This is a genomic window from Streptomyces vastus, from assembly GCF_039532825.1.
Taxonomy (GTDB): Bacteria; Actinomycetota; Actinomycetes; order Streptomycetales; family Streptomycetaceae; genus Streptomyces; species Streptomyces vastus.
Map to the genome: position 1 here is coordinate 114,463 of NZ_BAAASJ010000036.1, position 91,193 is coordinate 205,655.

The 91,193-nt window shown below is 68.0% G+C and carries 78 protein-coding genes, 4 tRNA genes and 9 pseudogenes (1 of these 91 running past the window's edge); 26 read left to right on the forward strand and 65 right to left on the reverse strand.

Annotated features, from left to right (window positions below):
* From ABD357_RS18765 to ABD357_RS18815, 11 genes are all read right to left on the reverse strand, one after another.
* On the reverse strand, positions 1-45 hold the 5' portion of the coding sequence (locus ABD357_RS18765) for a DUF1707 and DUF4190 domain-containing protein (RefSeq protein ID WP_386340847.1). The gene continues 501 nt to the left of window position 1, outside the view; only the first 45 of its 546 coding nucleotides appear in the window; the start codon lies at positions 43-45; its stop codon lies off the left edge, out of view.
* Between the two features lie 170 nt (positions 46-215).
* Complete coding sequence (locus ABD357_RS18770) at positions 216-4,115, reverse strand: DNA-directed RNA polymerase subunit beta' (RefSeq protein ID WP_344391445.1); 3,900 nt, start codon at positions 4,113-4,115, stop codon at positions 216-218.
* Positions 4,116-4,212: 97 nt separating this feature from the next.
* Positions 4,213-7,701, reverse strand: a complete 3,489-nt coding sequence (rpoB, locus tag ABD357_RS18775) for a DNA-directed RNA polymerase subunit beta (RefSeq protein WP_344391446.1) — start codon at positions 7,699-7,701, stop codon at positions 4,213-4,215.
* Between the two features lie 628 nt (positions 7,702-8,329).
* Positions 8,330-8,716, reverse strand: coding sequence for a 50S ribosomal protein L7/L12 (gene rplL / locus ABD357_RS18780; protein WP_165337690.1), 387 nt, complete (start codon positions 8,714-8,716; stop codon positions 8,330-8,332).
* A gap of 125 nt (positions 8,717-8,841) precedes the next feature.
* Positions 8,842-9,384 (reverse strand): 50S ribosomal protein L10, encoded by a 543-nt coding sequence (rplJ, locus tag ABD357_RS18785; RefSeq protein ID WP_344391449.1) that lies wholly within the window; start codon positions 9,382-9,384, stop codon positions 8,842-8,844.
* A 403-nt stretch (positions 9,385-9,787) separates the two neighbouring features.
* A complete protein-coding gene (locus ABD357_RS18790; RefSeq protein WP_344391450.1) occupies positions 9,788-10,687 on the reverse strand; it encodes an SCO4651 family lipoprotein in 900 nt (299 codons plus the stop codon).
* 162 nt (positions 10,688-10,849) lie between these two features.
* The gene (gene rplA / locus ABD357_RS18795) at positions 10,850-11,575 is read right to left on the reverse strand and encodes a 50S ribosomal protein L1 (RefSeq protein ID WP_328771065.1); all 726 of its coding nucleotides are present in this window, start codon (positions 11,573-11,575) and stop codon (positions 10,850-10,852) included.
* A 98-nt stretch (positions 11,576-11,673) separates the two neighbouring features.
* Positions 11,674-12,108, reverse strand: a complete 435-nt coding sequence (gene rplK / locus ABD357_RS18800) for a 50S ribosomal protein L11 (RefSeq protein ID WP_165337694.1) — start codon at positions 12,106-12,108, stop codon at positions 11,674-11,676.
* Between the two features lie 167 nt (positions 12,109-12,275).
* Positions 12,276-13,142, reverse strand: coding sequence for a transcription termination/antitermination protein NusG (nusG, locus tag ABD357_RS18805; protein WP_344391452.1), 867 nt, complete (start codon positions 13,140-13,142; stop codon positions 12,276-12,278).
* Positions 13,143-13,220: 78 nt separating this feature from the next.
* A complete protein-coding gene (gene secE / locus ABD357_RS18810) occupies positions 13,221-13,508 on the reverse strand; it encodes a preprotein translocase subunit SecE (protein WP_165261552.1) in 288 nt (95 codons plus the stop codon).
* A gap of 108 nt (positions 13,509-13,616) precedes the next feature.
* Positions 13,617-13,689 (reverse strand) — tRNA-Trp (locus tag ABD357_RS18815).
* 203 nt (positions 13,690-13,892) lie between these two features.
* Here ABD357_RS18815 and ABD357_RS18820 point away from each other — a divergent pair.
* Complete coding sequence (locus ABD357_RS18820; protein WP_344391455.1) at positions 13,893-15,119, forward strand: pyridoxal phosphate-dependent aminotransferase; 1,227 nt, start codon at positions 13,893-13,895, stop codon at positions 15,117-15,119.
* A 228-nt stretch (positions 15,120-15,347) separates the two neighbouring features.
* Positions 15,348-16,364, forward strand: coding sequence for an adenosine deaminase (locus ABD357_RS18825; protein WP_344391456.1), 1,017 nt, complete (start codon positions 15,348-15,350; stop codon positions 16,362-16,364).
* A 39-nt stretch (positions 16,365-16,403) separates the two neighbouring features.
* On the opposite strand, the gene ABD357_RS18830 is transcribed toward ABD357_RS18825, so the two are convergent.
* The 8 genes and pseudogenes from ABD357_RS18830 to ABD357_RS18865 all read right to left on the reverse strand — a co-directional run bounded on the left by ABD357_RS18830 (position 16,404) and on the right by ABD357_RS18865 (position 19,560).
* Positions 16,404-17,465 carry a UDP-N-acetylmuramate dehydrogenase gene (locus ABD357_RS18830; RefSeq protein ID WP_344391458.1) on the reverse strand — a complete coding sequence of 354 codons (1,062 nt, stop codon included), beginning with the start codon at positions 17,463-17,465 and terminating at the stop codon, positions 16,404-16,406.
* A gap of 56 nt (positions 17,466-17,521) precedes the next feature.
* Positions 17,522-17,806, reverse strand: a pseudogene (locus ABD357_RS18835) (DUF3291 domain-containing protein); the annotation flags it as partial.
* A pseudogene (locus ABD357_RS18840) lies at positions 17,800-18,024 on the reverse strand (MFS transporter); the annotation flags it as partial. The pseudogenes ABD357_RS18835 and ABD357_RS18840, both read right to left, overlap by 7 nt.
* A gap of 79 nt (positions 18,025-18,103) precedes the next feature.
* Positions 18,104-18,532, reverse strand: coding sequence for a MaoC family dehydratase (locus ABD357_RS18845; RefSeq protein WP_344391459.1), 429 nt, complete (start codon positions 18,530-18,532; stop codon positions 18,104-18,106).
* A gap of 5 nt (positions 18,533-18,537) precedes the next feature.
* Positions 18,538-18,990, reverse strand: coding sequence for an FAS1-like dehydratase domain-containing protein (locus ABD357_RS18850; protein WP_344391460.1), 453 nt, complete (start codon positions 18,988-18,990; stop codon positions 18,538-18,540).
* A 126-nt stretch (positions 18,991-19,116) separates the two neighbouring features.
* Positions 19,117-19,281 (reverse strand): 50S ribosomal protein L33, encoded by a 165-nt coding sequence (gene rpmG, locus ABD357_RS18855; protein WP_003948671.1) that lies wholly within the window; start codon positions 19,279-19,281, stop codon positions 19,117-19,119.
* Positions 19,282-19,371: 90 nt separating this feature from the next.
* Positions 19,372-19,444: transfer RNA gene (locus ABD357_RS18860), tRNA-Met, on the reverse strand.
* A 43-nt stretch (positions 19,445-19,487) separates the two neighbouring features.
* Positions 19,488-19,560: transfer RNA gene (locus ABD357_RS18865), tRNA-Thr, on the reverse strand.
* Between the two features lie 256 nt (positions 19,561-19,816).
* Here ABD357_RS18865 and ABD357_RS18870 point away from each other — a divergent pair.
* Positions 19,817-21,067, forward strand: coding sequence for an amidohydrolase family protein (locus ABD357_RS18870; RefSeq protein ID WP_344391461.1), 1,251 nt, complete (start codon positions 19,817-19,819; stop codon positions 21,065-21,067).
* Positions 21,068-21,239: 172 nt separating this feature from the next.
* On the opposite strand, the gene ABD357_RS18875 is transcribed toward ABD357_RS18870, so the two are convergent.
* Positions 21,240-22,256, reverse strand: a complete 1,017-nt coding sequence (locus ABD357_RS18875) for a hypothetical protein (RefSeq protein ID WP_344391462.1) — start codon at positions 22,254-22,256, stop codon at positions 21,240-21,242.
* Positions 22,257-22,418: 162 nt separating this feature from the next.
* Here ABD357_RS18875 and ABD357_RS18880 point away from each other — a divergent pair, with 162 nt between their 5' ends.
* Together ABD357_RS18880 and ABD357_RS18885 are read left to right on the forward strand one after the other, a co-directional pair.
* Positions 22,419-23,075, forward strand: coding sequence for an SDR family oxidoreductase (locus ABD357_RS18880; protein WP_344391463.1), 657 nt, complete (start codon positions 22,419-22,421; stop codon positions 23,073-23,075).
* Positions 23,076-23,205: 130 nt separating this feature from the next.
* Positions 23,206-23,586, forward strand: coding sequence for a nuclear transport factor 2 family protein (locus tag ABD357_RS18885; protein ID WP_344391464.1), 381 nt, complete (start codon positions 23,206-23,208; stop codon positions 23,584-23,586).
* Positions 23,587-23,977: 391 nt separating this feature from the next.
* On the opposite strand, the gene ABD357_RS18890 is transcribed toward ABD357_RS18885, so the two are convergent.
* Positions 23,978-24,059 (reverse strand) — tRNA-Tyr (locus ABD357_RS18890).
* A 201-nt stretch (positions 24,060-24,260) separates the two neighbouring features.
* Here ABD357_RS18890 and ABD357_RS18895 point away from each other — a divergent pair.
* Positions 24,261-24,749 (forward strand): YajQ family cyclic di-GMP-binding protein, encoded by a 489-nt coding sequence (locus ABD357_RS18895; RefSeq protein WP_328771052.1) that lies wholly within the window; start codon positions 24,261-24,263, stop codon positions 24,747-24,749.
* An 88-nt stretch (positions 24,750-24,837) separates the two neighbouring features.
* On the opposite strand, the gene ABD357_RS18900 is transcribed toward ABD357_RS18895, so the two are convergent.
* The 3 genes and pseudogenes from ABD357_RS18900 to ABD357_RS44740 form a co-directional block, all read right to left on the reverse strand.
* Positions 24,838-25,104: a GlsB/YeaQ/YmgE family stress response membrane protein gene (locus tag ABD357_RS18900; protein WP_344391466.1), complete on the reverse strand. Its 267-nt coding sequence runs from the start codon at positions 25,102-25,104 to the stop codon at positions 24,838-24,840.
* A gap of 481 nt (positions 25,105-25,585) precedes the next feature.
* Complete coding sequence (locus ABD357_RS18905; RefSeq protein ID WP_344391467.1) at positions 25,586-26,719, reverse strand: barstar family protein; 1,134 nt, start codon at positions 26,717-26,719, stop codon at positions 25,586-25,588.
* A gap of 12 nt (positions 26,720-26,731) precedes the next feature.
* Positions 26,732-26,836: pseudogene (locus ABD357_RS44740) on the reverse strand (YccF domain-containing protein); the annotation flags it as partial.
* Between the two features lie 118 nt (positions 26,837-26,954).
* Here ABD357_RS44740 and ABD357_RS18910 point away from each other — a divergent pair.
* Positions 26,955-27,361, forward strand: a pseudogene (locus ABD357_RS18910) (YccF domain-containing protein).
* 210 nt (positions 27,362-27,571) lie between these two features.
* Positions 27,572-27,658 (forward strand): annotated as a pseudogene (locus ABD357_RS44745) (helix-turn-helix domain-containing protein); the annotation flags it as partial.
* Between the two features lie 311 nt (positions 27,659-27,969).
* Here ABD357_RS44745 and ABD357_RS18920 read toward each other — a convergent pair.
* Positions 27,970-28,620 carry an MOSC domain-containing protein gene (locus ABD357_RS18920; RefSeq protein ID WP_344391468.1) on the reverse strand — a complete coding sequence of 217 codons (651 nt, stop codon included), beginning with the start codon at positions 28,618-28,620 and terminating at the stop codon, positions 27,970-27,972.
* A 771-nt stretch (positions 28,621-29,391) separates the two neighbouring features.
* Here ABD357_RS18920 and ABD357_RS44750 point away from each other — a divergent pair.
* Positions 29,392-29,724, forward strand: a pseudogene (locus ABD357_RS44750) (transposase); the annotation flags it as partial.
* Positions 29,725-29,752: 28 nt separating this feature from the next.
* On the opposite strand, the gene ABD357_RS18925 reads toward ABD357_RS44750, so the two are convergent.
* A complete protein-coding gene (locus tag ABD357_RS18925) occupies positions 29,753-30,181 on the reverse strand; it encodes a YccF domain-containing protein (RefSeq protein WP_344391469.1) in 429 nt (142 codons plus the stop codon).
* On the opposite strand from ABD357_RS18925, the gene ABD357_RS18930 reads away from it, so the two are divergent.
* The gene (locus ABD357_RS18930; protein ID WP_344391470.1) at positions 30,180-30,581 is read left to right on the forward strand and encodes a YccF domain-containing protein; all 402 of its coding nucleotides are present in this window, start codon (positions 30,180-30,182) and stop codon (positions 30,579-30,581) included. The genes ABD357_RS18925 and ABD357_RS18930 overlap by 2 nt on opposite strands.
* Positions 30,582-30,822: 241 nt before the next feature.
* On the opposite strand, the pseudogene ABD357_RS18935 reads toward ABD357_RS18930, so the two are convergent.
* Positions 30,823-32,044: pseudogene (locus ABD357_RS18935) on the reverse strand (IS110 family RNA-guided transposase).
* Between the two features lie 717 nt (positions 32,045-32,761).
* Here ABD357_RS18935 and ABD357_RS18940 point away from each other — a divergent pair.
* Entirely contained in the window at positions 32,762-33,187 is a 426-nt protein-coding gene (locus ABD357_RS18940; protein WP_344391472.1) for a nuclear transport factor 2 family protein, read from the forward strand.
* Positions 33,188-33,319: 132 nt separating this feature from the next.
* Here ABD357_RS18940 and ABD357_RS18945 read toward each other — a convergent pair.
* From ABD357_RS18945 to ABD357_RS19005, 13 genes and pseudogenes are all read right to left on the reverse strand, one after another.
* Positions 33,320-33,709 (reverse strand): annotated as a pseudogene (locus tag ABD357_RS18945) (transposase); the annotation flags it as partial.
* A 30-nt stretch (positions 33,710-33,739) separates the two neighbouring features.
* Positions 33,740-33,898, reverse strand: a pseudogene (locus tag ABD357_RS18950) (YccF domain-containing protein); the annotation flags it as partial.
* Positions 33,895-34,758 (reverse strand): zinc metalloprotease HtpX, encoded by an 864-nt coding sequence (gene htpX, locus ABD357_RS18955; RefSeq protein ID WP_344391474.1) that lies wholly within the window; start codon positions 34,756-34,758, stop codon positions 33,895-33,897. The pseudogene ABD357_RS18950 and the gene htpX, both read right to left, overlap by 4 nt.
* Positions 34,759-34,996: 238 nt before the next feature.
* A complete protein-coding gene (locus tag ABD357_RS18960) occupies positions 34,997-36,508 on the reverse strand; it encodes an NADH-quinone oxidoreductase subunit N (protein WP_344391476.1) in 1,512 nt (503 codons plus the stop codon).
* On the reverse strand, positions 36,505-38,079 hold the full coding sequence (locus ABD357_RS18965) for an NADH-quinone oxidoreductase subunit M (protein ID WP_344391479.1): 1,575 nt from the start codon (positions 38,077-38,079) through the stop codon (positions 36,505-36,507). Before ABD357_RS18965 ends, ABD357_RS18960 begins: the two co-directional genes overlap by 4 nt.
* Before the next feature lie 6 nt (positions 38,080-38,085).
* Complete coding sequence (locus tag ABD357_RS18970) at positions 38,086-40,077, reverse strand: NADH-quinone oxidoreductase subunit 5 family protein (protein ID WP_344391481.1); 1,992 nt, start codon at positions 40,075-40,077, stop codon at positions 38,086-38,088.
* A complete protein-coding gene (gene nuoK, locus ABD357_RS18975) occupies positions 40,074-40,460 on the reverse strand; it encodes an NADH-quinone oxidoreductase subunit NuoK (RefSeq protein ID WP_344391482.1) in 387 nt (128 codons plus the stop codon). Before nuoK (ABD357_RS18975) ends, ABD357_RS18970 begins: the two co-directional genes overlap by 4 nt.
* On the reverse strand, positions 40,460-41,176 hold the full coding sequence (locus ABD357_RS18980) for an NADH-quinone oxidoreductase subunit J family protein (protein ID WP_344391483.1): 717 nt from the start codon (positions 41,174-41,176) through the stop codon (positions 40,460-40,462). Before ABD357_RS18980 ends, nuoK (ABD357_RS18975) begins: the two co-directional genes overlap by 1 nt.
* Entirely contained in the window at positions 41,173-41,784 is a 612-nt protein-coding gene (locus tag ABD357_RS18985; protein WP_344391484.1) for a NuoI/complex I 23 kDa subunit family protein, read from the reverse strand. The genes ABD357_RS18980 and ABD357_RS18985 overlap by 4 nt, the downstream gene beginning before the upstream one ends.
* A 2-nt stretch (positions 41,785-41,786) precedes the next feature.
* Positions 41,787-42,755, reverse strand: coding sequence for a complex I subunit 1/NuoH family protein (locus ABD357_RS18990; protein WP_344391486.1), 969 nt, complete (start codon positions 42,753-42,755; stop codon positions 41,787-41,789).
* Positions 42,752-44,008 (reverse strand): NADH-quinone oxidoreductase subunit C, encoded by a 1,257-nt coding sequence (locus ABD357_RS18995; protein WP_344391488.1) that lies wholly within the window; start codon positions 44,006-44,008, stop codon positions 42,752-42,754. Before ABD357_RS18995 ends, ABD357_RS18990 begins: the two co-directional genes overlap by 4 nt.
* Positions 44,005-44,655, reverse strand: coding sequence for an NADH-quinone oxidoreductase subunit B (locus tag ABD357_RS19000; RefSeq protein ID WP_344391489.1), 651 nt, complete (start codon positions 44,653-44,655; stop codon positions 44,005-44,007). Before ABD357_RS19000 ends, ABD357_RS18995 begins: the two co-directional genes overlap by 4 nt.
* Entirely contained in the window at positions 44,646-45,068 is a 423-nt protein-coding gene (locus ABD357_RS19005) for an NADH-quinone oxidoreductase subunit A (protein WP_344391490.1), read from the reverse strand. The genes ABD357_RS19000 and ABD357_RS19005 overlap by 10 nt, the downstream gene beginning before the upstream one ends.
* Before the next feature lie 389 nt (positions 45,069-45,457).
* Between ABD357_RS19005 and ABD357_RS19010 the strand changes: the two genes are divergently transcribed.
* The 5 genes from ABD357_RS19010 (at position 45,458) to ABD357_RS19030 (ending at position 52,781) form a co-directional block, all read left to right on the forward strand.
* On the forward strand, positions 45,458-46,654 hold the full coding sequence (locus ABD357_RS19010; RefSeq protein WP_344391491.1) for a sensor histidine kinase: 1,197 nt from the start codon (positions 45,458-45,460) through the stop codon (positions 46,652-46,654).
* Positions 46,655-46,956: 302 nt separating this feature from the next.
* Positions 46,957-48,324 (forward strand): sensor histidine kinase, encoded by a 1,368-nt coding sequence (locus tag ABD357_RS19015; protein WP_344391492.1) that lies wholly within the window; start codon positions 46,957-46,959, stop codon positions 48,322-48,324.
* Between the two features lie 453 nt (positions 48,325-48,777).
* Entirely contained in the window at positions 48,778-49,437 is a 660-nt protein-coding gene (locus ABD357_RS19020; protein ID WP_328771034.1) for a response regulator transcription factor, read from the forward strand.
* Positions 49,438-49,777: 340 nt separating this feature from the next.
* Positions 49,778-51,709 carry a 2-oxoacid:acceptor oxidoreductase subunit alpha gene (locus ABD357_RS19025; protein WP_344391493.1) on the forward strand — a complete coding sequence of 644 codons (1,932 nt, stop codon included), beginning with the start codon at positions 49,778-49,780 and terminating at the stop codon, positions 51,707-51,709.
* Complete coding sequence (locus tag ABD357_RS19030; RefSeq protein ID WP_344391494.1) at positions 51,702-52,781, forward strand: 2-oxoacid:ferredoxin oxidoreductase subunit beta; 1,080 nt, start codon at positions 51,702-51,704, stop codon at positions 52,779-52,781. Before ABD357_RS19025 ends, ABD357_RS19030 begins: the two co-directional genes overlap by 8 nt.
* Before the next feature lie 106 nt (positions 52,782-52,887).
* Here the strand turns inward: ABD357_RS19030 and ABD357_RS19035 are convergent, their stop codons facing one another.
* Positions 52,888-53,292, reverse strand: a complete 405-nt coding sequence (locus ABD357_RS19035; protein WP_344391496.1) for a winged helix-turn-helix transcriptional regulator — start codon at positions 53,290-53,292, stop codon at positions 52,888-52,890.
* A 91-nt stretch (positions 53,293-53,383) separates the two neighbouring features.
* On the opposite strand from ABD357_RS19035, the gene ABD357_RS19040 reads away from it, so the two are divergent.
* Both ABD357_RS19040 and rarD read left to right on the forward strand, forming a co-directional pair.
* Positions 53,384-54,238, forward strand: coding sequence for an SDR family oxidoreductase (locus ABD357_RS19040; RefSeq protein ID WP_344391497.1), 855 nt, complete (start codon positions 53,384-53,386; stop codon positions 54,236-54,238).
* Positions 54,239-54,496: 258 nt separating this feature from the next.
* Entirely contained in the window at positions 54,497-55,402 is a 906-nt protein-coding gene (rarD, locus tag ABD357_RS19045; protein ID WP_393420405.1) for an EamA family transporter RarD, read from the forward strand.
* Positions 55,403-55,405: 3 nt separating this feature from the next.
* Here rarD and ABD357_RS19050 read toward each other — a convergent pair whose 3' ends face one another.
* On the reverse strand, positions 55,406-56,629 hold the full coding sequence (locus tag ABD357_RS19050; protein ID WP_344391499.1) for a 4-hydroxybenzoate 3-monooxygenase: 1,224 nt from the start codon (positions 56,627-56,629) through the stop codon (positions 55,406-55,408).
* Between the two features lie 165 nt (positions 56,630-56,794).
* On the opposite strand from ABD357_RS19050, the gene ABD357_RS19055 reads away from it, so the two are divergent.
* Positions 56,795-57,259, forward strand: a complete 465-nt coding sequence (locus ABD357_RS19055) for a VOC family protein (RefSeq protein ID WP_344391500.1) — start codon at positions 56,795-56,797, stop codon at positions 57,257-57,259.
* A gap of 85 nt (positions 57,260-57,344) precedes the next feature.
* Here the strand turns inward: ABD357_RS19055 and ABD357_RS19060 are convergent, their stop codons facing one another.
* The 5 genes from ABD357_RS19060 to ABD357_RS19080 form a co-directional block, all read right to left on the reverse strand.
* The gene (locus tag ABD357_RS19060) at positions 57,345-58,301 is read right to left on the reverse strand and encodes an ABC transporter permease (RefSeq protein ID WP_344391503.1); all 957 of its coding nucleotides are present in this window, start codon (positions 58,299-58,301) and stop codon (positions 57,345-57,347) included.
* Complete coding sequence (locus tag ABD357_RS19065) at positions 58,288-59,283, reverse strand: ABC transporter ATP-binding protein (protein WP_344391504.1); 996 nt, start codon at positions 59,281-59,283, stop codon at positions 58,288-58,290. The genes ABD357_RS19060 and ABD357_RS19065 overlap by 14 nt, the downstream gene beginning before the upstream one ends.
* Before the next feature lie 76 nt (positions 59,284-59,359).
* Positions 59,360-60,586 (reverse strand): LolA family protein, encoded by a 1,227-nt coding sequence (locus ABD357_RS19070; RefSeq protein WP_344391506.1) that lies wholly within the window; start codon positions 60,584-60,586, stop codon positions 59,360-59,362.
* A 292-nt stretch (positions 60,587-60,878) separates the two neighbouring features.
* Positions 60,879-61,913, reverse strand: a complete 1,035-nt coding sequence (locus tag ABD357_RS19075) for a CHRD domain-containing protein (protein ID WP_344391507.1) — start codon at positions 61,911-61,913, stop codon at positions 60,879-60,881.
* A gap of 198 nt (positions 61,914-62,111) precedes the next feature.
* On the reverse strand, positions 62,112-63,122 hold the full coding sequence (locus ABD357_RS19080) for a polyprenyl synthetase family protein (protein ID WP_344391508.1): 1,011 nt from the start codon (positions 63,120-63,122) through the stop codon (positions 62,112-62,114).
* A 217-nt stretch (positions 63,123-63,339) separates the two neighbouring features.
* Between ABD357_RS19080 and ABD357_RS19085 the strand changes: the two genes are divergently transcribed.
* The gene (locus ABD357_RS19085) at positions 63,340-63,465 is read left to right on the forward strand and encodes a hypothetical protein (protein WP_344391509.1); all 126 of its coding nucleotides are present in this window, start codon (positions 63,340-63,342) and stop codon (positions 63,463-63,465) included.
* A gap of 10 nt (positions 63,466-63,475) precedes the next feature.
* Here the strand turns inward: ABD357_RS19085 and ABD357_RS19090 are convergent, their stop codons facing one another.
* The gene (locus tag ABD357_RS19090; RefSeq protein WP_344391510.1) at positions 63,476-64,282 is read right to left on the reverse strand and encodes an HAD family hydrolase; all 807 of its coding nucleotides are present in this window, start codon (positions 64,280-64,282) and stop codon (positions 63,476-63,478) included.
* Between the two features lie 204 nt (positions 64,283-64,486).
* Between ABD357_RS19090 and fahA the strand changes: the two genes are divergently transcribed.
* Complete coding sequence (gene fahA / locus ABD357_RS19095; RefSeq protein ID WP_344391511.1) at positions 64,487-65,701, forward strand: fumarylacetoacetase; 1,215 nt, start codon at positions 64,487-64,489, stop codon at positions 65,699-65,701.
* Between the two features lie 51 nt (positions 65,702-65,752).
* Here fahA and recQ read toward each other — a convergent pair whose 3' ends face one another.
* The 15 genes from recQ to ABD357_RS19170 form a co-directional block, all read right to left on the reverse strand.
* Positions 65,753-67,807, reverse strand: coding sequence for a DNA helicase RecQ (gene recQ / locus ABD357_RS19100; RefSeq protein WP_344391513.1), 2,055 nt, complete (start codon positions 67,805-67,807; stop codon positions 65,753-65,755).
* 214 nt (positions 67,808-68,021) lie between these two features.
* Positions 68,022-69,671: an NADH-quinone oxidoreductase subunit NuoN gene (gene nuoN / locus ABD357_RS19105; protein WP_344391515.1), complete on the reverse strand. Its 1,650-nt coding sequence runs from the start codon at positions 69,669-69,671 to the stop codon at positions 68,022-68,024.
* Positions 69,668-71,239 (reverse strand): NADH-quinone oxidoreductase subunit M, encoded by a 1,572-nt coding sequence (locus ABD357_RS19110; protein WP_344391517.1) that lies wholly within the window; start codon positions 71,237-71,239, stop codon positions 69,668-69,670. The genes nuoN and ABD357_RS19110 overlap by 4 nt, the downstream gene beginning before the upstream one ends.
* A gap of 5 nt (positions 71,240-71,244) precedes the next feature.
* Entirely contained in the window at positions 71,245-73,191 is a 1,947-nt protein-coding gene (nuoL, locus tag ABD357_RS19115; protein ID WP_344391520.1) for an NADH-quinone oxidoreductase subunit L, read from the reverse strand.
* 14 nt (positions 73,192-73,205) lie between these two features.
* On the reverse strand, positions 73,206-73,505 hold the full coding sequence (nuoK, locus tag ABD357_RS19120; RefSeq protein ID WP_033319573.1) for an NADH-quinone oxidoreductase subunit NuoK: 300 nt from the start codon (positions 73,503-73,505) through the stop codon (positions 73,206-73,208).
* Entirely contained in the window at positions 73,502-74,311 is an 810-nt protein-coding gene (locus ABD357_RS19125) for an NADH-quinone oxidoreductase subunit J (RefSeq protein ID WP_344391523.1), read from the reverse strand. The genes nuoK (ABD357_RS19120) and ABD357_RS19125 overlap by 4 nt, the downstream gene beginning before the upstream one ends.
* Positions 74,308-74,949, reverse strand: coding sequence for an NADH-quinone oxidoreductase subunit NuoI (gene nuoI / locus ABD357_RS19130; RefSeq protein ID WP_344391524.1), 642 nt, complete (start codon positions 74,947-74,949; stop codon positions 74,308-74,310). Before nuoI ends, ABD357_RS19125 begins: the two co-directional genes overlap by 4 nt.
* Positions 74,942-76,330 (reverse strand): NADH-quinone oxidoreductase subunit NuoH, encoded by a 1,389-nt coding sequence (nuoH, locus tag ABD357_RS19135; RefSeq protein ID WP_344391526.1) that lies wholly within the window; start codon positions 76,328-76,330, stop codon positions 74,942-74,944. Before nuoH ends, nuoI begins: the two co-directional genes overlap by 8 nt.
* On the reverse strand, positions 76,327-78,831 hold the full coding sequence (locus ABD357_RS19140) for an NADH-quinone oxidoreductase subunit G (RefSeq protein WP_344391527.1): 2,505 nt from the start codon (positions 78,829-78,831) through the stop codon (positions 76,327-76,329). Before ABD357_RS19140 ends, nuoH begins: the two co-directional genes overlap by 4 nt.
* Complete coding sequence (nuoF, locus tag ABD357_RS19145; RefSeq protein ID WP_344391528.1) at positions 78,828-80,186, reverse strand: NADH-quinone oxidoreductase subunit NuoF; 1,359 nt, start codon at positions 80,184-80,186, stop codon at positions 78,828-78,830. The genes ABD357_RS19140 and nuoF overlap by 4 nt, the downstream gene beginning before the upstream one ends.
* The gene (gene nuoE, locus ABD357_RS19150) at positions 80,183-80,992 is read right to left on the reverse strand and encodes an NADH-quinone oxidoreductase subunit NuoE (protein ID WP_425584923.1); all 810 of its coding nucleotides are present in this window, start codon (positions 80,990-80,992) and stop codon (positions 80,183-80,185) included. The genes nuoF and nuoE overlap by 4 nt, the downstream gene beginning before the upstream one ends.
* Positions 80,993-81,042: 50 nt before the next feature.
* Entirely contained in the window at positions 81,043-82,365 is a 1,323-nt protein-coding gene (locus ABD357_RS19155; protein ID WP_344391530.1) for an NADH-quinone oxidoreductase subunit D, read from the reverse strand.
* On the reverse strand, positions 82,362-83,111 hold the full coding sequence (locus tag ABD357_RS19160; RefSeq protein WP_344391531.1) for an NADH-quinone oxidoreductase subunit C: 750 nt from the start codon (positions 83,109-83,111) through the stop codon (positions 82,362-82,364). Before ABD357_RS19160 ends, ABD357_RS19155 begins: the two co-directional genes overlap by 4 nt.
* On the reverse strand, positions 83,108-83,662 hold the full coding sequence (locus ABD357_RS19165; protein WP_010041554.1) for a NuoB/complex I 20 kDa subunit family protein: 555 nt from the start codon (positions 83,660-83,662) through the stop codon (positions 83,108-83,110). Before ABD357_RS19165 ends, ABD357_RS19160 begins: the two co-directional genes overlap by 4 nt.
* 32 nt (positions 83,663-83,694) lie before the next feature.
* Positions 83,695-84,054 (reverse strand): NADH-quinone oxidoreductase subunit A, encoded by a 360-nt coding sequence (locus tag ABD357_RS19170; protein WP_033319564.1) that lies wholly within the window; start codon positions 84,052-84,054, stop codon positions 83,695-83,697.
* Between the two features lie 790 nt (positions 84,055-84,844).
* Between ABD357_RS19170 and ABD357_RS19175 the strand changes: the two genes are divergently transcribed.
* Entirely contained in the window at positions 84,845-85,669 is an 825-nt protein-coding gene (locus ABD357_RS19175; protein WP_344391533.1) for a C40 family peptidase, read from the forward strand.
* A 99-nt stretch (positions 85,670-85,768) separates the two neighbouring features.
* Here ABD357_RS19175 and ABD357_RS19180 read toward each other — a convergent pair whose 3' ends face one another.
* Positions 85,769-87,073, reverse strand: coding sequence for a geranylgeranyl reductase family protein (locus ABD357_RS19180; protein WP_344391534.1), 1,305 nt, complete (start codon positions 87,071-87,073; stop codon positions 85,769-85,771).
* A 98-nt stretch (positions 87,074-87,171) separates the two neighbouring features.
* Between ABD357_RS19180 and ABD357_RS19185 the strand changes: the two genes are divergently transcribed.
* Positions 87,172-87,678 carry a GNAT family N-acetyltransferase gene (locus tag ABD357_RS19185; RefSeq protein WP_344391535.1) on the forward strand — a complete coding sequence of 169 codons (507 nt, stop codon included), beginning with the start codon at positions 87,172-87,174 and terminating at the stop codon, positions 87,676-87,678.
* A 170-nt stretch (positions 87,679-87,848) separates the two neighbouring features.
* Positions 87,849-88,187, forward strand: a complete 339-nt coding sequence (locus ABD357_RS19190) for a PASTA domain-containing protein (RefSeq protein WP_344391536.1) — start codon at positions 87,849-87,851, stop codon at positions 88,185-88,187.
* Positions 88,188-88,320: 133 nt separating this feature from the next.
* On the opposite strand, the gene ABD357_RS19195 is transcribed toward ABD357_RS19190, so the two are convergent.
* Positions 88,321-89,016, reverse strand: coding sequence for a demethylmenaquinone methyltransferase (locus ABD357_RS19195; RefSeq protein ID WP_344391537.1), 696 nt, complete (start codon positions 89,014-89,016; stop codon positions 88,321-88,323).
* A gap of 152 nt (positions 89,017-89,168) precedes the next feature.
* On the opposite strand from ABD357_RS19195, the gene ABD357_RS19200 reads away from it, so the two are divergent.
* Positions 89,169-90,224, forward strand: a complete 1,056-nt coding sequence (locus ABD357_RS19200) for a chitinase (protein ID WP_344391538.1) — start codon at positions 89,169-89,171, stop codon at positions 90,222-90,224.
* A 449-nt stretch (positions 90,225-90,673) separates the two neighbouring features.
* Positions 90,674-91,193 (forward strand): Lrp/AsnC family transcriptional regulator (locus tag ABD357_RS19205; RefSeq protein WP_344391539.1); only part of this gene is annotated, 520 nt, incomplete at its 3' end.

Consider the following 91,193-nt stretch of genomic DNA (forward strand, 5'->3'; position numbering starts at 1 on the left):
GCTGTTGCCGCCCTGCCACGGCTGCCACTGCGATGGGTACGACACGGACACCTCCCCCGGGGCTGAATGCCTCCATCATCCTCTAACGCGCCAATATCGGCATCGGTTCCCTGGCCCGCTTTTTCATTTCCGTAAAGGCACGCAGGACGCGGCACGCCGAAGGGCGGCCACCCCGTACGAAACGGAGTGACCGCCCCTCAACTCAAGCTGCTCGCTTACTGGTTGTACGGACCGTAGTCGTAGTCCTCCAGCGGAACGGCCTGGCCGGAGCCCGTGCCGAACGGCGAGTAGTCGATGTCGTCGTAGCCCACGGCCGAGTACATCGCGGCCTTGGCCTCCTCGGTCGGCTCGACCCGGATGTTGCGGTAGCGGGACAGGCCCGTACCGGCCGGGATGAGCTTACCGATGATGACGTTCTCCTTGAGGCCGATCAGGGAGTCGGACTTGGCGTTGATCGCCGCGTCCGTCAGAACCCTGGTCGTCTCCTGGAAGGACGCCGCCGACAGCCACGACTCGGTCGCCAGCGAGGCCTTGGTGATACCCATCAGCTGCGGACGGCCGGAGGCCGGGTGGCCGCCTTCCTGCACCACACGACGGTTCTCGGTCTCGAACTTCGAGCGCTCCACGAGCTCGCCGGGCAGCAGCTCGGCGTCGCCGGACTCGATGATCGTCACCCGGCGCAGCATCTGCCGGATGATGATCTCGATGTGCTTGTCGTGGATCGACACACCCTGCGAGTTGTAGACCTTCTGCACCTCGCCGACCAGGTGGACCTGAACGGCCCGCTGGCCGAGGATGCGCAGCACGTCGTGCGGGTTGGTGGCACCGTAGGTGAGCTTCTGGCCCACCTCGACGTGGTCGCCCTCGCGCACCTGGAGCTTGGCGCGCTTCGAGATCGGGTACGCCGTCTCGTCGCTGCCGTCGTCCGGGGTCACGACGAGCTTCTTGGTCTTCTCGGTCTCCTCGATCCGTACGCGGCCGGAGGCCTCGGAGATCGGGGCGACACCCTTCGGCGTACGAGCCTCGAAGAGCTCGACGACACGGGGCAGACCCTGGGTGATGTCGTCACCGGCCACACCACCGGTGTGGAAGGTACGCATCGTCAGCTGCGTACCGGGCTCACCGATGGACTGGGCGGCGATGATGCCGACCGCCTCACCGATGTCGACCAGCTTGCCGGTGGCCAGCGAACGGCCGTAGCACATGGCGCAGGTGCCGACGGCGGACTCACAGGTCAGAACCGAACGGGTCTTGACCTCCGAGACGCCGTGCTTCACCAACTCGTCGATGAGGACGTCACCCAGGTCGGTGTTGGCGGGGGCCAGCACCTTGCCGTCGGCGACGATGTCCTCGGCCAGCGCACGTGCGTACACGGACGTCTCGACGTTGTCCGCCTTGACCAGGTTGCCCGCCGCGTCCCGGTCCGCGATCTGCAGCCGGAGGCCACGGTCGGTGCCGCAGTCCTCCTCGCGGATGATGACGTCCTGGGAGACGTCGACCAGACGACGGGTGAGGTAACCCGAGTCGGCGGTACGCAGAGCGGTGTCCGCCAGACCCTTACGGGCACCGTGCGTGGAGATGAAGTACTCCAGCACGGAGAGACCCTCACGGAACGACGCCTTGATGGGCCGCGGGATGGTCTCGTTCTTGGCGTTCGACACCAGACCGCGCATACCGGCGATCTGACGCATCTGCATCATGTTCCCTCGGGCGCCCGAGTTCACCATCATGAAGATCGGGTTGGTCTTCGGGAAGTTGTCGTTCATCGCCTCGGCAACCTCGTTGGTCGCCTTGGTCCAGATCGCGATGAGCTCCTGCGTGCGCTCGTCCTTGGTGATCAGACCGCGCTCGTACTGCTTCTGGACCTTCTCGTCCTGCGCCTCGTACCCCTTGACGATCTCCTTCTTCGCCTCGGGAACGACGACGTCGGAGATGGCCACGGTGACGCCGGAACGGGTCGCCCAGTAGAAGCCGGCCGCCTTCAGGTTGTCGAGCGTCGCCGCCACGATGACCTTCGGGTAGCGCTCGGCGAGGTCGTTGACGATCTCGGAGAGCTGCTTCTTGCCGACCTCGTAGTCGACGAACGGGTAGTCCTCGGGCAGCAGCTCGTTGAAGAGCGCACGGCCGAGCGTGGTCTTCAGACGGAAGCTGTCACCCTGCTGCCACTCCGGCTCACCCTCTTCCCGCGCCGGCGGGGTCCACCCGCGGGGCGGGATGGTGCCGACGGGGAAGCGGATGTCGACCCTCGACTGGAGCGAGAGCTCGCCCGCGTCGAACGCCATGATCGCCTCGGCGGCGGAGCCGAAGGACCGGCCCTCGCCCTTGACGTCCCGCATCTCGCCGTCGGTGGTGAGGAAGAACAGACCGAGGACCATGTCCTGGGTCGGCATCGTCACCGGACGGCCGTCGGCAGGCTTGAGGATGTTGTTCGAGGACAGCATCAGGATGCGGGCCTCGGCCTGCGCCTCCGCGGACAGCGGCAGGTGCACGGCCATCTGGTCACCGTCGAAGTCCGCGTTGAACGCGGTGCAGACGAGCGGGTGGATCTGGATGGCCTTGCCTTCGACCAGCTGCGGCTCGAAGGCCTGGATGCCGAGGCGGTGCAGGGTGGGCGCACGGTTCAGCAGAACCGGGTGCTCCGCGATGACCTCTTCGAGGACGTCGTACACGACCGTGCGGCCGCGCTCCACCATGCGCTTCGCGCTCTTGATGTTCTGCGCGTGGTTCAGGTCGACCAGGCGCTTCATCACGAACGGCTTGAAGAGCTCCAGCGCCATCGCCTTCGGCAGACCGCACTGGTGCAGCTTCAGCTGCGGACCGACGACGATCACGGAACGCGCCGAGTAGTCGACTCGCTTACCGAGCAGGTTCTGCCGGAAGCGACCCTGCTTGCCCTTCAGCATGTCGCTGAGGGACTTCAGGGGACGGTTGCCGGGACCGGTCACCGGGCGACCGCGACGGCCGTTGTCGAACAGCGCGTCGACGGCCTCCTGAAGCATGCGCTTCTCGTTGTTCACGATGATCTCGGGAGCACCAAGATCCAGAAGCCGCTTCAGACGGTTGTTGCGGTTGATGACACGGCGGTACAGGTCGTTCAGGTCGGAGGTCGCGAAGCGGCCGCCGTCCAGCTGCACCATCGGACGCAGGTCCGGCGGGATGACCGGGACGCAGTCGAGGACCATGCCCTTGGGGCTGTTGGAGGTCTGCAGGAACGCAGACACGACCTTCAGCCGCTTCAGAGCACGGGTCTTCTTCTGGCCCTTACCCGTACGGATGATCTCGCGGAGGCGCTCGGCCTCCTCCTCCAGGTCGAAGGACTCCAGGCGCTTCTGCAGGGCAGCCGCACCCATGGAGCCGTCGAAGTACGTGCCGAAGCGGTCACGCAGCTCGCGGTAGAGGAGCTCGTCACCCTCCAGGTCCTGGACCTTGAGGTTCTTGAAGCGGGTCCACACCTCGTCGAGACGGTCGATCTCGCGCTGCGCACGGTCACGCAGCTGCTTCATCTCCCGCTCGGCACCTTCGCGCACCTTGCGGCGAACGTCGGCTTTGGCGCCCTCGGCCTCGAGCTCGGCCAGGTCGGTCTCGAGCTTCTTGGCGCGGGCCTCGAGGTCGGCGTCGCGACGGTTCTCGACCTGCTGACGCTCCACGGAGACATGCGCCTCCAGGGAGGGCAGATCGCGCGTACGGCGCTCCTCGTCCACGTACGTGATCATGTACGCGGCGAAGTAGATGACCTTCTCGAGGTCCTTCGGAGCGAGGTCGAGCAGGTAGCCGAGGCGCGACGGAACGCCCTTGAAGTACCAGATGTGGGTGACGGGAGCGGCCAGTTCGATGTGGCCCATCCGCTCACGACGCACCTTGGCGCGAGTGACCTCGACGCCGCAGCGCTCGCAGATGATGCCCTTGAAGCGGACACGCTTGTACTTGCCGCAGTAGCACTCCCAGTCCCGGGTAGGACCGAAGATCTTCTCGCAGAAGAGTCCGTCCTTCTCGGGCTTGAGGGTGCGGTAGTTGATGGTCTCCGGCTTCTTGACCTCACCGTGGGACCACTGACGAATGTCGTCAGCGGTAGCGAGGCCGATCCGCAGCTCGTCGAAGAAGTTGACGTCGAGCACTGGTCGTCAATCCCTCTTTCGGGGTCGATTCTTCACTGGTCTGACTGGGGTCCGGGGTTAGCCGGGGCTCTTGTTCAGGGAGCCCCGGCCAGACCCGTCAGACCTCTTCGACGCTGCTCGGCTCACGCCGGGACAGGTCGATACCGAGCTCCTCCGCGGCGCGGAAGACGTCCTCGTCCGTGTCGCGCATCTCGATGGACATACCGTCCGAGGACAGCACCTCCACATTGAGGCAGAGCGACTGCATCTCCTTGATGAGCACCTTGAAGGACTCGGGGATGCCGGGCTCGGGGATGTTCTCGCCCTTGACGATGGCCTCGTAGACCTTCACGCGGCCGGTGACGTCGTCGGACTTGATGGTCAGCAGTTCCTGGAGGGCGTAAGCGGCGCCATAAGCCTCCAGCGCCCACACCTCCATCTCGCCGAACCGCTGGCCACCGAACTGGGCCTTACCACCCAGCGGCTGCTGGGTGATCATCGAGTACGGACCGGTCGAGCGGGCGTGGAGCTTGTCGTCGACCAGGTGGTGGAGCTTGAGGATGTACATGTAGCCGACCGAGATCGGCTCCGGGAACGGCTCGCCGGAGCGGCCGTCGAACAGCCGCGCCTTGCCGGACGGGAGGACCATGCGGTCGCCGTCGCGGTTCGGAACGGTGTGCTCCAGCAGACCGGCCAGCTCGTCCTCGCGGGCACCGTCGAAGACCGGGGTCGCCACGTTCGTACGCGGGTCGACCTGGTCGGCGCCGATGACCTGGAGGCGCTGAGCCCACTCGTCTGCGAGTCCGGAGACGTCCCAGCCCTGGCTGGCGAGCCAGCCGAGGTGGATCTCCAGAACCTGTCCCGGGTTCATTCGGGACGGCACACCCAGCGGGTTGAGGATGATGTCGACCGGGGTGCCGTCCTCCAGGAACGGCATGTCCTCGATCGGCAGAATCTTGGAGATGACACCCTTGTTGCCGTGGCGGCCGGCGAGCTTGTCACCGTCGGTGATCTTGCGCTTCTGCGCCACGTACACGCGCACCAGCTGGTTCACACCGGGGGGCAGCTCGTCGCCCTCCTCGCGGTCGAAGACGCGTACGCCGATGACCTTGCCGGTCTCGCCGTGCGGCACCTTCAGCGAGGTGTCACGGACCTCACGGGCCTTCTCACCGAAGATCGCGCGCAGCAGGCGCTCCTCCGGCGTCAGCTCGGTCTCACCCTTGGGGGTCACCTTGCCGACGAGGATGTCGCCCGCGATGACCTCGGCGCCGATGCGGATGATGCCGCGCTCGTCGAGGTCGGCCAGGACCTCCTCGGAGACGTTCGGGATGTCCCGGGTGATCTCCTCGGGGCCGAGCTTGGTGTCACGGGCGTCGACCTCATGCTCCTCAATGTGGATCGAGGAGAGGACGTCGTCCTGCACGAGGCGCTGCGACAGGATGATCGCGTCCTCGTAGTTGTGACCCTCCCAGGGCATGAAGGCGACGAGCAGGTTCTTGCCCAGCGCCATCTCGCCTTCCTGGGTGGCGGGACCGTCGGCGAGCACCTGGCTCTCGACGACCCGGTCGCCCTCGTGGACGATGACCTTCTGGTTGACCGAGGTGCCCTGGTTGGAACGGGAGAACTTGGCAACCCGGTACGTGGTGTACGTGCCGTCGTCGTTGGCCACGGTGACGTAGTCCGCGGAGACCTCCTGGACCACGCCCGCCTTCTCGGCCTTGATGACGTCACCGGCGTCGACGGCGCAGCGGTACTCCATGCCCGTACCGACGAGGGGGGCCTCGGCGGTGATCAGCGGCACGGCCTGACGCATCATGTTCGCGCCCATGAGGGCACGGTTGGCGTCGTCGTGCTCGAGGAACGGGATCATGGCGGTCGCGACCGACACCATCTGGCGCGGGGAGACATCCATGTAGTCCACGTCGTCACCGGGGACGTAGTCGACCTCGCCACCACGGCGGCGAACCAGCACGCGGGACTCCTCGAACCGCATGTCGTCCGACAGCGGCGCGTTGGCCTGCGCGATGACGAAGCGGTCCTCCTCGTCGGCGGTCAGGTAGTCGACCTCGTCGGTGACGACACCGCCGGTGACCCGGCGGTACGGCGTCTCGACGAAGCCGAACGCGTTGACCCGGCCGTACGAGGCGAGCGAGCCGATCAGGCCGATGTTCGGGCCTTCAGGGGTCTCGATCGGGCACATGCGGCCGTAGTGCGAGGGGTGCACGTCACGGACCTCGAAGCCGGCCCGCTCACGGGAGAGACCACCCGGGCCAAGAGCCGACAGACGGCGCTTGTGGGTGAGACCCGACAACGGGTTGTTCTGGTCCATGAACTGCGACAGCTGGCTGGTGCCGAAGAACTCCTTGATGGAGGCGACGACCGGCCGGATGTTGATCAGCGTCTGCGGCGTGATCGCCTCGACGTCCTGAGTCGTCATGCGCTCACGCACGACGCGCTCCATACGCGCCAGACCCGTACGGACCTGGTTCTGGATGAGCTCGCCGACGTTGCGCAGACGACGGTTGCCGAAGTGGTCGATGTCGTCGGTCTCGACGACGATCGAGGTCCCGCTGTCGCCCATGACGGTCTCGGTCTCACCGGCGTGCAGCTTCACCAGGTACTTGATCGTCGAGATGATGTCCTCGACGGTCAGGATGCCGGCGTCCAGCGGGGCGTCGCCGCCCAGCTTCTTGTTGACCTTGTAGCGGCCGACCTTGGCGAGGTCGTAACGCTTGGGGTTGAAGTAGAGGTTCTCGAGCAGCGTCTGCGCGGCCTCACGGGTCGGGGGCTCGCCCGGACGCAGCTTGCGGTAGATGTCGAGCAGCGCGTCGTCCTGGCCCTGGGTGTGGTCCTTCTCCAGGGTGGCGCGCATGGATTCGTACTCGCCGAACTCCTCGAGGATCTGCTCGGTCGTCCAACCGAGAGCCTTGAGCAGAACGGTCACAGACTGCTTGCGCTTACGGTCGATGCGTACGCCGACCATGTCGCGCTTGTCGATCTCCATCTCCAACCAGGCACCCCGGGACGGGATGACCTTCGCGGAGAAGATGTCCTTGTCGGACGTCTTGTCGATGGAGGAGTCGAAGTAGACACCCGGCGAACGGACCAGCTGCGACACCACGACACGCTCGGTGCCGTTGATGACGAAGGTGCCCTTGTTCGTCATGAGCGGGAAATCGCCCATGAAGACGGTCTGAGACTTGATCTCGCCGGTCTCGTTGTTGGTGAACTCAGCGGTGACGAAGAGCGGGGCGGCGTACGTGAAGTCGCGCTCCTTGCACTCGTCGATGGAGTTCTTCGGAGGCTCGAAACGGTGGTCGCGGAAAGTCAGCGACATCGACCCGGAGAAGTCCTCGATCGGAGAGATCTCCTCGAAGATCTCCTCCAGGCCGGACTTGGTGGGGACGTCCTGACCGGACTCCAGAGCCGCCTCGACCCGACTCTGCCAGGCGGTGTTCCCGAGCAGCCAGTCAAAGCTCTCGGTCTGCAGCGCGAGCAGGTTGGGAACCTCGAGGGGCTCCTTGATCTTTGCAAAGGAGATGCGCAGCGGGGCAGTGCTGGCGCCGTTGTTCGTATTCGCGGTCGAGGCAGTGCGCGAGGCGGCCAAGAGGGGGTCCTTCCGAGGGCTCGGACTCACTACGCGCGTACCGGTCCCAAGCCGGACACAGAGACAGACGTTTCCTGAATCAGCCCAGAAGGCCAGGTCAGAACCGTTTCAATCCACTGTGCTCAAGCGAGGGCATGCCCCTGGTGACGGGCAGGAGGCAGCTAACAGGCAGCGCAAAGGGTCAGTGTAGCCACTAGGCCCACTGATGTCCAGTGCGGGTTTTTGAAGACCCTCGTTGTTCTCAACCCCTGCTGCAAGCCACGCCCTCAATGCACATCGATACTTCCCTCTTCGCCGTCGATCCATGCCTCGGATTCGGATCGTTGTGACGACGCGTCCTGAGAATTGCGCGCTGCGTGCGGTTCGTCAAGGCCCCCATGCCCAAACCGGGTGCTGCGATCGTCACTTGCAGCCCGGTCTGCTGCCCGTCACCGAGGCGGCGGGAGGCACAACGAAGATCACCATACTCAACGCGACCTCCAGCGCAAGGCAGCCGCACGGCGCCCCCTCGAACGCCGAAGAGCGACCACCCAACTGGGTGATCGCTCCTCAGTGCGTCCGCGTTACAGCCCTACGGGAGAGCCGTGTCACGGGAAGTCGCCGTGCGGCCGTGGCCGCACGTGGAGACTTACTTGACCTCGACGGAGGCGCCGGCGCCCTTGAGGGACTCGGCGGCCTTGTCGGCGGCGTCCTTGGCGACCTTCTCGAGGACGGGCTTCGGGGCGCCGTCCACGAGGTCCTTGGCCTCCTTCAGACCCAGGGAGGTCAGCTCACGCACGACCTTGATGACCTGGATCTTCTTGTCGCCGGCACCCGTGAGGATGACGTCGAACTCGTCCTGCTCGGGCTCGGCCTCGGCGGCCGGGGCGGCCGGGCCACCGGCGGCGACGACGGCGGCCGGGGCGGCAGCGGTGACGTCGAACTTGTCCTCGAAGGCCTTCACGAACTCGGAGAGCTCGATGAGGGTCATCTCCTCGAACTGCGCGAGCAGGTCTTCCTGGCTGAGCTTCGCCATGATGGGCGATCCTTCCACTAATTCGGCTGGTGCCGGATGTACATGTCGGCGGGCGTACGTTGGGCCCGCTTCGACCGTCGCCTCAGGGCTGCTGCCTTGAGGCCGCGGTCAATGTGCGAGCCGAATTACTCGGCACCGCCCTGCTCGGCCTTCTTGACACGAAGCGCCTCCGCGGTACGGACGAACTTCGAGGGAAGCGCCTGGAAGACCGCGGCAGCCTGGGACGGCTTGGCCTTCATGGCGCCTGCCAGCTTGGCGAGCAGAACCTCGCGGGACTCGAGGTCCGCAAGCTTCTTGATCTCGTCGGCGGACAGCGCCTTGCCCTCAAGGACACCGCCCTTGATGACGAGAGCGGGGTTGGTCTTGGCAAAGTCACGAAGACCCTTCGCCGCCTCGACCGGGTCACCGGTCACGAAGGCAACAGCGGTCGAGCCCTCAAGGTGCTCGTCCAGCTCGACCCCGGCCTGCTTGGCCGCGATCTGGGTCAGCGTGTTCTTCACCACTCGGTACTGAGCGTTCTCGCCGAGAGAACGGCGGAGCTCCTGGAGCTGCGCCACGGACAGTCCGACGTAAGAAGTCACGACAGCAGCGTTGGAGTTGCGCAGCTTCATCGTGATCTCTTCAACGGCTGCGACTTTGTCCTCTGCGACCTTGTTGGACGTCGCCATGTGCCTCGGCCTCCTTCCGGGGTGATGATCCTCGGCTGACCTCTCGATCAGCCGCACGTCGCCGGACCGCCTGAATCAGGCACGCGAGGAAGGGGCTCGTCTCAACATCAAAACGAAACGCCCCGGCGCAGGCGCACGGGGCGTGAACTCGACCGGACATCCCTGACGGGATACGGGAGCTCTTCCACAGTCACCTGCGCGGGTCGCCCGCAGTTCAGCGGATCCTTCGGCCACCATGTCCTCGTACGAGCACACGGCAACGACCAGCGGTCTTTGGCTTCCGTGGAAGAGTACGCGACCGGCCGAGTGTCAAGCAAATCCGCCGGCGGTCCAACCGGGGCACGCCCGCTCAGCAGCAACAACACACGCTTCCTGTTGGAGCGTTCACGTCATGATGAAGCGTTCACGCCGACGGCTGAGTCCCCGCCAGGTCCTTGAAATCCGCCGTGTCAGCAGCCGGAGGCTCCTCGGCGGAGACCTCCACCCCGTAGTCGCTGTAGTACGCCGTGGAGGACATCGACCCGCTGGCCATCTCCCCCTTCTCGACCTTCTTCACCAGCAGATCGTCATCGTCGACCCAGATGTCGACCGTCTGGGTGGTGATGCCTGCCTGCTCCAACTGACGCTTCAGGTCAGCCAGTTGCCCTTCACTGAGACTCGAGTTCCGCACAGCGAGATCCGCGACGTCCACCGTCCCGGAGTAGTGCGTGGTGTTCACCCCACGCACCGTCTCGTCACCGACCTTCCGCACATCACCGGAGGCCAACAGCAGTTTCACCGACTGATTGGGCGTGGTGTTCTGCATCTGATCCTTCAGATACGCCCCCGAACCACCGGCGAGGTCCGCCAGATCGTCGTACGCGTACTTGATCCAGTGCTTGCCGCCCGCCTGCGCGGCGAACTGGTCGCTCATCTTCGCGTAGTAGGCGTCGGGCAGATAGCGGGCCTCCATCGACGTGGAGCCCATCTGACGCATCGTGTCGGCCATCGTCCCGCCGGTGTACGTGATCGTCAGATTGCCGGTGAGGCCGTCGGCCCAGCCGAGCGCGCCGTCCGCCTCCATGGACATCATCGAGCCCATGGTCGTCGTGGCCTCGACCTTGGCGGAGTCGGCCTTGTCCGTGGTCGTCTCCACGGAACGCAGGGCCGCTATCGGGCTCACACGGGCCGCGTCCTTGCCGGCCGCCTTGTCGTCGTCCCCCGAACTCTGGCCGGAGTCCGAGCCGGTACAGGCCGCCACCCCTGTCAACGCGGCCACCACCGCGATCGAGAGTCCCACGCGGCGCACGCTCGTGCTCGTCATTCGTCCCACCCCTATGCAATTCCTGTGCCCCGCACGCTAGCGCAGGCCACTGACACCCGGCTCAGGAAATCCACACCCACCAATGGGACGAGCCCCGCACCTCGAAAGGTTGCGGGGCCCGCTGACAAGAACGCGTACGCGACTGCCGGGTGAGTCTCGGACTCAGACGGCGGCCGGGTCCTCCTCGACGAGGAGGTTGCGGGTGCGGTTCGGGTCGACCGGAATGCCGGGGCCCATCGTGGTGGTGATGGCGGCCTTCTTGATGTACCGGCCCTTCGCGGCGGACGGCTTCAGACGGAGGATCTCCTCCAGCGCGGCGCCGTAGTTCTCCACCAGCTTGGTGTCGTCGAAGGAAGACTTGCCGATGATGAAGTGCAGGTTGGAGTGCTTGTCGACGCGGAACTCGATCTTTCCGCCCTTGATCTCGGTCACGGCCTTGGCCACGTCCGGGGTCACGGTGCCGGTCTTCGGGTTCGGCATCAGACCACGCGGGCCGAGGACCCGGCCGAGGCGGCCGACCTTGCCCATGAGGTCCGGGGTGGCGACGACGGCGTCGAAGTCCAGACGGCCCTTCGACACCTCGTCGATCAGCTCGTCGGAGCCGACGATGTCGGCGCCCGCGGCGGTCGCGGCCTCGGCACGGTCACCGGTCGCGAAGACCAGGACCCGGGCGGTCTTGCCGGTGCCGTGCGGGAGGTTCACGGTGCCACGGACCATCTGGTCGGCCTTGCGCGGGTCAACGCCCAGGCGGAAGGCGACCTCGACGGTGCCGTCGAACTTGGTGGTGGAGGTCTCCTTGGCGAGACGCACGGCCTCGAGCGGGGCGTACAGCTTCTCCCGGTCGATCTTGGCGTCCGCAGCGCGGAGAGACTTGCTGCGCTTGCTCACTGCTGCTCCTGATGTGTTCTGAAGGAGTCGTGGTACGGGCCGAGCAGGCCCTTCCACGTGCGGCCTCGCGAGCCGCATGATTCTTACGAAGGTAGGGCTCAGCCCTCGACCGTGATGCCCATGGAACGCGCGGTACCGGCGATGATCTTCGCCGCGGCGTCCAGGTCGTTCGCGTTCAGGTCGGGCATCTTCGTGGTGGCGATCTCGCGGACCTGCGCCTCGGTGATCTTGGCGACCTTGGTCTTGTGCGGCTCGCCGGAGCCCTTCTGCACGCCCGCAGCCTTGAGGATCATCTTGGCGGCCGGCGGCGTCTTGGTGATGAAGGTGAAGGAGCGGTCCTCGTAGACCGTGATCTCCACCGGGATCACCGAGCCACGCTGCGACTCGGTCGCGGCGTTGTAGGCCTTGCAGAACTCCATGATGTTGACGCCGTGCTGGCCCAGCGCCGGGCCGACCGGCGGAGCCGGGTTGGCGGCACCGGCCTGGATCTGGAGCTTGATCAGCCCCGTGACCTTCTTCTTCTTGGGAGGCATTCCGGGTCCTCTGCCTTTTCTTGTGTCTTGCCTTGTCATGTTGCCGCGAGGGCAACCGCACCACGATAACGGCCAACGTGGCACAGCCTGAAACCGAGCAGGTCAGACCGCCTGTGGAAGCCGGTCTGACCTGGACGGAAGTGGGTGTTCCAGAAGGCTCCGGGGAGCTAGTTCTTCTGGATCTGGTCGAAGGACAGCTCGACCGGAGTCTCCCGGCCGAAGATCTCGACGAGCCCCTTGACCTTCTTCGAGTCGGCGTTGATCTCGTTGATGGTCGCCTGGAGCGTCGCGAACGGGCCGTCGGTGACGGTGACCGAGTCGCCGACCTCGAAGTCCAGCACCTGGACCTCGACCTTGCGGGCCGGAGTCGGCTTGCCCTCGGCCTCGGCGGCCTCCCGGGCGGCCTTCTCCTCGGCCTCAGGGGCGAGCATCTTGACGATCTCGTCCAGGGTCAGCGGGTACGGGTCGTAGGCGTTGCCCACGAAGCCGGTGACACCGGGCGTGTTGCGGACGACGCCCCAGGACTCGTTCGTCAGATCCATACGGACGAGAACGTAACCGGGCAGCTTGTTCTGCCGGACGTTCTTACGCTCGCCGTTCTTGATCTGGACGATCTCTTCCTCGGGGACCTCGGCCTGGTAGATGAATTCCTCGACGTTCAGCGAGACGGCGCGCTGCTCCAGGTTGGCCTTCACGCGCTTCTCGTAGCCGGCGTAGGTGTGGATGACGTACCACTCGCCGGGCAGCCCGCGAAGCTCCTCGCGGAGGGCGGTGACCGGGTCGACCGGCTCGGCCTCTTCCTCCGCGGCCTCTGCTTCGGCTTCCTCCGGGGCTTCTTCCGCAGCTTCCTCGGCGACGGCCGCGTCCTCGTCCGACGCGTCCTCGGAAGCCTCGGTCAGGGCAGCCTCTTCGGTGTTCTCAGTGATGTCGGTGTTCTCGACGTTCTTCTCAGCGTCCGCAGCCTCGACGATGTCGAGCTCGTCCTCAACGGACTCCGCCGACTCGATGGCGTCGTTCAGGTTCGGGTCAGACACGGTGGCTGCTTCTTCCTGGATACATAGCGGTGGAACACGCGAAAGCGGGCGCCGAGTACGGCGCCCTTCGCGCCTGGCTCAGCCGAAGACGTACTTGGCCGCCTTGTCGAGCCCAAAGTCAATCACAGTCACCAGACCGATCATGATGACAACAAAGACGATCACCACAGTGGTGTAGGTCGTCAGCTGGCTGCGAGTCGGCCAGACAACCTTGCGGAGTTCCGCGACGATCTGGCGATAGAAGAGGGCGAGGCGCTTCAGCGGGCCCTTCTTGGCACGCTTGCCGCCCTTGCGGCCCTTCTTCTTGGACTCCGGCACCTCATCCTGGGCATCAGGCATGTCGATGGAGCCCACGGCGTCCGTCACTCGTCCTCACCTGATTCCGGGTCGTGGCCGTGCCGCGCCCGGTCGAGCCGCACGGCGGGTGCATTGCAGTACGTACATGCGCACACATCCTGACGAAGGAGTGTGTAGCAGGGCCGGAGGGACTTGAACCCCCAACCGCTGGTTTTGGAGACCAGTGCTCTACCAATTGAGCTACGACCCTTTGTTTCCCTTCAACGTACCGCATCCGTCCGAGTGCTCGGTGTGCACCCGGTGCGTGCGGCCGGTGAAGGCCAACGAGGTGAGAGTGTACGTGGTCGGCGGCCGGTCGTCGAACAGATAGCGCCCGTACGGGCCTTGGCGAAGCCCGCTCAGTCTGTGAAACCCGTGTGCCGCGGACGTTTCGGGTCTGGAACGATGGGCCCCATGAGCGCTGCAACCCCTCCCACCGAGCGCCGGGTCTCCGCCCGAGTCGGTGCGATCTCCGAGTCCGCCACCCTCGCCGTGGACGCCAAGGCCAAGGCCCTGAAGGCCGCAGGACGTCCGGTGATCGGCTTCGGCGCCGGTGAGCCCGACTTCCCGACGCCGGACTACATCGTCGAGGCCGCCATCGAGGCGTGCAAGAACCCGAAGTACCACCGCTACACGCCGGCCGGTGGCCTTCCCGAGCTGAAGGCCGCGATCGCCGCCAAGACGCTGCGCGACTCCGGGTACGAGCCCGAGGTCTCGCAGATCCTGGTGACCAACGGCGGCAAGCAGGCCATCTACGAGGCGTTCGCCGCGATCCTCGACCCGGGCGACGAGGTGATCGTCCCGGCTCCGTACTGGACGACGTACCCGGAGTCGATCCGCCTCGCCGGCGGTGTCCCGGTCGAGGTCGTCGCCGACGAGACCACCGGCTACCGAGTCTCGGTCGAGCAGCTGGAAGCCGCCCGTACGGAGAAGACCAAGGTCGTCCTCTTCGTGTCCCCGTCCAACCCGACCGGCGCCGTCTACAACCGGGCCGACACCGAGGCCATCGGCCGCTGGGCCGTCGAGCACGGCCTGTGGGTGATGACGGACGAGATCTACGAGCACCTGGTCTACGGAGACGCCGCTTCCGTGTCGCTGCCGGCTCTCCTGCCCGAGCTGCGCGACAAGTGCGTCGTGGTCAACGGCGTGGCGAAGACGTACGCGATGACGGGTTGGCGCGTCGGCTGGATCATCGGTCCGAAGGATGTGGTGAAGGCCGCGACGAACCTCCAGTCGCATGCCACGTCCAATGTGTCGAACGTGGCGCAGATCGCCGCGCTCGCCGCCGTCTCGGGCGACCTGGACGCCGTGGCCAAGATGCGTGAGGCGTTCGACCGGCGCCGCAAGACCATCGTTCGGATGCTGAACGAGATCGACGGCGTCGTCTGCCCCGAGCCCGAGGGCGCCTTCTACGCGTACCCCTCCGTGAAGACCCTCATCGGCAAGGAGATCCGCGGCAAGCGCCCGAAGGACTCGGTCGAGCTGGCGGCCCTGATCCTGGAGGAGGCCGAGGTCGCGGTCGTTCCGGGCGAGGCCTTCGGCACTCCGGGTTACCTGCGGCTTTCTTACGCCCTGGGTGACGAGGACCTCGTCGAAGGTGTCTCCCGGATCCAGAAGCTGCTCGCGGAGGCACGGGCCTGACGTGTACGGCGCACAAGCGGGCCTCCGGATCGGATCCGGAGGCCCGCTTGTGCGTTCAGGCACGCGCTCGTTCGGTGAACTCCGCTGCCTGTCGAAGACCACATACGGCAGGATCTTCAGGTGACTCCACCCCTGTCGGGGTTTCCCGCCCGGTTGACACCGAGCGGCGGACAAGCCCTGCCCGACGCCTTTCGGCACGCAGTGGAGTTTAGCGCCTACGGAGAGTTCATGGAGACGGTTCGAGACATCCAGTTGTTGCCGAAAGCCCATCTGCACCTGCACTTCACCGGGTCGATGCGGATCACCACCCTGCTGGAGCTGGCCGACAAGCACGGGATCCATCTTCCCGACGCGCTGACCAGCGGGGAGCCGCCGAAGCTGCGGGCCACGGACGAGCGGGGCTGGTTCCGTTTCCAGCGGCTGTACGACGCGGCGCGGTCGTGCCTCAGAGAGCCCGAGGACATTCAGCGGCTGGTGCGCGAGGCGGCCGAGGAGGACCTCAGGGACGGCTCCGGCTGGCTGGAGATCCAGGTCGATCCGACGTCGTACGCGCCTCGCCTGGGCGGGCTGATTCCGGCCCTGGAGATCATCCTGGACGCGGTGGACTCGGCCGCGCGGGAGACGGGGCTCGGGATGCGGGTCCTGGTGGCCGCGAACCGTATGAAGCACCCGCTGGACGCCCGCACGCTGGCCCGTCTGGCCGTGCGGTACGCGGACCGCGGCATCGTCGGCTTCGGGCTCTCCAACGACGAACGCCGTGGCATGGCACGGGACTTCGACCGGGCCTTCGCCATCGCGCGCGATGGCGGGTTGCTGGCCGCTCCGCACGGCGGCGAGCTGACGGGGCCCTCCTCGGTGCGCGACTGCCTGGACGACCTGGATGCGTCGCGGATCGGGCACGGGGTGCGGGCCGCCGAGGACCCTCGTCTGCTGAAGCGGCTCGCGGACCGTGGTGTGACATGTGAGGTGTGCCCGGCGTCGAACGTCGCCCTGGGGGTGTATGAAAAGCCGGAGGACGTCCCCTTGCGCACACTTTTCGAAGCAGGGGTCCCCATGGCGCTCGGTGCGGACGATCCCCTTCTCTTCGGATCACGTCTGGCCGCCCAGTACGAGATCGCGCGCCGTCATCACGGTTTCACGGATGCGGAACTGGCCGAATTGGCGCGGCAGTCGGTACGGGGATCGGCGGCGCCCAAGGATGTCAAGGAGAAGTTGCTGTCCGGGATCGACGACTGGCTTGCCTGAACCTTCGGTACGCCGTCCTGCCCGCGGGCGATGGGCCGGTCAGAGGTAGACGCCCACCATCACCGGTTCGTTGACCAGTGTGATTCCGAAGGTGGCGTGGACTCCGGCGACGACTTCGCGGGCCAGTGCGAGCAGGTCCTCGGTGGTGGACTCGCCGCGGTTGGTGAGGGCGAGGGTGTGCTTGGTGGAGATGCGTGCGGGGCCGGTGCCGTAGCCCTTGGCGAAGCCCGACTTGTCGATCAGCCAGGCCGCGGAGGTCTTCGTGTGGCCGTTGCCCGCCGGGTACGCGGGTGGGGTGGCGTCCGTGCCCAGATGTGCCTGCACGCGCGCGTGGAAGGCGGCGAACTCCTCGTCCGTGAGGATCGGATTGGTGAAGAAGGACCCTGCCGACCAGGTGTCGTGGTCTTCGGGGTCCAGGACCATGCCCTTGCCGGAGCGCAGCTTCAGGACGGTCTCGCGGGCGGCTGCGAGGGGGACGCGCTCGCCGGCCTCGACCCCCAGGGCGCGGGCGGTCTCGGCGTATTTGATCGGTGCGGAGAGCCCGTCCGCGTCCTCCAGCGCGAAACGCACGCGCAGGACGACGAAGCGCTCGGGGTCGGCCTTGAAGCGGCTGTGGCGGTACGAGAAGGCGCACTCGGCGTTCGGGATGGTGACCGTTTCGCGGGTATTCCGGTCGTACGCGATCACTTCGGTGATCGTCGACGACACTTCCTGGCCGTACGCGCCAACGTTCTGGATGGGTGTCGCGCCCGCGGAGCCGGGGATTCCGGCAAGGCACTCGATGCCTGCGAGGCCCGCCTCGACGGTGCGGGTGACCGCGTCGGTCCACACCTCGCCGGCGGCCAGCTCCAGCTTTGTACCGTCGAGTTCGAAGCCGCGGGTGGCGATGCGCAGGGCGGTTCCCGCGAAGCCCTTGTCGCCGATGACCAGGTTGGAGCCGCCGCCGATGAGCAGTAGCGGCGTACCGGTGTCGTCGGCCTCGCGGACGGCGGCGACCACTTCCGCGTCGGTCGTCGCGGTGATCAGCCGCGCTGCGGGACCGCCGAGCCGAAAGGTGGTCAGTGGGGCGAGTGGGGCGTCGTGGAGTTCCAGCACGTGCACAAGGGTACGAGAACGGCCCCGCCGGTCAGGGCGGGGCCGTGCTCCGTGTGGCTCGGCTACAGGCGCCGGAGCGCATCCGGCCAGTCAAGCGGAAGGTCGTCCGTCGTCACTGTCCAGGTGGCGAACTTCGCGTCCAGCATCTGAGAGCCGAGCCCCCGGACTGTCGGCGCATGGGTGCCGGAGCGCGCGAAGGCCTTGAGCGCCGCGGGTGACTCCAGGGCGGGCAGCGTCCAGAAGGTCCGCCGCAATGGCGCCGCCTTCAGGGAGGCCCCGTACGCGCCCGGTGCCCTGCGCACCTGCCGCCACACACCGGGGCTCCTGGCGAGGAACTTGAGCGCTCCCCGAGCGCCGCACCGAACATCAGCAGCACGGCGAAGGTCAGCGTGTACGCGCTCACGGTCCATTCCAGGTCGTCCATCCCTCCCCCGAGGTCCTCACGGATCGACGGCAGGGCAGTGGTGACGACGAGGTTGTCGAGCGCCGCCATGAACCCGGCGACGCTGGTGATGACGAGGGCCCAGACTGCTCCCCCGCGCCGTGGTGTCTCCTGTGAAGTCAAGGGGCTTCAGGAGCCCCTACAGAGCGCATGAGTAAGGAGCACGCCTCCATTGAGAGTGCCCCTTACTCATGCGACGCCATCAAGCCAGTCGTACGACCGCCTGCGCCCGCCCCAGCACCTTCTGTCCCGCGCTCATCGCCGTGAGGTCGACGCGCACGGTGTTGTCGTCGAGCTTGGCCGCGACCTTGGCGCCGATCTCGATCGTGGCTCCCTTGTCGTCGTTCGGGACGACCACGGGCTTGGTGAAGCGCACGCCGTACTCGACGACCGCTCCCGGATCCCCCACCCAGTCGGTGACGACCCGCGCCGCTTCGGCCATCGTGAACATGCCGTGCGCGATGACATCCGGGAGGCCGACCGCGACCGCGAACTTCTCGTTCCAGTGGATCGGGTTGAAGTCCCCGGAGGCGCCCGCGTACTGCACGAGCGTGGCGCGGGTCACCGGGAAGGTCTGAGCCGGCAGTTCGGCGCCGACCTCGACGTCGTCGTACGCGATCTTCGTCGTCATACCTCTCAGCCCTCCTCTGCCGCGCGGGCCACGAGCTTCGTCCAGGCGGTCACCACATGCTCGCCGGCCTCGTCGTGGACCTCGCCCCGGATGTCCAGGATGTCGTTGCCCGCCATGGACTTGATCGCCTCGATCGTCGAGACGACCGTCAGCCGGTCCCCCGCGCGCACCGGGCGCTTGTAGGCGAACTTCTGGTCGCCGTGCACCACCCGGCTGTAGTCGAGGCCCAGTTGGGGGTCCTGGACGACCTGTCCCGCGGCCTTGTAGGTGATCGCGAACACGAAGGTGGGCGGGGCGATCACATCGGCGTACCCGAGTGCCTTGGCAGCTTCCGGGTCCGTATAGGCGGGGTTGGGATCCCCTACTGCCTCCGCGAACTCGCGGATCTTCTCCCGGCCGACCTCATACGGGTCGGTGGGCGGGTAGGACCGCCCCACGAACGACTGGTCGAGCGCCATGGCCCGGTACCTCCTGATGTTCGCTGTGATTGCCGGAACAAGCATGCGTGAGCGTCGCCCCGGCGAGCCGACAACGACGCGAGGCCGCCCCCGTTAGCTGGGGACGGCCTCGTGTACGAGCCTGTTTTATCGCGTCTCGCGATGCGCGGTGTGCGCATTGCAACGCGGGCAGTGCTTCTTCATCTCAAGACGGTCCGGGTTGTTACGCCGGTTCTTCTTGGTGATGTAGTTCCGCTCCTTGCACTCCACGCAGGCCAGCGTGATCTTCGGGCGGACGTCGGTGGCAGCCACGTGAGTGCTCCTTGACGAACGGATGGGACAGGTACAACGCACAGAAGAGTAGCCGATCGAAGGACCGACCCCACAATCGGCTACTGTCAGTAGCGGTGACCGGACTTGAACCGGTGACACAGCGATTATGAGCCGCTTGCTCTACCGACTGAGCTACACCGCTGCGATGCGCTCGGACCGCCTCACGGCGGAACCTCACACACCAGAGCCCCAATACGGAATCGAACCGTAGACCTTCTCCTTACCATGGAGACGCTCTGCCGACTGAGCTATTGGGGCGAGCGATGAAGACATTACACGCTCGGCAGCCGTTCGCCCAAATCCGTTTCGCCGTACCTGTCCGCCCCCGTTCCCGGCATTCTGTGCGGCTCCCAGGAGCTCCACAAGCGCTCCAACAGCCCCGTATGCACGGCGGACCACACCGGTACGACTATTCCGCTCCTCCTCGAAGCGCACTGCTCGCCACCCTAGGCTCGACTCACGCTGCGTGATCAGATGTCCCCTTTGCGCAGCAGCACCGAGACCCAGGAGCGCGATGCCCGACAGCCGGCCGCAGCAGCCCCCTTCGTCGCCGGGTTCCTCGTCGGGCTGGACCGACGGCTCCGCCCTGCTGCTGTGCGGCGCGCGGCTCACCGACGGGCGGACCGTGGACGTGCGGCTGGGCGGCGGGCGCATCGAGGCGGTCGGCACGGCCGGCAGTCTCAGCATGCACACCGCGCGCGTGGATCTCACCGGCTATCTCCTCCTGCCCGCCCCCACGGAGCCGCACGCCCACGGTGACACGGCCCTGTCAGCGGACGGCGACGGTCCGGTCTCGTACGACGATCAGGAGGTCCAGCGCCGTACGACCGAGGCCGCCCTGCTCCACCTCGGGCACGGGGCCACGGCGTTGCGTTCCCACGTACGCATCGGCGACGTCCAGGGGCTCGGCGCGCTGGCGGCGGTACTCCAGGCGCGGCGCACGCTGCGGGGACTCGCCGAGCTGACGGCGGTGGCGATGCCGCGGGTGCTGACCGGGCTCGCCGGGGCGGAGGAGCTGGCGATGCTGCGGGACGCCGTGAAAATGGGCGCCTCCGTAGTGGGTGGTTGTCCGGATCTCGACCCCGATCCGACGGGGTATGTGGAGGCGGTCCTGGAGGTCGCTTCAGAGCACGGCTGCCCGGTCGATCTGCACACGGACGGTGACGATCCGGCGCGGCTCGCGCGGCTCGCGGCGATGGCGGGCGGGCTGCGGCCCGGGGTGACGCTCGGCCCGTGCGGCGGATTCGGGCGGCTGCCCCCGGATGTGGCGTCGCGGGCCGCGGACCAGCTCTCCGCAGCGGGGGTGACCGTCGTCTGCTTGCCCCAGGGCGGCTGTTCGGGCGTCGAGCGGCGCGGGACGGCTCCGGTACGACTGCTGCGGGCGGCCGGGGTACGGGTCGTTGCGGGCAGCGGCGCCCTGAGGGACGTATCGAACCCTGTGGGGCGCGGAGATCCGCTGGAGGCGGCGTATCTGCTGGCCTCGCGCTACGGGCTGCGGCCCGAAGACGCGTACGACGCGGTGAGTTCGTCGGCGCGTGCAGCGCTCGGGCTGCCCGAGGTGCGGGTGGAGGCCGGATTCCCGGCTGAGCTGCTCGCCGTGCGCGGGGACCGGCTGGCGGGGGCGCTGTCGTTGGCGTACAGCCGGATCGTGGTGCACCAGGGGCGGGTGGTGGCGCGGACGAATGCTGTGCGGGAGTTCTGCGGCTCGGCTGCTGCGGTGGCGTTGGATCTGCCTCGGCAGGGGCGGGGTGGGGGGGCGTCTTGAGGGTTCACGCACGCGTGCGCGCGGAGGGATTTTGGGATCCACGCGCGCGTGGAAAGTGATTCGGGTCCACGCGCGCGTGGAGGGTGATTGGGGTTCACGCGCGCGTGCCGGTGTTTTCACCTGTACCGATGGCTTCGGGCGCCGACGGGGCCGTCCCCGACGGCTTCGGCTGTCAGAAGCCGCCGCTCAGCATCCCGCCCGTGAACGGGTTGCCGGGGCCCATGAACGCTTCTGCCGGCACCTCGGTGGCGCCGGAGGGGGCGCTGACGTCGGATGCCTTGCCGAAGGTGAGGACGAGCGGGAGCCGGGCGCCCTTCGGCTTGTCCGCGAGGGCGGCGAGGTTGACCGAGACGCGAGTCAAGTCGCCGTTCTTCAGAGAGAAGTTGACGGCGATCTTCTTGTCGGGGGCCTCCTTGAGGTCCTTGTTGGTGGGCAGTTCGGTGCCCGCCGGGAGGTCGTCGGCCAGCGGCCGGAGTTTGTCGAAGACACCCGTGAGCAGGTCGCGGAACGAGGCCTTGGCGACGATCTGTTCGGTGCCATCGCTGCCGCCCTTGCTGCTGAAGGTGACTTCACGCGCGACGACACCGCGTACTGCCTTGAGGATCTTCTGCTGGGTCTTGGTATCGATCTCCTCGGAGCCCGATCTCTTGCCGGACTGCTCGAGTTCGGAGTTGTCGACCTTGACCCACTCACCTTCGAGGACCTTCCTGAGCTCTTTCTCGCTCTCGGGTAGTTCGTCGACCGTGGGGAACGGAACGCCCATCGCCTCGCCGAGCGCCTCCATGTCGGCGCGGTAGTACGTGAAGTCGCCGACGACCCGGAACTCGGCCAGGACGCCGTCGGCTCCCGAGACCCGCATGCCCATGCCGACGAGGTCCTTCTCGCCCGAATCGGCAAGCGGCTTCTTCGACTCGACGGACAGTTTGACGCGCAGTTCGGTGAAGAGCTTCGCGAACTCGGGCGGCAGTTCCTCGCCCGGCTCGGCCTCCGAGGCCAGCTTCATGAGCGCGGCGGGCTTGGCCTGGAGCCCCAACTCGAAGGAGAGCGACTTCTGTTCGCCGAGTCCCTCGACGGCGCGGTCGACCTTCTGCCCGGCGGTGAGGTTCTCGACCGTGCCGCAGGCGGCCGTACCGGCGAACAGGGCGGCGGCGCAACCGGCCGCGGTGAGGGGCTTGCGTATGGCAGTCATGGTTGCGGTCCTGGCGATGATGACGGTCTCCTCTTGACGCCACGCGGCGTCACCCTCGTAACTCAGCGATCGTTGTCGTAGTTCGTTGATCGCTCAGGAGACTCATGAGTTATCCACAGGGTTGTGCGGCGCGTGTCAGTGTCCGGGCGTACGGTCGAAGACATGCGCATTGTCATCGCTGGAGGTCATGGTCAGATCGCGCTGCGGCTGGAGCGCCTGCTCGCCGCGCGCGGTGACGAGGTCGCGGGCATCATCCGCCGACGCGAGCACGGGGACGATCTGCGGGCGGCCGGCGCCGAGCCCGTCCTGTGCGATCTGGAGTCGGCCTCGGTCGAGGAGGTCGCCGCGCATCTGCAGGGCGCCGACGCCGCCGTCTTCGCGGCCGGTGCCGGTCCGGGCAGCGGCGCCGCCCGCAAGGACACCGTGGATCGAGGGGCCGCCGTCCTCTTCGCGGACGCGGCGGTACGGGCCGGTGTTCGGCGGTACGTGGTGGTGTCGTCCATGGGCGCGGACCCGTCGCACCCCGGTGACGACGTCTTCGACGTGTACTTGCGCGCCAAGGGCGAGGCCGATGCGTACATACGCGGCTTCAGCAGCCTGGACTGGACGATCCTGCGTCCCGGGATGCTGACGAACGACGCAGGCACAGGTCTCGTACGCCTGGAGGCATCCACCGGGCGCGGGCCCATACCGCGCGATGACGTCGCGGCCGTCCTCGCGGAACTGTTGGATACTCCGGCGACGGCCGGGCTGACGCTGGAGCTGATCAGTGGGTCGGCGCCGGCTTCCGTGGCGGTGAAGTCGGTGGCGGGGAACTGAGGAGGCCGAGTTCGTCGGGCCAGTGCTGTTCGCTCTCGACGCAAGGGGCGGCGGCGGGCGTGGACCGGTGGTTGCCTGAGCACGTCTGGTTGCCTGAGCACGTCCTGTCAGCCCGAGCTGAGGAGTTGCCGTGCCCGCCGCCGAGGTTCCCACCGCACAGGAAACCCTGCTGCGGAAGATGTACGAGGTCTTCAGCACCGCTGAACGCGACACGTTCCTCCCGCACTGCCTGGCCCAGGACGTGGACTGGCCGAACGTCGCCGACGGAGTACGGCTGCACGGCCACGACGAGGTGCGCGCCTACTGGGCGGCGCAGTTCGAGGCCGCGCATCCCCTCGTACGGCTCGAGGGGCTGCGCCTCGACAAGGACGGGCAGCGGGTGGTCGCCACAGTGCGTCCGGGGCTGCGGGACGATGCGGGCGATCACTGGGCGGAGGAGCCGGTCGAGCATGTTTACCGCTTCGGTCCGGAGGGTTTGGTGAGCCGTATGGACATACGGCCGGTCTCCTGACGTCCGGCTTTTCTGACTGACCTCTGGCCGACCTGCCGGCCTCCGGCTCAGAGGGGCGGGGCGGGTCGGAAGGGTGTGCGGGATCCGGTTCGGAGAGGATCACCGGGCGGTCAAGTCCCATGGCTCTCGACCGGCAGATCATGGCTGTTCCCCGCTCTCACGCATGCGTCGAACGGCAACCGGCCGGATCCCTGTGCCGGATTCTTCTGCGCCAGTTCGACACTCGCCGCCGGCGTACTCCAGGTACGTGAAGCGGCTTGCTCAGCCCGGGAGAGGGGAGGGGCCGACGGCAGCTCACGTGGCGGGTGGGCCGGCATCCGGTCGGCGAGACGGCATGAAGAGACCCTCTCGGGCCTGCTTTCTCGCAGGCCCGAGAGGGTCTCCCTCAAAGTGGCGGCGCCAGGATTCGAACCTGGGAAGGCTGAGCCGGCAGATTTACAGTCTGCTCCCTTTGGCCGCTCGGGCACACCGCCGGGGGGTGCTGCCCTTCGCACCGCCTTTCGGCGGTGCTCCGTGGCAACGACGTAAACGATACCCGATGCCCAGGGGTGCTTCGCCACCCGATTGATCGGCACTCGGAGGGTGGGGGGTGGCTAGGCTTATGCGGATGCGGCCGGGACCGATGCCGGGCTCGACGGCCGCCCCACGCACCCCGATACAAGGAGCCACAGGACATGGCCGACTCCAGTTTCGACATCGTCTCGAAGGTCGAGCGGCAGGAGGTCGACAACGCCCTCAACCAGGCCGCCAAGGAAATCTCGCAGCGCTACGACTTCAAGAATGTGGGCGCCTCCATCTCTTGGTCCGGCGAGAAGATCCTGATGGAGGCGAACTCCGAGGAGCGGGTCAAGGCCATCCTCGACGTCTTCCAGTCCAAGCTGATCAAGCGCGGCATCTCGCTGAAGGCCCTGGACGCGGGCGAGCCGCAGCTCTCCGGCAAGGAGTACAAGATCTTCGCCTCCATCGAGGAGGGCATCTCCCAGGAAAACGCCAAAAAGGTGGCGAAGATCATTCGTGACGAGGGGCCGAAGGGCGTGAAGGCACAGGTTCAGGGCGATGAGCTGCGCGTCAGCTCGAAGAGCCGCGACGACCTGCAGGCCGTGATCGCACTACTGAAGGGCAAGGACTTCGACTTCGCGCTGCAGTTCGTGAACTACCGGTGACATCACGCTCGTTGCGCGTACGGGGAAGGGTGGGCACCCTCAGGTGCCCACCCTTCCCGACCGCTGGCTGCGGTTTGAGGGTGTCTGCTCACTTGCGCGAGTGGCCGAACAGGATGCGGTAGGCGACCAGCAGGACGAGGGAACCGCCGATCGCGGCGGCCCAGGTGGCGCCGTCGTAGAAATCCTTGGTGATCGGGTTGTCCAGCCAGCGGGCGGATATCCAGCCGCCGATGAACGCGCCCGCGACGCCGATGAGCGTCGTGCCGATGAAGCCGCCCGGATCGCGGCCAGGCAGCAGGAACTTGGCGATGGCGCCGGCCAGCAACCCCAGAATGATCCAGCTGATGATGCCCATACCGTGAACCTGCCCTTCCGTGCTGTACCCGTGCTGTGATCTTGCTCTCGCAAGGCTGTGCTCATGCCGCTCATGTGCTGCTGTTCGCGGCTTCGCCTGTACTGCGGTTCTTGCCGTTGATCGTGTGTTGTTGCTGGGGAGGACGCCCGTGCGGCGTCGGCCGGTTGCACTGATCAGCAAGGTGCCACTCATGACACAGTCCGGGGGCGAAGTGGCTGGCCGCGCGCCAGAGCGGACGGAGTTCTGGTCGGCAGGGCGGCATGGGCTCAACGACGCCCGGAGTGGACGCCTCACGGCGCATGCTACGGAGGTGCGTTCGTGGGCTCCGGAAGTGAAGGTCGGCGCCACGGCCGGGAGTGGTGGGCCTCAGTGGCGACACTCGTCATCAATTGCTTGATCTCGGTCATGGGTTCATAGTGCCCGGCGCCACTGACAATCCGGCGGGCTGTGGATGACCAAGCTGTGGATAACTAGTGCGCCGCTAGGCGAGGTGGACCTGGATGCCTTTGGCCGCAAGGAATTCGAGGAGTTCTTCGAAGGTCCAGGGCCGGTTGTCGATACGCGGCGTGAGACCGAGGCAGGTGCGAGCGACCTCCGCGTCGTGCCAGACCAGGTTGAAGGGCCAGCCGGCTCCCCAGCCGCCGCAGAGGCAGTCGGCCAGCGCGTCGAGACCGCAGCCGAAGTAGCCGCCGGGGCCGTTCAACGCCTCGCCCAGTGCGCAGAAGAAACCGGGCTCGTCGGTGATGTGACAACCGTCGAGGTGGTACGTACCGCCGGGTGCACCGTCCGGTTTGTGCGCGACGTGGTTGTCCCGCACCGTGTTGAGCCAGTAGCGGCGCCCCTCTGTGCCGCACCGCGCCCAGGAGTTGGGCCGAGCCGGGCGTCCGTCGTCCCACAGCTCCCAGACCTCCCGGGCAGCGGTCGGCGGCCGCTCGGACCACGGTTCCAGCGTGAGGTCCACCAGGCCGCGGCCGGCTGGGATCCAGGCGATGAGCTCGCCCTCGACGGCACACTGAATGGCGCGGCCGGATGCATCGAGGCGGATCAGCTTGGCGTGCCCGAGGTCTTCCTCGCCCGCGTTCAGCCCTGTACGCAGGGCTCCTTGCGGAGAACAGCCGAGCAGCCGCACGGAGGGTTCGACGAGGTCGGGCCGGCCGTTCTCGACGTATGCCAGATCCCGGCAGCTGCCCCGCGCTTCGTCCTCCGCACCGAGCAGCCGGTAGCCCGGGGAGAGCGGCGGGCACTGCGGATAGTCGAACGAGTTGTGCGGGGACTGGCGCGCCTCGATCGTGATGTCGAGCAGCGACAGGTCACGCGCGCACGGGTGGTCGCTGAGGACACGTACGTCCTCCAGGCACCACTCGTCGACCCGCTCGCCCTTCTTGTCGAGGATCTGCAGAACGAGGGAGCCGAGCGGCGCAGAGCCATCGGCACGCGCGCGTGCCAGGGCGGCGCCCAACTCCCCTTCGGGTGCGCAGCCCAGCAATGCGTACGTCGCGCGCGCGGGAGGACGCGGATCGCCGAAGAGGTTCTCGGCGTCCGCGCACAGGGCCCAGATCTCCTCGTCCTCAGCCTCGACGTCATAGGCCGCCAAGGCGTACTTCGGCTGCCGCACCCCCGCGCCGCTCTACCGGCGAGACGTCGCGAACGGCTGGTCCGTACGCACGATTTCGCGCCCCAAGGGCACCAGCGACACCGGGATCAGCTTGAAGTTCGCGATACCCAGCGGAATCGCTTCCCGACGCTCACAACACTCCCACAAGGGCGCTGCGCTTTCGGCTTCATACCTGAGCGTCGGATACTGGCTGGTGAAACCGGGTACGAGCGTCATTCGCGAAGGGGCAGCGATCATGAAACTGGTCAACCTCATCCTCAACGTCCTGTGGTTGATCTTCTGCGGGATCTGGATGGCACTCGCCTACACACTGGCTGCGCTGATCTGATCTGCTTCATCTTGATCGTGACGATCCCGTTCGGCGTTGCCTCGCTGCGGATCGCTGGCTTCGTGCTCTGGCCCTTCGGCCGTACGACGGTGCCGAAACCAGGCGCAGGAGCGGCCTCGCTGATCGGCAACGTGATCTGGATCATCTTCGCGGGTTGGTGGCTCGCCATCGGCCACCTCATCACGAGTATCCCGCTCTTCCTGTCGATTATCGGGATTCCCTTCGGCTGGGCGAACCTCAAGCTGATTCCGGTTTCTCTCACACCCTTGGGGCACGAGGTCGTCTCGACTGACGCAGGGTTCGGCGGTCGTTGATCTCAAGGGACGGCTTCGGCGGCAGTGCGGCGGCCCGGACTGGGGGTACGAATATCGCCCTGACCTGAGACTCTCTCCGGCCGTACCAGAACGCTCCCTGTGGGAGTGACGAGCGCGGAAGGTCGCACGGACGGGCGGCGGGCGCCGTACGCTCGAATCATGAGTGCCGACATTGGCAAGCGGCTTCAGGAAGTACGCAAGCGGCGCGGTATGACGCAGCGTCAGCTAGCGAGCGATTCCGGCGTGTCCCTGTCCTTGATCCGGAAGCTGGAGCAAGGGGAACGGGCTGACACGCGCCTGGAGACTGCGCGCCAACTGGCGCAGGCCCTGCGGGTGCCGACGACAAACCTCATTGCCGAACATGAGGACGAGCCGGAGGCGGCGCCTGGCGCTGATGATCGTTGGGAGTCTGTCCGGCGTGCGCTCGTGGCTCCGGTGCGGGCGGACGGGGTGGCGGAAGAGCCGACCGTGGACGGCGTGCGGGACGCCATGGGATCGGCCCTGCCACTCTTTTCTGGTGATCGTTTCGCAGAGCTGAGCAGGACGAGCTGGCGGGTGTGGTCGTTGTGCCAGATCGCGGCGGTCAGCGCGAGGATGCGCTGCACGATCTACGCGGTCGTACGCCTGCGAGCCAGTTCCCTGCCCTCCTGCGGCAGCGCGTCGGCGGCCAGCAACTGCGGCAGCAGATCCGGTTCGAGTGTCATCGCGCGGAAGACGAGCGCGACGGTCACGTCGTGGTCGGGCCGGTGCACGATCTCAACCGGGTCGCTGGCGCGGATGTCTCCGGGCACGACCACGCGCAGATACGCGCCCGGCAATGCGGCTTGCGTGAACCGCTTGATCCAGCCGTCGCGCTGCAGCCACCCCTGGAACGTCGCGCACGGGATCCGTGCGCACGACACCTCCAGGACCACCTTGGGCCCAATGCGCCAACGCTCGCCGATCAGAGCGCCGTTGACGTCGAGGCCAAGGGTCGTGAGGTTCTCCCCGAAGGCGCCGTTGGCAAGCGGCCTGCCCAGCTCGGCCTGCCACCCGTCGAGGTCCTCGCGGGCATAGGCGTAGACGGCCTGGTCGGATCCGCCGTGATGCTTTACGTCATAGACGCGGTCACCCGCGAGACCGACCGCGCCAGTGCCCTTGGGGCCGGGAGCGCTGACGGCGACCGGACCGTCAACGGGCCGCTTGTCGATGCCTGTCGCGCTGAGACCCTTCCACGGGTTGGGTCGGGGCTTGCCAACATTGACGGAGAGCAGCTTCATGCTGGCGACAGTACGGTCCGCTACATGCCAGCGCGACACATTTCCTTACCAACCCTTGGCATAGATCATCTAGACACCCGTCCCCGCCGGGGGGGGTGGGTCTTTGCCCCGGTGGTGGCGCGGTTTGGGCACGCCGCCGGCCGTAGAGGCTTTGGGCGGGAGCTGCCATGGGGCGAGTGATCATGGCCCCGTAAGCTTCCGGCGCGTCGGGCAGTCTGTTGAGCTGCCCGGTAAAGCACGACGTTGGGGCCATGATCTTCGAGGCTCGCCCCATGGCGGCTGCGTAAAGCCTCGTAGGCCGTCGGCCCCCGCCCCCACGGGTTGAACCTCGCTCACTGGCTGCGGCGGTCGTGTGAGGCGGTGTCGGGCTGTCGGATACCGCGTGAGACAGCCGCTGTGGGCTGGCCGGTGCGGCGTCCGGGGTCGGATCGGTGACAAGAAGGTTCTGGAGGACGTGAGACACGGCCACAGCCCACGGGAGCGGACGGAAGCGGGATGGACTGTGCGGGAGCTGGCTCACGTCTTCGGGCCGGTTGTGGTCGCGGGCGCCTGGTGCCCGGTCCGGTCACCGCCGTAACCGTGGCCACGGCGAGGAAGACGCGGTCAGCCGACGCCATCGCCGCTGCCACAGCTCCCCTCGACGATGAGCTTCAGCAGCTAAAGGCACTTCGCGATGAAGCGGCTCAGTGGCTGGCAGAGATGGAAGGCGCGGAGCGACGCAATCGCGAACTACGGGACCTTGCCAAGATGGCGCGTCACTCGTTCCTCACCATGAATCCGGCCCAACAAGCGGACATCCTCGACCTGTTGGAACTGAAAGTGACCTTCACCGGCCCTGTACCGAGGGAGTTGAAGAGCGGGACGGCTTGCCCCGTACGTGCCTGGTACAAGTCGGTCGACCTGGATGTCCCCGCCTCTGACGTCTCCGATGCCGACTGGCAGGCAATCGCCCCGTTCCTTCACAGCCGCCCCGGTGATGCTATCCGCCGGTCGGTGAACGCGATTTTCCACAAGGCGCGTACGGGAATGTCCTGGTCGGAGATCATTGCTGAGCTGGGAGTCACCAAGACGACAGCAGATCACTTCCGTAGGTGGCCCAAGGACGGCACTTGGAAGCTGGTCAGCGAAGCACTCACGCACACAGCGCGAGTACCGGTGTGGTCCCCTGAGCTGCTGCCGCCGATGACCATTGAGGGCCGAGTTGATCCCCGGATGATGTTGAGCGCCGCTGAGCCATCCCGAGGGGGATGCCGATGATCGTGGCGCACTGGAGGACACCGGTGACGATGTGAGTGAGGCCGAGCCACCAGCCCGCGAGGATCAGCCACAGGACATTGCCGATGAAAGAGGCCGCGCCCGCACCATGACGCTCGACCGTCGTGTGTCCGAACGGCCACAGGGCATAGACGCCGATACGGAAAGCCGCGATGCCGAACGGGATCGTCTCCGAACGTTCCCGATCACGCCACAAGGCCGTTGCGGTTCCGTCTGAAGGCGTGACCTGCTGATACTTGTTGTAGCAGGCAGTGTCGACGGAGCAACCTGGAGAGGTGCCGATCATGAAGCTGTTCAACCTGCTGTTGAACATCCTGTGGCTGATCTTCTGCGGGATCTGGATGGCACTCGCGTACGTGGTCGCCGCGCTGGTGTGCTTCATCTTGATCGTCACCATCCCGTTCGGCGTTGCTTCGCTGCGTATCGCGGGCTACGTCCTGTGGCCGTTCGGCCGAACCACTGTAGAGCGGCGGGATGCCGGTGCGCCGTCTTTCATCGGCAACGTGATCTGGGTGATCTTCGCGGGGTGGTGGCTGGCTCTAGGGCATCTGATCACGAGCATCCCGCTGTTCGTGTCGATCATAGGCATCCCGTTTGGCTGGGCAAACTTGAAGCTCATCCCAATTTCGCTCATGCCGTTGGGGCGTGAGGTAGTCCCGACAGATCAGGGCTTTGGCGGGCGCTGAGGTCCAGAAACGATCAGGCGGTTACGGCTCGGTGCCTGCGTGATCGGCGCTGCTGAGCACTCGGCGCCCGCCGCTGATCGGCCAAGGCCACAGGAGCGCGCCAAGAACCTTGGCTGGGGTGCCTGCTCTCCACCTCAACAAGATTGGTGCACTCGTGGGGAGAGTCATCCTGGACCGCACCTCTGTCCGTAGTCATGCTGCAAGTGCCGTGACCGGATAGACACCTCAGGCGCTTAACTCGTCAAGCGGCGACTGCGAGTTCGGTGGGGAAGGCTGTGTTTTCGTCGAACAGCTGGCGCTTCTGGAGACAGTGATAGAGCTGGCCCAACATTCGGTTGAAAAGGTTGCGCTGGGCTGCGGCATGCCAGTCTCCGTGGTTGTCGCGCCGTCTTCGGTAGTGGGCCTTGGCACCGGGTGAGGCGGTGATCGCGGAGAAGGCCCAGAGATAGCCGGCATGGTTGAGTCGGTTGTTCTTCACCCACCGCCTGGTGATGGACGACTTTTTGCCGGAGGCCCTGGTGACGGGCGAGGAGCCGGCGTATGCCTTCAGGCCGCGAGCGTCGGCGAACCGCTGTCGGTCGTCCCCGACTTCGGCGAGCACCCGGGCGCCGAGCTGGACGCCGAGGCCAGGGAAGCTGAGGATGATCTCAGCGTCCGGGTGCTGAGGGAAAGTCTCTACGACCGCCTCGGCCAGATCGTCGGCGGCGGTGCAGGCGGCTTCAAGCTGAACCAGGAGTGCGAGCATCTGCTTGCCCAGCGCGTCTTCGATCAGCGGCGGCTGATGGGCCCAGTCCCGCGCGGAAGACTTCGCGGAGCCGTTCGGCCTCGGCTTCGATGCCGCGTTTGCGGCCGGCCCGCTTGAGCGCGGCCTGGAGCTGAGTGCGGCTGCGCCGTGCGGCCCTCGGCCCTGGCCGGTGTCGGGGCGGCCTTGAGGAGCTCGTGAGCCTCGGGTCGGCACAGGCTGTTTTTCCAGGGCTCGAAGGCTGCCAGTGCCGCTGGGTAGTACTCGCGCAGGAGCGATCGGAGCTGGTTGGCGGCCTGTTGGCGGTTCCAGGTGGCGTCCTGCTGGGCGCGGGCCAGGACGGCGACGGCACGGGCGAGATCGGAGTCGTTGGGCGTGGCCGGTGGGCGTGCATGTCCGTGCGCAGGATGTTCGCCAGTACCAGGGCGTCGCCCGGGTCGGACTTCTTGCGCGAGACGCTGTGGCGGTCTCGGTAGCGCGCGGCGGCCATCGGGTTGATCGCGAACACCTGCCGCTTGCCGGTCCGCAACACCGTCACCAGCAGGCCGCGGGACGCTTCGATGGCGACCGGGATCGGATTCTCTTCGGTGTCGCCGTACTCGGCGAACAGGTCCAGCAGGATCCGGTAGCCGACCGCATCGTCGGTGATGTGGCGCTTGGCCAGCAGTTGGCCGGTGTCGTCCACCAGGGCGACGTCGTGCGTCTTCTCAGCCCAGTCGATACCGCAGGATCAAGTTGCTCCTCCCCTGAGCACAGGCTGTTTGCGCTGGTCGCGAGCGCATGCGGGCCACGCAGCGACCTAATTCCAGGACTCGACGCGAGGGCCGGTCCGCCACCTCAGAAGCCGTTCGTGGCACCAGCTCACCGAACGGGCCTCGGTCTAGACAGGAGCTCGGACGGCTCGGGCGTAACGAGAGGTCACCGCGCAGCAGGCTCGCACCACCAACTGCAACGAGGAAGTACGACGTGTGGTGGCAGCCGCGAGGACGCCGAACGCCGCCAATCTTGAACTAGGCATCAGTCCGGCATACCTCAGGCATCCGCTCGACGCCCATACGACCGCCACCACGACGAATACGAGGACTGTGTGCCGCTCTATGCGGACGTCTCAAAATGGACCCGGTTCGCCGGAGGCATCGCAGCCCTGTACTCGAACAGCCCGCTGGAGCGGCAACCGCTCTTCGTGGGCTGCTGAGAACGAATTAGGTTCGCCGGGGTGGGTGACAACGGCCAGTGCAAATTCCCCACGGCCAGTTGTGGTTTCACGGACGGTAGTCAGTGGTGGAGCGCAGATTGTGTTCCAGAGGTAGGCGACAACCGCGCGCCCGTGCCGAGCGGTGCGTACTGCGCAATGCGGAGGCGTCAGTCTTGCGATCCCAGGGGGTGTTGTCGGAACATCGCCAGCCCCTTCGCCTGCGGTCGCCTAGGGTCGGCGGGCATGTCACAGCAGAGCCGCAGCATCGTCCAGAACGCTTGGAAGGCGTTCGCCAGCCACGACGCTGACCGCATCTCCGCGGTCTTCACCGAGGACGCCGAGTGGCTCGCGCCGCCAGGCAACGCTACTGCCATCGCGCTGGATGCCCCCAGCCACATGGTCGGCAAGAAGGCGATCGTGCGCTTCCTCGCTGAGGATTTCCCCCGCTTGTTCGTGCGTGACGTCACAGTCACCTTCCACGAGTTCCACGCCGACGGCGAGCGGGTGGTCGTGGAGGAGACCATGACGGCGACTCTGGCCAACGGCAACCACTACGCCAACGACTACTGCTTCGTTTTCGAGCTCCGGGACGAGCTGATCCACCGGGTGCGCGAATACATGGACACAGCCCGCGGGCACCGCATGGTCTTCGGAGAGGTTCCGTCGTAGTCATCCTCTGCCTGGTCGCGGTGCGGTCAGGCCCCGCCGAACAGCAGATCCAAATCGGTGACCGATGTCGGCTGCCCCCGCACACGGTGAGTCGGCCGACCACCGAATTCCAACTGGCCACCCACAGTTGGTTCAGGCTGCGGCTTTGAGAGGGCGTCCACCCCAGCGGATGCCCTTCTCGCTGCGGATGCGGGCGCGCTCCTTGCGTTCGGCGACCAGGACGTCGCGGTGGCGGGCGTTGGCGTTGCGCCACCGCAGATAGGCGTGCAGGGCCCGGGTCTGCACGGGGTGGTTGGGGTGTTGGGAGTTGGCAATGGTGAACTGCCTCAGCGGGCCGAAATGCACCTCGATCGGGTTCGCCCACGAGGCGTAGGTCGGCGTGAAGCACAGCTCGACCTGGTTCTTCTTCGCCCAGCGGCGGATGTCGGCGCCCTTGTGGGCGGACAGGTTGTCCAGGATCACGTAGATCGGTGCGCCGTCGGGCCGGGCGGCGCGGATCGACTTCAGCGCGGCCAGCGTGTTCCGCCGGAGCTACTGCCCCGATGGTCATCGAAGGGCGAGTTGACCCGAGCGCGATGCTGCACGCAGAAGAACGATCCCGAACGGAATGCCGATGATCGTGATGCACAGCAGCACGCCCGCGAACAAGTAGCCGAGGAACAGCCAGAAGCCGCTCAGTACGAGCCATATGACGTTCAGGATTGTCTTCACTGGTGGTGACCTGCCATCTGCTCGAGCCGGGCAATGCGCTCCGCCATCGGCGGATGCGTGGAGAACATCCTGGACATCCCCTGGCCCGGGCGGAAGGGATTCGCGATCATCATGTGGCTTGCGGTCTCGATGCGCGGCTCGGAGGGCAGCGGAAGCTGCTTCGTACCTGCTTCGAGCTTGCGCAGGGCGCTCGCGAGGGCCAGCGGGTCGCCGGTGAGCTGAGCGCCTGACGCGTCGGCCTCGTACTCCCGGGAGCGGCTGATGGCGAGCTGGATCAGGGATGCGGCGAGCGGGCCAAGGATCATGATCATCAACATGCCCAGGAGGCCGGGGCCCTCGTCGTCGTCGGAACGGCCGATCGGGATCAGCCAGGCGAAGTTGACCAGGAACATGATCACGGAGGCGAGGGCGCCGGCGACCGACGAGATCAGGATGTCGCGGTTGTAGACGTGACTCAGCTCATGGCTGATGACGCCGCGCAGCTCACGCTCGTTGAGGATCCGCAGGATGCCGTCGGTGCAGCACACGGCCGCGTTGCGCGGGTTGCGGCCCGTCGCGAACGCGTTGGGTGCCTCGGTCGGTGAGATGTACAGGCGGGGCATGGGCTGGCGGGCCTGCGTGGAGAGTTCGCGGACCATCCTGTAGAGGGCCGGGGCCTCGAACTCGCTCACCGGGCGCGCGCGCATCGCGCGTAGCGCCAACTTGTCGCTGTTCCAGTACGCGTACGCGTTTGTGCCGATCGCGATGAGCAGCGCGACGACGAGACCCATACGCCCGAAGAGGCTGCCGATGACGATGATGAGTGCGGACAGTCCCCCGAGGAGTACGGCAGTCCTGAGCCCGTTGTGCCGGCGGTGCACGGTACGCCCTCCAAGTTGTGCGGCAGGGGAACCCTTTGCTTGCTGATCTCTGTCACTGATTCCGTGCTTCCACGGTCCAGTGGACCCTCCCTTACTGGTCAACGCCAGGCGGGAAGCCCTAGTTCCCTTGTGCGCGCGGCGGCGCGGGGGGGGTCCGTCCGGGTGAGTGCGGCAACGCCTGACACGCGCGCGTGCGGTTCGGGTGCCCCACGCGCGCGTGGCGGATGCCGTCAGCGGCTCAGAAGAGGCCGGTGTCCGAGAAGCGCAGGACCAACTGGGGTGCTCCGGAGAGGGCGACTCCAAGGACCGCGGTCAGTGCGATCGCGGCGGTCAGCGGGGCCGGGACACGGTGCCTCTCAGGCTCTCCTTCGGGGGCGCGGAAGAGGAGGGTCGTCCACTGGAGGTAGTAGAAGAGCGCGATCACGACGTTGACGGCCATGACCACGGCGAGCCAGCCGAGGCCCGCGTCGACAGCCGCCGAGAAGACGGTGACCTTGGCGAAGAGGCCGATGATGCCCGGCGGCAGGCCTGCCAGGCAGAGCAGGAAGAAGCCCAGGACGAGCGCGGAGAGGGGGCGCGAGGCGTACAGGCCGCGGTAGTCGCTGATGCGGTTGAGCGGCTTCGTGCGGGCTACCAGGGCGGCGACGGCGAAGGCTCCGAGGTTCACGGTGGCGTACATCAGGGCGTACGCGACGGTGGAGCCGATGGCCTTCTCCGCGTCCTTGGAGTACGCGGCGGCAGCGATCGGCACCAGGAGGTAGCCGGCCTGGCCGACGGAGGACCAGGCGAGGAGTCGTACCGCGCTGTACGCGCGCGTGGCCTGTTGCCGCAGGGCGCCGACGTTACCGATCGTCATGGTGAGCGCGGCGAGGGCGGCGAGCGCCGGTCCCCAGACATCCGCGTACGACGGGAGCGCGATCACGGTGACGAGGATCAGCCCGGTGAAGCCGACCGCCTTGCCGACGACCGACAAATAGGCGGCGACCGGCAAGGGTGCCCCTACGTAGGTGTCGGGGACCCAGAAGTGGAAAGGCACGGCGGCCGTCTTGAAGGCGAAGCCGACGAGGGTGAGGACGACGCCCGCCTGGGCGAGCGTGTGCAGTTGTCCGTCGACGTCCTGGATCTTGGTGGCGATCTCGGTGAGGTACAGGGTGCCCGTCGACGCGTAGACGAAGCTGACGCCCATGAGGCTCACGGCGGTCGCGGTGACCGAGGACAGGAAGAACTTCAGGGCCGCTTCCGAGGACTTCCTGTCGCCGCGCTTTATGCCGACCAGAGCGAAGGCGGGCAGTGAGGCGACCTCCAGGGCGACGATCAGGGTCGCCAGGTCGCGGGAGGCGGGGAGCAGGGCGGCGCCGGCGGCCGAGGAGAGCAGCAGGAACCAGAACTCCCCTTCGGGGAGTTCCTTATTGGCGTCCTTCAGTGCCGTGACGGAGAGAAGGGCAGCCAGGAGGGCTCCACCGAGGACCAGGAACTGGATGACGAGCGTGAAGCGGTCCGCCGTATAGCTGCAGACGTCTGGGTCGCCGGTCAGGCAGAAGGTGGAGCGGTCGCCGTCCAGGAGGGGTAGCAGCATCAGAGCGGACACGGCGAGTCCCGCGACGGAGGCCCAGCCGAGCAGAGCCTTCTTGGCGTCGCCCACGAAGAGGTCGGCGACGAGCACCACGAGGCCGACGACCGCCGCGATGGTGGGCGGCGCGATCGCGAGCCAGTCGACAGACTGGACCAGGGACTGGGCCAGGGTGCTCATCGGGTGCCTCCTGCGAGGAGCTGCTGCACGGCCGGGTCGGTCAGGCCGAGGAGGGCCTTGGGCCAGAGTCCGGCGACGACGGTGAGGGCGACGAGCGGGGTCCAGGCGGCGAACTCGTACGTCTGCACGTCCGGGAGCCCGGGGCTGTCCTGCGGAACGACGCCCATGCAGACGCGGCGTACCACGATGAGCATGTACGCGGCGGTGAGGAGGGTACCGAACGCGGCGATCGCCATGAAGGTCAGGAACGCGGGGCGGCTGAGGTCGTCGGCGGGATCGAAGGCGCCGAACAGGGCCAGCATTTCGCCCCAGAACCCGGCGAGTCCCGGCAGGCCGAGCGAGGCGACGGCACCGAAGGCGAGCAGACCGCCGAAGCGCGGGGCCTTGCCGTAGAGGGCGGCGCCGGTCTGCTCCGCGAGTGCGTCGAGGTCGGTCGTGCCCGTACGGTCCTTGAGCGCGCCGACCAGGAAGAACAGCAGGCCGGTGATGAGGCCGTGGGCGATGTTCGCGAACAGCGCGCCGTTCACGCCGGTCGGGGTCATCGTCGCGATGCCGAGGAGTACGAAGCCCATGTGGCCGACGGAGGAGTACGCGATGAGGCGCTTGAGGTCGCCCTTCGCGCCCTGCTTGGCGAGCGCCAGGCAGGCGAGGGATCCGTAGATGATCCCGACGACGGCGAAGGCGGCGAGGTAAGGCGCGAAGGTCCGCATGCCGTCCGGTGTGATGGGCAGCAGAATCCGGACGAACCCGTACGTACCCATCTTCAGCAGTACACCGGCCAGCAGGACCGAGCCGACGGTCGGCGCGGCGGTGTGCGCGTCCGGCAGCCAGCTGTGCAACGGCCACATCGGCGTCTTGACCGCGAGCCCGATTCCGATTGCCAAAACGGCGACGGCCTGCACGGATGTGGTCAGCGACCGGCCGTTGTCAGTGGCGAGTGCCACCATGTCGAATGTGCCGGACTTGAGCCCGACGAGGAGCAGGCCCAGCAGCATGACGACGGAGCCGAGCAGTGTGTAGAGGATGAACTTCCAAGCGGCTTGGGTCCGTTGCTCACCGCCCCAGCGGGCGATGAGGAAGTACATCGGGATGAGCACCATCTCGAACGCGAGGAAGAAGAGCAGAAGGTCGAGGACGGCGAAGGTCGCGAGGGTGCCGGACTCGAGGACGAGTAGCAGTGCGACGAAGGCCTTCGGGGTCGGGCCCGAAGGCATCTTGAAGTAGGAGTGCAGCGCGCAGAGGAAGGTCAGCAGCGCGGTCAGGACCAGAAGGGGGAGGGAAATGCCGTCGGTGCCGAGGTGGATCCGCACGTCGAGCGCGGGGATCCAGCTGATGTCCGTCGTGGCCTGCATCTTCGACGGCTGGTCGTGGTCGAAGCCGAGCGCGAGGACGATCGCGGCGATGAGTACGGCGCCGGTGACGGTGACACCGTGGCGCAGCACGGCCTGCTCGGGTGACTTGCCCTTCAGCCCGGGCGGGGCCGGGAGGAGAGCGGCGGCGGCGCCGAGAAGCGGGCCGACGACGATGAACGCCAGAAGGAACTGCATCACGGACTCGCTGATATCGACCACGCCTGCTCACGCTCCCGTGGCGACTAGGAGGGCGGCGACCGCGAGGACGACGGTGCCGGCGAGCAGGGCGCTCACATAGGTCTGCACATTGCCGGTCTGGGCGCGTCGGACGGCGGCGCCGAGCAGGCGGGGCAGCGTGCCCGCGCCGCGTACGTAGGTGTCGACGACCTCGCGGTCGAGGAACCGGACGAGTGTGGCTCCGGCCTGGACCGGGCGGACGAAGAGGGCCGCGTAGACGGCGTCGAGGTGGAAGCCGACGGCCGCGTGCCGGTGCAGCGGTCCCAGGAGCAGGCGTCCGGGGTCCGCCGGGTCGGGCGCGGAGGCGACGTTTCCGTACGCGGGGGCGTGGCTGGCGATGGCCTCGGCCTCGACGAGTCCGGCGTCGCCCTCCGGGTGGGCCGCGACCGCACCCATCGGTACGCGGGCCGCGAGTGCGGTGGTGTGCCGCCAGGCGCCGTACGTGACGATGCCGCCGACGAGGGCGACTCCCGTGCCGAGTACGGAGGTGGCCACGGTCGGGGTCAGTTCGTGTCCGTCGAACCAGTCGGGCAGCAGACCAGTGGTGAGCCCGAAGGCGAGTGAGGGGACGGCGAGCACCCACAGTACGGCGTTCATGGCGAGGGGCTGCCTGCCGTGGTCGGGGGCTTCGGCTCCGTGGCCGCGGAAGGCGAGCAGCCACAGGCGCATCGCGTACGCGGCGGTGAGCAGGGCCGTGACGAGGCCGGCGACGAGGACGATCCAGCCGGCGGCACCGGGGATGTCCACGGCGTGACCGGTGGCGGCGTGCTCGGCGGCGCCCAGGACGGCTTCCTTGGAGAAGAAGCCGCTGAAGGGAGGGATCGCGGCGAGGGCGAGGAGCGCCACGGTCATCGTCCAGTAGGCGTCGGGGACGCGGGCGCGCAGGTCCTTCATGCGGGACATGGCGGCCAGCGAGTTGGTGCCGGCGGCGTGGATGATCACGCCCGCGGCGAGGAACAGCAGCGCTTTGAAGGCGCCGTGCGAGAGGAGGTGGAAGACGGCGGCACCGCGGTCGCCGACGGCGAGGGCGCCGGTCATGTAGCCGAGCTGGCCGATCGTCGAGTATGCGAGGACGCGCTTGATGTCGTCCTGGGCGAGCGCGGCGAGCGCCGAACCGGCCATGGTGACGGCGGCCATGACGGCGAGGACGAGTAGCGCGGCCGAGGAGGCGGCGAAGACCGGAAGGAGCCGGGCGATGAAGTAGACACCGGCGGCGACCATCGTCGCGGCGTGGATCAGCGCGGAGACGGGTGTGGGGCCCGCCATCGCGTCGGGCAGCCAGGAGTGCAGCGGGAACTGCGCCGACTTGCCCGCCACACCGGCGAGGAGCAGCAGGGCGATCAGCGTCGGATGGTCGAGTCCGCCGCTCGCGACCGTGCCGAGGACGGTCCTGATGCGGAAGGAGCCGGCATCGGCGGCGAGCGTGAACAGACCGATCAGGAAGGGGATGTCGCCGAGCTTGGTGACCAGGAAGGCCTTCAGGGAGGCGGCGCGTGCTTCCGGGGTCTCCCAGTAGTGGCCGACGAGGAAGTACGAGCAGATGCCCATGATCTCCCAGCCGACCAGGAGCACCATCAGGTCGCCGGAGTAGACGACGAGCAGCATCGCGGAGGTGAAGAGGGAGACGAGAGCGGCGTACGAGGGGTAGCGCGGATCGTCGCGCAGGTAGCCCGTCGAGTAGATCTGCACGCAGGAGGCGACGACGCCGACCAGGATGGCGACGAGGGCGGCGAAGCCGTCGATGTGCAGGGCGAGTTCGATGGGGACCGAGCCGGTGGGCGTGAGCTCGGTGGCGGCGTCTACGGCTTGGTCGCCGCCCTGGCGTACGGCGACGAGGACGGCGAGCGCCAGGGAGACCAGCGAGGGCAGGACGGCGAGGGGCCGTACGAAACCGGGGGCGGTGCGGCCCAGGAGAAGGCCGGCCGCGGCGCCCAGGAACGGAAGGAGGGGGACGAGGACGGCGAGGGTGGTCGTGGTCACGCGGTGGCCTCAGCCTTCTCGGCCGGCGCGTGCGCGGCGGATCCGGGGGCGTCGTCGCCGTCGTCGGTCTCGGCGGTGTCGCGGAGCTTGTCGATGTCCGAGGTGCCGCGGTTGCGGTAGACGGCGAGGACGATCGCCAGGCCGATGCCGATCTCGGCGGCGGCGATGGCGATGGTGAACAGGGTCAGGGCTTGGCCGGAGTGCAGGGTGTCCTGGGCGGTCTTGCTGAGCCAGACGTCGAAGGCGACCAGGTTGAGGTTGACGGCGTTGAGCATCAGCTCGACGGACATCAGGACCAGGATCGCGTTGCGGCGCGCGAGGACTCCGTACAGGCCCGTGCAGAAGAGGAGGGCGGAGAGCACGGCGGGATAGGCGAGATGCATCAGCGGGCGCCTCCCTTGGGTGCCTTGCGCGAGGGCTGTGCGGGCTGCTCGTCGGGGGTCGTCTGGCCCGCGGGCTGTTCGGTGGGCGCCTCCTTGCCCGAAGGCCGGGTGCCGGGTGCCGTGTCGCCCGGTGGGCCATCGCCGGCGGCTGCCTTGCGGGAGAGGACGATCGCGCCGACCAGGGCGGCGAGCAGCAGGACCGAGAGGGCCTCGAAGGGGAGCACCCAGCTCCGGAACAGGCTCGCGCCGGTGTCCGCGGTGGAACCGGCGGCGGGGCCGTCCAGGTCGATCCAGGTCGTCCGGAAGGCGTCGACGACGACCCAGAAGAGGGCGGCGGCCGCGGCGATGGCGACGGTCAGGGCGACCCAGCGGTTGCCGGAGTCGGCGTCCGGGGACCGGCCGATGGGGGCCTTGGTGAGCATCAGACCGAAGAGGAGGAGTACGACGACGGAACCGACATAGATGAGGACCTGCACCCAGGCGATGAACTCGGCGGTGAGCAGGAGGTATTCGACGGCGAGGCCGCCGAGCGTCACGACCAGCCACAAGGCGGCGTGGACGAGTTGCTTGGTGGTGACGGTCACGACGGCCGCGCCGAGGGTGACGAGGCCGACGAGGAGGAAGGCGATCTCGACGCCGGTCGGGGAGAGGAAGCCATTGGTTTCGGCGGCGGTGGTCGTCGCCGGCGATGCGGCGGCGACGGCGGCGAGGCTCACGCTTCTCCCTCCTGCGGCGCGGTCGGCTCTGCCCCGGCCTGTTCGTCCGCCCGGGCTGTCTGTTCGGCGGCGAGCTTGTCGGCGGTTTTGCGGGCGGCGGCGAGTTCCTTGGGTTCCTCGGCGGAGGGATCGAGGGCGGGTGGGGCCGGGACGGTCCACATCCACTCGCGGAGCTTGTCGCGTTCGTGGGTGAGTTCGTGGATGTCGGTCTCCGCGTACTCGAACTCCGGGGACCAGAACAGCGCGTCGAAAGGACACACCTCGATGCAGATACCGCAGTACATGCACAGAGCGAAGTCGATGGCGAAGCGGTCGAGGACGTTACGGCTGCGCTCGCGGCCTCCGGGGGCGGCGGGCGGGACCGTCTCCTTATGGGAGTCGATGTAGATGCACCAGTCCGGGCACTCGCGGGCGCACAGCATGCAGACCGTGCAGTTCTCCTCGAAGAGGCCGATGACGCCGCGGCTGCGGGGCGGGAGTTCGGGCTGGGCGTCCGGGTACTGCGCGGTGTGCGCGCGCTTCGTCATCGTGCGCAGGGTGACGGCCAGACCCTTGGCGAGGCCGCTGCCGGGGACACGGGACCGAGTGGGCGGGAGGGACTCAGCCATGGCTACTGGATCACCACCTTGACGACGCCGGTGAGGGCGATCTGGGCGAGGGAGAGAGGGACGAGGAGGGTCCAGGAGAGTTTCTGGAGCTGGTCCTCGCGGAGACGGGGATAGGTGACGCGCAGCCAGATCACGAGGAAGGCGAGGACCGCGGTCTTCAGCAGGGTCCAGACCCAGCCGAGGCCGTCGTCGCCCCACGGGCCGTGCCAGCCGCCCAGGAAAAGGACGGTGGTCAGTCCGCACAGGACGATGATTCCGGCGTACTCGGCGAGGAGGAAGAGAGCGAAACGCAGACCGGTGTATTCGGTGTACGCACCGAAGATGATCTCCGAGTCGGCGACCGGCATGTCGAAGGGAGGGCGCTGGAGTTCGGCGAGGCCGGCCACGAAGAAGACGAGCGCGCCGACGATCTGCCAGGGCAGCCACCACCACTCGAAGGCGTCGAGGATGCCGGGGAGCGAGACCGTGCCCGCGGCCATCGCGACCGAAGCCGCGGTGAGGAGCATCGGGAGTTCGTACGCGAGGAGCTGGGCGGCGGTGCGGAGGCCGCCGAGGAGGGAGAACTTGTTGGCCGAGGCCCAGCCCGCCATGAGCGAGCCGAGTACGCCCACGCCCATCACGGCGAGGACGAAGAAGATGCCCGCGTCGATGACCTCGCCGACGGCGCCTTCGCCCGGGCCGATGGGGATGGCGAGGAGGACGAGAAGGTACGGGAGGAGGGCGACGGCGGGGGCCAGCTGGAAGATGCGGCGGTCGGCGCCTGCGGGGACCACGTCTTCCTTCTGGGCGAACTTCACGCCGTCCGCGACAAGTTGGGCCCAGCCGTGGAAGCCGCCCGCGTACATGGGGCCGAGGCGGCCCTGCATATGAGCCATCACCTTGTGTTCCGTCTGGCCGACGATCAGCGGGAAGGTGAGGAACACGACGAAGACGATCAGGAGTCGCAGGGTGACGTCGAGCACGTCGTTCACTGCGGGCCTCCTGGTGAGTTGTCGTCGGTGGGCTGCTGGGCCTCGGGGGCCTCGGAGGGTTTCGCCTGCGACTCCTCGGGAGCCTTGGCCTTGGGTTCGTCGTCCGGTTGCCGCTCAGTCGAGGGGCGCTCCTCAGTTGGCGGCTCCGCCATCGGCGACTCCACCGTGGACGGCTCCCCGATCCGCGACTCTTCCGTGGACGGCCCCGTGGGCGTCTTCTGATCGGCGTCGTCGAAGGCGGGGCGCGCGTGGTGCCATGGGGCGTCCGTACTGCGGGCGCGCGCCGGGCGGGCGGGCCCACCGCCTCCGGGCGGCTGCTCGCTGCCGGCTTCATCAGCCGCGGCGGCAGCGGAGGCCTCGCGCTGCGACGCCGAGCCTTCACCGGCGCTGCGGGAGCGACGTGGCGCCACGGGCGGCCTTTCGGCACCCGAAACCGGGGCCGGAGGAGCACCCGCCGAGCCTGCCTCCGCCCCCTCCGTGCGCTGTGTCGCCGAGCCCTCGCTCACGCTGCGCGCCCGGCGTCCCGCAGGCCTGCCCTCCGCCACCGCGTCCGTACCCGGACCCGCAGCGGGCGCACCCGAAGCCGGGGCCTGGCTCGCCGAGCCCTCCCCTGCTGTGCGAGCCCGCCGGGCCGGGCGTTCGCCCGCCGCCCGGGCAGCGCCGCGGGCCGGGCGGGCGGGAGCAGGCGGGAGCTGACCCTTCAGAGGGCCCCACTCGTTCGGGTCGGGGACGCCCGGTGGCAGCATCTGCCGGCGCTTCGGGCCGCCGTGTTCCGACTCCCCCGGTTCCTTCGCGCCGGGCCAGGCCTTGGCGACGCGGGCCGCCAGGACGAAGTCCTTGCGCAGCGGGTGCCCCTCGAAGCCCTCCGGGAGGAGCAGCGGCGCGAGCCCCGGGTGGCCTTCGAAGGCGACGCCGAACATCTCGTGGGTCTCGCGTTCGTGCCAGGCGGCGCCCGCGTAGACGTCGACGGCGGAAGGGAGTACGGGGGCGTCGTGCGGGACAGTGGTCCGTACGAGAAGGCGGCGTACCGGAGCGAGCGCGACCACATGGGCCGAGACGCGGAAGCCCGTGCCGGGTTCGTCGACGGCGCTCAGCCAGTCGAAATACGTGCAGCCCAGCTCGCCGCGCGCGGTCTCCAGCGCGGAGATCCAGGCGGTGGGCGGCACGTCGACGGTCAGGAGCTCGTACGACTCCTCGGCCGTGGCCTCCGCACCGAAGAGCTCCTCCACCGGGGAGGGCAGCCAGCCGGTCACCGCTCGCCCTCCTCCCCGGCCGGAACCGGCGGCTTCACCAGCCCGCTCTGCAGCGCGCCCGCGGAAGGCCGGGCGCCGGCGGGCCCGTACCGGTCAGACCCGTAATCGGAGCCGTACCGCTCCCCCAGCGACTCCCGGGCGATCTTCTCCTGGAGCTTGAGGATGCCCTGGAGCAGCGCTTCGGGACGGGGCGGGCACCCGGGGACGTACACGTCGACCGGGATGATCTGGTCGACGCCCTTGGTCACGGAGTACGAGTCCCAGTAGGGCCCGCCGCAGTTGGAGCAGGCGCCGAAGGAGATGACGTACTTGGGTTCAGGCATCTGTTCGTACAGCCGCTTCACCGCGGGCGCCATCTTGTCCGTCACCGTCCCCGACACCACCATCAGGTCGGCCTGGCGCGGCCCCGGAGCGAACGGAATCACCCCTAGGCGGATGAAGTCGTGCCGGGCCATGGAGGCGGCGATGAACTCGATCGCGCAGCAGGCGAGGCCGAAGTTGAAGACCCACAGGCTGTAGCGGCGGCCCCAGTTCAGGACCACCTTCATCGGCTCGGGGGCGAGACGCGCGAGCGCACCCAGGCGCTTCGGCTCCGGAAGCAGCACAGGCCCCGGCTCGGACACGGGCTCGGGCTGGGTCACGTCCATGTGAGGACGCCCTTCTTGTATGCGTACAGCAGTCCCACGGCCAGGAAGCCGAGGAAGATGAACATCTCCACGAGCGTCGTCGCCCCGTAGCCCGGCGCGGCGAAGACCGTGGCCCAAGGGAAGAGGAAGATCGAGTCGACGGCGAAGATCACGTAGAGGAAGGCGTAGACGTAGTAGCGGACCTGGGTGTGAGCCCAGCCCTCACCGACGGGGTCGACTCCGCACTCGTACGTCAGGAGTTTCTCGGGCGTCGGGACGACGGGCCGCAGCAGGCGCCCGGCTCCGAAGGCGACGGCGACGAACAGCACGCCGACTACGACGAGCAGTCCGACGACCGAGTAGGACTGGAAGTAGTCCGCCGCGACCGTGATCCCGGCGGCCCCGGTCCCCGCGCCCCTGGTCGGTTCCGGCACGTCCGCCCCTCGCTCCCTGACCTCGTATGACCGCGTATGACCTCGTGCGCGCCCTGATGTGCGCCGTGCGATGCGCCGTGCTCGACGATCTGTACGCATCGGAGTCTAGGCCCTGCTAAAGAAACGGTAAGCAGCCCGTCACGCCTTGGCATGCGCGGAGGTCGCCGACAGGCGCCCGGCAGGATCCCGACAGGCGCCCGGAATGATCCCGGCAGGCACCCGCTGGACGGCGAAAGGCACCCGACAGCCACCCGCAGATGTTCCACGGCCGCCCCGAGCGCGGGTCCGGGGGCAGGTCCGACGGCGGGCCCGGAGGTGGGGTTTTCCCCAGGGAATCCCGGCAGTTCACCTCATGGCGCTCCGGCGCGCGGCCCGGCACGCTAGCGGTTATGACCGAATCCATCCTCGCCACCGACACCCGGGGCGGCGGCGACCGCCCGCCACCCGCGCGCTTCGCCTATGACCGGCACACCTGGAAGGAGATCACGCATCTCCTGGCGAACCTGCCGGTGTCGCTGGTCGGTTTCACGTATGTGGTGACGGTGTTGTCCACCGGTGCCTTCCTGAGCCTGACGGTGGTCGGTCTTCCGCTGCTCGCCGGCGGGCTGATGGGCGCACGTCTGCTGGGCCAGCTTGAGCGGAGCCGGGCCAGGGCGCTGCTCGGGGTACGGGTGGAGGAGCCGAGTCCGCTGCCGTTCCGCGGCCAGAGCGGGTTCCTCTCCAGGCTGTGGATGGCGTTGAGGGATCCGGTCGGCTGGCGGACGGTGCTGTACGACTTCATGCGGCTGCCCTGGGGCATCCTCACCTTCACCATCACGCTGACCTCGTTGTTCGTGCTGTGGCCTGTGCTGCCGTTCATCGCGCGCGGGCTCGCGAACGCGGACCGGGCGATGGTCCGCGGGCTGCTGTCGCCCTCCGACGAACTGGAGCGGCGTATAGCCGAGTTGGAGTCGGACCGGGGTGTGGTCGTCGACACGGCCGCGGCCGACCTGCGGCGTATCGAGCGGGATCTGCACGACGGGGCGCAGGCGCGCCTCGTCAACCTCGCGATGGGGCTCGGTCTGGCCAAGGAGAAACTCCTGGAGGACCCCGACACCGCGGCATCGATGGTCGAGGAGGCGCACGGCGAGGTGAAGATGGCGCTCCAGGAACTGCGCGACCTGGCCCGGGGGATCCATCCCGCCGTCCTCACCGACCGCGGACTCGACGCCGCCCTGTCCTCGGTGGCCTCCCGCTGCACGGTCCCCGTCAAGGTGACGGCCGACCTGCCGATGCGCCCCGCCGCGGCCATCGAGGGCATCGCGTACTTCACGGTCTCCGAACTCCTCCAGAACGTCAGCAAACACAGCGGGGCGAGGTCCGCCTCGGTCGACGTCTGGCGCTCGGACAACCGCCTGCTCATACAGGTCTGGGACGACGGCCGCGGCGGCGCCTCCCTCGACGGCGGCACGGGAATGGCGGGCCTCGCGGACCGGCTCGGCGCGGTCGACGGCCTGTTCGTCATCGAGTCCCCCGTAGGCGGCCCGACAACGATCACGGCGGAACTCCCGTGGCGGGACCGGACGGAGGAGCCGGCGCGAGGGTAAGCGTACGGCTGCGGGTCCTACGCCTGCCTACCCTCGCGTACGCCCCTTCCGAGCGGCCCTTCCTGGCGTACGGCTGCTTGCCCCGGCCGTGCTGCGCCCCATGTCACCCCGCCGCGATCCGAGCCGCCACCCCACCACCTGCCCCACCCCGCGTACTCCCGAGGCGGCCCAGGGGGTGGGGAAAACCCCCGCCTCAAGACGCCGACGCACTCCATGGTCCGCGGACCTGGCACCGAGGAGTGTGGAACTACGACATCGGACAACTGGACCGAGTAGGGACCTAGTAGAAACGGACGGCGGCCATGGCGACGGAGTACGGACAGGGGTACGGGCGAAACGCTGGGCCCGGGTTCCTCGGGGAGGGCGTCGAGGGGCGGCGGCACCGGCTCCCGGCCGCGCTGCGGGCGCCGATCGAGGCGCGCAGTTGGAAAGAGTTCGGCTATCTGATGCTGAGCCTGCCGGTCGGCATCCTGATGTTCACCTTCGCCGTGACGATGGTGTCGCTGGGCGCGGGCCTGCTGATCACGTTCCTCGGCATTCCCGTGCTCGCGGCAGCGCTTGCGGGCTGCCGAGCATTCGGCGCGCTGGAGCGTGCGCGGGCCCGCGGGCTGCTGGGTCTGGAGGTCGCGGCACCGGAGCCGTTGCGGGTCCGGAAGCAGGGCCCGATGGCATGGATGGGCGCGATGTTCAAGAGCGGAGCGTCCTGGCGGCATCTGCTCTACGCGGTGCTGCACTTCCCGTGGGCCGTGTTCGCGTTCGCGGTGGCGATCAACTTCTGGGCGTACGGCTGGGCGATGCTGACGTACCCGCTGTGGTTCTGGGTTTTTCCGGTGTACGGCGGACAGGGCGGGCTTCAGCTCTACGGGGACGAAGCGCACCGGATCTACCTGGACAACCCCTTCGAAGTCATCGTGACCGCGCTGCTGGGGCTGCTGCTCACGCTGGCCACGCCATGGATCGTACGGGCGCTGACGCTGGTGGACCGGCTGCTGGTGCACGGACTGCTGGGGCCTTCACGGCTGGCGACGCGGGTCGTGGAGCTGGAGTCGGACCGCGGTGTCGTCATCGACACGGCCGCCGCCGACCTCCGGCGTATCGAGCGGGATCTGCACGACGGGGCGCAGGCGCGGCTGGTCGCGCTGGCCATGGACCTGGGGCTGGCCAAGGAGAAGCTGACGGAGGATCCGGAGGAGGCGGCGCGGATGGTGGGCGAGGCGCACGGCGAGGTGAAGACGGCGCTCCAGGAACTGCGGGACCTGGCTCGCGGCATCCATCCCGCCGTCCTCACCGACCGAGGGCTCGATGCCGCGCTGTCCGCGGTGGCGTCGCGCTGCACGGTGCCGGTTCAGGTCGAGGTTGACCTGCCGTCCCGACCGGCGCCCGCCATCGAGGGCATCGCGTACTTCACCGCGTCCGAGCTTCTCCAGAACGTCAGCAAGCACTCGCGGGCGACGCGGGCGTACGTCGACGTCTGGCGCGTCGACAACCGCCTGATGCTTCAGGTCGTCGACAACGGGGTCGGCGGCGCGGACGCCTCCGGCGGTTCTGGCCTCGCTGGCCTCGCCGAACGTCTCGACGCGGTCGACGGCATCCTTGTCGTCGACTCCCCGGTCGCCGGTCCGACGCGCGTCACCGCGGAGTTGCCCTGGCGGGTTGCCACCGGCGGTTGAGAAGGGCACGCCTACCCGAGGGGTGGGTTCTTCGGTTCATGGGCGACTGCGGGCGCGTCGTGGCTGGTCGCGCAGTTCCCCGCGCCCCTCGGGTGCGTGGTTGGGTGCGGGGCCGTGGGCCGGTGCGTCAGCCCGTCGCAGGCCGGGCATACGGCCCGGTGTCCGTACACGGTGCGGGTGACCTGAGACAGAACCTGAGCGACGGGCATACGGCGCACCGGCCCACGTCCCCTCCCACCGGTGGGAGACTGCCGGTAGTTGGGGGCTGGCGGCTCCGGGAGCGCCCCTTTCGCGAGGCTGTGACATCAGCGGCTCCGCCGCGGGGCGCGACCAGCCACAACGCACCCGCACCAAACCACGAACCCAACCCCGCCCAACCGCCGGAGGTGAAATGCTTGGCCCCTACGCGCAAGCCTGCGCCAGGCTGGGGGGCCAGAGATCGTGGAGGACAGGGTGCAAGTGGTCATCGCCGAGGATTCAGTGCTGCTCAGGGAGGGCCTGACCCGGCTGCTGACCGACCGGGGGCACGAAGTCGTCGCCGGAGTGGGCGACGGTGACGCACTGATCAAGACCATCACCGAACTGGCAGCCCAGGGCACCCTGCCGGACGTCGTCGTCGCCGACGTACGCATGCCGCCCACCCACACCGACGAAGGCGTCAAGGCCGCGGTGCAGCTGCGCAAACACCACCCTGGACTCGGCGTACTCGTGTTGTCGCAGTATGTGGAGGAGCAGTACGCCACAGAACTCCTCGCCGGTTCCAGCCACGGCGTCGGCTACCTGCTCAAGGACCGGGTAGCAGAGGTACGTGAATTCGTCGACGCGGTGGTACGCGTGGCCCGGGGAGGCACGGCACTCGACCCGGAGGTGGTGGCCCAGCTGCTCGGCCGCAGCCGGAAGCAGGACGTACTCGCGGGACTCACCCCCCGCGAGAGAGAGGTCCTGGGACTCATGGCCGAGGGGCGGACGAACTCCGCGATCGCCCGGCAGCTGGTCGTCAGCGACGGCGCGGTGGAGAAGCACGTCAGCAATATCTTCCTGAAGCTCGGCCTGTCCCAGAGCGACGGCGACCACCGACGCGTCCTGGCGGTCCTGACCTACCTGAACTCGTGATCCGACCCCACCCGAGCTGATGATCGGGCCCCGCCCGAACTCGGAAGCGGCCCGACCCGCACTCATGAAGGCCGCGATCACCCAGGAGAACCCTCCTCAGCAGAAGTCCTGGAACCGCTGGAACCACGTCCTAGAACCAAAGGACGAGCCATGAGCGTCCTCAGACATAGAGGCCAGAGGGTGAATAAGTCGTGGCAAATCGGGGCGACATACGGTCTCAACGTGGTGTCCATCATGCGAATGGCCGAGGGAAGGCGACCCTTACAGACGTAGGGTTGAAGGTGGGAGCGCTTGCGGGCAGACCGTTCCCAGACAGCCGCCTCGAGGGAGGTCCAGTTCAGTGACCAGCCAGGTCAGTCCAACCGAACAGGCCGACGGAGCCGTCGTAGGAGAACAGCGCAGACCGGCGGGCGCGGGCGCGAAGGACGTGCGCCGCCTCGACCGGGTGATCATCCGGTTCGCGGGGGACTCGGGTGACGGTATGCAGCTCACCGGCGACCGCTTCACCTCGGAGACGGCGTCCTTCGGCAACGACCTGTCGACACTGCCGAACTTCCCCGCCGAGATCCGCGCCCCTGCCGGAACGCTGCCGGGCGTCTCGTCCTTCCAGCTGCACTTCGCCGACCACGACATCCTCACGCCGGGCGATGCGCCGAACGTACTCGTGGCGATGAACCCGGCCGCGCTGAAGGCCAACGTCGGCGATGTGCCGCGCGGCGCCGAGATCATCGTCAACACGGACGAGTTCACCAAGCGGGCGATGGCCAAGGTCGGCTACGCGACGAGCCCTCTGGAGGACGGCTCCCTGGACGGCTACCACGTCCACCCCGTCCCCCTCACGACACTGACGGTCGAGGCACTCAAGGAGTTCGACCTCTCCCGCAAGGAGGCCGAGCGCAGCAAGAACATGTTCGCGCTGGGCCTGCTGAGCTGGATGTACCACCGGCCCACCGAGGGCACCGAGAGGTTCCTGAAGTCGAAGTTCGCCAAGAAGCCGGACATCGCGGCGGCCAACATCGCCGCCTTCCGTGCGGGCTGGAACTTCGGCGAGACCACCGAGGACTTCGCGGTCTCGTACGAAGTCGCCCCGGCCGCGAAGGCGTTCCCGACCGGTACGTACCGGAACATCTCCGGGAACCTGGCCCTGTCGTACGGCCTGATCGCCGCCTCCCGCCAGGCCGACCTGCCGCTCTACCTGGGCTCGTACCCGATCACACCGGCCTCGGACATCCTGCACGAGCTGTCCAAGCACAAGAACTTCGGCGTACGCACCTTCCAGGCCGAGGACGAGATCGCCGGCATCGGCGCAGCCCTGGGCGCGGCCTTCGGCGGCTCGCTCGCCGTGACCACGACATCCGGTCCCGGTGTGGCCCTCAAGAGCGAGACCATCGGTCTGGCCGTGAGCCTCGAACTCCCTCTCCTCGTCATCGACATCCAGCGCGGCGGCCCGTCCACCGGCTTGCCGACCAAGACCGAGCAGGCGGACCTGCTGCAGGCGATGTACGGCCGCAACGGCGAGGCCCCGGTCCCGGTCGTGGCCCCGCGCACGCCCGCCGACTGCTTCGAGGCGGCCCTGGAAGCCGCCCGGATCGCGATCACTTACCGCACCCCGGTCTTCCTGCTCTCCGACGGCTACCTGGCCAACGGATCCGAGCCCTGGCGCATCCCGGACATCGACGAACTCCCGGATCTGCGCACGCAGTTCGCGCAGGGCCCCAACCACACCCTGGACGACGGCACCGAGGTCTTCTGGCCCTACCGTCGCGACCCGCAGACCCTCGCCCGCCCGTGGGCGATCCCGGGCACGCCCGGCCTGGAGCACCGTATCGGCGGCATCGAGAAGCAGGACGGTACAGGCAACATCTCGTACGACCCGGCCAACCACGACTTCATGGTGCGGACGCGCCAGGCGAAGATCGACGGCATCGACGTTCCGGACACCGAGGTCGACGACCCGCACGGCGCGCAGATGCTCGTACTGGGCTGGGGGTCGACGTACGGGCCCATCACCGCGGCGGTACGGCGGCTGCGCGCGGCCGGGGAGAGCATCGCGCAGGCCCATCTGCGCCATCTCAATCCGTTCCCGCGGAATCTCGGCGAGGTGCTGGGGCGTTACAACAAGGTGGTGATCCCCGAGATGAATCTCGGGCAGCTCGCCACGCTCGTCCGGGCGAAGTACCTGGTGGACGCCCACTCGTACAACCAGGTCAACGGTATGCCGTTCAAGGCTGAGCAGCTCGCCACGGCTCTCAAGGAGGCCATCGATGGCTGAGACGTCCACGGAAGGCGCGGACACGATCGAGGCGCTTTCTCTCGTGCCCAAGGCCGAGGGCAAGCAGTCCATGAAGGACTTCAAGTCCGATCAGGAAGTGCGTTGGTGCCCCGGCTGCGGTGACTACGCGATCCTCGCCGCCGTGCAGGGCTTTATGCCCGAGCTCGGCCTGGCGAAGGAGAACATCGTCTTCGTCTCCGGCATCGGCTGCTCCTCCCGCTTCCCGTACTACATGGACACCTACGGGATGCACTCCATCCACGGCCGCGCGCCCGCCATCGCGACGGGCCTGGCCTCGTCCCGGCAGGACCTGTCCGTCTGGGTGGTGACCGGTGACGGCGACGCGCTGTCCATCGGCGGCAACCATCTGATCCACGCCCTGCGCCGGAACGTCAACCTGAAGATCCTGCTCTTCAACAACCGGATCTACGGCCTCACGAAGGGCCAGTACTCCCCGACCTCCGAGGTCGGCAAGATCACGAAGTCGACGCCGATGGGTTCGCTGGACGCGCCCTTCAACCCGGTCTCGCTGGCCATCGGCGCGGAGGCGTCCTTCGTGGCGCGCACCGTGGACTCCGACCGCAAGCACCTCACGGAGGTCCTGCGCCAGGCGGCCGCCCACCCGGGCACGGCCTTGGTCGAGATCTACCAGAACTGCAACATCTTCAACGACGGCGCCTTCGAGGCCCTGAAGGACAAGCAGCAGGCCGAGGAGGCGGTAATCCGCCTCCAGCACGGCCAGCAGATCCGCTTCGGCACGGACAGCACGAAGGGTGTCGTACGGGATCAGCTGACGGGCGACCTGAAGGTCGTCACCGTCACCCCGGAGAACGAGTCGCAGATCCTGGTCCACGACGCGCACGCGCCCTCCCCGACCACCGCCTTCGCCCTGTCCCGGCTCGCCGACCCGGACACCCTGCACCACACCCCGATCGGCGTCTTCCGCTCGGTGGACCGGCCGGTGTACGACACCCAGATGTCGGACCAGCTGGACACGGCGATCGAGCAGAACGGGAAGGGCGACCTGGCAGCACTGCTGGCGGGCGGGGACACCTGGACCGTCGTCGGCTGACCGGTAGTTGCGCCTGAGGGCCTGGGCGCTGCTGTACGTCATGCACGTACAGCAGCGCCCAGGCCCTCACGTCACTTGCCCGGAGCGTCACTCGTCGGGCAGGGAACTACTCCCTTGCCGCGTCATACTCCTTGCGCGCCTTCAGCACCGCGTCCATGCGGTGCGACGTCCAGTCGGCCAGCGCCCGCACCTGTTCGGCGGCCTCGCGGCCCAGGTCCGTCAGCGAGTAGTCCACCCTCGGTGGGATCACCGGCTTCGCGTCACGGTGGACCAGCCCGTCCCGCTCCAGGGTCTGCAAGGTCTGCGTGAGCATCTTCTCGCTGACGCGCCCGATGGCACGGCGCAGCTCGCTGAAGCGGTGCGGTCGGTCCAGGAGCTGGATCAGGACGAGGACGCCCCAGCGGCTGGTGACGTGCTCCAGCACGAGGCGATGGGGGCACATCGCCTCGCCCTCGACGTTCCATTTGCCGGCTACTGCGGGAGTGGCGACAACTGCATCACTTACGGCCATGCCAGTACCTTACTTCAAAGTGGGTACTTTCGGAGAGTTAGTGCAGCACCTATGGTTAGTGCATACCCACACCACAAGGAGCTGCAACATCATGAGCATTGTCGTCACCGGAGCCACCGGACACCTCGGCCGTTTCGTCATTGAGGGACTGCTGGAGAAGGTCCCGGCCGACCAGATCACGGCCGTCGTCCGCAGCGAGGAGAAGGCGGCGGGCTACGCGGCCCGCGGCGTGAAGATCGCGGTCGCCGACTACAACGCTCCCGAGACCTTCGACAGCGTTTTCTCCGCCGGTGACAAGGTGCTCCTCATCTCCGGCAACGAGTTCGACAAGGGCCGCGTGGGCCAGCACAAGGTCGTCCTCGAAGCCGCCAAGGCCGCCGGAGTCGCGCTCCTCGCGTACACCAGCGCCCCCGGCAGCCTGTCCGCCGCGCTGGCCGACGACCACCGGGGCACCGAGGCCGCGATCCTCGAGTCCGGCGTCACGTACACCCTGCTGCGCAACGGCTGGTACAACGAGAACTACACCGAGAGCCTGGGCCAGGTCCTCGAGCACGGCGCCGTCGTACAGGCCGCCGGCGACGGCAAGGTCTCCTCGGCCTCCCGCGCGGACTACGCGGCCGCCGCCGTGGCCGTGCTGACGGGCGAGGGGCATGAGAACAAGACGTACGAGCTGGGCGGCGACACCGCCTGGGGCTTCGCCGAGTACGCGGCCGAGGTGGCCAAGCAGTCCGGCAAGGAGATCGCGTACAGCCCCGTATCCGTCGAGGTCTTCACGGGCATCCTGACCGGCGTCGGTCTGCCCGAGCCGCTCGCCGCGACCATCGCCGGTGTGGACGCGTCCATCGAGAAGGGCGAGCTGGTCGTCACCAGCGGCGACCTGTCCCGGCTGACCGGCCGGCCGACCACGCCGATCGCCGAGTCGATCGCGGCGGCGCTCAAGGGCTGACTTCCTCGGGCTTCCTCGGGCTTCCTCGAAAGGGACGACGTTTCAGGGCCGACTCCTCCCGTTGCCCTCGAGTCCCGTCACCGCCACCCTCGCTTGTAATGACCGTATCGCGGATACGTCCATGACAGGCGGGGGTGTTCGGCGCTACCGTCGTGAACGGCTGCGCGCTCGCAGCCGTGCGAGAGGGGAGAGGTCGTGCCGGTGGAGTCCAGAGGTGAGCGGCGGATAGGTCTGCTGAACGGCTTCGCGGCGTACGGCATGTGGGGACTCGTCCCCCTCTTCTGGCCGCTCCTCCAGCCCGCCGGAGCGGTCGAGATCCTCGCCCACCGCATGGTGTGGTCGCTCGGCGTCGTCGCGATCGCGCTCCTGGTGATACGGCGCTGGGCCTGGGCCGGCGAACTGCTGCGGCAACCGCGCAGACTGGGCCTGATCACGGTCGCGGCCACCGTGATCACCATCAACTGGGGCGTCTACATCTGGGCCGTCAACACGGGTCACGTGGTGGAGGCGTCCCTCGGCTACTTCATCAACCCGCTCGTCACCATCGCGATGGGCGTCCTGCTCCTGAAGGAGCGGCTGCGGCCCGCCCAGTGGGCGGCGGTCGGCATCGGCTTCGCCGCCGTCCTGGTGCTGACGATCGGGTACGGGCAGCCGCCGTGGATCTCCCTCTGCCTCGCCTTCTCCTTCGCGACGTACGGGCTGGTGAAGAAGAAGGTCAACCTCGGCGGTCTTGAGTCGCTGGCCGCGGAGACGGCGATCCAGTTCCTGCCCGCGCTCGGCTACCTGCTGTGGCTGGCGGGGCAGGGCGACATGGCGTTCGGCGCCGAGGGCGCCGGGCACGCGGCACTGCTGGCGGCGACCGGTGTGGTGACGGCGGCGCCGCTCGTCTGCTTCGGGGCGGCGGCGATCCGCGTACCGCTGTCGACGCTCGGACTGCTCCAGTACCTGGCACCGGTGCTGCAGTTCCTGCTCGGCGTCCTGTACTTCCACGAGGCCATGCCCGCCGAGCGGTGGGCCGGGTTCGCGCTGGTGTGGGCCGCGCTGTCGCTGCTGACGTGGGACGCGCTGCGGACGTCACACCGGGCGAGGCTGACTCTGCAGGCAGCAGGGGTCGACGCAGACGTTCCGGAGATCCAGAAGCCGACCTCGAGCCCCCGGCTCTAGAGGTCAGTAATCGGCGTCCTTGCCGATGTACAGCCCCGCGAACGCGGCCGCGGCAGCGGGCGAGGCGAGAGTCCGCCGCAGCCGGGCCGCCGTGATGCCCACCCGGAACGGGTCGCCGGACGAGGCGCCGTGGTAGATGTCCGACAGCCACATCGAGAACTCCTGGTACTGCCACACCCGCCCCAGACAGGCCGCCGAGTAACCGCCGAGCCCGCTTTCGTCGCCCTTGCCGCAATAAGCGACGAGGGCGTCGCCGAGCAACAGGGCGTCGTGGATCGCGAGGTTCATGCCCTTCGCGCCGATCGGCGCGAGGAGGTGAGCCGCGTCTCCGGCCAGATACAGCCGCCCGTACCCCATCGGTTCCACGACGTAGTTGTGCATGTCCAGGACCCGCTTTTCGATCAGCCGCCCTTCGGCGAGCGGCTGGGCCCCGTCCGCCGCGAGCCGCTCATGGAGCTCGGCCCAGACGCGTTCGTGCGACCAGTTCCCGGGGTCGTCGCCGGGCGGGCACTCCAGGTAGTAGCGGGTGACCTGCGGGCTGCGGGCCATATGCCCCGCGAAGCCCCGCGGATGGATACCGAAGACGACGCAGTCGTTGGACGGCGGCGCCTCGGCGAGCAGCGCCAGCCAGCCGATGCCGTACTCGTGCCGGGCGACGCCGACGCGCTCCGGCGGCAGGCACGCCCGGGTGACACCGCGCGCGCCGTCGCAGCCCGCGATGGCCGCGCAGTCGAGTCGTACGCGCTCGCCCGTGTCCGGATCCGTGTACGACACCGAGGGCTGGTCCGAGTCGATGCCGCGCAACTCCACGTCACGTACGCCGAAACGGATGTCACCACCCCGCTCGTCCGCATACACGCGCACCAGGTCCGTCACCAACAGCGGCTGGGGATACGCGAAGTGGTGGTGCCCGGACATGTCGCCGTACCGGAACCTGTGCCGCTCCCCCGCGAACCGGAACTCGCACTCGCTGTGCACCTGGGCGTTCTCCAGCAGCCGGTCGGCGAGGCCGCGCCGCTCCAGGGCGCGCACCGCCCACTCCTCCAGGAAGCCCGCGCGGGGCCGCTGTTCGATGAACTCCCTGCTCTCCGTCTCCAGCACCACGCAGTCGACCGAGGCGGCACGCAGGAGGTTGGCGACGGTGAGACCGGCGGGGCCGGCACCGACGACGACGACCGAGGTGCTCTCTGTGGACGACGTGGATGAGGGGGCGGCGGTGTCCGTCATAAGGACAGTATGTCGGCAGCACCGCGCTGTGTGGTGTGCCCGGGCATCCTCAACTCGCTGCCTGCCGGGCCGCGTTGGCGCTCACACCCACGCCGCCGCGTTCGTGGACAGGGCGCGGCGGGGGAAAGCCCCGCGCGAAACCCCCATCCGACGTACCGTCCATCCATGACTCAGTCGCCCACGCCCCTCCACTGGAAGCTCGTCATCGACGCCGCCGACCCGCACGCCCAGGCCGACTTCTGGGCCGCCACCCTCGGCTACGAAGTCGAGGACAACAGCGTCCTCATCGAACGCCTGCTGGGCTTCGGCGCCGTACCGCCCGAGATCACCGTCGAGTCCCACGGCCACAAGGCCTGGCGCGATCTCGTCGCCGTACGACACCCGGAGGACCCGTACGACAAGGAGAGCGGCACCGGTCTCGGCCGACGACTGCTCTTCCAGCGCGTACCGGAGCCGAAGACCGTCAAGAACCGGCTGCACATCGACGTACACACCAAGCCCGGGCAACGCGAGTCGGAGATCGCGCGACTGACGGGCCTGGGGGCGGCGGTACTGCGCGAGGTGAAGGAACCAGGCGGCGAGTGGGTCCTCATGACGGACCCGGAGGGCAACGAATTCTGCGTCCACTGAGCGCCCCGCCCATGCAACCCGCCGGGCAGGCGCCGAGCGATCGGGCGGTGACCGGCCAGGCGGTGACCGGTCACACCGTCATCGGTCAGGCGGTGATGTCCTTCGTCGTGAACCGCGCCCACGCCGCCGTGCCGAACACCGCCGCGTACAGGCCCTGAAGGCCGAGGTTGCGGAGCAGATCGTCCCAGTACACCGGATCGCGCATCAGGTCAGCGAAGGACAGCCAGTAGTGCGAGAAGAAGTACGGCTGTATCGCGTGGAGTTGGGGTATCTGGTCGAGGATCTGGATGGTGATCAGCAGGCCCACGGTCGTCGCCATCGCCGCTATGCCGCTGCCGGTGAGCGTCGAGACGAACAGGCCGAGCGCCGCTATACCGATCAGTGAAGCGGCGACGATCAGCGCGATCAGAAACGCCCGCCCCAGCCCTTCAGCAAAGCTGATCCGCGTGCCGGAGATCGTCGTCAGCTCGCCGAGTGGGAACAGCACTGAGCCCACGATCAGCGCCGACACCGCCACGACAAGCGTCGCCACTACACAGAAAGCCAGCGTGGTCGCGTACTTCGTGAGCAGCAGCCGCGTACGCCCCGCGGGTGCGACCAGCAGATAGCGAAGCGTGCCTGCGTTCGCCTCGCCCGCTATCGCATCCCCCGCGATGACTCCGATCGCCATCGGCAGGAAGAAGGGCAGCGTCGCGGCGAGCGCGGTGAACACCAGGAACAGTCCGTTGTTGGTGATCTGCGAGACGAACGCCGGTCCCCCGCCACCACCCCCGCCGTCACTCGTCTCGATCTTCACGGCGATCCCGACGAGCACCGGTACCGCGGCCAGCACCCCCAGCAGCGCGATCGTCCGCCACCGGCGCAGGGTGGTCACCAGTTCGTTGCGCAGCAGGCCGAGGGTCCACAGCGGACTCGGTTTGCGCACGCCGACGACCTCGGCCGTGCCGGCACCGGCACCGGCACCGCCGTCAGTGACCTCAGAGATCTCCGAGACCCCGGAGCCAGATACCCCCGAGCCTCCAGAAGCCTCAGCCCGCGACATCGAAGCCCTCCCCCGTAAGCGCAACGAACGCGTCCTCCAGCGAAGCCCGTTCGAGCCCGAAGCCCCGTACGCGAACGCCCGCCGACACCAGGGCCGCGTTCACCTCGGCGAGGTCGCGGTCGTCCGGAGGCTCGCCGGTCACCCGGTCCTCCGTGACGACGACGTCGGCCACGCCCTGCTCTTTGAGTACACGGGCCGCGTCGCCCGGATCCGGCGTCGTGACGACCAGGCGGCCACGGGCGCCGGCCGCCAGCTCGGACACCGGCCCTTGCGTGATCAACCGCCCCTGCGCCATCACCGCGGCATGCGTGCACACCTGCTCGATCTCGTCCAGCAGATGCGAGGAGAGGAAGACGGTCGTACCGTCCGACGCCAGCTCCCTTACCAGCGAACGGATTTCGCGCATCCCCTGCGGATCGAGCCCATTGGTCGGCTCGTCCAGGACCAGCAGCCGGCGCGGCTGGAGCAGTGCCGCCGCCAGTCCCAGCCGCTGCTTCATGCCCAGCGAGTAGGCCTTCGCCTTCTTGCTCGCGGCGGCCGTCAGTCCGACCCGGTCGAGGGCCACCTCGACGCGCGTACGCCGGGTGCGGGGATCGGCGGTCGGGTCGGCGGAGTCGTACCGCAGGAGGTTGTCGCGGCCGGACAGGAATCCGTACAACGCCGGTCCTTCGATCAGCGCGCCCACCTGCGGGAGCACCGTGCGGGTGGCGCGCGGCATGGGTTGTCCCAGAACGCGCGCCGTGCCCGAAGTCGGCTCGATCAGGCCCATCAGCATTCTGATGGTGGTGGTCTTGCCGGAGCCGTTCGGTCCCAGGAAGCCGAAGACGCTGCCCGCCGGGACGGCCAGATCGAGGCCGTCGACGGCGAGTTGTCCGCCGCGGTAGCGCTTGGTGAGCGCACGGGTGGCGATCACCGTGTCCGGCCCGGTTTCCGGACCGGTTACAGGCCCGCTGCCCGGTTCCGCGGTGGACCGTTCCTCCATCGACTCCCTCAGCTCCCTGTTGGTGCCCGACCAGAACCCTCCGGCCGGGCACCAACTCCCTGTCGCTCCCTGCCTGTTACTTCGCGGCGTTGGCCGCCTTCACCAGTGCGTCCTTCGTGACCGCGCCCGCGTACACCTGGCCGTCGTCCGTGATGAGCGCGTTGACCAGTCGGGTCGAGAAGACCGTGCCCGAGCCGAACTCGCCGCTCACCTTCGTGCCCAGCGAGTCGAGGAAGCTGCCCGCGTCGCCGGAAGCCGACGGCATACCCTCGCCGCCGGTGTCGAACCGGGCGATGGTGGTCCAGCCCTCGCCTATGGTCTCGAGCCCTTCGAACCCTTCGAGACCTTCGAGCCCTTGGCCCAGGTCCTCCTCGGCCTTCGGAAGCGCCTGGTCCTCGGACGTCGCCTCGTCGCCCTCGGTGACCTTCGCGCCCTTCGGCGGGCTGAAGTCGAAGGTGGACGCGTCCGGCTTACTGAAGTCGACCTTGGTGAAGCCCGCGTCCACGACGGCCGCGCCACCGCTCGCCGGGGTCAGCGTGAACTTCAGCGGCATACCGGTCTTGGAGTCGACCGCTATGGAGATCTGACCGACCGTCGAACCGGACTGCTTCGGCTTGATGACCAGCTTGTACGCATCGCGGCCAGCGACCTGAGCCGTGCCGTCGACGGTCACGGACGTCGTGTCGTCGACCGCCTTCAGCGCCTCGTCGGCCATCTCCTTGGGCGTGGTCGGGACGTCCTTCGGCGCCTCTTCCTTCTTGTCCTTGTCCTCGGCGGCACCGGAGGCGTCCTTCATGTGGAATGCCTCGTTCGACGCGCTGTCGTACGCCCACACCTCGTCGCCGTTGTGGATCAGGCTGTACTCGGCGGCCTTGTCCAGCAGCGACACCTTGTGCTTGTCCGGGCCGTCGGCGGCGACCCGCAACGTGTGCGTACCGGACGCCAGTTCCATGAGCTTGGTCGACGGATCGGCGGAGGAACCCTCGTCGTCGGAACCGCCGGCGCCACCGCCACCCGGAGCGAAGCTGCTCTCCAGGCCGCCGAGGTCCGGCAGGCCCAGATTCGTGCTGACCTTCACCGTGCCGGACAGCTGCTGTACGTCGGACGCGGCGATCTTCTCTATGAGTTGCTCAGCGGTGATCTCCGGCAGGTCGGGGTCGCCGGAGCCCGCGAACGCCGGGACCAGCCCGATGGTCGCCGCCGCCAACCCCATCACCGCGACGGGGACCACGTACCGCGCCGCCTTGCGCCGGCCGGTTCGCAGCTCCTCGTTCGTGTCGTCGTCGGATTCGTACGGTGCCATGTGTGCCCTACCTCCGTCGTCGGCGGCGGCTTACCGTCATTGCACTCGTCCACCCCGGCCGCCATTGTCACCCGAACTCCTGTGAAGTGGTGTTTCCAATCAGACCAAATCGGCCGACGAGAAGCGTCAGACCTCGGAGCCAACTCCGTGTACTGCTGCGGTATGACACGAGTGGGCGGCGCCTACCCCGCCCCGTAAGGGTCGTGCGGGAAGACGCCGCCCGTAATGTCGTTCAGAGCCGGTCGGTCATCGGCCCAACGGGCCGTGGATCACTGACTCAACAGCCTGTCGATCACCGGTTGATGAACACGTAGTCCGCCCCGTAGGGCACACCCACGATGGTCCCCTCCTCGCAGGACCCGGCAGGAGCCACCCCGCCCACCGTGTTCAGCCGAAGGATCTCGGCCGTACCGGCCAACAGCCCGCGGTGCTTGCCGGACTGAGTGGCCTTGAGGTCCAGCTCCGGGATGTTCCTGTCGCCGTTCGGCGTCTTGGAGATCAGCGCACCGGTTACGGCGCTGCGGTCCGGCGCGATCCACTGCGGCGTGCCGGAGTTGGGCTTCACGAAGGAGTGCGCGATGCCACCGCCGAGTACGGCGCGCACATCACGCTGCGCGAAGGCGGTGGTGCCGTCGTCCGCCTTCTTGCACTCGTAGATCTGCTTGCCCTTGATGACGGAGGCCTGGAAGTTGTGCAGCGCGTTCTTGAAGTCGAAGTCCGTGGTGACCTTGTGGAGTTGGCCGCGGACGGCTCCGCCGGGGAACTCGGCGGTATGCAGATTGGCGTAGAAACCACCCGGGTTGGACTTCAGCTGGTCGAGCAGGGCGGTGTCCTCGACCTTGACCGTGCCGATGACCGTACGGCCCTTGGCTTTCTCCAGCAGCTTGGTGAAGTCGACCTTGACGCCGCCGTTGACGCCCTTGGCGCCCTGGTGGATGTGGAGGAGGGTCGGCTTGTCGGTGCCGCGCCACTTGACCGCGACGGACACCTTGTCGCCCTTGACCTTCACGAACTGGAGCGCCGCGCCGTCCTTGTCAGCGACGGCGGGGCCGCCCTGGACCGGCACCTCGTTCGCGCCGTTGAGGCTCGCGGCGAGGATGGTGCCGCCGCCGCCACTGCCGCCCGCGTGGCCGCTCTGCACCTCGATGGACTGGCCCCCGTGCTGCGCGTGGTTCGCGCCCTTGCCCTTGGCGTTGCCGCTGTCCTGGTTCCCGCTGTCGGCGACCGCCGGGATGACGGCGGCGGCGACACCGGCCGCGGCGGCCACCGCGACACCGGAGATGACCAGGCTCTTACGACGCTTCGCGGACGTGATGAATGTCCCCATGATTCTGTTTTCTCCCCGTAGTTCAGCTGACACCCCCTGCGTCAGCTTCTGGGCTTGAATACGGAGTAGATCTGAGTCTGGACTCAATCCAACTATGTGATGTGTGTCACTCTGGATGGGGGTCCCGGTCCGGGAGTCTGGTCGGGAGTCGCGTCCGGGAGTCTGGTTCGGGCCCTTGGTTCAGAGACTGCGGCGGGGTCAGCCCGCCCGGTGCACCACCGCGTCGCACAGCTCCACGAGCGCTGCCTTCGCACCGCACTCCGGTAGCGGCACGAGTGCGGCACGGGCCTCTTCGGCGTACCGAACGGTGTCGCGGCGGGCCTGCTCCAGGGCCGGGTGGGCGCGGAGGAGGGAGAGTGCCTCGGCATGCCGGGCGTCATCCGTCAGGTCCGAGTCGAGCAGCTCGGACAACGCGATGTCCTCGGCCAGACCCAGCCGCTCCACGCGCTCGCGCAGCCGCAGCACGGGGAGAGTGGGGATGCCCTCGCGCAGGTCGGTGCCCGGCGTCTTGCCGGACTCGTGCGAATCGCTGGCGATGTCCAGTACGTCGTCGGCGAGCTGGAAGGCGACGCCGAGCCGCTCCCCGTACTGCGTGAGCACGTCCACCACGGTCTCGTCGGCGCCCGACATCATCGCGCCGAACCGTCCCGACACGGCGATCAGCGAGCCGGTCTTGCCGCCGATCACGTCCAGGTAGTGGTCGATCGGGTCGCGTCCGTCGCGTGGTCCGGCCGTCTCCAGAATCTGGCCGGTGACCAGGCGCTCGAACGCCTCGGCCTGGATCCGCACGGCCTCCGGCCCGAGGTCGGCCAGGATGTGCGAGGCGCGCGCGAACAGGAAGTCGCCGGTGAGCACCGCTACGGAGTTGCCCCAGCGGGTGTTCGCGCTGGGCACTCCGCGGCGTACGTCCGCCTCGTCCATCACGTCGTCGTGGTACAGCGTGGCGAGGTGGGTCAGCTCCACGACCACGGCGGAGGGCACGACACCCGGCGCGTACGGGTCCCCGAACTGCGCGGCGAGCATCACCAGCAGCGGCCGGAACCGCTTGCCGCCCGCGCGCACCAGGTGCTGCGCGGCTTCCGTGATGAACGGGACCTCACTCTTGGTGGCCTCGAGCAGGCCCTCCTCGACAGCTGCCAGTCCGGCCTGGACATCGGCTTCGAGAGCCTGGTCCCGCACGCTCAGCCCGAACGGCCCGACGACGGTCACGAGGGTCTCCTGTCTGCTGACGCTCTCAAGGGCGGTCTCTGCGCGCTCTTGGTGCTGTTGCTGTTGCTTTGGGCGCTGTTTGTGTTCTGTGTGTCGTGTGTGCTGTAGGGGTTTGTCGATGTGTCGCTGTTCGCACTCAAGTCAGCGTATCCGGTCGCCTTTCGATCACAGTGAGCGCCTGCCCGTCCAGGCCAGGCACTATCGGATCACTGGCGGTATGTTCCCAGCGACCTGCTACGACAACGACGCACACGGCACGGAAGGTTCCGTTCTCACCGCTTCGGAGATCGCCCGGGGCGGGGTCAGGGCGTACGCCCGCGCACGGGAGGAGCTGTTTCTGTGACGGCCGGCGGTCAGCGGAACAGCCGCTCCAGTACCACCGCGATGCCGTCCTCCTCGTTCGACAGGGTCACCTCGTCGGCCACCGCCTTGAGTTCGGGATGGGCATTGGCCATCGCTACGCCGTGGGTTGCCCAGTCGAACATGGGGATGTCGTTGGGCATGTCACCGAAGGCGATCGTGGTGGTGCTGGTGAGACCGAGGTGGGCGGCGGCGAGGGCGAGGCCCGTCGCCTTGGTCACTCCGCATGGCTGAAGTTCGACGGTGCCGGGGCCGGACATGGTGACGGAGGCGAGGGAACCGACCGCTCCGCGGGCCGCCGACGCCAACTCGTCGTCCGTCAGGCACGGATGGCGCAGAAGCACCTTGCTGATGGGCTGCGTCCAGAGGTCGTCGCGGTGGAGAACCCGAACCGCCGGCAGCGTCGGATGCGGCATCTCGTAACCCGGTTCGATCAACGTGAGCCCGTCGACACCGTCCTGGTCCACTGCCGCGTACACCTCCCCGACCTCCGCCTCGATCTTGCCGAGCGCCGTCTCGGCCAGCTCCCGGTCGAGGTTCACCGACCACACCATGCGGTCGGCCCCGGCGTCGTACAACTGCGCCCCCTGCCCGCACACCGCCAGCCCCTGACCGCCCAGTTCGTCGAGCAACGGCCGCACGCGCGGCGCCGGTCGCCCCGTCACCACGAGGTGCCGGGCCCCCGCCGTGACCGCCACCGCCAGCGCGGTCCGTGACCGGTCGGAGAGGGTGTCGTCGCCGCGGAGCAGCGTTCCGTCCAGGTCAGTGGCAATAAGTGAATATGCGATCGGTGCGGCCATGATCAGAGAATACGGATCGAAGGACCCCCCGACCCGCCCCGAACCGGACGTCGTCCGACACCTCGACCATCTCCCGCGTCACCGTACGTCCGAGTACGTCCGAGAAATCGGCGCGCCGGCCGGATGCTGGAGGAGTTCAGGGTATGCGGACGTCAACTCCCCGTAACGTGATCCCCACCCACACGGAAAGCGAGGCAGCACTCCATGCGCCCCTTCGAGGTCCCCGAGGGCGATCCCTTCGGTCCCCACAATCTTCCGTACGGCGTGTTCTCCCCGGCCGGCTCCGAGGAGCGCAGTGTCGGTGTCCGGCTGGGCGACCACGTGCTCGACGCGGGCGGCGCGGCCCGGGCACTCGGTTCCCCGTACGTCCGCCTGCTCGCCCGCCGCTCCCTCGACCCGCTGCTCGCGGCGGGCCGTACGGCCTGGTCGGATGTGCGACGAGCGATCACAGCGTGGTTGACCGTGCCCGCCCACCGGGAGACCGTCGAACCTCTGCTGCACCCGCTTTCCGAAGTAACCCTGCACCTCCCCTTCACCGTCGCGGACTACGTCGACTTCTACGCATCGGAAAACCACGCCCGCAATGTCGGCAAGATGTTCCGCCCCGACGCCGCCGACTCCCTCACCTCCAACTGGAAGCACCTGCCGATCGGTTATCACGGCCGGTCCGGCACCGTCGTGGTGTCCGGCACGGACGTGGTACGTCCCTGTGGCCAGCGCAAGGCACCCACGGACCCCGAGCCGGTCTTCGGGCCGTCTGTCCGCCTGGACATCGAGGCAGAGGTCGGCTTCGTGGTGGGTACGCCCTCCGCCATGGGCTCACGGGTGCCGCTGAGCGACTTCCGCGACCATGTCTTCGGCCTCTGCCTTCTCAACGACTGGTCCGCGCGGGACCTCCAGGCCTGGGAGTACGTCCCCCTCGGCCCCTTCCTCGGCAAGTCCTTCGCCACGTCGGTGTCGGCCTGGATCACGCCGCTCGACGCCCTGGACGATGCTCGGGTCGCGCCCCCGTCCCGTACTCACCCCCTGCTCCCCTACCTGGACGACGCCTCCGAGGAACCCGGCGGCTACGACCTGCGTATCTCCGTCGCCCTCAACGGCCATGTCATCTCCGAGCCGCCCTTCTCCACCATGTACTGGACCGCCGCCCAGCAGTTGGCCCATATGACGGTGAACGGCGCTTCCCTGCGTACCGGTGACTTCTACGGTTCGGGAACGGTGAGCGGGGCCGACGAGCGCGAACGCGGGTCGCTGCTGGAGCTGACCTGGAACGGACGCGACACCCTCGAACTCCCCGACGGCAAGCGGACGTTCCTCGAGGACGGCGATGTCGTCACGCTGACGGCCTGGGCACCGGGGCCGAACGGAACCCGGGTGGGACTGGGCGAGGTGACGGGTCAGGTCGTACCGAGCGTGTGAGTACCTCTCTCATCCGCTCTGCCTCACCCGGTCGTCCGCCCCACCCGCCCTCTATATCCAGTCGTCCGGCCCGTCCGGCCCGTCCGGCCCGTCCGGCCCGTCCGGCTCATCGGGCTCGCCCCAGTCCTCAGGATCCGGCTCCCGCACCCCCGAGTCCCCGCCCTCGGCCGCGGGAGCCGGCGACTCCTGCGAACCCGGAGCCAGGGAGGCGAGCACCCCGAGCACCCCGTCCCCATACGTCGCGAGCTTCTTCTCACCCACCCCGCTGATCCCGCCCAACTCCACGATGGATGTGGGCCCCACCGTGGCGATCTCCCGAAGTGTCGCGTCGTGGAAGATGACGTACGCCGGAACCCCCTGCTCCTTGGCCTGCGCGGCACGCCAAGCGCGCAGGGCCTCAAAGGCGGGGACCAGCTCCTCGGGCAGCTCGACCGCCACGGCCTTGGGTTTGCGCTCGCCCTTGGGCGACGCCGACTTGGCGGTCACCGGCTTCTTCGGCTCCTTGCGCAGCGGCACCTCCCGCTCACGCCGCAGCACCGTCCCGCTCGCCTCGGTCAGCACCAGCGTCCCGTACTCGCCCTCGACCGCGAGCAGTCCCTGCGCCAGCAACTGCCGTACAACACCGCGCCATTCGCCTTCGGACAGCTCCTCGCCGATGCCGAACACGGACAGCTGGTCGTGGTCGAACTGTATGACCTTGGCGGTTCTGTTCCCGAGCAGGATGTCGACGATCTGGACCGCCCCGAACTTCTGGCCCCTCTCGCGCTGCAGTCGCACCACCGTGGACAGCACCTTTTGGGCTGCGACCGTGCCGTCCCACGTCTCCGGAGGGACCAGGCATGTGTCGCAGTTCCCGCACGCCGTGGTCTCGGCGTCCTGGCCGAAGTAGGCGAGCAGTTGGGCTCGGCGGCACTGGACCGTCTCGCACAGCGCGAGCATCGCGTCGAGGTGTGCTGCGGCCCGCCGCCGGAACGCCTCGTCGCCTTCACCGGACTGGATCAGCTTGCGCTGCTGTATGACGTCGTTCAGGCCGTACGCCATCCAGGCCGTGGACGGCAGTCCGTCGCGGCCCGCGCGGCCCGTCTCCTGGTAGTAGCCCTCGACCGACTTCGGCAGGTCGAGATGGGCGACGAACCGTACGTCCGGCTTGTCGATGCCCATCCCGAAGGCGATGGTCGCGCAGACGACCAGGCCTTCCTCGCGCAGGAACCGCGACTGGTGAGCCGCGCGTGTGCCCGCGTCCAGGCCCGCGTGGTACGGCACCGCCTCGATGCCGTTGCGGCAGAGGAACTCGGCCGTCTTCTCCACGGAGTTACGCGACAGGCAGTACACAATGCCGGCGTCGCCCGCGTGCTCCTCCTTCAGGAAGGACAGCAGTTGCTTCTTGGGGTCGGCCTTCGGCACGATCCGGTACTGGATGTTGGGGCGGTCGAAGCTCGCCACGAAATGGCGGGCGTCCGGCATGCCCAGGCGCTGCGTGATCTCCTGGTGCGTCGCGTGCGTGGCCGTCGCGGTCAGCGCGATCCGCGGTACGTCGGGCCAGCGCTCGCCCAACAGTGAGAGCGCCAGATAGTCGGGGCGGAAGTCATGACCCCACTGGGACACGCAGTGTGCCTCGTCGATCGCGAAGACCGAGATCTTGCCGCGGGCGAGCAGGTCGAGTGTGGACTCCAGGCGCAGCCGCTCCGGGGCGAGGTAGAGCAGATCGAGCTCGCCCGCCAGGAACTCGGCCTCGACCACGCGCCGCTCGTCGAAGTCCTGCGTGGAGTTCATGAACCCGGCGCGCACGCCGAGCGCCCGCAGCGCGTCCACCTGGTCCTGCATCAGCGCGATCAGGGGGGAGACCACTACACCCGTACCAGGTCTGACCAGGGAGGGGATCTGGTAGCAGAGCGACTTGCCGCCGCCCGTCGGCATGAGGACCACGGCGTCGCCGCCGGCCACCACATGCTCGATGACCGCTTCCTGCTCACCGCGGAACGCCTCGTACCCGAAGACACGGCGGAGCGTGCCCAGCACCTCGCTCTCCGCGAGCCCTGCGGCCCTGCTCTCACCGAACCCCACGGCCTGCCCGGCAAGCCCTGCGGCCCTGTCCTCTTCGGTCATCACACCCGTCCCGCCTGTCCCGCCCAACCCGCTCATTGCTCTGTCCCCCGTCGCACGTCGTGCCTCGACCACTGCGTCCACGATAGGGGCCACCACCGACAGCCTCAGAGTTATCCACAGGCTGGCTTCGATGGCACCCGTCGACTCCCGGCGGACACGCACAAGGCCCCGGCTCCCGCGAAGGGAGCCGGGGCCCGATGTGCGGGTGCGCACGTCAGCGCACGAACACTCCCGCCTGCCCTGCCAGATCCAGGAAGTACTGCGGCGCCACACCCAGAACCAGCGTGACCACCACGCCGAACGCGATCGCCGTCATCGTCAGCGGTGACGGCACGGCCACCGTCGGTCCCTCGGGCTTCGGCTCGCTGAAGAACATGAGCACGATCACGCGGATGTAGAAGAACGCCGCGATGGCCGACGAAATCACACCGACCACGACGATCGCGCCCGCGCCGCCCTCCGCCGCCGCCTTGAACACGGCGAACTTCCCGGCGAAGCCGGAGGTGAGCGGAATGCCCGCGAAGGCCAGTAGGAAGACCGCGAACACCGCTGCCACCAGAGGCGAACGCCGCCCGAGCCCCGCCCACTTGGACAGATGCGTGGCCTCGCCGCCCGCGTCCCGCACCAGGGTCACGACCGCGAACGCGCCGATGGTGACGAAGGAGTACGCCGCCAGGTAGAAGAGCACGGACGAGACACCGTCAGCCGAGGTCGCGATGACACCGGCGAGGATGAAGCCCGCGTGCGCGATCGACGAGTACGCCAGGAGCCGCTTGATGTCGGTCTGGGTGATCGCGACGATCGCGCCGCCCAGCATGGTGACGATCGCGACGGCCCACATCACCGGCCGCCAGTCCCAGCTCAGGCCCGGCAGCACCACGTACAGCAGACGCAGCAGCGCCCCGAAGGCGGCCACCTTGGTGGCGGCGGCCATGAAGCCGGTCACCGGTGTCGGCGCGCCCTGGTACACGTCCGGGGTCCACATGTGGAACGGCACCGCGCCCACCTTGAACAGCAGGCCCATGACGAGCATCGCGGCGCCGATGAGCAGCAACGCGTCGTTGCCCATGGTCTCGGCGAGCGCCGGGGTCACGTTCTCGATCGAGCCGTCGACGACCTGCGCGATCGTCGCGTACGACACCGAGCCCGCGTAGCCGTACAGCAGGGCGATGCCGAAGAGCGTGAACGCGGAGGCGAAGGCGCCGAGCAGGAAGTACTTGACCGCGGCCTCCTGCGACATGATCCGCTTGCGGCGGGCCACGGCGCACAGCAGGTAGAGCGGCAGTGAGAAGACTTCCAGGGCGACGAACAGCGTCAACAGGTCGTTGGCGGAGGGGAAGACGAGCATTCCGCCGATGGCGAAGAGGAGCAGCGGGAACACCTCGGTGGTGGTGAACCCTGCCTTCACCGCGGCCTTTTCGCTGTCGCTGCCCGGCACGGACGCTGCCTGCGCGGCGAATGAGTCGACCCGGTTGCCGTGCGCCACGGGGTCGAGCCGCCGTTCGGCGAAGGTGAACACGCCGAGCAGACCGGCCAGCAGGATCGTGCCCTGCAGGAAGAGGGCCGGACCGTCGACGGCGACGGCGCCCATCGCCGCGATGCCGGCCTTCGTGGTGCCGTATCCCCTGGTCGCGAGCGCGATGACTGCGGCGAAGGCAGCGGCGAGCGAGACGACGGACAGGAACACCTGGGCGTAGTAACGGGACTTGCGCGGCACGACCGCCTCGATGAGCACGCCGATGATCGCCGCGCCGATGACGATCAGGGTGGGCGCCAACTGCCCGTATTCGATCTTGGGCGCGTCGATCTTCTCGATCGGATCGGCCGCCATTGTCCACAGGCTGTGGACGGCTGTTGCGCTCACTTGGCCGCCTCCACCTCAGGCTCGGGGTCCTGCTTCTGTACGTCGGACATGGTGTGCTCGACCGCCGGGTTGACGATGTCGGTGAGCGGCTTCGGGAAGACGCCCAGGAAGATCAACAGGGCGATCAGCGGGGTGACCACCACGAGTTCTCGCAACCTCAGGTCGGGCATCGCCGAGACCTCGGGCTTCACTGGGCCCGTCATCGTCCTCTGGTAGAGGACGAGGGTGTAGAGCGCGGCGAGGACGATGCCGAAGGTGGCGATGATCCCGATCACCGGATAGCGCGTGAACGTGCCGACCAGTACCAGGAATTCACTCACGAACGGCGCGAGGCCGGGCAGCGAGAGAGTCGCGAGGCCGCCGATCAGGAAGGTGCCGGCGAGCACCGGGGCGACTTTCTGCACTCCTCCGTAGTCGGCGATCAGCCGCGAGCCGCGCCGCGAGATGAGGAAGCCGGCCACCAGCATCAGGGCGGCGGTCGAGATCCCGTGGTTGACCATGTAGAGCGTCGCGCCCGACTGGCCCTGGCTGGTCATCGCGAAGATGCCCATGATGATGAAGCCGAAGTGCGAGATCGACGCGTACGCCACCAGCCGCTTGATGTCACGCTGCCCGACCGCGAGCAGCGCCCCGTAGACGATGCTGATCAGGGCGAGTACAAGGATGACCGGCGTCGCCCACTTCGATGCCTCCGGGAAGAGCTGGAGGCAGAAGCGCAGCATCGCGAAGGTGCCGACCTTGTCGACGACCGCCGTGATCAGTACGGCGACCGGGGCGGTGGCCTCCCCCATGGCGTTCGGCAGCCAGGTGTGCAGCGGCCACAGGGGTGCCTTCACGGCGAACGCGAAGAAGAAGCCCAGGAAGAGCCAGCGTTCGGTGCTGGTCGCCATGTCCAGCGTGCCGTTCGCCCGGGCCTCGGCGATCTCCTGGAGCGAGAAGTTTCCGGCCACTACGTAGAGGCCGATCACGGCGGCCAGCATGATCAGGCCGCCGGCCAGGTTGTAGAGGAGGAACTTCACGGCGGCGTACGAGCGTTGGGCTGCCGCGTTCTCGTCCGTGCCCGCGTGGGCGCGGTCTCCGAAGCCGCCGATGAGGAAGTACATCGGGATGAGCATGGCTTCGAAGAAGATGTAGAAGAGGAAGACGTCGGTGGCCTCGAAGGAGAGGATCACCATCGCCTCGACGGCGAGGATCAGGGCGAAGAAGCCCTGTGTCGGACGCCAGCGGCTGCTGCGGGTCTCCAGCGGGTCGGCATCGTGCCAGCCCGCGAGAATGACGAACGGGATCAGCAGCGCGGTCAGCGCGATCAGCGCCACCCCGATGCCGTCCACACCCAGCTCGTAGCGCACCCCGAAGTCCGCGATCCAGGCGTGGGATTCGGTGAGTTGGTAGCGGTCGCCACCGGGCTCGAAGCGGACCAGGACCACCACGGCGAGTACCAGGGTGGCGAGCGAGACCAGCAGCGCCAGCCATTTGGCGGCGGTGCGGCGCGCGGCCGGCACGGCGGCCGTGGCGATCGCCCCGAGGGCCGGGAGCGCCGCCGTCGCTGTCAGCAGTGGAAAGGACATCGGTATCAGACCGCCCTCATCAGCAGGGTCGCGGCGATGAGGACCGCCGCACCGCCGAACATCGAGACCGCGTACGAGCGCGCGAAGCCGTTCTGCAGCCTGCGCAGCCGTCCGGAGAGGCCGCCCATCGAGGCCGCCGTGCCGTTGACGACCCCGTCGACCAGGCTGTGGTCGACGTACACCAGGGAGCGTGTGAGGTGCTCTCCGCCGCGTACGAGGACGACGTGGTTGAAGTCGTCCTGGAGGAGGTCACGCCGGGCGGCCCTGGTGAGCAGGGAGCCGCGCGGGGCGACGACGGGCACAGGACGGCGCCCGTACTGGGCGTAGGCGAGGCCGACGCCGATGACCATCACGGCCACCGTGGAGAGGGTGACCGTCAGGGCGCTGACCGGCGGGTGCCCGTGCGCGTGGTCGGTGACGGGCTCCAGCCAGTGGATGAACCGGTCGCCGATACCGAAGAACGCTCCCGCGAACACCGACCCGAAGGCCAGCACGATCATGGGGATCGTCATGGAACTGGGCGACTCGTGCGGATGCGGTTCAGCGTGCTCGCCATGTGTCTCGGCAGCCGGCTCCACGCTCGGCTCGGCCGGGGACGGCGTCGGAGCATGCCGCCAGCGCTCCTCTCCGAAGAACGTCATCAGCATCACGCGCGTCATGTAGTACGCGGTGATGGCCGCGCCGAGGAGGGCCACGCCTCCGAGGATCCAGCCCTCGGTGCCGCCCTTGGCGAAGGCAGCCTCGATGATCTTGTCCTTGGAGAAGAAGCCGGACAGACCGGGGAAACCGATGATGGCGAGGTAGCCGAGACCGAAGGTGACGAAGGTGACCGGCATGTACTTCCTGAGGCCGCCGTACTTCCTCATGTCGACCTCGTCGTTCATGCCGTGCATGACCGAACCGGCGCCGAGGAAGAGCCCGGCCTTGAAGAAGCCGTGCGTCACCAGGTGCATGATCGCGAAGACGTAGCCGATGGGGCCGAGGCCCGCGGCAAGGATCATGTAGCCGATCTGCGACATGGTCGAGCCGGCCAGCGCCTTCTTGATGTCGTCCTTCGCACAACCGACGATCGCACCGAACAGGAGCGTGACGGCGCCGACGACGGTGACGGCCAGCTGGGCGTCCGGCGCCCCGTTGAAGATCGCGCCGGAGCGGACGATCAGGTACACGCCCGCGGTCACCATCGTCGCGGCGTGGATGAGGGCCGAGACCGGGGTCGGGCCCTCCATCGCGTCCCCGAGCCAGGACTGCAGCGGCACCTGGGCGGACTTGCCGCAGGCGGCGAGCAGCAGCATCAGGCCGATGGCGGTGAGCTTGCCCTCGCTCGTCTCGCCCGTCGCCTCCAGCACCGGCCCGAAGGCGAAGGTGCCGAACCAGGCGAACATCAGCATGATCGCGATGGAAAGGCCCATGTCGCCGACGCGGTTGACCAGGAAGGCCTTCTTCGCGGCGGTCGCGGCGCTGGGCTTGTGCTGCCAGAAGCCGATCAGCAGGTACGAGGCGAGACCGACGCCCTCCCAGCCGACGTACAGCAGCAGGTAGTTGTCAGCGAGGACGAGCAACAGCATTGCCGCGAGGAACAGGTTCAGATAGCCGAAGAAGCGGCGGCGCCGCTCGTCGTGCTCCATGTACCCGACGGAGTACAGGTGGATCAGGGAGCCGACGCCGGTGATCAGCAGCACGAACGTCATCGACAGCTGGTCGAGCTGGAAGGCGACATCGGCCTGGAAGCCCTCTACGGGGACCCAGCTGAACAGGTGCTGGGCCATCTCCCGTTCTTCCGCGCCCTTCCCGAGCATGTCGGCGAAGAGGATCGCGCCGATCACGAAGGAGGCGGCCGCGAGGACGGTGCCGATCCAGTGGCCGACGGCATCGAGCCGCCGGCCACCGCACAGCAGTACGGCCGCTCCGAGCAGAGGCGCCGCTACCAGCAGCGCAATCAGGTTCTCCACGATTCAGCGACCCCTCAGAGCTTCATCAGGCTGGCGTCGTCGACCGAGGCCGAGTGGCGGGAACGGAACAGTGACACGATGATCGCGAGCCCGACCACGACCTCCGCGGCGGCGACGACCATCGTGAAGAAGGCGATGATCTGGCCGTCGAGATTGCCGTGCATCCGGGAGAAGGCCACGAGCGCGAGGTTGCAGGCGTTGAGCATGAGCTCGACGCACATGAACACCACGATCGCGTTCCGCCTGATCAGGACGCCGGAGGCGCCGATCGTGAACAACAGGGCGGCGAGGTAGAGGTAGTTGACGGGATTCACTTCTTGGCCTCCTCTTCCCGGCCGAGCCGTTCCTCCGCGCGCTGCTCCAGGGCCTTGAGGTCGTTGATCGCCTCGTTGGACACATCGCGGATCTGGCCGCGCTCCCGCAGCGTCTTGATGACGGTGAGTTCGGACGCGGTGCCGTCCGGGAGGAGGCCCGCGATGTCCACCGCGTTGTGCCGGGCGTAGACGCCGGGGGCGGGCAGCGGCGGGAGCTGCTTGCCTTCCCGTACGCGCTCCTCGGCCATCTCGCGCTGGGTCTTGGCCCGCTCGGTGCGCTCCCGGTGTGTGAGCACCATGGCGCCGACGGCGGCAGTGATGAGCAGGGCACCGGTGAGCTCGAAGGCGAAGACGTACTTCGTGAAGATGAGGGCGGCGAGACCCTCCACGTTGCCACCGGCGTTGGCCTGGCCCAGGCCGTTGAACTCGTTCAGCGACGCGTTGCCGATTCCCGCGCAGAGCAGGATGCCGAAGCCGAGGCCGCACAGGAGGGCCAGCCAGCGCTGCCCCTTGATGGTCTCCTTCAGTGAGTCGGCGGCGGTGACGCCGACGAGCATGACCACGAAGAGGAACAGCATCATGATCGCGCCGGTGTAGACGACGATCTGCACGATGCCCAGGAAGTAGGCGCCGTTGGCGAGGTAGAACACCGCCAGGATGATCATGGTCCCGGCGAGGCAGAGGGCGCTGTGCACGGCCTTCTTCATGAAGACGGTGCACAGGGCGCCGATCACCGCGATGGTGCCGAGGACCCAGAACTGGAAGGCCTCTCCGGTGGAGGTGGTGTAGGCGGCGAGACCTGTCATCGTCCGATCACCTTCTTCGACGCCGGCTCGTCCTCGCCGAAGGTCGAGGCGGCCTCCTGCGGCACCTCTCCCTTGGAGAGGGCCACCTGACGCTCCGTACCCGGCGCAGCCTCAGTGACCAGACCCCGGTAGTAGTCCTGCTCGTCCGTCCCGGGGAAGATCGAGTGCGGGCTGTCGACCATGCCCTCTTCGAGGCCGGCGAGCAGCTGCTCCTTGGTGTAGATGAGGTTGGCGCGGCTGCTGTCGGCCAGCTCGAACTCGTTCGTCATCGTCAACGCGCGCGTGGGGCACGCCTCGATGCACAGCCCGCACAGGATGCAGCGGGCGTAGTTGATCTGGTAAACGCGGCCGTACCGCTCGCCCGGGGAGTAGCGCTCCTCCTCGGTGTTGTCCGCGCCCTCCACATAGATCGCGTCCGCCGGGCAGGCCCACGCACACAGCTCACAGCCGATGCACTTCTCCAGGCCGTCCGGATGGCGGTTGAGCTGGTGCCGGCCATGGAATCGCGGGGCGGTGGTCTTCTTCTGTTCGGGGTACTGCTCGGTCAGCCGCTTCTTGAACATGGCCTTGAAGGTCACGCCGAAGCCTGCGACGGGATTCTGGAAACCGGGTTTGGTCTCCTTCTGCTCATCAGCCATCGGACGCCTCCTTTCCGTCACGAGATCCATCAGATCCGTCACTGGCAGTATCGACCCCGCCACTGACAATCAACTCCCGCTCCCGGCGCGGGCGTCGCCTCGGCACCGGTGGCAGGGCCTGTCCCGGCAGCGGTGGTACGGGGTATCCGCCCGCCATCGGGTCGAAGGCGGCGGCCTCCGCGGGCGCCTCCTCGGCGGACTTCCGGCCGCGGAACATGTCGACGGCGAACGAGAGCACCAGCAGGCCGAGGACCGCTGCGGCGACATAGAGGGCGATGTCGGCGAAGTCGTAGTTCTCGTTGCGCAGGGTTCGCACGGTCGCGACGGCCATCAGCCAGGTGACCGAGACCGGAAGGAGGACCTTCCAGCCGAACTTCATCAGCTGGTCGTAGCGGACACGGGGCAGCGTGCCGCGCAGCCAGATGAAGAAGAACAGCGACACCTGGACCTTGAGGACGAACCAGAGCATCGGCCACCAGCCGTGGTTGGCACCCTCCCAGAACGTGCTGACCGGCCAGGGGGCCCGCCAGCCACCGAGGAAGAGGGTCACCGCCACAGCCGAGACCGTCACCATGTTCACGTACTCGGCGAGCATGAACATCGCAAACTTGATCGACGAGTACTCGGTGTTGAAACCGCCCACCAGATCGCCTTCGGACTCCGGCATGTCGAGGGGCGCACGGTTGGTCTCGCCGACCATCGTCGCGATGTAGATCAGGAACGAGACCGGCAGCAGCACGATGTACCAGCGGTCCTGCTGTGACTCGACGATCGCCGAGGTCGACATCGACCCCGAGTAGAGGAACACCGAGGCGAAGGCGACACCCATCGCGATCTCGTACGAGATCATCTGCGCACAGGCCCGCAGGCCGCCGAGCAGCGGATAGGTGGATCCAGAACTCCAACCCGCCAGTACGATCCCGTAGATGCCCACCGAGGCGACCGCGAGGATGTAGAGCATCGCGATCGGCAGGTCGGTGAGCTGCATCGTGGTGCGCTGGCCGAAGATCGAGATTTCGTTGCCGGCCGGCCCGAAGGGGATCACCGCGATCGCCATGAAGGCCGGGATGGCCGCGACGACCGGCGCGAGGATGTAGACCACCTTGTCCGCGCGCTTGACGATGACGTCTTCCTTGAGCATCAGTTTCATGCCGTCGGCGAGCGACTGGAGCATCCCCCAGGGGCCGTGCCGGTTGGGGCCGATGCGCAGCTGCATCCAGGCGACGACCTTGCGCTCCCACACGATGGAGAAGAGCACGGTCAACATCAGGAAGGCGAAGCAGAAGACCGCCTTGATGACAACCAGCCACCAGGGGTCGCGGCCGAACATGGAGAGGTCTTCAGCAGCGAGGTACGACGTCGCGATGAGGTCCGGAGTCATGCCTTCACCTCCTTGGGGGCCTCGGGGGCGAGCGTCGCCGGGCCGATGCGGACGAGGTCACCGGGGATCGCGCCGGTGTCGGAGGCGACGCCTCCCCCGGCGGAGTTCAGCGGAAGCCACACCACGCGGTCGGGCATCTCCGTGATCTGCAGCGGGAATTCGACCACTCCGGTGGGGCCGGTCACGGCCAGGGCGTCGCCGTCCTTGACGCCGGCCTCGGCTGCCGTGGCGGCCGACACGCGCGCGCGTGCGGCATGCCGGGTCCCGGCGAGCGCCTCGTCGCCCTCCTGGAGGCGGCCCTGGTCGAGCAGCAGCCGGTGTCCGGCGAGGACTGCCTCCCCGGCGGCGGGACGCGGCAGTTGGGCTCCTGTCTCCAGGGGCTCGGTGGCCCGTGCACCGTCCCAGGCGCCGAGCCGGTCGAGCTCCACACGCGCGGTGCGCAGATCGGGCAGCCCCAGGTGTACGTCCATGGCGTCCGCGAGCATCTGCAGGACGCGGGCGTCGGTCGGCGCCAGCCGGCGGGTCATCTGGTCGGGCTTGAGCGCCGCCTCGAAGGACCGTGCCCGGCCCTCCCAGTTGAGGAAGGTGCCCGCCTTCTCCGCGACGGCGGCGACGGGGAGTACGACATCCGCGTGCTCGGTGACCTCACTGGGGCGCAGTTCGAGCGACACCAGGAAGCCCACTTCGGACAGTGCCGCACGCGCGCGTGCCGGATCGGGCAGGTCCGCGACCTCGACGCCGGCCACGACGAGCGCGGCCAGCTCACCGGTGGCGGCGGCCTCGACGATCTGGCCGGTGTCACGTCCATCCCGGAGCGGGAGTTCGGAGACGCCCCAGGCCGCGGCGACCTCGACCCGCGCGCGCGAGTCGGTGGCCGGACGCCCGCCAGGCAGCAGCGAGGGCAGCGCACCCGCCTCGATGGCGCCGCGCTCCCCGGCCCGGCGCGGGATCCACACCAGTTCGGCACCGGTCGCGGAGGCGGCCCGTACGGCGGCGGTGAGCCCGCCCGCCACGGCGGCCAGCCGCTCCCCTACGACGATCACGGCGCCCTCGGCTCGCAGCGCCTCGGAGGCCGTCGCGCCGTCGCCCTCCAGGCCGACACCGGACGCGAGCGCGTCCAGCCACTCGGTCTCGGTGCCGGGCGCGGCGGGCAGCAGAGTGCCGCCCGCCTTCTCCAGTCCTCGGGTCGCGTGCGTGGCCAGCGCGAACGTCTTCTGCCCGTGCCCCCGCCAGGCCTTGCGCAGCCGCAGGAAGACGCCGGGCACCTCCTCCTCGGCCTCGATACCGACAAGCAGGACGGCGGGCGCCTTCTCCAGGGAGGTGTACGTGACGCCCGTGCCGTCGAGGTTCCGGCCGCGTCCGGCGACCCGGGCGGCCAGGAAGTCGGCCTCCTCGCCGCTGTGCACGCGCGCGCGGAAGTCGATGTCGTTCGTGTCGAGTGCCACGCGCGCGAACTTGCTGTACGCGTAGGCGTCCTCGACGGTCAGCCGGCCGCCGGTCAGGACACCGGTCCTGGAGCGGGCCGCCAACAGCCCCTCGGCCGCCGCCGAAAGGGCCTCGGGCCACGAAGCGGGCTCCAGCTCACCTGACTCGCCCCGCACCAGAGGCGTCGTCAGCCGGTCCCGCTGCTGCGCGTACCGGAAGCCGAACCGCCCCTTGTCGCACATCCACTCCTCGTTGACCTCGGGGTCGGGAGCGGCGAGCCGCCGCATGACCTTGCCGCGCCGGTGGTCGGTACGGGTCGCGCAGCCGCCGGAGCAGTGCTCGCACACCGAAGGCGAGGAGACGAGGTCGAAGGGGCGAGAGCGGAAGCGGTATGCCGCCGACGTCAGCGCGCCCACCGGGCAGATCTGGATGGTGTTCCCGGAGAAGTACGACTCGAAAGGATCGCCCTCGCCGGTACCCACCTGCTGCAGTGCGCCCCGCTCGAGCAGCTCGATCATCGGGTCACCCGCGACCTGGTTGCTGAACCGGGTACACCGGGCGCACAGCACGCACCGCTCACGGTCGAGCAGCACCTGAGGGGAGATCGGGACGGGCTTCTCGAAGGTCCGCTTCTTGCCCTCGAAGCGGGACTCGGCGTTGCCGTGCGACATGGCCTGGTTCTGCAGGGGGCACTCGCCGCCCTTGTCGCAGACCGGGCAGTCCAGCGGGTGGTTGATGAGCAGCAGCTCCATCACACCCTTCTGGGCCTTCTCGGCGACAGGAGAGGTGAGATGGGTCTTGACGACCATCCCGTCCGTGCAGGTGATCGTGCAGGATGCCATGGGCTTGCGCTGGCCTTCGACCTCGACGATGCACTGGCGGCAGGCGCCGGCCGGGTCGAGGAGCGGGTGGTCGCAGAAGCGGGGGATCTCGATGCCGAGCTGTTCGGCGGCGCGGATGACCAGGGTGCCCTTGGGCACGCTGATCTCGATGCCGTCGATGGTCAGCGAGACGAGATCTTCCGGCGGAATGGCCGCCTCCCCGCCCCCGGAGGGAGCGCTGGTGGTCACAGTCATGCGTTCACCTCCGCGTGCTTGTCCTTGTCGGCCCAGGCCGTGGACTTGGCCGGGTCGAAGGGGCAGCCCCGGCCCGTGATGTGCTCCTCGTACTCCTCGCGGAAGTACTTGAGGGAGGAGAAGATCGGCGAGGCGGCGCCGTCGCCGAGGGCGCAGAAGGACTTGCCGTTGATGTTGTCGGCGATGTCGTTCAGCTTGTCGAGGTCGGACATGACGCCCTTGCCGGCCTCGATGTCTCGCAGCAACTGCACGAGCCAGTACGTCCCTTCGCGGCAGGGCGTGCACTTGCCGCAGGACTCATGGGCGTAGAACTCCGTCCACCGTGTCACCGCCCGCACGACACACGTCGTCTCGTCGAAACACTGGAGTGCTTTTGTGCCGAGCATGGAACCCGCGGCACCCACTCCTTCGTAATCAAGAGGGACGTCGAGGTGCTCGTCGGTGAACATCGGGGTCGAAGAGCCGCCCGGCGTCCAGAACTTGAGCCGGTGCCCGGGCCGCATCCCGCCGCTCATGTCGAGCAGCTGGCGCAGCGTGATGCCGAGCGGCGCCTCGTACTGACCGGGACGGGCGACATGGCCGCTGAGCGAGTAGAGCGTGAAGCCCGGGGACTTCTCGCTGCCCATCGACCTGAACCATTCCTTTCCCTTGTTCAGAATCGCGGGAACCGATGCGATCGACTCGACGTTATTCACCACAGTCGGGCACGCGTAGAGCCCCGCGACAGCAGGGAAGGGGGGACGAAGTCGCGGCTGGCCACGGCGGCCCTCGAGCGAGTCGAGCAGTGCGGTCTCCTCACCACAGATGTACGCGCCCGCGCCCGCGTGCACGGTGACCTGGAGATCGAGTCCGCTGCCCAGAATGTTCTCGCCGAGGTATCCCGCCGCATACGCCTCCCGTACTGCCTCGTGCAGCCGCCTCAGCACGGGGACGACTTCACCGCGCAGATAGATGAAGGCATGCGAAGACCGGATCGCGTAACAAGCGATCACGATGCCCTCGATGAGGCTATGCGGGTTCGCGAAGAGAAGCGGGATGTCCTTGCAGGTGCCCGGTTCCGATTCGTCGGCGTTGACAACCAGATAGTGAGGCTTGCCGTCGCCCTGCGGGATGAACTGCCACTTCATGCCCGTGGGGAATCCCGCGCCGCCACGTCCGCGCAGACCGGATTCCTTCACGTACGCGATGAGGTCGTCCGGCGACATGGCGAGGGCCTTGCGCAGCCCCTCGTACCCCTGGTGCCTTCGGTACACGTCCAGCGTCCAGGACTTGTCCTCGTCCCAGAAGGCCGACAGCACGGGTGCGAGCAGCTTCTCCGGGCCGGTGTCTTTGATCTCGGCTGCCAAGGTCATCACTCCCCCTCCTCGGAGACCGGGCCCGCGGGATGCGCGGGGTCGGAGGCCGAGGTCCGCTGCGGCGCGTCATGCGAGCTGAGGTGCTCGGCGGGCGGCTGGTCCTGCGGACCGCCGGAGCCCCGCGGGTGCACCACGCGCGCGGGAGCCATCTGGCCCTTCGCCAGCCGGAGGCCGGTCAGTGAGGCCGGTCCCGCGCTGCCGCCCGCCTCGACGGCTCCGGGGCGCTCGTCGGGGAAGCCGGCCAGGACCCGTGCGGTCTCCTTGAACGTGCACAAGGGGGCGCCGCGCGTCGGTTCGACCTGGGCACCCGCGCGCAGGTCGTCCACAAGGCGCTTCGCGGTGTCCACGGTCTGGTTGTCGAAGAACTCCCAGTTGACCATCACGACCGGGGCGAAGTCGCAGGCCGCGTTGCACTCGATGTGCTCCAGGGTGACCTTGCCGTCGTCGGTGGTCTCGCCGTTGCCGACACCGAGGTGGTCCTGGAGTGCCTCGAAGATCGCGTCGCCGCCCATCACCGCGCACAGGGTGTTGGTGCAGACGCCCACCTGGTAGTCACCGGAGGGCTTGCGCCGGTACATGGTGTAGAAGGTGGCGACCGCGGTGACCTCGGCCGTGGTCAGGTCCAGCATGTCGGCGCAGAACTGCATGCCGGTGCGCGTGACATGACCCTCCTCCGACTGCACGAGATGCAGCAACGGCAGGAGGGCGGACCGGGAGTCCGGGTAGCGGGCGATGACTTCGCGCGCGTCGGCCTCGAGCCGGGCTCGAACGTCGTCCGGGTAGTCGGGCGCGGGCAGTTGGGGCATGCCCAGGCTGACGCCCTGTGCCTGTACGCCCTGCTCGGAAGGAGTGGTGGTCACCGGTCGACGCCTCCCATCACGGGGTCGATGGACGCGACGGCGACGATGACGTCGGCGACCTGGCCGCCCTCGCACATCGCCGCCATGGCCTGCAGATTGGTGAAGGACGGGTCGCGGTAGTGGACCCGGTAGGGGCGGGTGCCGCCGTCGGACACGACATGCACCCCGAGTTCGCCCTTGGGCGACTCGACGGCGGCGTACGCCTGGCCGGGCGGGACCCTGAAGCCCTCGGTCACCAGCTTGAAGTGGTGGATCAGGGACTCCATGGAGGTGCCCATGATCTGCTTGATGTGGTCGAGGGAGTTGCCGAGGCCGTCCGGGCCGAGGGCCAGCTGTGCGGGCCAGGCGATCTTCTTGTCGGCGACCATGACCGGACCGGGCTCCAGCCGGTCCAGGCACTGCTCGATGATCCGCAGCGACTGGCGCATCTCCTCCAGGCGGATCAGGAAGCGCCCGTACGCGTCGCAGGTGTCGGCGGTCGGAACGTCGAAGTCGTACGTCTCGTAGCCGCAGTACGGCTGCGCCTTGCGCAGGTCGTGCGGGAGGCCGGCCGAGCGGAGGATCGGGCCGGTGGCGCCGAGGGCCATGCAGCCGGCCAGGTCGAGGTAGCCGATGTCCTGCATACGGGCCTTGAAGACGGGGTTCCCGGTGGCGAGCTTGTCGTACTCGGGAAGGTTCTTCTTCATCTTCTTCACGAACTCGCGGATCTGGTCCACCGCGCCCGGAGGCAGGTCCTGAGCCAGGCCGCCGGGCCGGATGTACGCGTGGTTCATGCGCAGGCCGGTGATCAGCTCGTAGATGTCGAGAACGAGTTCACGATCACGGAAGCCGTAGATCATGATCGTGGTGGCGCCGAGTTCCATGCCGCCGGTGGCGATGCACACCAAGTGCGAGGAGAGCCGGTTCAGCTCCATCAGGAGCACGCGGATGATGGAGGCGCGGTCGGGGACCTGGTCCTCGATGCCGAGGAGCTTCTCGACGGCGAGGCAGTACCCGGTCTCGTTGAAGAACGACGTCAGGTAATCCATGCGCGTCACGAAGGTCGTGCCCTGTGTCCACGTACGGAACTCGAGGTTCTTCTCGATGCCGGTGTGCAGATAACCGATTCCGCAGCGGGCTTCGGTGACCGTCTCGCCGTCGATCTCCAGGATCAGCCGGAGCACGCCGTGGGTGGACGGGTGCTGCGGGCCCATGTTGACGACGATGCGCTCGTCGTCGGCCCGGGCCGCGGTCTGGACGACCTCGTCCCAGTCGCCACCGGTGACCGTGTAGACGGTGCCCTCGGTGGTTTCGCGGGCAGCTGCTGACTGAGTGCTCATGAGTAGGACCTCCGCTGGTCCGGAGCCGGGATCTGGGCGCCCTTGTACTCGACGGGGATGCCGCCGAGGGGATAGTCCTTGCGCTGCGGGAAGCCCTGCCAGTCGTCCGGCATCATGATCCGCGTCAGGGCCGGGTGACCGTCGAAGACGATGCCGAAGAAGTCGTACGTCTCGCGCTCGTGCCAGTCGTTCGTCGGATAGACGGAGACCAGGGACGGGATGTGCGGCTCACTGTCCGGGGCGCTGACTTCGAGGCGGATCAGCCGGTTGTGGGTGATCGAGCGCAGGTGGTAGACGGCGTGCAGCTCGCGGCCCTTGTCGCCGGGGTAGTGGACCCCGCTCACCCCCGTGCACAGCTCGAAGCGGAGGGCCGGGTCGTCGCGCAGGGTCTGAGCGACGCGGACCAGATGCTCGCGTTCGATGTGGAAGGTGATCTCGTCGCGGTCGACGACCGTCTTCTCGATGGCGTTCTCGGGGACGAGTCCCTGTTCCTCCAGGGCGCCCTCCAGCTCGTCGGCGACCTCGTCGAACCAGCCGCCGTACGGCCGTGTGGCGGGTCCCGGCAGCCGCACGGAGCGGACCAGGCCGCCGTAGCCGGAGGTGTCGCCGCCGTTGCTGGCGCCGAACATGCCGCGCTGGACGCGGATCTCCTCTCCCTGGTCGCCGCGCTGGCCGGGAAGGTTGGAGGCGGCCAGGTCCTTCTCGGGGTTCACCCCGTTGCTGCCTTTGTCGTTCGCGTCGCTCACCGCAGCAGGCCCTTCATCTCGATGGTGGGGAGCGCCTTGAGCGCCGCTTCCTCCGCCTCGCGGGCCGCCTCCTCGGCGTTCACGCCGAGCTTCGAGGTCTGGATCTTCTGGTGCAGCTTGAGAATCGCGTCCATCAGCATCTCGGGCCGTGGCGGACAGCCGGGCAGATAGATGTCGACAGGGACGATGTGATCGACGCCCTGCACGATCGCGTAGTTGTTGAACATCCCGCCCGACGACGCACAGACCCCCATGGAGATCACCCACTTGGGGTTCGGCATCTGGTCATAGACCTGCCGCAGCACCGGCGCCATCTTCTGGCTGACACGTCCGGCGACGATCATCAGGTCGGCCTGGCGCGGTGAGCCGCGGAAGACCTCCATGCCGAAGCGCGCCAGGTCGTAGCGGCCCGCACCGGTCGTCATCATCTCGATGGCGCAGCAGGCGAGGCCGAAGGTGGCGGGAAAGACGGACGACTTGCGCACCCACCCAGCGGCCTGCTCGACGGTGGTCAGCAGGAAACCGCTCGGCAGCTTTTCTTCGAGTCCCATGCTCAGTGGCTCCTCTGTCCCCTATCCGGGGTTCAGTCCCATTCCAGGCCGCCGCGCCGCCATACGTACGCGTACGCGACGAAGACGGTGAGCACGAAGAGCAGCATCTCCACGAGCCCGAATACCCCAAGGGCGTCGAAGGTGACGGCCCAGGGATAGAGGAAGACGATCTCGATATCGAAAATGATGAAGAGCATCGCCGTCAGGTAGTACTTGATCGGGAACCGCCCGCCGCCGGCCGGCGTGGGGGTCGGCTCGATACCGCACTCGTAGGCCTCGAGTTTGGCCCGGTTGTACCGCTTTGGACCGATAAGCGTGGCCATGACCACGGAGAAGATCGCAAAGCCTGCCCCGAGGGCTCCCAATACGAGGATGGGCGCATACGCGTTCACCGCTCCTCGCTCCTCTCAGTCGGCATTGACTGCTTGCGGGGTCCCCCCGGCCGGAGGCTGGGGAGGTTCGTCGGACTTCACCTGCCCCACGAAGCTCACAGGCTCCGTCGGCTTCACGAGACTCGCAAGCCCCGTGCGGCTTCACGAAGATCGCGTACATGTGAAGCAGGTCACAAGCCCAACTGCCACGCATCTTATGCCTGCCGGTCTGTGATCTGCGACACGGGGTACGACAACGCCTTTGTGATCTCCACCACCTGGCACTGGATCATGAAGTCGGAGGCGTACCGATCTTCGCTCAGGAAGCGTCCGAGTGATCACCAGAAGTGACAATTTCGCTCGTTACCGCAGGTCCGGCAGCGCGGCCCAATACCAAGAGGCAGCCACCGCAAGCAAATTGGTACTGGACGTCAGCGCTTGGTAGAGGAACTCATTCACACTTCGGGGGGAGTTGGCGCACCGGTGTGGACGGACACGAGAGCGTGCATCCGTTCACGAGCGGAACACGAACTTGAGACCCGACCGAGACACAGAGGGCGAGACGTATCCGCCGAGGTGACCGTTCCGTGACCTGCGTCACATCCAAAGCCCCGGTACACAAGCGGGGCTTGGCCATCGGTCTCAACGAATGGTAGGCGGCGGGCAATTCGGACGTAATGCGAAAAGACCTTGCTCAGAGGCCGGTTGGACGGTGTCCACTTTGCCCGGTACGGCGTCAATAAGGATCGCCACTTCCTGAATTTGGGCCGCCCATTGAACAACTGTGGCGCACCACACGTTTCTTGAAGATATGGAGGAGCCCCTGATACCGGTTGGACTCATGTCCCACACCGCTCACATACCCAGCCACCGGAAACCCCGGCCTCGCAGCAGTTCGAAGCTCGCGCGCGCCGGAGTTGCCGGTGGCGTCCTCAGCACCCTGGCAGTGGGCGCTGCGGCCGGATCGGCGAACGCGGCCGAGCCCGTGACCCAGACGATCGAACTGCCCACGCTCACGGCCGACCTCTCCGCGACCGTGGCCGAGTCCGCGGCCGCCACCCAGCAGGCCGCGGCCGACTACGAGCTGCTGGCCGAGCGTGACGCGGCCGCCGCCAAGGCCGCCAAGCAGGCCAAGGCCGACCTCGCCCAGGCGAAGAAGAAGGCGGAGGCCAAGAAGAAGGCCGAGGCCGAGCGCAAGGCCGCCGCCTCGCGGGCCGCCGAGCGGACCACCCTGACCGCCTCCGCCCCGAGCACGGACACCGATGTCCCCGCACCGGCGAGCGGCAGCGTCGGTACGGTCATCAACTTCCTCAAGGCGCAGGTCGGCGACGCCTACGTCCTGGGCGCCACCGGCCCCAACGCATGGGACTGCTCCAGCCTGGTCCAGGCCGCGTTCAAGCAGGTCGGCGTGGACCTGCCGCGCGTCTCGCAGGACCAGTCGACGGTCGGGACCGACGTCCCGCTGTCCGACATTCAGGTCGGCGACATCCTGTACTGGGGCGGTAAGGGCTCCGCGTACCACACGGGTGTCTACATCGGAGACGGCAAGTACCTGGACGCCGCGAACCCCGGCAAGGGCGTCGTCATCCAGGAGCTGTCGGGCTACCCGGCGAGCGGCGCGGTGCGCGTGCTCTGACTCTGACCGGACCGGGGCGTCCGCCTCCGGTCACCCCGGTCGCGCAACGTGAAGGGCCGCTTCCCCACTGGGGGAAGCGGCCCTCATCGCGCGTGGGCGTCACGCCTTGGGCGCCACCTTGCTCAGCCCGTTGATGATGCGGTCCATCGCGTCGCCGCCCGTCGGGTCGGTCAGGTTGGCGAGCATCTTCAGCGTGAACTTCATCAGCACGGGGTGCGTGAGTCCGCGCTGCGTCGCGATCTTCATGACCTTCGGGTTGCCGATGAGCTTCACGAAGGCGCGCCCGAGGTTGTAGTAACCGCCGTAGGTGTCCTTGAGGACCTTCGGGTAGCGCTGGAGGGCGAGTTCGCGCTGGGCGGGCGTCGCGCGGGCGTGCGCCTGGACGATGACGTCGGCGGCGATCTGGCCGGACTCCATGGCGTACGCGATGCCCTCGCCGTTGAAGGGGTTCACCATGCCGCCCGCGTCGCCGACGAGCAACAGGCCCTTCGTGTAGTGCGGTTGGCGGTTGAAGGCCATGGGGAGGGCGGCGCCGCGGATCGGGATCGTCATGTTGTCCGGGGTGTAGCCCCACTCCTCCGGCATCGACGCGCACCAGGCCTTCAGCACCTCGCGCCAGTCCAGTTCCTTGAAGGAGGAAGAGGTGTTGAGGACGCCCAGGCCGACGTTCGAGGTGCCGTCGCCCATGCCGAAGATCCAGCCGTAACCGGGCAGCAGCCGGTCCTCGCCCGGGCCGCGCCGGTCCCACAGCTCCAGCCAGGACTCCAGATAGTCGTCCTCGTGGCGCGGGGACGTGAAATACGTGCGCACCGCGACGCCCATCGGCCGGTCGTCGCGCCGGTGCAGGCCCATGGCGAGGGACAGCCGGGTCGAGTTGCCGTCGGCCGCGACGACCAGCGGGGCGTGAAAGGTGACCGCGCGCTTCTCCTTCGAGTCGGCGTCGCCGAGCTTCGCGTGCACGCCGGTGACGCGGCCGGTGCGGTCGTCGACGATCGGGGCGCCCACATTGCAGCGCTCGTACAGCCGGGCGCCCGCCTTCTGCGCCTGCCGCGCCAGTTGCTCGTCGAAGTCGTCCCGCTTTCGTACGAGCCCGTAGTCGGGGTAGGCGGCGAGATCCGGCCAGTCCAGTTGGAGGCGGACACCGCCGCCGATGATGCGAAGCCCCTTGTTCCGGAGCCAGCCCGCCTCCTCGGAGATGTCGATGCCCATCGAGACGAGCTGCTTGGTCGCGCGGGGCGTCAGCCCGTCGCCGCAGACCTTTTCCCGCGGAAACGCGGTCTTCTCCAGGAGCAGGACGTCGAGTCCGGCCTTCGCAAGGTAGTACGCGGTGGTGGAACCGGCTGGCCCGGCCCCGACGACGATCACATCGGCGGTGTGTTCGGAGAGGGGCTGGGGCTCGGTCACGGTGGGGTCTCCCCAAGACTCGAAATCAACGTGCCGACGGGCACTGGACATGGGCAGTCTATTCAGCGGTACTGATCACCCTGCTGAAGGGCCACTCCATGAACCGACCTTCCCCCGTGGTACGACTGCGCGTCCCCACCGACGAGGACGCCTTCGCCTGGCACCGGATCTTCGACGACCCGGACGTGATGGAGTTCCACGGCGGAAAGCCGGCCGAGCTGTCCGTCTACGAGGAGCTGACCGCGCGGCAGCGCCGGCACGACGCCGAGTACGGCTTCTGCTTCTGGACCATGCTCGACGAGAAGGACGACGTCATCGGCTTCACGGGCGCCCAGCCGTGGCCGCACGACTGGGGTCCGAAGGGCGAGATCGAGATCGGGTGGCGGCTCGGGCGGGCGTACTGGGGCAAGGGATACGTCACCGCTGCCGCGTGGAACACGATCGACCGGCTGCGGGCGGCAGACGTCCCCAGCGTGGTGGCGATGGTCAACTCCCGCAACGAACGCTCCATCGCGGTGACCAGACGCCTGGGTATGACCCTGGTCGAGAGGTTCACCTCGCCGGCCTCGCAGCAGACGGGCCACTGCTACCGACTGGACCTCTGAGACGGTCCCCTGCTGCCGACTCGACCTCTGAGACCGGTGACGGCTTCCGGGGCGGCCGCCGAGATGGGTGACGCCTACCAGGCCGGCCTCCGGGGCCGGGGGACGCCTTACGGGCGGCGCCCGGCTTCCGGCAGCGCGCGGCAGGGCTTACTCTTCCGGTACCGCTGGGGGTGACGTCTGTGCGCAAACCACCCGATGTGCGTGTACCGCGGTTCGTCGGCCTGATGGCCGTGGACGCGCGCGAGACGGCCGAGGCACGTGGCGTGATGCTCGCCGCGCCCGACCGGCCCGACTTCCATCTGACCGTCGTCGACTACGTCGTACGCCAGTACCCGCTGCCCGGCACCGAGGTGCCACCCGGTGCCGTCGTCACCGTGTGGTTCGACTTCGGTGAAGGAGAGGGCGGCGGCGGAGCGGGGGTTCGGGAGCCGCGGCTCCCTCACCCGCCGACAGGGGGCTTGTACCGCGAACTCGATGAACCGGGTGACCCGTTCGAGGTCTTGCGGTGACATGCGCTCCACTGGGCAAGGCGGTTTCGAAACTGCGAGTCCGTCGTGGCTTGTCGCGCCCGCGGGGCGGAGCCGCATATTGATACAGCCCCGCGCCCCTATGGGGCGCGGGGCCGCACCGGACTTCGACTGCTCAGCTCTGCTTGAAGCCCCGGTGCAACGCCACGATCCCGCCCGTGAGATCGCGCCAAGCCACCTTCGACCAGCCGGCCTTGCGCAGACGCTCGGCCAGTGCGGGCTGGTCGGGCCAGGCGCGGATGGACTCGGCGAGATAGACGTACGCGTCGGGGTTGGAGGACACCGCCCTCGCGACCGGCGGCAGCGCTCGCATCAGGTACTCCGTGTACACGGTGCGGAAGGGCGCCCAAGTGGGGTGCGAGAACTCGCAGATCACCACGCGCCCGCCCGGCCTGGTCACCCGGTACAGCTCGCGCAGGGCCGCGTCCGTGTCCTGTACGTTCCGCAGGCCGAAGGAGATCGTCACCGCGTCGAAGGTGTCGTCCTTGAAGGGCAGCCTCGTCGCGTCGCCCGCCGTCAGCGGCAGCCAGGGGTGGCGCTTCTTGCCGACCTGGAGCATCCCGAGCGAGAAGTCGCACGGCACGACGTACGCCCCGGTCCGTACAAAGGGCAGGGACGAGGTGGCCGTACCCGCCGCCAGGTCCAGCACCTTCTGCGCGGGCCGCGCGTCCACCGCCTTCGCGACCTCCTTGCGCCACCGCCGGTCCTGGCCGAGCGAGAGCACGTCGTTCGTGAGGTCGTACCGTTCCGCCACGTCGTCGAACATCGAGGCGACTTCGTGCGGCTGCTTGTTCAGGGAAGCGCGGGTCACGGGCCCATTGTGGCAGCCGGGAGCAGAGCTGGGACGCCCGGCCTGCCGGGCAGGGCGTGGGTCGAAGACCGGCCGCTTTTGAGACGTTGCCCGTTCCTCGACGTACGTCACGAGAGATCCCCGACGTACGTCACAAGAGAGGTGGATGTGCAATGAGGAGTCTCCTTAAACCGGCTGCCGGGCTTGTCTTCGCGACGGCGCTGACCTGTACCGGGTGCTCCTCGGACCCGTCCCCCTCGCAGGCGGCCCCCACACTTCCGAGAACGCCGGTCCCCTCCACGGAGACCTCGCCGGATACGCCGTCACAGTCACCGCCGGAGAGGCCCTTACCGAGTCCCGCGTTCGTCCCGTACGTCAGCGCCACCGCGGCCTCCGGCAACGAATCGGCGGGCTCCGCGTCGGCCTTCAACCTGGCCTTCGTGATCGCGGGCCGGGGCGGCTGCACGCCGACGTGGGGTGCGAAGGCCATCGACCAGCCGGCGGTGAAGTCCAGGATCTCGGCGCTGAAGTCGTCCGGCAGCAGCGTGCGGGTCTCCTTCGGCGGAGCCTCCGGCAAGGAGCTCGCGACGACCTGCAAGAACGCCTCCAAGCTGGCCGACGCCTATGCGACCGCGCTCGACGCCGCCGGTGCGACGGAGGCCGACTTCGACATCGAGGGCGACCCGTTGGGCGACTCCAAGTCGGTGGCCGTGCGCTCCAAGGCCATCGCCCTGCTCCAGAGGCAGCGCCCCGAAGTCCGGGTGTCCTTCACGCTGCCGGTGATGCCACACGGCCTCAACAAGGACAGCCGGGCCGTGTTGAAGTCCGCCAACGACAGTGACGTACAGGTCTCCGCGGTCAACATCATGACCATGAACTACGGGAGTTCGTACGACGGCGACATGGGCACGTACGCGATCAAGGCGGCCAAGGCGACCCACGGCCAGCTGAAGAAAATCTTCGGCCTCTCGTCCGAGGACGCCTGGAACGGCCTCGCGCTCACCTCGATGATCGGCGTCAACGACGTCGACAACGAGACGTTCACGTTGCCCGACGCGGCCCAAGTCCGGTCGTTCGCCGAGGAGAAGGACATCGCCTGGGTGTCGATGTGGGCGGCGGCCCGTGACCGGCAGTGCGCGCGCGGCAAGGCGAAGGCGAACGTCGCGCAGACCGACTGCAGCGGGATCAAGCAGCGTTCGGGCGCGTTCGCGGAGGCGTTCTCGGGCTGATCGATGGACACGCCTTCGCCGACGGCCCAGTCGAACTCGCCGCAACTGAACATGATTTGCCAAGGTCCTGCTCGCCCAGGACGCGGTCTCGGCCTGCTGGCATCGGGCTCCGGTGGGATGAGTTCCGCCCGAGACCCTCTTGACTGCCCTCCGGGCCACCGCCATCATGTGTGCCACATTCTGGCATGTAATTCCATTTTCCGGCACGCGGCTCTCGGGTGATCCTGCCGAAGTGAGCCGAGATCCCGAAAGTTGGACAGATGCGAGAGACAGCCTTCCCAAGCACCGGCTCTCCGCCGAGCCGGAACGACCGCAGGCTGTCCCCTCGTGGAATAGCAGGGTTTGGGCGGGTGTAGCCGCCGCGCCGCATCACGGTCTGTGGCACGCCTGCGATCCGCGTGCCGTGGGGGTGTGCAACCTCGCCCGATTCGCGAAGGAGACGGTCCCCTGTGGACGCCATCGACGAGAAGATCATCGCCGAGCTGACCCGCAACGCCCGCATCTCACACTCCGAACTGGCCAGCAAGGTGCTGCTGTCCCGCAACGCGGTGCGCCAGCGCATCGAACGGCTGGAGCGCGAGGGACACATCGCCGGCTACACCATCGTCCGCGCCGGCGACGACACCAGCGATGTCGTCTCCGCGCTCGTACTCGTCTACCGCCAGGACCGCATGCGCGGCGGCGACGTCCTGGCCGCACTCAAACGCATCCCCGAGGTCGTCATCTGCGAGATCCTCAGCGGCGACTTCGACATCATGGTGCGCCTGGAGGCGGCCTCGCTGGAACGCATACGGGGCATCTGGGAGGATACCGCCAAGACGCCCGGCGTACGGGACACGGTCACGGCACTCACCCTGATTCTACGGCACCCCGTCCCCGGACGGCCTGACCGTCAAGCTCGGCCTGCCCCAGCCCCACCACAAGCCCGTGGACGACCCGAACCGGCTGAACCGGACCGTCGCACCGGAG

Bases quoted from the DNA above. Each gene is read 5' to 3' on its own strand.
- ABD357_RS18825 (WP_344391456.1), top strand. From the start codon at position 15,348: ATGGAGACGGTTCGAGACATCCAGTTGTTGCCGAAAGCCCATCTGCAC.
- ABD357_RS19075 (WP_344391507.1), bottom strand. From the start codon at position 61,913: ATGGGGACATTCATCACGTCCGCGAAGCGTCGTAAGAGCCTGGTCATC.
- ABD357_RS18900 (WP_344391466.1), bottom strand. From the start codon at position 25,104: ATGGGCATCATCAGCTGGATCATTCTGGGGTTGCTGGCCGGCGCCATC.
- ABD357_RS18870 (WP_344391461.1), top strand. From the start codon at position 19,817: ATGCCCGACAGCCGGCCGCAGCAGCCCCCTTCGTCGCCGGGTTCCTCG.
- ABD357_RS18940 (WP_344391472.1), top strand. From the start codon at position 32,762: ATGTCACAGCAGAGCCGCAGCATCGTCCAGAACGCTTGGAAGGCGTTC.
- ABD357_RS19140 (WP_344391527.1), bottom strand. From the start codon at position 78,831: ATGACTGTGACCACCAGCGCTCCCTCCGGGGGCGGGGAGGCGGCCATT.
- ABD357_RS19185 (WP_344391535.1), top strand. From the start codon at position 87,172: ATGAACCGACCTTCCCCCGTGGTACGACTGCGCGTCCCCACCGACGAG.
- ABD357_RS18845 (WP_344391459.1), bottom strand. From the start codon at position 18,532: ATGACGACGAAGATCGCGTACGACGACGTCGAGGTCGGCGCCGAACTG.
- ABD357_RS18920 (WP_344391468.1), bottom strand. From the start codon at position 28,620: ATGAAGCTGCTCTCCGTCAATGTTGGCAAGCCCCGACCCAACCCGTGG.
- nuoE (WP_425584923.1), bottom strand. From the start codon at position 80,992: ATGCCCCAACTGCCCGCGCCCGACTACCCGGACGACGTTCGAGCCCGG.
- ABD357_RS18895 (WP_328771052.1), top strand. From the start codon at position 24,261: ATGGCCGACTCCAGTTTCGACATCGTCTCGAAGGTCGAGCGGCAGGAG.
- ABD357_RS18960 (WP_344391476.1), bottom strand. From the start codon at position 36,508: ATGAGCACCCTGGCCCAGTCCCTGGTCCAGTCTGTCGACTGGCTCGCG.
- rplJ (WP_344391449.1), bottom strand. From the start codon at position 9,384: ATGGCGACGTCCAACAAGGTCGCAGAGGACAAAGTCGCAGCCGTTGAA.
- nuoI (WP_344391524.1), bottom strand. From the start codon at position 74,949: ATGGCTGATGAGCAGAAGGAGACCAAACCCGGTTTCCAGAATCCCGTC.
- ABD357_RS19050 (WP_344391499.1), bottom strand. From the start codon at position 56,629: ATGACGGACACCGCCGCCCCCTCATCCACGTCGTCCACAGAGAGCACC.
- ABD357_RS18850 (WP_344391460.1), bottom strand. From the start codon at position 18,990: ATGGCGCTCGACCAGTCGTTCGTGGGGCGGTCCTACCCGCCCACCGAC.
- ABD357_RS19060 (WP_344391503.1), bottom strand. From the start codon at position 58,301: ATGTCGCGGGCTGAGGCTTCTGGAGGCTCGGGGGTATCTGGCTCCGGG.
- ABD357_RS19090 (WP_344391510.1), bottom strand. From the start codon at position 64,282: ATGGCCGCACCGATCGCATATTCACTTATTGCCACTGACCTGGACGGA.
- ABD357_RS19110 (WP_344391517.1), bottom strand. From the start codon at position 71,239: ATGTCCTTTCCACTGCTGACAGCGACGGCGGCGCTCCCGGCCCTCGGG.
- ABD357_RS18790 (WP_344391450.1), bottom strand. From the start codon at position 10,687: ATGACGAGCACGAGCGTGCGCCGCGTGGGACTCTCGATCGCGGTGGTG.
- ABD357_RS19175 (WP_344391533.1), top strand. From the start codon at position 84,845: ATGGAGGAGCCCCTGATACCGGTTGGACTCATGTCCCACACCGCTCAC.
- ABD357_RS19010 (WP_344391491.1), top strand. From the start codon at position 45,458: ATGACCGAATCCATCCTCGCCACCGACACCCGGGGCGGCGGCGACCGC.
- ABD357_RS19040 (WP_344391497.1), top strand. From the start codon at position 53,384: ATGAGCATTGTCGTCACCGGAGCCACCGGACACCTCGGCCGTTTCGTC.
- recQ (WP_344391513.1), bottom strand. From the start codon at position 67,807: ATGACCGAAGAGGACAGGGCCGCAGGGCTTGCCGGGCAGGCCGTGGGG.
- ABD357_RS19200 (WP_344391538.1), top strand. From the start codon at position 89,169: ATGAGGAGTCTCCTTAAACCGGCTGCCGGGCTTGTCTTCGCGACGGCG.
- ABD357_RS18820 (WP_344391455.1), top strand. From the start codon at position 13,893: ATGAGCGCTGCAACCCCTCCCACCGAGCGCCGGGTCTCCGCCCGAGTC.
- nuoH (WP_344391526.1), bottom strand. From the start codon at position 76,330: ATGACTCCGGACCTCATCGCGACGTCGTACCTCGCTGCTGAAGACCTC.
- fahA (WP_344391511.1), top strand. From the start codon at position 64,487: ATGCGCCCCTTCGAGGTCCCCGAGGGCGATCCCTTCGGTCCCCACAAT.
- ABD357_RS19030 (WP_344391494.1), top strand. From the start codon at position 51,702: ATGGCTGAGACGTCCACGGAAGGCGCGGACACGATCGAGGCGCTTTCT.
- ABD357_RS19070 (WP_344391506.1), bottom strand. From the start codon at position 60,586: ATGGCACCGTACGAATCCGACGACGACACGAACGAGGAGCTGCGAACC.
- ABD357_RS18925 (WP_344391469.1), bottom strand. From the start codon at position 30,181: ATGATCGGCACCTCTCCAGGTTGCTCCGTCGACACTGCCTGCTACAAC.
- rplL (WP_165337690.1), bottom strand. From the start codon at position 8,716: ATGGCGAAGCTCAGCCAGGAAGACCTGCTCGCGCAGTTCGAGGAGATG.
- rarD (WP_393420405.1), top strand. From the start codon at position 54,497: ATGTGGGGACTCGTCCCCCTCTTCTGGCCGCTCCTCCAGCCCGCCGGA.
- ABD357_RS19035 (WP_344391496.1), bottom strand. From the start codon at position 53,292: ATGGCCGTAAGTGATGCAGTTGTCGCCACTCCCGCAGTAGCCGGCAAA.
- ABD357_RS19085 (WP_344391509.1), top strand. From the start codon at position 63,340: ATGTTCCCAGCGACCTGCTACGACAACGACGCACACGGCACGGAAGGT.
- ABD357_RS19155 (WP_344391530.1), bottom strand. From the start codon at position 82,365: ATGAGCACTCAGTCAGCAGCTGCCCGCGAAACCACCGAGGGCACCGTC.
- ABD357_RS19000 (WP_344391489.1), bottom strand. From the start codon at position 44,655: ATGGACGTGACCCAGCCCGAGCCCGTGTCCGAGCCGGGGCCTGTGCTG.
- ABD357_RS19165 (WP_010041554.1), bottom strand. From the start codon at position 83,662: ATGGGACTCGAAGAAAAGCTGCCGAGCGGTTTCCTGCTGACCACCGTC.
- ABD357_RS19055 (WP_344391500.1), top strand. From the start codon at position 56,795: ATGACTCAGTCGCCCACGCCCCTCCACTGGAAGCTCGTCATCGACGCC.
- ABD357_RS19065 (WP_344391504.1), bottom strand. From the start codon at position 59,283: ATGGAGGAACGGTCCACCGCGGAACCGGGCAGCGGGCCTGTAACCGGT.
- ABD357_RS18880 (WP_344391463.1), top strand. From the start codon at position 22,419: ATGCGCATTGTCATCGCTGGAGGTCATGGTCAGATCGCGCTGCGGCTG.
- ABD357_RS18930 (WP_344391470.1), top strand. From the start codon at position 30,180: ATGAAGCTGTTCAACCTGCTGTTGAACATCCTGTGGCTGATCTTCTGC.
- ABD357_RS19125 (WP_344391523.1), bottom strand. From the start codon at position 74,311: ATGACAGGTCTCGCCGCCTACACCACCTCCACCGGAGAGGCCTTCCAG.
- ABD357_RS18985 (WP_344391484.1), bottom strand. From the start codon at position 41,784: ATGGCTGAGTCCCTCCCGCCCACTCGGTCCCGTGTCCCCGGCAGCGGC.
- rplK (WP_165337694.1), bottom strand. From the start codon at position 12,108: ATGCCTCCCAAGAAGAAGAAGGTCACGGGGCTGATCAAGCTCCAGATC.
- nuoK (WP_344391482.1), bottom strand. From the start codon at position 40,460: ATGCATCTCGCCTATCCCGCCGTGCTCTCCGCCCTCCTCTTCTGCACG.
- ABD357_RS18875 (WP_344391462.1), bottom strand. From the start codon at position 22,256: ATGACTGCCATACGCAAGCCCCTCACCGCGGCCGGTTGCGCCGCCGCC.
- ABD357_RS19015 (WP_344391492.1), top strand. From the start codon at position 46,957: ATGGCGACGGAGTACGGACAGGGGTACGGGCGAAACGCTGGGCCCGGG.